This is a genomic window from Pseudomonas sp. UBA7530, from assembly GCF_002479365.1.
GTDB lineage: Bacteria > Pseudomonadota > Gammaproteobacteria > Pseudomonadales > Pseudomonadaceae > Aquipseudomonas.
In genome coordinates, this window is the sequence record NZ_DLMS01000001.1 from 393979 (window position 1) to 486067 (window position 92089).

93 protein-coding genes, 3 tRNA genes and 2 pseudogenes (1 of these 98 cut by a window edge) are annotated in these 92089 nt (G+C 62.7%); 54 read left to right on the plus strand and 44 right to left on the minus strand.

The genetic code is table 11. The features are described 5' to 3' along the window. The 5 genes from B2U07_RS01875 to B2U07_RS01895 all read left to right on the plus strand — a co-directional run. Positions 1 to 751, plus strand: the 3' portion of a protein-coding gene (locus B2U07_RS01875) for a microcin C ABC transporter permease YejB (RefSeq protein WP_197856385.1). It extends 323 nt beyond the left edge of the window; only the last 751 of its 1074 coding nucleotides appear in the window; its start codon lies beyond the left edge, outside the window; it ends in the stop codon at positions 749 to 751. A gap of 2 nt (positions 752 to 753) precedes the next feature. Further along, entirely contained in the window at positions 754 to 1773 is a 1020-nt protein-coding gene (locus B2U07_RS01880; RefSeq protein ID WP_197856384.1) for an ABC transporter permease, read from the plus strand. A 1-nt stretch (position 1774) separates the two neighbouring features. Then, a complete protein-coding gene (locus tag B2U07_RS01885; protein ID WP_275544887.1) occupies positions 1775 to 3412 on the plus strand; it encodes an ABC transporter ATP-binding protein in 1638 nt (545 codons plus the stop codon). Positions 3413 to 3416: 4 nt separating this feature from the next. Beyond that, the gene (gene fabI, locus B2U07_RS01890; RefSeq protein ID WP_197856382.1) at positions 3417 to 4211 is read left to right on the plus strand and encodes an enoyl-ACP reductase FabI; all 795 of its coding nucleotides are present in this window, start codon (positions 3417 to 3419) and stop codon (positions 4209 to 4211) included. A 248-nt stretch (positions 4212 to 4459) separates the two neighbouring features. Beyond that, complete coding sequence (locus B2U07_RS01895; RefSeq protein WP_275544886.1) at positions 4460 to 6007, plus strand: phospholipase D family protein; 1548 nt, start codon at positions 4460 to 4462, stop codon at positions 6005 to 6007. A 54-nt stretch (positions 6008 to 6061) separates the two neighbouring features. Here the strand turns inward: B2U07_RS01895 and B2U07_RS01900 are convergent, their stop codons facing one another. The 9 genes from B2U07_RS01900 to B2U07_RS01940 form a co-directional block, all read right to left on the minus strand. After that, positions 6062 to 7909 (minus strand): SurA N-terminal domain-containing protein, encoded by a 1848-nt coding sequence (locus tag B2U07_RS01900; RefSeq protein ID WP_275544885.1) that lies wholly within the window; start codon positions 7907 to 7909, stop codon positions 6062 to 6064. A gap of 194 nt (positions 7910 to 8103) precedes the next feature. Continuing rightward, positions 8104 to 8376, minus strand: coding sequence for a nucleoid-associated protein HU-beta (gene hupB / locus B2U07_RS01905; RefSeq protein WP_003239952.1), 273 nt, complete (start codon positions 8374 to 8376; stop codon positions 8104 to 8106). 134 nt (positions 8377 to 8510) lie between these two features. Next, positions 8511 to 10907 carry an endopeptidase La gene (gene lon / locus B2U07_RS01910; RefSeq protein WP_296275603.1) on the minus strand — a complete coding sequence of 799 codons (2397 nt, stop codon included), beginning with the start codon at positions 10905 to 10907 and terminating at the stop codon, positions 8511 to 8513. A gap of 149 nt (positions 10908 to 11056) precedes the next feature. Continuing rightward, entirely contained in the window at positions 11057 to 12337 is a 1281-nt protein-coding gene (gene clpX / locus B2U07_RS01915) for an ATP-dependent Clp protease ATP-binding subunit ClpX (RefSeq protein WP_090428603.1), read from the minus strand. 107 nt (positions 12338 to 12444) lie between these two features. Further along, on the minus strand, positions 12445 to 13086 hold the full coding sequence (gene clpP, locus B2U07_RS01920; protein ID WP_197856378.1) for an ATP-dependent Clp endopeptidase proteolytic subunit ClpP: 642 nt from the start codon (positions 13084 to 13086) through the stop codon (positions 12445 to 12447). Between the two features lie 94 nt (positions 13087 to 13180). Then, positions 13181 to 14491 carry a trigger factor gene (gene tig, locus B2U07_RS01925; protein WP_197856377.1) on the minus strand — a complete coding sequence of 437 codons (1311 nt, stop codon included), beginning with the start codon at positions 14489 to 14491 and terminating at the stop codon, positions 13181 to 13183. 127 nt (positions 14492 to 14618) lie between these two features. Beyond that, positions 14619 to 14703: transfer RNA gene (locus tag B2U07_RS01930), tRNA-Leu, on the minus strand. Positions 14704 to 14758: 55 nt separating this feature from the next. Next, a tRNA-His gene (locus B2U07_RS01935) sits at positions 14759 to 14834 on the minus strand. 38 nt (positions 14835 to 14872) lie between these two features. After that, positions 14873 to 14949 (minus strand) — tRNA-Arg (locus B2U07_RS01940). A gap of 269 nt (positions 14950 to 15218) precedes the next feature. Here B2U07_RS01940 and folD point away from each other — a divergent pair. Then, positions 15219 to 16073, plus strand: coding sequence for a bifunctional methylenetetrahydrofolate dehydrogenase/methenyltetrahydrofolate cyclohydrolase FolD (gene folD / locus B2U07_RS01945; protein WP_197856366.1), 855 nt, complete (start codon positions 15219 to 15221; stop codon positions 16071 to 16073). Between the two features lie 106 nt (positions 16074 to 16179). On the opposite strand, the gene B2U07_RS01950 is transcribed toward folD, so the two are convergent. Genes B2U07_RS01950 through B2U07_RS01975 form a run of 6 tightly spaced genes read right to left on the minus strand, consistent with a single transcriptional unit; the run spans position 16180 to position 22123 of the window. Then, the gene (locus B2U07_RS01950) at positions 16180 to 17925 is read right to left on the minus strand and encodes an ABC transporter substrate-binding protein (RefSeq protein ID WP_275544883.1); all 1746 of its coding nucleotides are present in this window, start codon (positions 17923 to 17925) and stop codon (positions 16180 to 16182) included. Positions 17926 to 17977: 52 nt separating this feature from the next. Further along, on the minus strand, positions 17978 to 18250 hold the full coding sequence (locus tag B2U07_RS01955; RefSeq protein WP_003459912.1) for a DUF2160 domain-containing protein: 273 nt from the start codon (positions 18248 to 18250) through the stop codon (positions 17978 to 17980). A gap of 12 nt (positions 18251 to 18262) precedes the next feature. Beyond that, positions 18263 to 19063 (minus strand): carbohydrate ABC transporter permease, encoded by an 801-nt coding sequence (locus B2U07_RS01960; RefSeq protein WP_296275610.1) that lies wholly within the window; start codon positions 19061 to 19063, stop codon positions 18263 to 18265. An 8-nt stretch (positions 19064 to 19071) separates the two neighbouring features. Further along, positions 19072 to 19935, minus strand: coding sequence for a carbohydrate ABC transporter permease (locus B2U07_RS01965; protein ID WP_296275611.1), 864 nt, complete (start codon positions 19933 to 19935; stop codon positions 19072 to 19074). After that, positions 19932 to 21029 carry an ABC transporter ATP-binding protein gene (locus B2U07_RS01970; RefSeq protein WP_275544881.1) on the minus strand — a complete coding sequence of 366 codons (1098 nt, stop codon included), beginning with the start codon at positions 21027 to 21029 and terminating at the stop codon, positions 19932 to 19934. Before B2U07_RS01970 ends, B2U07_RS01965 begins: the two co-directional genes overlap by 4 nt. Continuing rightward, on the minus strand, positions 21029 to 22123 hold the full coding sequence (locus tag B2U07_RS01975; protein WP_275544880.1) for an ABC transporter ATP-binding protein: 1095 nt from the start codon (positions 22121 to 22123) through the stop codon (positions 21029 to 21031). Before B2U07_RS01975 ends, B2U07_RS01970 begins: the two co-directional genes overlap by 1 nt. Before the next feature lie 259 nt (positions 22124 to 22382). Here B2U07_RS01975 and B2U07_RS01980 point away from each other — a divergent pair, with 259 nt between their 5' ends. The 5 genes from B2U07_RS01980 (at position 22383) to paoC (ending at position 29471) form a co-directional block, all read left to right on the plus strand. Beyond that, positions 22383 to 24218: a sigma-54-dependent Fis family transcriptional regulator gene (locus B2U07_RS01980; protein WP_275544879.1), complete on the plus strand. Its 1836-nt coding sequence runs from the start codon at positions 22383 to 22385 to the stop codon at positions 24216 to 24218. A 93-nt stretch (positions 24219 to 24311) separates the two neighbouring features. Beyond that, a complete protein-coding gene (blaPRC, locus tag B2U07_RS01985) occupies positions 24312 to 25460 on the plus strand; it encodes a PRC family class C beta-lactamase (RefSeq protein ID WP_275544878.1) in 1149 nt (382 codons plus the stop codon). Between the two features lie 203 nt (positions 25461 to 25663). After that, positions 25664 to 26317, plus strand: a complete 654-nt coding sequence (paoA, locus tag B2U07_RS01990) for an aldehyde dehydrogenase iron-sulfur subunit PaoA (protein ID WP_275544877.1) — start codon at positions 25664 to 25666, stop codon at positions 26315 to 26317. Next, entirely contained in the window at positions 26314 to 27270 is a 957-nt protein-coding gene (locus B2U07_RS01995; protein ID WP_275544876.1) for an FAD binding domain-containing protein, read from the plus strand. Before paoA ends, B2U07_RS01995 begins: the two co-directional genes overlap by 4 nt. Next, entirely contained in the window at positions 27267 to 29471 is a 2205-nt protein-coding gene (paoC, locus tag B2U07_RS02000) for an aldehyde oxidoreductase molybdenum-binding subunit PaoC (protein ID WP_296275614.1), read from the plus strand. Before B2U07_RS01995 ends, paoC begins: the two co-directional genes overlap by 4 nt. A gap of 52 nt (positions 29472 to 29523) precedes the next feature. Here the strand turns inward: paoC and cysS are convergent, their stop codons facing one another. Both cysS and B2U07_RS02010 read right to left on the minus strand, forming a co-directional pair. Continuing rightward, positions 29524 to 30909, minus strand: a complete 1386-nt coding sequence (cysS, locus tag B2U07_RS02005) for a cysteine--tRNA ligase (protein WP_275544874.1) — start codon at positions 30907 to 30909, stop codon at positions 29524 to 29526. Continuing rightward, positions 30910 to 32574: a glutamine--tRNA ligase/YqeY domain fusion protein gene (locus B2U07_RS02010; protein ID WP_275544873.1), complete on the minus strand. Its 1665-nt coding sequence runs from the start codon at positions 32572 to 32574 to the stop codon at positions 30910 to 30912. It lies immediately after the preceding gene. 157 nt (positions 32575 to 32731) lie between these two features. On the opposite strand from B2U07_RS02010, the gene B2U07_RS02015 reads away from it, so the two are divergent. Then, positions 32732 to 33229: a peptidylprolyl isomerase gene (locus B2U07_RS02015; RefSeq protein WP_024307989.1), complete on the plus strand. Its 498-nt coding sequence runs from the start codon at positions 32732 to 32734 to the stop codon at positions 33227 to 33229. A gap of 4 nt (positions 33230 to 33233) precedes the next feature. After that, entirely contained in the window at positions 33234 to 33962 is a 729-nt protein-coding gene (lpxH, locus tag B2U07_RS02020; protein ID WP_275544872.1) for a UDP-2,3-diacylglucosamine diphosphatase, read from the plus strand. A 165-nt stretch (positions 33963 to 34127) separates the two neighbouring features. Here the strand turns inward: lpxH and B2U07_RS02025 are convergent, their stop codons facing one another. Further along, the gene (locus B2U07_RS02025) at positions 34128 to 34805 is read right to left on the minus strand and encodes a tRNA-(ms[2]io[6]A)-hydroxylase (protein WP_275544871.1); all 678 of its coding nucleotides are present in this window, start codon (positions 34803 to 34805) and stop codon (positions 34128 to 34130) included. 157 nt (positions 34806 to 34962) lie between these two features. Between B2U07_RS02025 and B2U07_RS02030 the strand changes: the two genes are divergently transcribed. Continuing rightward, entirely contained in the window at positions 34963 to 35826 is an 864-nt protein-coding gene (locus B2U07_RS02030) for a universal stress protein (RefSeq protein ID WP_161865405.1), read from the plus strand. A 63-nt stretch (positions 35827 to 35889) separates the two neighbouring features. Here the strand turns inward: B2U07_RS02030 and B2U07_RS02035 are convergent, their stop codons facing one another. Then, a complete protein-coding gene (locus tag B2U07_RS02035) occupies positions 35890 to 36366 on the minus strand; it encodes a DUF1289 domain-containing protein (RefSeq protein ID WP_161865404.1) in 477 nt (158 codons plus the stop codon). 404 nt (positions 36367 to 36770) lie between these two features. Here B2U07_RS02035 and acnB point away from each other — a divergent pair, with 404 nt between their 5' ends. The 8 genes from acnB to B2U07_RS02075 all read left to right on the plus strand — a co-directional run bounded on the left by acnB (position 36771) and on the right by B2U07_RS02075 (position 44558). Next, a complete protein-coding gene (acnB, locus tag B2U07_RS02040; RefSeq protein WP_197856525.1) occupies positions 36771 to 39371 on the plus strand; it encodes a bifunctional aconitate hydratase 2/2-methylisocitrate dehydratase in 2601 nt (866 codons plus the stop codon). A gap of 146 nt (positions 39372 to 39517) precedes the next feature. Continuing rightward, positions 39518 to 39727, plus strand: a complete 210-nt coding sequence (locus tag B2U07_RS02045) for a YgdI/YgdR family lipoprotein (protein WP_197856348.1) — start codon at positions 39518 to 39520, stop codon at positions 39725 to 39727. Between the two features lie 182 nt (positions 39728 to 39909). Continuing rightward, positions 39910 to 41121 (plus strand): CmpA/NrtA family ABC transporter substrate-binding protein, encoded by a 1212-nt coding sequence (locus B2U07_RS02050; RefSeq protein WP_275544870.1) that lies wholly within the window; start codon positions 39910 to 39912, stop codon positions 41119 to 41121. An 18-nt stretch (positions 41122 to 41139) separates the two neighbouring features. After that, entirely contained in the window at positions 41140 to 41718 is a 579-nt protein-coding gene (locus B2U07_RS02055; protein WP_197856346.1) for an ANTAR domain-containing response regulator, read from the plus strand. 130 nt (positions 41719 to 41848) lie between these two features. Beyond that, complete coding sequence (gene alaC / locus B2U07_RS02060; protein WP_275544869.1) at positions 41849 to 43078, plus strand: alanine transaminase; 1230 nt, start codon at positions 41849 to 41851, stop codon at positions 43076 to 43078. Positions 43079 to 43243: 165 nt separating this feature from the next. Continuing rightward, entirely contained in the window at positions 43244 to 43966 is a 723-nt protein-coding gene (locus tag B2U07_RS02065; RefSeq protein ID WP_275544868.1) for a 1-acylglycerol-3-phosphate O-acyltransferase, read from the plus strand. Between the two features lie 144 nt (positions 43967 to 44110). Beyond that, on the plus strand, positions 44111 to 44305 hold the full coding sequence (locus B2U07_RS02070; protein WP_275544867.1) for a hypothetical protein: 195 nt from the start codon (positions 44111 to 44113) through the stop codon (positions 44303 to 44305). 10 nt (positions 44306 to 44315) lie between these two features. Next, entirely contained in the window at positions 44316 to 44558 is a 243-nt protein-coding gene (locus B2U07_RS02075; RefSeq protein ID WP_275544866.1) for a hypothetical protein, read from the plus strand. 226 nt (positions 44559 to 44784) lie between these two features. Here B2U07_RS02075 and B2U07_RS02080 read toward each other — a convergent pair whose 3' ends face one another. Next, the gene (locus tag B2U07_RS02080) at positions 44785 to 45510 is read right to left on the minus strand and encodes an amidotransferase (RefSeq protein ID WP_197856341.1); all 726 of its coding nucleotides are present in this window, start codon (positions 45508 to 45510) and stop codon (positions 44785 to 44787) included. Positions 45511 to 45810: 300 nt separating this feature from the next. On the opposite strand from B2U07_RS02080, the gene B2U07_RS02085 reads away from it, so the two are divergent. From B2U07_RS02085 to B2U07_RS02095, 3 genes are read left to right on the plus strand one after another with little or no spacing between them, the layout of a single operon-like run. After that, complete coding sequence (locus B2U07_RS02085; RefSeq protein WP_296271451.1) at positions 45811 to 45924, plus strand: PA2485 family small membrane protein; 114 nt, start codon at positions 45811 to 45813, stop codon at positions 45922 to 45924. 21 nt (positions 45925 to 45945) lie between these two features. Beyond that, positions 45946 to 46146 carry a type III secretion system co-regulatory protein PtrC gene (ptrC, locus tag B2U07_RS02090; RefSeq protein ID WP_013715243.1) on the plus strand — a complete coding sequence of 67 codons (201 nt, stop codon included), beginning with the start codon at positions 45946 to 45948 and terminating at the stop codon, positions 46144 to 46146. 55 nt (positions 46147 to 46201) lie between these two features. Next, positions 46202 to 46468, plus strand: a complete 267-nt coding sequence (locus B2U07_RS02095; protein ID WP_197856339.1) for a PepSY domain-containing protein — start codon at positions 46202 to 46204, stop codon at positions 46466 to 46468. 89 nt (positions 46469 to 46557) lie between these two features. Here B2U07_RS02095 and B2U07_RS02100 read toward each other — a convergent pair whose 3' ends face one another. The 3 genes from B2U07_RS02100 to B2U07_RS02110 form a co-directional block, all read right to left on the minus strand. Next, positions 46558 to 48702, minus strand: coding sequence for a 3-hydroxyacyl-CoA dehydrogenase NAD-binding domain-containing protein (locus B2U07_RS02100; RefSeq protein WP_275544865.1), 2145 nt, complete (start codon positions 48700 to 48702; stop codon positions 46558 to 46560). 89 nt (positions 48703 to 48791) lie between these two features. Further along, positions 48792 to 49997 (minus strand): acetyl-CoA C-acetyltransferase, encoded by a 1206-nt coding sequence (locus B2U07_RS02105; RefSeq protein WP_275544864.1) that lies wholly within the window; start codon positions 49995 to 49997, stop codon positions 48792 to 48794. Between the two features lie 589 nt (positions 49998 to 50586). After that, positions 50587 to 51474, minus strand: coding sequence for an AEC family transporter (locus tag B2U07_RS02110; protein WP_275544863.1), 888 nt, complete (start codon positions 51472 to 51474; stop codon positions 50587 to 50589). Between the two features lie 93 nt (positions 51475 to 51567). Here B2U07_RS02110 and B2U07_RS02115 point away from each other — a divergent pair, with 93 nt between their 5' ends. After that, positions 51568 to 51927 (plus strand): rhodanese-like domain-containing protein, encoded by a 360-nt coding sequence (locus B2U07_RS02115; RefSeq protein ID WP_275544862.1) that lies wholly within the window; start codon positions 51568 to 51570, stop codon positions 51925 to 51927. After that, a pseudogene (locus B2U07_RS02120) lies at positions 51924 to 52736 on the plus strand (c-type cytochrome). Before B2U07_RS02115 ends, B2U07_RS02120 begins: the two are co-directional and overlap by 4 nt. A 57-nt stretch (positions 52737 to 52793) precedes the next feature. Here B2U07_RS02120 and B2U07_RS02125 read toward each other — a convergent pair. From B2U07_RS02125 to B2U07_RS02145, 5 genes are all read right to left on the minus strand, one after another. Further along, positions 52794 to 53183: a VOC family protein gene (locus tag B2U07_RS02125; RefSeq protein ID WP_275544861.1), complete on the minus strand. Its 390-nt coding sequence runs from the start codon at positions 53181 to 53183 to the stop codon at positions 52794 to 52796. A 109-nt stretch (positions 53184 to 53292) separates the two neighbouring features. Next, positions 53293 to 54090: a transglutaminase-like domain-containing protein gene (locus B2U07_RS02130; RefSeq protein WP_275544860.1), complete on the minus strand. Its 798-nt coding sequence runs from the start codon at positions 54088 to 54090 to the stop codon at positions 53293 to 53295. Then, on the minus strand, positions 54087 to 55037 hold the full coding sequence (locus B2U07_RS02135) for an alpha-E domain-containing protein (RefSeq protein WP_013715234.1): 951 nt from the start codon (positions 55035 to 55037) through the stop codon (positions 54087 to 54089). Before B2U07_RS02135 ends, B2U07_RS02130 begins: the two co-directional genes overlap by 4 nt. A 3-nt stretch (positions 55038 to 55040) precedes the next feature. Beyond that, a complete protein-coding gene (locus B2U07_RS02140) occupies positions 55041 to 56450 on the minus strand; it encodes a circularly permuted type 2 ATP-grasp protein (protein WP_275544859.1) in 1410 nt (469 codons plus the stop codon). Between the two features lie 371 nt (positions 56451 to 56821). Then, positions 56822 to 57496, minus strand: coding sequence for an alpha/beta fold hydrolase (locus B2U07_RS02145; RefSeq protein ID WP_275544858.1), 675 nt, complete (start codon positions 57494 to 57496; stop codon positions 56822 to 56824). Between the two features lie 101 nt (positions 57497 to 57597). Here B2U07_RS02145 and ccoN (B2U07_RS02150) point away from each other — a divergent pair, with 101 nt between their 5' ends. The 14 genes from ccoN (B2U07_RS02150) (at position 57598) to hemN (ending at position 71388) form a co-directional block, all read left to right on the plus strand. Then, a complete protein-coding gene (gene ccoN / locus B2U07_RS02150) occupies positions 57598 to 59037 on the plus strand; it encodes a cytochrome-c oxidase, cbb3-type subunit I (RefSeq protein ID WP_197856331.1) in 1440 nt (479 codons plus the stop codon). Continuing rightward, complete coding sequence (ccoO, locus tag B2U07_RS02155; protein WP_296275624.1) at positions 59037 to 59645, plus strand: cytochrome-c oxidase, cbb3-type subunit II; 609 nt, start codon at positions 59037 to 59039, stop codon at positions 59643 to 59645. The genes ccoN (B2U07_RS02150) and ccoO (B2U07_RS02155) overlap by 1 nt, the downstream gene beginning before the upstream one ends. A 5-nt stretch (positions 59646 to 59650) precedes the next feature. Then, positions 59651 to 59830 (plus strand): cbb3-type cytochrome c oxidase subunit 3, encoded by a 180-nt coding sequence (locus tag B2U07_RS02160; RefSeq protein ID WP_197856329.1) that lies wholly within the window; start codon positions 59651 to 59653, stop codon positions 59828 to 59830. Next, the gene (gene ccoP / locus B2U07_RS02165) at positions 59827 to 60753 is read left to right on the plus strand and encodes a cytochrome-c oxidase, cbb3-type subunit III (protein WP_275544857.1); all 927 of its coding nucleotides are present in this window, start codon (positions 59827 to 59829) and stop codon (positions 60751 to 60753) included. Before B2U07_RS02160 ends, ccoP (B2U07_RS02165) begins: the two co-directional genes overlap by 4 nt. Before the next feature lie 344 nt (positions 60754 to 61097). Then, the gene (gene ccoN, locus B2U07_RS02170) at positions 61098 to 62546 is read left to right on the plus strand and encodes a cytochrome-c oxidase, cbb3-type subunit I (RefSeq protein ID WP_197856327.1); all 1449 of its coding nucleotides are present in this window, start codon (positions 61098 to 61100) and stop codon (positions 62544 to 62546) included. Beyond that, positions 62546 to 63154, plus strand: coding sequence for a cytochrome-c oxidase, cbb3-type subunit II (gene ccoO, locus B2U07_RS02175; protein ID WP_017677204.1), 609 nt, complete (start codon positions 62546 to 62548; stop codon positions 63152 to 63154). The genes ccoN (B2U07_RS02170) and ccoO (B2U07_RS02175) overlap by 1 nt, the downstream gene beginning before the upstream one ends. A gap of 6 nt (positions 63155 to 63160) precedes the next feature. Continuing rightward, a complete protein-coding gene (locus B2U07_RS02180) occupies positions 63161 to 63349 on the plus strand; it encodes a cbb3-type cytochrome c oxidase subunit 3 (protein WP_197856326.1) in 189 nt (62 codons plus the stop codon). Further along, positions 63346 to 64341 carry a cytochrome-c oxidase, cbb3-type subunit III gene (ccoP, locus tag B2U07_RS02185; RefSeq protein ID WP_197856325.1) on the plus strand — a complete coding sequence of 332 codons (996 nt, stop codon included), beginning with the start codon at positions 63346 to 63348 and terminating at the stop codon, positions 64339 to 64341. The genes B2U07_RS02180 and ccoP (B2U07_RS02185) overlap by 4 nt, the downstream gene beginning before the upstream one ends. A 161-nt stretch (positions 64342 to 64502) precedes the next feature. Further along, entirely contained in the window at positions 64503 to 65918 is a 1416-nt protein-coding gene (gene ccoG / locus B2U07_RS02190) for a cytochrome c oxidase accessory protein CcoG (protein ID WP_275544855.1), read from the plus strand. 13 nt (positions 65919 to 65931) lie between these two features. After that, positions 65932 to 66450 carry a FixH family protein gene (locus B2U07_RS02195; protein ID WP_275544854.1) on the plus strand — a complete coding sequence of 173 codons (519 nt, stop codon included), beginning with the start codon at positions 65932 to 65934 and terminating at the stop codon, positions 66448 to 66450. Positions 66451 to 66458: 8 nt separating this feature from the next. After that, a complete protein-coding gene (locus tag B2U07_RS02200; RefSeq protein WP_275544853.1) occupies positions 66459 to 68855 on the plus strand; it encodes a heavy metal translocating P-type ATPase in 2397 nt (798 codons plus the stop codon). 104 nt (positions 68856 to 68959) lie between these two features. Continuing rightward, positions 68960 to 69166 (plus strand): cbb3-type cytochrome oxidase assembly protein CcoS, encoded by a 207-nt coding sequence (gene ccoS, locus B2U07_RS02205; protein ID WP_197856321.1) that lies wholly within the window; start codon positions 68960 to 68962, stop codon positions 69164 to 69166. Next, on the plus strand, positions 69159 to 69842 hold the full coding sequence (locus B2U07_RS02210; RefSeq protein WP_197856320.1) for a sulfite exporter TauE/SafE family protein: 684 nt from the start codon (positions 69159 to 69161) through the stop codon (positions 69840 to 69842). Before ccoS ends, B2U07_RS02210 begins: the two co-directional genes overlap by 8 nt. A 163-nt stretch (positions 69843 to 70005) precedes the next feature. Continuing rightward, positions 70006 to 71388, plus strand: a complete 1383-nt coding sequence (hemN, locus tag B2U07_RS02215) for an oxygen-independent coproporphyrinogen III oxidase (RefSeq protein ID WP_197856319.1) — start codon at positions 70006 to 70008, stop codon at positions 71386 to 71388. Between the two features lie 50 nt (positions 71389 to 71438). Here hemN and B2U07_RS02220 read toward each other — a convergent pair whose 3' ends face one another. Then, positions 71439 to 71882, minus strand: a complete 444-nt coding sequence (locus B2U07_RS02220; RefSeq protein ID WP_275544852.1) for a hypothetical protein — start codon at positions 71880 to 71882, stop codon at positions 71439 to 71441. A 155-nt stretch (positions 71883 to 72037) separates the two neighbouring features. Here B2U07_RS02220 and fnr point away from each other — a divergent pair, with 155 nt between their 5' ends. From fnr to B2U07_RS02240, 4 genes are all read left to right on the plus strand, one after another. After that, the gene (gene fnr / locus B2U07_RS02225; protein WP_013715216.1) at positions 72038 to 72772 is read left to right on the plus strand and encodes a fumarate/nitrate reduction transcriptional regulator Fnr; all 735 of its coding nucleotides are present in this window, start codon (positions 72038 to 72040) and stop codon (positions 72770 to 72772) included. A 42-nt stretch (positions 72773 to 72814) separates the two neighbouring features. Then, on the plus strand, positions 72815 to 73363 hold the full coding sequence (locus B2U07_RS02230) for an adenine phosphoribosyltransferase (protein ID WP_275544851.1): 549 nt from the start codon (positions 72815 to 72817) through the stop codon (positions 73361 to 73363). Positions 73364 to 73452: 89 nt separating this feature from the next. Continuing rightward, a complete protein-coding gene (locus B2U07_RS02235; protein ID WP_275544850.1) occupies positions 73453 to 74268 on the plus strand; it encodes an ion transporter in 816 nt (271 codons plus the stop codon). Between the two features lie 315 nt (positions 74269 to 74583). Next, complete coding sequence (locus B2U07_RS02240; protein ID WP_197856315.1) at positions 74584 to 74832, plus strand: hypothetical protein; 249 nt, start codon at positions 74584 to 74586, stop codon at positions 74830 to 74832. Between the two features lie 68 nt (positions 74833 to 74900). Here B2U07_RS02240 and B2U07_RS02245 read toward each other — a convergent pair whose 3' ends face one another. From B2U07_RS02245 to B2U07_RS02255, 3 genes are read right to left on the minus strand one after another with little or no spacing between them, the layout of a single operon-like run. Continuing rightward, complete coding sequence (locus tag B2U07_RS02245) at positions 74901 to 75116, minus strand: DUF3820 family protein (RefSeq protein ID WP_047587460.1); 216 nt, start codon at positions 75114 to 75116, stop codon at positions 74901 to 74903. 46 nt (positions 75117 to 75162) lie between these two features. Further along, positions 75163 to 75756, minus strand: a complete 594-nt coding sequence (locus tag B2U07_RS02250) for a 2-hydroxychromene-2-carboxylate isomerase (RefSeq protein WP_275544849.1) — start codon at positions 75754 to 75756, stop codon at positions 75163 to 75165. Positions 75757 to 75798: 42 nt separating this feature from the next. Next, positions 75799 to 76530 (minus strand): SDR family oxidoreductase, encoded by a 732-nt coding sequence (locus tag B2U07_RS02255; RefSeq protein WP_275544848.1) that lies wholly within the window; start codon positions 76528 to 76530, stop codon positions 75799 to 75801. 87 nt (positions 76531 to 76617) lie between these two features. On the opposite strand from B2U07_RS02255, the gene B2U07_RS02260 reads away from it, so the two are divergent. The 7 genes from B2U07_RS02260 to B2U07_RS02290 all read left to right on the plus strand — a co-directional run bounded on the left by B2U07_RS02260 (position 76618) and on the right by B2U07_RS02290 (position 80940). Beyond that, positions 76618 to 77184, plus strand: a complete 567-nt coding sequence (locus B2U07_RS02260; protein ID WP_296275630.1) for a TetR/AcrR family transcriptional regulator — start codon at positions 76618 to 76620, stop codon at positions 77182 to 77184. Between the two features lie 48 nt (positions 77185 to 77232). Continuing rightward, a complete protein-coding gene (locus tag B2U07_RS02265) occupies positions 77233 to 77883 on the plus strand; it encodes a YceH family protein (protein WP_275544846.1) in 651 nt (216 codons plus the stop codon). Between the two features lie 32 nt (positions 77884 to 77915). Further along, positions 77916 to 78230 carry an I78 family peptidase inhibitor gene (locus tag B2U07_RS02270; protein WP_275545337.1) on the plus strand — a complete coding sequence of 105 codons (315 nt, stop codon included), beginning with the start codon at positions 77916 to 77918 and terminating at the stop codon, positions 78228 to 78230. Between the two features lie 68 nt (positions 78231 to 78298). Next, positions 78299 to 78751 carry a MarR family winged helix-turn-helix transcriptional regulator gene (locus tag B2U07_RS02275; protein ID WP_197856310.1) on the plus strand — a complete coding sequence of 151 codons (453 nt, stop codon included), beginning with the start codon at positions 78299 to 78301 and terminating at the stop codon, positions 78749 to 78751. A 393-nt stretch (positions 78752 to 79144) separates the two neighbouring features. Further along, on the plus strand, positions 79145 to 79570 hold the full coding sequence (locus B2U07_RS02280) for an organic hydroperoxide resistance protein (protein ID WP_275544845.1): 426 nt from the start codon (positions 79145 to 79147) through the stop codon (positions 79568 to 79570). Between the two features lie 56 nt (positions 79571 to 79626). Further along, positions 79627 to 79887 (plus strand): DUF2790 domain-containing protein, encoded by a 261-nt coding sequence (locus B2U07_RS02285; protein ID WP_275544844.1) that lies wholly within the window; start codon positions 79627 to 79629, stop codon positions 79885 to 79887. A gap of 36 nt (positions 79888 to 79923) precedes the next feature. After that, positions 79924 to 80940 carry an alpha/beta hydrolase gene (locus B2U07_RS02290; protein ID WP_275544843.1) on the plus strand — a complete coding sequence of 339 codons (1017 nt, stop codon included), beginning with the start codon at positions 79924 to 79926 and terminating at the stop codon, positions 80938 to 80940. A gap of 145 nt (positions 80941 to 81085) precedes the next feature. Here B2U07_RS02290 and B2U07_RS02295 read toward each other — a convergent pair whose 3' ends face one another. From B2U07_RS02295 to B2U07_RS02320, 6 genes are all read right to left on the minus strand, one after another. Beyond that, on the minus strand, positions 81086 to 82453 hold the full coding sequence (locus B2U07_RS02295) for an aspartate aminotransferase family protein (protein WP_275544841.1): 1368 nt from the start codon (positions 82451 to 82453) through the stop codon (positions 81086 to 81088). A gap of 23 nt (positions 82454 to 82476) precedes the next feature. After that, positions 82477 to 83823 (minus strand): glutamine synthetase family protein, encoded by a 1347-nt coding sequence (locus B2U07_RS02300; protein ID WP_275544840.1) that lies wholly within the window; start codon positions 83821 to 83823, stop codon positions 82477 to 82479. Between the two features lie 26 nt (positions 83824 to 83849). After that, the gene (locus B2U07_RS02305) at positions 83850 to 84407 is read right to left on the minus strand and encodes a helix-turn-helix domain-containing protein (RefSeq protein ID WP_125836536.1); all 558 of its coding nucleotides are present in this window, start codon (positions 84405 to 84407) and stop codon (positions 83850 to 83852) included. 16 nt (positions 84408 to 84423) lie between these two features. Beyond that, positions 84424 to 85713: an NAD(P)/FAD-dependent oxidoreductase gene (locus B2U07_RS02310; protein ID WP_275544839.1), complete on the minus strand. Its 1290-nt coding sequence runs from the start codon at positions 85711 to 85713 to the stop codon at positions 84424 to 84426. 111 nt (positions 85714 to 85824) lie between these two features. Further along, complete coding sequence (locus tag B2U07_RS02315) at positions 85825 to 86124, minus strand: antibiotic biosynthesis monooxygenase family protein (protein WP_275544838.1); 300 nt, start codon at positions 86122 to 86124, stop codon at positions 85825 to 85827. A gap of 20 nt (positions 86125 to 86144) precedes the next feature. Beyond that, complete coding sequence (locus tag B2U07_RS02320) at positions 86145 to 86291, minus strand: hypothetical protein (protein ID WP_275544837.1); 147 nt, start codon at positions 86289 to 86291, stop codon at positions 86145 to 86147. A 327-nt stretch (positions 86292 to 86618) separates the two neighbouring features. On the opposite strand from B2U07_RS02320, the gene B2U07_RS02325 reads away from it, so the two are divergent. Beyond that, positions 86619 to 87566 carry an AraC family transcriptional regulator gene (locus tag B2U07_RS02325; protein ID WP_275544836.1) on the plus strand — a complete coding sequence of 316 codons (948 nt, stop codon included), beginning with the start codon at positions 86619 to 86621 and terminating at the stop codon, positions 87564 to 87566. Positions 87567 to 87654: 88 nt separating this feature from the next. On the opposite strand, the pseudogene B2U07_RS23005 reads toward B2U07_RS02325, so the two are convergent. From B2U07_RS23005 to B2U07_RS02335, 3 genes and pseudogenes are all read right to left on the minus strand, one after another. Further along, a pseudogene (locus B2U07_RS23005) lies at positions 87655 to 87762 on the minus strand (acyl-CoA dehydrogenase family protein); the annotation flags it as partial. Positions 87763 to 87785: 23 nt separating this feature from the next. Beyond that, the gene (locus B2U07_RS02330) at positions 87786 to 88934 is read right to left on the minus strand and encodes an acyl-CoA dehydrogenase family protein (RefSeq protein ID WP_275544835.1); all 1149 of its coding nucleotides are present in this window, start codon (positions 88932 to 88934) and stop codon (positions 87786 to 87788) included. Between the two features lie 72 nt (positions 88935 to 89006). Beyond that, complete coding sequence (locus B2U07_RS02335; RefSeq protein WP_275544834.1) at positions 89007 to 89441, minus strand: DUF4157 domain-containing protein; 435 nt, start codon at positions 89439 to 89441, stop codon at positions 89007 to 89009. Between the two features lie 216 nt (positions 89442 to 89657). On the opposite strand from B2U07_RS02335, the gene B2U07_RS02340 reads away from it, so the two are divergent. Beyond that, the gene (locus B2U07_RS02340) at positions 89658 to 90074 is read left to right on the plus strand and encodes a hypothetical protein (protein ID WP_275544833.1); all 417 of its coding nucleotides are present in this window, start codon (positions 89658 to 89660) and stop codon (positions 90072 to 90074) included. 35 nt (positions 90075 to 90109) lie between these two features. On the opposite strand, the gene recR is transcribed toward B2U07_RS02340, so the two are convergent. The 3 genes from recR to B2U07_RS02355 form a co-directional block, all read right to left on the minus strand. Then, the gene (gene recR / locus B2U07_RS02345; RefSeq protein ID WP_197859469.1) at positions 90110 to 90709 is read right to left on the minus strand and encodes a recombination mediator RecR; all 600 of its coding nucleotides are present in this window, start codon (positions 90707 to 90709) and stop codon (positions 90110 to 90112) included. Between the two features lie 257 nt (positions 90710 to 90966). Then, positions 90967 to 91293: a YbaB/EbfC family nucleoid-associated protein gene (locus B2U07_RS02350; protein ID WP_003460931.1), complete on the minus strand. Its 327-nt coding sequence runs from the start codon at positions 91291 to 91293 to the stop codon at positions 90967 to 90969. A 71-nt stretch (positions 91294 to 91364) separates the two neighbouring features. Continuing rightward, positions 91365 to 92089 (minus strand): DNA polymerase III subunit gamma/tau C-terminal domain-containing protein (locus tag B2U07_RS02355; protein WP_296275638.1); only part of this gene is annotated, 725 nt, incomplete at its 5' end.

Consider the following 92089-nt stretch of genomic DNA (forward strand, 5'->3'; position numbering starts at 1 on the left):
CAGTTTCTTTCGCGACGCCAAGGTCATCGACCTGATCATCGAGAAGATGCCGGTATCGATCTCGCTCGGGCTGTGGAGTACGCTGATCATGTATCTGGTCTCCATCCCCTTGGGCATTGCCAAGGCCACTCGCCACGGCAGCGCCTTCGACGTCTGGACCAGCTCGGCGATCATCATCGGCTACGCCATTCCGGCCTTCCTCTTCGCCATTCTGCTCATCGTGCTGTTCGCTGGCGGCAGCTACTGGGACTGGTTCCCCCTGCGCGGGCTGACCTCGAACAACTTCGAGCAGCTCAGCCTCGGCGGCAAGATTCTCGACTACCTGTGGCACCTGGTACTGCCGGTCACCGCCCTGGTCATCGGCAACTTCGCCACCCTGACCTTGCTGACCAAGAACAGCTTCCTCGACGAGATCAACAAGCAGTACGTGATCACCGCCCGGGCCAAGGGCCTGACCAACCATCGCGTGCTCTACGGTCACGTGTTCCGCAACGCCATGCTGCTGATCATCGCCGGCTTCCCCGCCGCGTTCATCGGTATCTTCTTCACCGGCTCCCTGCTGATCGAAGTGATCTTCTCCCTCGAAGGCCTGGGCCTGATGAGCTTCGAGGCAGCGATCAACCGCGACTATCCGCTGGTGTTCGGCACATTGTTCATCTTCACCTTGCTGGGACTGGTCGTGAAACTGATCGGTGATATCACCTACACCCTGGTCGATCCGCGCATCGACTTCGAAAGCCGGGAGGGTTGAGCATGAAACTGTCGCCCCTCAATCGGCGCCGCCTCGATCGCTTCAAGGCTCACAAACGGGGCTGGTGGTCGCTGTGGCTGTTTCTCATCCTGTTCGGCCTGAGTCTCGGCGCCGAGCTGATCGCTAACGACAAACCGCTGGCCGTGCGCTACGACGGCGAGTGGTATTTCCCGGTGCTCAAGCGCTACCCGGAAACGGTGTTCGGCGGTGAATTCCCGCTGCAGGCCAACTACAAGAGCCCCTATATCCAGGACCTGATCGCGGCAAAGGACGGCCGCATGATCTGGCCGCCGATTCCCTTCAGCTATTCGAGCATCAACTACGACCTGGAAGTGCCCGCTCCGGCGCCGCCTTCGGCGCAGAACTGGTTGGGCACCGACGATCAGGGCCGCGACGTGCTGGCACGGGTGATCTACGGCTTTCGCATCTCGGTGCTGTTCGCCCTGACCCTGACCCTGGCCAGCTCGGTGATCGGCGTGATCGCCGGCGCGCTGCAAGGCTTCTACGGCGGCTGGGTCGACCTGCTCGGCCAGCGCTTTCTGGAGATCTGGTCGGGCCTGCCGGTGCTCTACCTGTTGATCATCCTCGCCAGCTTCGTGCAGCCGAACTTCTGGTGGCTGCTGGGCATCATGCTGCTGTTCTCGTGGATGAGTCTGGTGGACGTGGTGCGCGCCGAATTTCTCCGCGGCCGCAACCTGGAATACGTGCGCGCGGCGCGAGCGCTGGGCATGGGCAACGGGGCGATCATGTTCCGCCACATCCTGCCCAATGCCATGGTCTCGACCATGACCTTCATGCCCTTCATCCTCACCGGCGCCATCGGCACCCTGACCGCCCTGGACTTCCTCGGTTTCGGCCTGCCACCCGGCGCACCCTCGCTCGGCGAGCTGGTCGCCCAGGGCAAGAGCAACCTGCAAGCGCCCTGGCTGGGCATCAGCGCCTTCGCCGTGCTGGCGATCATGCTGAGCCTGCTGGTGTTCATCGGCGAAGCCGCCCGCGATGCCTTCGACCCGAGGAAATGACATGAGCCAGAACGAAACCCTGCTACAAGTTCGCGACCTGGCCGTCGAGTTCGTCACGGGCGACAACTGCCAGCGCGTGGTCGAAGGCGTCAGCTTCGACATCCGCAAAGGCGAGACATTGGCCCTAGTCGGCGAAAGCGGTTCGGGCAAGTCGGTCACGGCGCACTCGATCCTGCGCCTGCTGCCCTATCCGCTCGCGCGCCATCCGCATGGCAGCATCGAGTACGCCGGCGAAAACCTGCTCAAGCTCGGCGAAGGTCGCCTGCGCGGCATCCGCGGCAACCGCATCGCCATGGTCTTCCAGGAGCCGATGACATCGCTTAATCCGCTGCATACCATCGAGAAGCAGATCAACGAGGTGCTCGCCCTGCACAAGGGCATGCGCGGCAAGGCTGCCAGTGCACGCACCCTGGAGTTGCTGGAGCTGGTCGGCATCCCCGAACCGAAGAAGCGCCTAAAGGCCTACCCGCACGAACTCTCCGGCGGCCAGCGTCAGCGCGTGATGATCGCCATGGCCTTGGCCAACGAGCCGCAACTGCTGATCGCCGACGAGCCGACCACCGCACTGGACGTCACGGTTCAGCTGAAAATCCTCGAATTGCTCAAGGATCTGCAGGCGCGCCTGGGCATGTCGCTGCTGCTGATCAGCCACGATCTCAACCTGGTTCGCAGAATTGCCCATCGCGTATGTGTCATGCAGCGCGGTCGCATCGTCGAACAGGCGTCGTGTGAACAATTGTTCCAGGCGCCAGAGCATCCCTATACCCAGGAACTGCTCGGCGCCGAGCCCAGCGGCGAACCTGCGGCCAACCCCGCGGGCCAGCCGTTGCTGGAAGTGGACGACCTGCGCGTGTGGTTCCCGATCAAGAAGGGCCTGCTGCGCCGGACGGTGGATCATGTCAAAGCGGTAGACGGTATCAACTTCAGCCTGCCCCAGGGCCAGACCCTGGGCATCGTCGGCGAAAGTGGTTCCGGCAAATCTACCTTGGGCATGGCCATCCTGCGACTGCTCACCAGCCGCGGTGATATCCGCTTCCACGGTCAGCAGCTGCAGGGCCTGAGCCAGCAGGAGGTACGCCCGCTGCGCAGGCAGATGCAGGTGGTGTTTCAGGACCCTTTCGGCAGCCTGAGCCCACGCATGTCGGTGAGCCAGATCGTCGGTGAAGGTCTGCGCATTCACGGCATGGGCAACGAGGCGGAACAGGAACAGGCGATCATCGACGCGCTTTTGGAGGTAGGACTGGATCCGCAGACGCGGCATCGCTACCCCCACGAGTTTTCTGGCGGGCAACGGCAGCGGATTGCCATTGCCCGGGCACTGGTGTTGAAACCGGCGCTGATCCTGCTGGACGAGCCAACTTCGGCGCTCGACCGCACGGTGCAGCGTCAGGTGGTGGAGTTGTTGCGCGGCTTGCAGGCCAAGTACAACCTGACCTATCTGTTTATCAGCCATGACCTGGCGGTAGTCAGAGCGCTGAGCCACCAATTGATGGTGGTCAAGCAGGGCCAGGTGGTCGAACAGGGGTCTGCAGAGTCGATCTTCAGCGCACCGCAACACCCTTATACGCAGCAGTTGCTGGAAGCCGCTTTTCTGGCCCCGGCAACGGCTCACTTATCCTTGAAACAGGAAGAGGAATAGCACAATGGGTTTTCTAACCGGTAAGCGCGTACTCATCGTTGGCGTTGCCAGCAAACTGTCCATCGCCTCGGGTATCGCCGCGGCCATGCACCGCGAAGGTGCCGAGCTGGCTTTCACCTACCAGAACGAGAAGCTCAAGGGCCGCGTGGAAGACTTCGCCGCCGGCTGGGGCTCCAGCGCCGACCTGTGCTTCCCCTGCGACGTGGCCAACGACGAGGAAATCGCCGCGGTATTCGAAGCGCTGAGCAAGAAGTGGGACGGCCTCGACTGCATCGTCCACTCGGTAGGCTTCGCTCCGGGCGACCAGCTCAATGGCGACTTCACCGACGTCACCACCCGTGAAGGCTTCAAGATCGCCCACGACATCAGCGCCTACAGCTTCGTCGCCCTGGCCAAGGCCGGTCGCGAGATGATGAAGGGCCGCAACGGCAGCCTGCTCACCCTCTCCTACCTGGGTGCAGAGCGCACCATGCCCAACTACAACGTCATGGGTATGGCCAAGGCCAGCCTGGAAGCCGGCGTGCGCTACCTGGCCGGCAGCCTCGGCCCGGAAGGCACCCGCGTCAACGCCATCTCCGCCGGCCCGATCCGCACCCTGGCCGCCAGCGGCATCGCCAGCTTCCGCAAGATGCTGGCTGCCAACGAAAAGCAGACGCCGCTGCGCCGCAACGTCACCATCGAGGAAGTCGGCAATGCCGGCGCCTTCCTCTGCTCCGACCTGGCTTCGGGCATCAGCGGTGAAATCATGTACGTCGACGGCGGCTTCAACACCACCGCCATGGGCGCCATGGAAGACTGAGGAAGTCGCCGGGCATCGCACGCAGAATCGTGCGTTGCCCGCCCCTGCTGCACCTCAGGCACGGCCTGGCCATGACTGACTCCAACGCCGCACATTGCTCAGCAAGTGCGGCGTTGTCGTTTCTGGCTTATTGTCAGAACTCCGATCATCGACATTTCATTCGCCTCCCGAACCGAAACGCCATCAAGGCCGGCACGCTTCAGCGCTGGCGTTGTCCTAGCTGGGAAGCCTGGAACCGAGATGGGTCGATGATCCGAACAAATACATGGCGAGCCTGCCTGATCACCGCGCTGTGCAGCCTCACGCTCGGTTGCGCCCTGCCGCCGCTGGATGGCCGTAGCGAGAGCCAGGCCTTCACCCAGGCCGAAACGGCTGATACCACCCTTGGCCAGGCGCTGGGCAGCCAACAGGACTCCCATCCCGGCCTGTCCGGCATCCTTACGCTGGCGGCTGCCCGCGATGCCTTCGCCGCGCGCATGCTCCTGGTCGAAGCGGCCGAACGCAGCCTCGACGTTCAGTACTACATCTGGCGTAACGACATTACCGGCACCCTGCTGCTCGATGCCCTGCTCAGAGCCGCCGAACGAGGCGTTCGCGTCCGCCTGCTACTGGACGACAACGGCATTGCCGGCCTCGATCAGACCCTGAGCACGCTCGATCGCCATCCCAACATCGAAGTGCGCCTGTTCAATCCTTTCTCCCTTCGCAAGGCTAAGGCGCTGGGCTACCTGACGCACTTTTCCCGCGCCAATCGGCGCATGCACAACAAGTCCTTCACCGTGGACAACCAGGCCACCATCATCGGCGGGCGCAATATCGGCGACGAATACTTCGAAGCCAGCGAGGGCGTACTCTTCGCCGATCTGGATGTTCTGGCAATCGGGCCGGTCGTGGCTGATACCTCGACCGACTTCGATCGCTACTGGGCAAGCGAATCCAGCTACCCCCTCGAGCTGATCGTGCCGCGTGACCGTAGCGCCCCACAGCCCCTGCACGATCTCGCGGCCGATCTCTCCAGCTCATCGGCAGCCAGCGGTTACATTAAAACTCTGCAGGAAAGCGAGTTCATCCAGCGCTTGCTGGATAAGCAGTTGACCTTCGAATGGAGCGAGACCACGCTGGTCAGCGACGACCCGGCCAAAGGGCTTGGCAATGCCAGTGACGGCGAGCTGCTGATCGGCCACCTGGGCGAGATGCTTGATATCCCTGAAGCCCGGGTCGACCTCGTCTCCCCCTACTTCGTCCCGACGCAAACCGGCGTCGATATCTTCACCGGCCTGGTACAACGCGGCGTCGAAGTGCGCATCCTCACCAACGCACTGGAAGCAACCGACGTGACGCCCGTACATGCCGGATACGCCAAGCGCCGCCGTGCGCTGCTCGAAGGTGGCGTCAAGCTCTACGAAATGCGCCTGGGCGCAGACGACGAAGGGCACCGGGAAACAGCCGGGCCGTTCGGCAGCTCCGGCTCGAGCCTGCACGCGAAAACCTTCGCTCTCGATGGTCAGCGCGTTTTCATCGGTTCATTCAACTTCGACCCACGCTCCGCGAAACTCAATACCGAGCTGGGTTTTCTCATCGAAAGCCCGCAACTGGCCGCCGCCATTGGCCGCGCCTTCGAAACCGATATCCCGGCCAATGCCTATGAGCTGGGCCTGGACGAAAACCACCGAATCTACTGGCTGCAGCGCCAGGATGGCGAGCAACACCGGCTCTATAGCGAGCCCGGCACGGGCCTGCTCAAACGCCTCGGCATTCACCTGCTTTCCTGGCTGCCCATCGAATGGCTGTTATGAGCCAGAAACGAGAAAGCCCCGCGCTTGGCGGGGCTTTCTCGTAGCGGACAGCGATCAGAACCGCTCGACGTCTGCCTTGGCTTCCAGCTGCTTGCGCAGCGCGGCGAAGTCCTGCTGACCGGCACGCGACGCCAGGAAGTTGCGGTACATGGCGAGTTCTTCTTCAGCCAGCGCTTCTTCCGGCACGTTCACGCCATCGAGACGCAGCACGACGTAGTCGCCATTGTTCAGCGTCACCCCGGCAAAGGTCGGCTCACCCGCCGTGGCAGGCTTGGGCATGCGGAACAGCGCCTGCAGCACCTTCGGCTCGATGCCGTCCTGGCTGCGCGTCGCCGCTTCCTGCACCTGCCACTCAACACCAGCAGCCTCGCCCGCCTCGGCAGCGGCCAATTGCTTCTCGCCTTCGGCCTTGGCAGCAGCGGCAGCGCGCTCCTGCAGCAGGTGACCGCGAATGCTCTCGGCAACCTGCTCCATTGGCAACTGCTCGGGCTTGTTGTGCTGTTTCACGCGCACGACAACTACGGTACTCGGGTCCAGCTCGATGGTCGAACTGTTGGCACCGTCTTCCAGAACGTCGGGGCTGAAGGCAGCCTGCAGTACCTGACGATTGGCGGTGATGCCGGTAGCGCCTCCTTCACGACCGAAGGCTTCGCTGGTCTTGACCTCAAGCCCCAGCTCCTGAGCTGGCTGAGCCAGATCCGATGCCTGGAACGCGGCATCTTCCAGTTGCTTGGTCGCCTCGACGAAATGCTGTTCGACCTGCTGCGCCTTGAAGTCATGCGCCAGTTTGTCCTTGAGGCTGTCGAAGCTCGGCACTTCAGGTGCCTGAACACCCAGCAACTTGATCAGGTGCCAGCCGAACTCGCTCTTCACGGGCTCGGAAACGTGGTCCTGCTGCAGCGCATACAGCGCCTCTTCGAAGGCCGGGTCGTACACGCCAGGACCGGCGTAACCCAGGTCACCGCCATCGACGGCCGAGCCCGGATCCTGCGAGAACTCCTTGGCCAGGGCAGCAAAATCTTCGCCGGCATCGACACGCTTCTTGATCTCTTCGATCTTGTTGCGCGCAGCTTCGTCGTCGCCTTCGATGAGAATGTGCGCCGCCTGACGTTGCTCGGCCAGATTGGCGATTTCGCTCTCGTACAACGGCTTCAGGTCTTCATCGCTGACTTCGACCTGGTCGAAGAAGCTGTCCTTCTGCAGTTCGACGTATTCCAGCACGACTTGCTCAGCGCTCATGAACTCGCCGGCGTGCTCGTCGTAATAGGTTTTGACGTCACTGTCGCTCAGCTCCACCGCAGCCGGATCGGCCTTGATGGTCAGGCTGGCGAAATCGCGGGTCTGACGCTCGAGGTTGGCGAACGCACGCGCCTCCTGCTCGGTGACGAAGCTGCTGGCGCCAAGGCCGGCACGCAACTGGCCGATCAGCATTTCCTCTTCCAGCATCTGACGGAACTGCAGGCGGGTGTAGCCCATCTGGCGAATGACCTGATCGAAGCGCGCGGCATCGAAGCGGCCATCCACCTGGAATTCGGGAGTCTGCAGAATCACCTGATCCAGCGAGCCTTGCGAGAAGGCGAAGTGAGCATCGTCGGCTGCCTGCAGCAGCAACTTGCGCTCGATCAGCCCTTTGAGCGAAGCCTCACGCAGCAGTTTTTCATCGAGCAGCGAGGCGTCGAAATCACGACCCAGTTGCTGCAGGAGCTGACGGCGCTGCATTTCAACGGCCTGATTGAGCTCGTTGAGGGTAATGGTGTCACCGTTCACGTCAGCCGCATTGTTGCGGTTGCTGGTCCCCGTGACGATGGCTTCGAAACCGGTAAAGGCCATCAGCATGACGATGAGGCCGATGATGATTTTGGCAATCCAACCGCGTGAATTGTCCCTGATGTTTTGCAGCATGCTTCCCCCAGAACGACTGTACAGAGTCACCAGCCGCGCAGTGTGGGTAATGTCCAGATAGAAGAAAGGCGCATCCGTGGATGCGCCTTCTCGTAACGCGTTAAGCGGTCAGTGCAGAAAAGTCTTCGACTTCCTGCCCTGCCTCCTAACAACCGCCAGACAGAGCCTGACGGCGAGGCAAACCCGGAAGACGCTTAGTTAACGGCGTCTTTCAGAGCCTTGCCAGCTTTGAAGCCCGGGATCTTGGCAGCAGCGATGCTGATCGGCTTGCCGGTCTGCGGGTTGCGGCCAGTGCGAGCAGCGCGCTCTTTGACAGCGAAGGTGCCGAAGCCAACCAGTACGACGGAATCACCAGCCTTCAGGGCGCCAGTGACGGATTCAATCACTGCATCCAGCGCGCGGCCAGCAACAGCTTTCGGGATATCAGCAGATGCAGCGATAGCATCGATCAGTTCCGACTTGTTCACTCTAAGTCCCCTTATTTCTGTTGAGTTGTTTCTTGATTTTTAGTGTAAGCAAAGCGGGTGCTGGATGGCCTGCCGACACAATAAGAGCCGCTTTATAACAAGGGCTCAAAAATTGTGTCAAGGAAGCCCCCCGGCTAATGCGTGCTGATTCGCTCCTTGGAATCAGTCTCGCGCTTGTCATCCGTTGCAACCATCTCGGGAGCCGCATCGGGCAAGGGCTCCGGGGCGTATTGCAGCGCAATTTGCAGGACCTCGTCAATCCATTTAACCGGTTTAATCTGCAGGTCTTGCTTAATATTTTCCGGAATTTCTTTCAGATCGCGCACATTTTCTTCGGGAATGATCACGGTCTTGATTCCACCCCGATGAGCAGCCAGAAGTTTTTCCTTCAAACCGCCGATGGCCAGCACCTGACCGCGCAGAGTGATTTCACCGGTCATGGCCACGTCGGCGCGCACTGGAATCTGTGTCAGCGCCGAGACCAGCGCCGTGCACAGGCCGATACCCGCACTCGGCCCATCCTTCGGCGTCGCACCTTCGGGCATATGGATGTGAACGTCGCGCTTCTCGTTGAAATCAGCGGGAATCCCCAGACTTTTTGCGCGACTGCGCACTACGGTCATGGCGGCCGTCATGGACTCTGCCATCACGTCGCCCAGCGAACCGGTCTTGATCAGCACGCCCTTGCCGGGCACCACCGCCGTCTCGATGGTGAGCAGCTCGCCACCCACCTGAGTCCAGGCCAGACCGGTCACCTGGCCGATCTGGTCCTGCTGCTCGGCAAGGCCGTAGCGATGTTTGCGCACGCCCAAAAAATGCTCCAGCGACTCTGCCGTGACGCGAACCTGGAAACGCTTCTCGCGCACGTGCTCCTTCACCGCCTTGCGGCATACCTTGGCGATCTGCCGCTCCAGGCTGCGTACACCCGCCTCGCGCGTGTAGTAACGAATGATGTCGCGGATGGCCGCCTCATCGAACTCCAGCTCGCCCTTCTTCAGGCCGTTGGCCTGCGTCTGCTTCGGTGCCAGGTACTTGATGGCGATGTTGACCTTCTCGTCCTCGGTATAGCCCGGCAGGCGGATGACTTCCATACGATCCAGCAACGGGCCGGGGATGTTCATCGAGTTGGCGGTGCAGAGGAACATCACATCCGACAGGTCGTAATCGACCTCCAGATAGTGATCGTTGAAGTTGTGATTCTGCTCCGGATCGAGCACTTCCAGCAGCGCAGACGCAGGATCGCCGCGCATGTCCTGGCCCATCTTGTCGATCTCGTCGAGCAGGAACAGTGGGTTGCGCACCCCGACCTTGGTCATCTTTTGAATCAAACGGCCCGGCATCGAACCGATATAAGTACGGCGGTGACCACGAATCTCGGCCTCGTCACGCACGCCGCCCAGCGCCATGCGCACGAACTTGCGGTTGGTGGCGGTGGCAATGGACTCCGCCAGCGAGGTCTTGCCCACGCCGGGCGGGCCGACCAGGCACAGAACCGGCCCCTTGAGCTTCTTCACCCGCTTCTGCACGGCGAGATACTCGAGGATGCGTTCATTGACCTCTTCCAGGCCATAATGGTCGGCATCGAGGATGCTCTCGGCTCGCGTCAGGTCGAGGCGCACCTTGCTCTCGGCCTTCCACGGCACATTCACCAGCCAATCGATGTAGGAGCGCACCACGGTGGCCTCGGCAGACATCGGCGACATCTGCTTGAGCTTGTTCAGCTCGGCATTGGCCTTGGTCAACGCTTCCTTGGTCAGGCCGGCGTTGTCGATGCGCTTCTTTAGTTCATCGATTTCGTTGTGGCCTTCGTCGATATCGCCCAGCTCCTTCTGAATGGCCTTCATCTGCTCATTCAGGTAGTACTCGCGCTGGCTGCGCTCCATCTGCTTCTTCACGCGACCACGGATACGCTTCTCGACCTGCAGCAGGTCGATCTCGGCATCCAGCAGCGCCAGCACGTGCTCCACGCGAGCGGACAGCGAGGTGATCTCGAGGATTTCCTGCTTCTGCTCGATCTTCAGCGCCATGTGCGCGGCCATGGTGTCGACCAAGCGGCTGGGCTCATCGATGCTGTTGAGCGAGGACAGCACTTCGGCCGGAACCTTCTTCCCCAACTGCACGTACTGCTCGAACTGACTGAGCAGGCTTCGAGTGAAAACCTCGGACTCGCGCTCGGCAGTCTCGCCCTCCTCGATCAACTGCACTTCAGCGCGGCAATGATCATCGAGCTCGATGAAACGCTCGATGGAACCGCGCTGCTCGCCCTCGACCAGCACCTTGACGGTACCGTCGGGCAGTTTGAGCAGCTGCAGAACGGTGGCAACGGTGCCAACGCGGTATAGATCCTGATCATCCGGGTCATCGACGGCCGGGTTCTTCTGGGCCACCAGCAGAATCTGCTTGTCACCCGTCATGGCTGCCTCGAGGGCCTCGATGGATTTCTCACGCCCGACGAAAAGCGGGATGACCATGTGCGGATAGACCACTACATCGCGCAATGGCAGGAGAGGCAATTCGATGGTTGTCTTCATGATTTCGGCTCAGCGGCGGCCATAAGGCCGTAAACAGGCGGGATTACCCTTGGCTTTTAAGATGGGGGTAGCTCCCGTAAAAAACAAGCGCAATGTCCAGAAAAGCGAAGGGGCCCAAAGGGCCCCTTCTTTGCATCGTGTAACAGCTGTCAGGCGTCTGGCGCGGCCTTCGCCGGCGGCTCGCTGTTTTCATAGATCAGCAGCGGCTTGGACGAACCCTCGATGACGCTCTCGTCGATCACCACCTTGCTCACGTCCTGCTGGGACGGGATTTCGTACATGGTGTCGAGCAGAATGCCCTCGAGAATCGAACGCAGACCACGCGCACCAGTCTTGCGCTCCAGCGCCTTCTGCGCCACGGATTTCAGCGCATCGGAGCGGAACTCCAGATCCACGCCTTCCATCTCGAACAGCTTGGCGTACTGCTTGGTCAGCGCGTTCTTCGGCTCGGTGAGGATCTGCACCAGGGCAGCCTCGTCCAGCTCTTCCAGCGTCGCGATCACCGGCAGGCGACCGACGAACTCGGGGATCAGGCCGAATTTGACCAGATCGTCCGGCTCGACCTCACGCAGGGATTCACCGATCTTTTTGCCTTCCTGCTTGCTGCGCACTTCCGCACCGAAACCGATGCCGCCCTTGGTCGAACGCGCCTGGATGACTTTCTCCAGGCCGGCGAACGCACCACCACAGATGAACAGGATGTTGCGCGTATCGACCTGGAGGAACTCCTGCTGCGGATGCTTGCGCCCGCCCTGCGGCGGAACCGAGGCGACGGTACCTTCGATCAGCTTGAGCAGCGCCTGCTGCACGCCCTCGCCCGACACGTCGCGGGTGATCGACGGGTTGTCGGACTTGCGCGAGATCTTGTCGATTTCGTCGATGTAGACGATGCCCATCTGGGCCTTCTCGACATCGTAGTCGCACTTCTGCAGCAGCTTCTGAATGATGTTCTCGACGTCCTCACCCACGTAACCGGCTTCGGTCAGGGTGGTGGCATCGGCGATGGTGAACGGCACGTTGAGCAGGCGCGCCAGCGTTTCGGCCAGCAGCGTCTTGCCCGAACCGGTCGGACCGATCAGCAGGATATTGCTCTTGCCCAGTTCGACATCGTCTTTCTTGTCGCGCTGGTTCAGACGCTTGTAGTGGTTGTACACCGCTACCGACAGCACCTTCTTGGCGCGCTCCTGGCCGATCACGTACTGATCGAGGATGGCGCTGATTTCCTTGGGTGCCGGGAGTTTGTGCGCGTTGCTCTCGGCCTGGGCTTCCTGCACCTCCTCACGGATGATGTCGTTGCACAGGTCGACGCATTCGTCGCAGATGAAGACGGAAGGACCGGCGATCAACTTGCGCACTTCGTGCTGGCTTTTGCCGCAGAAGGAGCAATAAAGCAGTTTGCCGTTGTCCTCACCGTTACGGGTGTCAGTCATTCGATCAATCCAATACGGTAGGCTTGAAACACAAGATGAAGGCAAATGCGGGCATTTTCAAGGGCGCAGGTCGCGTCATTGAGGGATGCCCGCAGCCGGTGCCTCATCTAGACCGGCATTTGACGCTTTTCGTGCACAGCATCGACCAGACCATATTCCACGGCGCGCGAAGCGCTCATGAAATTGTCGCGGTTGGTGTCGCGCTCGATGGTTTCCAGACTCTGACCCGTGTGGTGCGCCAGCAGTTCGTTCAGGCGCTCACGGATAAACAGGATTTCCTTGGCATGGATTTCGATATCCGAAGCCTGGCCCTGGAAGCCGCCCAGCGGCTGGTGAATCATCACACGCGAGTTCGGCAGGCAGAAACGCTTGCCCTTGGCGCCGCCAGCCAGCAGGAACGCACCCATGCTGCAGGCCTGACCGATGCAGGTGGTGGACACGTCCGCCTTGATGAACTGCATGGTGTCATAGATCGCCATACCGGCAGTGACCGAACCACCCGGCGAGTTGATGTACAGGTGGATGTCCTTGTCCGGATTCTCTGCTTCCAGGAACAGCAACTGGGCGCAGATCAGGTTGGCCATGTAGTCCTCGACCTGGCCGACCACGAAGATCACACGCTCCTTGAGCAGGCGCGAGTAGATGTCATAGGCACGCTCGCCACGAGCGGACTGCTCGATGACCATCGGCACCAGGCCGCCAGCGGCCTGGATTTCAGGCATGTTTTGCATAAAAGAATTGCGGGACATGTCTTGCGCTCACTCCCTAATAGTCATGTCTCAAATACACATAAGCCAGCACGGAGGCTGGCTTATGGTGGTGTACTCGAACGAGGTTACCAGATCAGTCGGCTTGAGGAGCTTCCGCCGGCTTGACTGCGTCTTCGTAGGAAACCGCTTTATCGGTCACGTTGGCCTTCTGCAGAACAGTATCTACAACTTGCTCTTCCAGTACAACCGAACGCACTTCGTTCATCTGCTGGTCGTTCTTGTAGTACCAGGCCACGACCTGCTCAGGCTCCTGGTAAGCCGAAGCCATCTCTTCGATCAGCTCGCGAACGCGGGCTTCGTCCGGCTTCAGGTCGAACTGCTTGACCACCTCGGCGACGATCAGGCCCAGCACGACGCGGCGCTTGGCCTGCTCTTCGAACAGTTCGGCCGGCAGTTGATCAGGCTTGATGTTGCCACCGAATTGTTGAACAGCCTGCACGCGCAGACGGTTCACTTCGTTGCCGATCAGCGCCTTCGGCACTTCGACCGGGTTGGCAGCCAGCAGGCCGTCCATCACCTGGTTCTTGACCTTGGACTTGATGGCCTGGCGCAGTTCGCGCTCCATGTTCTTGCGAACTTCGGCGCGGAAGCCTTCCAGGCCACCTTCCTTGATGCCGAACAGGGCGAAGAACTCGTCGTTCAGCTCAGGCAGCTGCGGAGCGGAAACGCTGTTCACGGTGACGGTGAACTCGGCGGTTTTGCCGGCCAGATCGAGGTTTTGGTAGTCCTCGGGGAAGGTCGGGTTGATCACGCGCTCTTCACCGGCCTTGGCACCGACCAGGGCGTCTTCGAAGCCCGGGATCATGCGACCGGAGCCCAGCACCAGCTGAGTGCCCTTGGCACTGCCGCCCGCGAAGGCTTCGCCGTCGATCTTGCCGACGAAATCGATGTTCAGCTGATCGCCATTTTCAGCCGCACGCTCGGCAGCTTCGAAACGGGTGTTCTGTTTGCGCAGGATATCCAGCATGTTGTCGACATCGCTGTCGGCCACATCAGCCTGCAGGCGTTCGATGGCGATGGAGTCGAAACCGGACACTTCGAACTCGGGGAACACTTCGAAGGTGGCAACGTATTCCAGGTCCTTGCCCTTCTCGAAGGACTTCGGCTCGACAGCCGGAGCGCCAGCCGGGTTCAACTTCTGCTCGACCACGGCTTCGTAGAAGGTAGCCTGGATCAGGTCGCCCAGCGCTTCCTGACGAGCGGCGTCTTCGTAACGCTGACGGATAACGCTCATCGGCACCTTGCCAGGACGGAAGCCAGGAACCTTGGCACGACGGGCAGTCTGCTGCAGACGCTTGTTGACTTCAGTCTCGATGCGCTCGACGGGTACGCCGACGGTCATGCGGCGCTCAAGAGCAGAAGTGCTTTCAACAGAAACTTGCATGGATATTCCTCGTTGCACAGACAAAAGCCGGCTCGAACCGGCCCCGAATTCAAGGCCAAGCATTCTAGAGGGTCGATATTAAGAAGTCACCCTAGAAGCAGGCGGCAATACGGGGGGATTTGTAAGATGGTGCGGACGGAGAGACTCGAACTCTCACACCTTGCGGCGCCAGAACCTAAATCTGGTGTGTCTACCAATTTCACCACGTCCGCGTGGTTTGAAGCCTAAAACAAAAACGCCAGGCTTTGGGCCTGGCGCTTTGGAATATGGGGTGGACGATGGGAATCGAACCCACGACACCAGGAGCCACAATCCTGTGCTCTACCAACTGAGCTACGCCCACCATATTGCATTTGCTACTCATATTGCCTGATCGCCAAATGGCGCACCCGGCAGGACTCGAACCTGCGACCATCCGCTTAGAAGGCGGATGCTCTATCCAGCTGAGCTACGGGCGCTTATCCATCCGCTAGCGCAGACTTAGAAGCTTTCGGCTCCAACCTCACCACCAGGGCTTGGCTTTTGCCGTCTCACCCAGCGAGTGGCTGTTCCTGAGAAGCGGGGCGAATGTTATAGACGCCTCCCAACCTCGTCAACAGAAATTTTCAAAAAAATTCAGCGATTTAAAGGAGTTACGCTAAATCGACGGCAGGCGCCTTTGCCCAGGTGAGCGCCCATGCGAGAATGCGCGTCCTTTTTTCATCCTTATTAATGGTTAACCAGCGCAATGACCGCACAACTGATCGACGGCAAGGCGATCGCCGCCAGCCTCCGCCAGCAGATTGCCCAACGTGTCGCCGAACGCCGCCAGCAAGGCCTTCGTGCGCCAGGCCTGGCTGTGATCCTGGTCGGCACCGATCCTGCCTCCCAGGTCTATGTGTCACATAAACGCAAGGATTGCGAAGAAGTCGGCTTTCTTTCCCGCGCCTATGATCTGCCGGCAGAGACCAGCCAGGCCGATCTGCTCGCGTTGATCGACGAGCTCAACGAAGACCCGACCATCGACGGCATTCTGGTACAGCTGCCGCTGCCTGAGCATCTGGACTCGTCCCTGCTGCTCGAGCGTATTCGTCCGGACAAGGACGTGGATGGCTTCCACCCCTACAACATCGGCCGCCTGGCTCAGCGCATGCCGCTGCTGCGCCCCTGTACACCGAAAGGCATCATGACCCTGCTGGAAAGCACCGGCGTCGATCTGTATGGCCTGCACGCAGTGGTGGTTGGCGCCTCGAACATCGTCGGCCGCCCAATGGCGATGGAGCTGTTGCTGGCCGGTTGCACCGTAACCGTTACCCACCGTTTTACCAAGGATCTGGCTGGCCACGTAGGCCAGGCCGATATCGTCGTGGTCGCGGCCGGCAAGCCGGGCCTGGTCAAGGGTGAATGGGTCAAGGAAGGCGCCATCGTCATCGACGTCGGCATCAACCGCCAGGAAGACGGCAAGCTGGTCGGCGATGTGGTCTACGAGACCGCCCTGCCCCGCGCCGGCTGGATCACCCCGGTGCCGGGTGGCGTTGGCCCGATGACTCGCGCGGGTCTTTTGGAAAACACCCTGCACGCGGCAGAGCACCTGCATAAGTAGGCGACGCGATAGAATGACAAACGGCACCCAAGGGTGCCGTTTTTTATCGCGGCTGAAGCGGAATGCCGCCCAGCCGTTCCCACAGGAATGGCTTCAGCCGCGCGCCTCAGTTGCGCGCCTGCTCCCAGGATTTGAGCAGCTCATCGTAGGCGATGGTCTCACCCTTGGGTTTCTCGTTGGCCAGCTTGGGCTTCGGTGCACCCGGTTGGTCGAACCAGTACTGTGGATCGCGCGGCTCGTTCAGCTTCGGCCCGCACTCACCCAGCACACCGGAACGCTCCAGACGACCGAGCATGGTGTCCTGCGCTGCGGCCAGACCATCGAGCGCCTGCTGCGGAGTCTTGTCGCCGCTCGCGGCTTCGGCAATGAACTGCCACCACAGCTGCGCCAGGCGCGGATAGTCCGGCACGTTGGTGCCGGTCGGCGTCCACTGCACGCGCGCCGGGCTGCGGTAGAACTCCACCAGCCCACCGAGCTTGGGCGCGACTTCGCTCATCGCATCGGAGTTGATGTCCGACTCACGAATCGGCGTCAGGCCGACCAGGGTCTTCTTCAGCGACACGGTCTTGGAGGTGACGAACTGCGCATAGAGCCAGGCGGCCAGGCGCTGCTTCTCCGGGGTGGACTTGAGGAAGGTCCAGGAACCGGTGTCCTGATAGCCGAGCTTCATGCCCTCCTCCCAGTACGGGCCCTTGGGCGACGGCGCCATGCGCCATTTCGGCGTGCCGTCCTCGTTGACCACCGGCAGGCCTGGTTTGGTCATATCAGCGGTAAAGGCGGTGTACCAGAAGATCTGCTGAGCGATAGCACCCTGCGCCGGCACCGGCCCGGCCTCGGAGAAGGTCATGCCCTGCGCTTCCGGCGGCGCGTACTGGCGCATCCAGTCGACATACTTCTGTGTGGCGAACACCGCCGCCGGGCCGTTGGTGTCACCACCACGGGCAACGCTGGAACCCACCGGCCGGCAGCCGTCGACGCGAATGCCCCATTCGTCCACCGGCAGGCCGTTGGGCAGGCCCTTGTCGCCACCGCCGGCCATGGAGAACCAGGCATCGGTGAAGCGCCAGCCCAGCGACGGGTCCTTCTTGCCATAGTCCATGTGGCCGTAGACGCGCTGACCGTCGATTTCCTTGACGTGCTTGGAGAAGAACTCGGCGATGTCCTCGTAGGCCGACCAGTTGACCGGCACGCCCAGCTCGTAGCCGTAGATTTCCTTGAACTTGGCCTTCAGTTCCGGACGCTCGAACCAGTCGGCACGGAACCAGTAGAGGTTGGCGAACTGCTGGTCAGGCAACTGGTAGATCTTCTTGTCCGGGCCGGTGGTGAAGGAAATGCCGATGAAATCGTCGAGATCCAGGGTCGGTGAAGTGAAGTCCTTGGCCTCGCCCTCGATCATGTCGCTGATCGCCACCGCCTTGCCGTAACGCGCATGCGTGCCGATCAGGTCGGAGTCGTTGACCCAGCCGTCATAGATGTTCTTGTCCGACTGTATCTGCGTCTGCAGCTTCTCGACCACATCGCCTTCCTGCAGCAGGTCGTGTTTGAGCTTGATCCCGGTTATCTCGCTGAAGGCCTTGGCCAGCACCTTGGACTCGTACTCGTGGGTGGTGATGGTTTCCGACACCACGCTGATATTCATACCGCGGAACGGCTCGGCGGCCTTGATGAACCATTTCAGTTCTTCGAGCTGCTGCTCGGGCGTCAGGGTCGAGGGGTTGAACTCATCAGCGATCCATTTCTTCGCGGCTTCTTCATAGGCATCCGCCCAGGCCGCACCGCTCAAACCGGACAACGCCAGCAAGGCAGCCAACGCCATGCTATGTCGGGTCTTGTTGTTATTGTCGACGAACATAGAGACCTCCATCTCAGGATATTGGGGAGAGGCATACCGGCGGCAGCCCGGCTCAGCCCCAGCGCATGACTGCGCACAACCACAACAGTGATAGCAGCGAGGCTATCCACACGCTCCAGTCGGTCACGCCTATTACCAGCAGGTGCAGGTAGGCGCTGCCGAGCAGACCGATGAACAGCCGATCACCGCGGGTGGTGGTGATCGGCAGAAAACCCTTGCGCTCGACGCACGGCCAGCGCAGCTCGACCAGCGTCATGCCGGCCAGCAGCACGGCGATGCCGGCGAAGAACAGCGCGGTCGGTAGAGTCCAGGCCATCCAGCTCATGACGAACCTCCCTTACACGCGACCGAGGGCGAAGCCCTTGGCCACATGGTTGCGAACGAACCAGATCACCAGCATCCCCGGGATGATGGTCAGCACCCCGGCAGCGGCCAGCACACCCCAGTCGATGCCCGAGGCGGACACGGTACGGGTCATCACCGCGGCGATGGGCTTGGCGTCCACCGAGGTCAGGGTGCGCGCCAGTAGCAACTCGACCCAGGAGAACATGAAGCAGAAGAAGGCCGTGACGCCGATGCCGGAGCGGATCAGCGGGATAAAGATCTTCACGAAGAATTTCGGAAAGCTGTAGCCGTCGATATAGGCCGTCTCGTCGATTTCCTTCGGCACGCTGGACATGAAGCCCTCGAGAATCCACACCGCCAGCGGCACGTTGAACAGGCAGTGCGCCAGCGCCACGGCGATATGGGTGTCGAACAGGCCGATGGACGAATACAGCTGGAAGAACGGCAGCAGGAACACCGCCGGCGGCGTCATGCGGTTGGTCAGCAGCCAGAAGAACAGGTGCTTGTCGCCGAGAAAGCGGTAGCGCGAGAAGGCATAGGCCGCTGGCAGCGCCACGCTGAGCGAGATCAGCGTGTTGAGGCTGACGTAATACAGCGAGTTGAGGTAGCCCTCGTACCAGCTGCGATCGGTGAAGATCACCCGGTAGTTGTCCAGGGTGAAGTTCTGCGGCCACAGGCTGAGCCCGCCGAGAATCTCGGTGTTGCTCTTGAACGACATGTTCAGCAGCCAGTAGATCGGCACCAGCAGAAACAAGAAGTAGATCAGCAGTGCCAGACGTTTGCGCAGCATCATGGTCGGCCTCAGCGGGTTTTGTCGTCGTGGGTCATGGCGGAGTAGAACAGCCAGGACACCAGCAGGATGATCAGGAAGTACACCAGCGAGAACGCCGCGGCCGGGCCCAGGTCGAACTGGCCGATGGCCATTTGCGTCAGGGTCTGGCTGAGGAAGGTGGTGGCGTTGCCCGGCCCGCCGCCGGTGAGCACAAACGGCTCGGTGTAGATCATGAAGCTGTCCATAAAGCGCAGCATCACCGCGATCAGCAGCACGCTTTTCAGCTTGGGCAACTGGATATGGCGGAACACCGCCCAGCTCGACGCGCGGTCGATGCGCGCCGCCTGGTAGTAGACGTCGGGAATGGCGCGCAGCCCGGAATAGCACAGCAGCGCCACCAGCGAGGTCCAGTGCCAGACGTCCATGATCAGCACCGTGACCCAGGCGTCCATGGTGTTGGAGGCGTAGTTGTAGCTGATGCCCAGCTTGTTCAGCGTCCAGCCCATCAGGCCGATGTCGGCGCGACCGAAGATCTGCCAGATGGTGCCGACCACGTTCCACGGAATCAGCAGCGGAATGGCCATCAGGATCAGACACAGCGAAGCCCAGCGCCCGCGCGTCGGCATGCACAGGGCGATGGCGATGCCCAACGGAATCTGAATCAGCAGCACGCAAGCGGAGAAGATGAACTGGCGCAGCAGCGAGTCGTGCAGACGCGGATCCTGCAGCACCTGGCGATACCAGTCGACGCCAACGAAGTAGCGGGTGGACGGGTCGAAGATGTCCTGCACCGAGTAGTTGACCACCGTCATCATCGGCACGATGGCACTGAACGCCACCAGCAGGAACACCGGCAGCACCAGCCACCAGGCCTTGTTGTTCTGCACCTTCATGGCGCCACCTCCACCAGATAGTCGTCGGCGTAGAGCATCAGCCACTGAGCCGGGAAGCTCAGGTACACCTGCTCGCGCGGCACCGGCTGGTCTTCCTGCAGACGTGCCTTGAGCACCTGACCATCGAGGTCGAAGGTGAGGATCTTGTAGGTGCCGAGGTCCTCGACGTGCAGCACGCGGGCGCACAGCGCGTCTTCATAAGCGCCGTCCCAGATGTGCACGAATTCGGGACGGATACCGACCTGCAGACGCGTGCCGTCCAGTTCGGCCAAGCGCTGGTTGAGCGCGTCGGAGAGCGGCAGCACGGTATCGGCGAAGCGCACTCCGCCCTCGCAGCGCTGCACCTCGATCAAATTCATGCCCGGACTGCCGATGAAATAGCCGACGAAAGTGTGCCCAGGGCGCTCGAACAGCTCGCGCGGGGTGCCGAACTGGACAATTTGCCCGCCGTACATCACCGCGATCTTGTCGGCGAAGGTGGAAGCCTCCAGCTGATCGTGGGTGACGTAGACCATGGTGATGTTGAACTGCTCGTGGATCTGCTTGAGCTTGCGCCGCAGCTTCCACTTCAGGTGCGGGTCGATCACCGTCAGCGGCTCGTCGAAGAGGATCGCCGACACGTCGTCACGCACCAGGCCGCGGCCCATGGAGACCTTCTGCTTCTCGTCGGCGGTGAGGTTACGCGCCTTCTTGTGCAGCAGCGGGTGCAGCTCCAGCACTTCGGCGATCTCGTGCACCTTGCTCATCACCCGCGCTTCGTCCATGCCCTGGTTGCGCAGCGGGAAGGCCAGGTTGTCGAACACCGTCATGGTGTCGTAGACCACCGGGAACTGGAAAACCTGGGCGATGTTGCGCTCTTGCGGCGACAGCGTATTGACCGCCTTGCCATCGAACTGCACCTCGCCCTGTGAAGGACTGAGCAGGCCGGAGATGATGTTGAGCAACGTCGACTTGCCGCAGCCCGACGGCCCCAGCAGCGCGTAGGCGCCGCCCTGCTGCCAGATGTGGTTCATCTCGCGAATCGCGTAGTCTTCCGGCGCTTTCGGCGTGCCGCTGTAGCTGTGCGCCAGGTTGTGCAAACGAATCTCGGCCATCAGGCGGCCCTCCCCTGGCGGCGACTGGGCGCCTGCACCAATTGCCCATCGGCAGCGAAGACGAACAGCTTGTGGGTGGGGATATAGATCAGGATCGGGGTATCCACCGCGTACTCGTGCACGCCCGGCAGGTGCAGCACCAACACGAACTGCTCGTTGCGCACGTGGAGGAAGGTTTCCGAGCCGCTGATCTCGGCCAGCTCGACGGTTACCGCCAGCTCCAGATCATCGTCGTTGGACGGCACCAGGCCGATATGGCTGGGACGCACGCCAAAGCGGTACTCGCCCTCGGCGATGCCGCGCAGATCGGGGTTGAGCGGAAAGTGCACGCAGTCGGCGAAGCTCACCTCGGAGCCGCTGATGCGCCCCGGCATCAGGTTGATCGCAGGCTCCGAGAACAGCTCGGCGGCCAGCACCTGTTGCGGGCGGTGGTAGACCTCGGCGGTCTTGCCGCTCTGCACCACCCGCCCCTCGTGCAGGATGGTGGTGGTGCCGCCGAGGGCCAACGCCTCGTTGGGTTCGGTGGTGGCGTAGATGGCGATGGTATGGCGCGCCTGGAATAGCTCGCGCATCTCCTGGCGCAGCTCTTCGCGCAGCTTGTAGTCCAGGTTGACCAGGGGCTCATCGAAGAGGATCAAGGATGCGTCCTTGACCAGCGCCCGGGCCATGGCCGTGCGCTGCTGCTGGCCGCCGGAGAGCTCCAGCGGGTAGCGCGGCAACAGCTTGTCGATACGCAGCATGCGTGCCGTGGCCTCGACCTTCTCGATGATCAGCTCCCTGGCCACACCGGCCTGACGCAGCGGCGAGGCGATGTTTTCGAACACCGTCAGGGTCGGGTAGTTGATGAACTGCTGATAGACCATCGACACGTTGCGCTGGCGCACCGGCACACCGGTGACATCGGCGCCGTTCATCAGCACACGGCCGCTGCTGGGCCGATCCAGCCCGGCCATCAGGCGCATCAGGCTGGTCTTGCCGGCCAGGGTGCGACCGAGCAGAACATTGAAAGAGCCAGGTTCGAAACTGAGGCAGGCATCGTCGATATGCACCTGGCCATCGACGATACGGGTGACGTGTTCGAGCTTGAGCGACATGGCCTGTCCTTTTTCTTGTCGTGCCATTCGATTGCGAACATCGATTGCGACAAGCGTGCCAGCGCCTTGAAATCCGACGTATCTAATTGATGGAAATCGAAAACCTGCCAACGAGGCTTTTTCAGCCCGGCTTTCACTGAACACTTTTGAACAGTCAGATGTGAACAACTGAACAATTCGTTCGTTGACTTTGAACAATCTTGAACGAGACTGGATCGATCGCGGCGCAGATCGCGAACCAACAAGAAGAGATCGCACCATGACAGAAGCTGCCCGCGTCCCGGCGCACGACACCATCATCCAGGAGTCCTGGTCGCGCTGTCGTGACTATGGCCTGACCCACCAGAGCGCACCCCGCTTCGATCCGCCGCCTACCGGCGAACTCTCGGCCCTGCTGGAAAGCCGTCAGGCCCTGGTGCAGACCACCCATCAAGAAGTGCTGCCCTACTACGACACCATCCTTTCCAACTCCAACTGCCTGATCATGCTCGCCGACGACCAGGGCCGGCTGCTGCAATCCTGGGGCGACCAGCGCTTCATCGAGCCACGTCAGGCCGCCGGTTTCGTCGCCGGCGCCAGTTGGCTGGAACGCTACACCGGCACCAACGCCATCGGCACCGCGCTGAGTTGCGGGCAGGCCGTGCACATTCAGCACGACGAGCACTTCCTCAAGGCCAACCGCTTCATGACCGGCTCGGCCTCGCCGATCTTCGACGAACAACGGCGCATGATCGCCGTGCTGGATGTGTCCAGCGACAGCTACCTGCCGCCGGCGCACACCCTGGGCATGGTCAAGATGATGAGCCAGTCCGTGGAGAACCGCCTGATCCTCAAGCTGTTCGCCGACCAGTACCACCTGCTCAGTTTCAATACCAGCCTGGACAACCTCGACAGCCCCTGGGCCGGCCTGGTGGTGTTCGATGAACAGGGCCATGTGGTGTCCGCCAACCGCCGCGCCGACAACCTGCTCGGCCAACCCCTGACCTACGGCGCCATCGAGCAACTGTTCGACGTACCGCTGCAGCAGCTGCTCAACCAGCCGGACGGCCAGCCATTCAATCTGCGCACCAGCGGCCGCTTTCGTTTCCACGCGCGGGTACGGCGCCCTGCCCGACCCGTACCGATTCAGGCGCGTGATTTCCGCCCGCCCGTCACGCCGAGCACGTCCGAAGAGCCACAACTGCACACCCTGAGCCTCGGTGATGAGCGCATGGATAAGGCCATCCGCCAGGCCGAGCGACTGCTGGAAAAGGACATACCGATTCTGGTGCAGGGCGAAACCGGTGCCGGCAAGGAGGTGTTCGTCAGGGCCTTGCATCGCGCCAGTTCACGCGCCGATCAACCCTTCATCGCGGTCAACTGCGCGGCCATTCCGGCGGAACTGGTGGAGTCCGAACTGTTCGGCTATGAGAAAGGCGCCTTTACTGGAGCCAGCCAGAAAGGTCACATCGGGCTGATCCGCAAGGCGCACAGGGGCACGCTGTTTCTCGACGAGATCGGCGACATGCCCCTGCGTGTTCAGGCGCGGCTGCTGCGCGTGCTGCAGGAGCGCTGCGTACAGCCACTGGGCAGCAGCGAACTGCATCCGGTCGATGTGCGCCTGGTCTCGGCCACCAACCGCCCGCTGCGCCAGGACGTCGACAGCGGCCAGTTCCGCGCCGACCTGTACTACCGCATCAGCGGCCTGAACCTGGAGCTGCCGCCGCTACGCGAGCGCAGCGACAGGCAGGCGCTGTTTCAGCAACTGTGGCAGCAGCACCGCGAACCCGACCAGCGCGCCGGCATCAGCCGCGAGGTGTTGGAGCTGTTTCAGCACCATCCGTGGCCCGGCAATCTACGTCAGCTCGCCAGCGTGCTGCGCGTTGCACTGGCCATGGCCGAAGACCAGCCCATCCGCGCCGAGCACCTGCCGGATGATTTCTTCCTCGACCTGCCAACCGACACCAACCTGCCGGCGCATCCCGAGCCGAATAGTGGCGATCTTGCCAGCCAGTACCAGGCCTGCGGCGGTAATATCTCCTACCTGGCCCGCCACCTCGGCCTGAGCCGCAACACCCTGTACAAGCGCCTGCGCGAACAGGGCGTGCGGCCCTGAACCTTTATACGCAGAACCAGCCCAAGCCAGACATTTGCCATCCTGCCCGAACTCCGAGCGGGCCGGCATCGCCAGCCACGAAAGGAACTCAGCATGCGCCACCTTTACCGCCCACTTTTCGCCGCCCTGGCGCTGCTGGCCGCCAGCCACGCACCGGCAGCGCCTTCACTGGAAACACAGGTGGACGCCGCAGCAAAATCGATGATGCAGGCCTATGCCATCCCCGGCATGGCCATTGCCATCAGCCACAAGGGGCAATCACATTTCTTCGAGTACGGCGTCGCATCGCGCGAAAGCGGCCAGGCCGTGGATCGCCACACCCTGTTCGAGCTGGGGTCGATCAGCAAGCTGTTCACCGCCACCCTCGGCGCCTACGCCGAAGCGCGCGGCACGCTGAACCTCAGCGACAACGCCAGCCAATACCTGCCGGCCCTGCAAGGCAGCGCCTTCGATCACATCAGCCTGCTGGATCTGGCCACTTACACGGCCGGCGGCCTGCCATTGCAGTTTCCCGACGCGGTCAGCGACGATACGACGATGCTCGATTACTACCGCAACTGGCAGGCGGTGTATGCGCCGGGCACGCAACGGTTGTATTCCAACCCCAGCATCGGTCTGTTCGGCCACCTGGCGGCGGCCAGCCTGGCCGAGCCATTTCAGCAGTTGATGGAGCAGGACCTGCTGCCGCAGTTGGGCATGCAGGAGAGCCACGTGAAGATACCGGCCGAGGACATGCACCGTTATGCCTGGGGCTACCGCGACGACAAGGCCGTGCGGGTAAATCCCGGGGCGCTGGACGCCGAGGCCTACGGATTGAAATCCAGCGCCGCCGACATGCTGCACTTCATCGACGCCAACCTGCATCAGGAGCAATTGCCGGCACCGCTACGCCAGGCCATCAGCGCCACTCATCGTGGCTACTATCAGGTCGGCGACATGACGCAGGCCCTGGGCTGGGAGCGCTACACCTATCCCATCAGCCTGGAAAAGTTGCAGGCCGGCAACTCCGCCGACATGGCATTGCAACCCCAGCCCGTAGAACGCTTCAGCGTGCCGAAACCAGCCGAGGGCGACCTGCTGCTGAACAAGACAGGCTCGACCAATGGCTTCGGCGCCTACATCCTGCTGCTGCCGGCGCGTGATACCGGCGTTGTGATACTCGCCAATCGCAACTACCCCAATGCCGAGCGCGTGCGCCTCGCCCTGCAGATCATCGCGGCACTGCAACCCTCGGGCGACTGACCGGCGAAGACCAAGCCTGCCTTGCACCGCGGGACCAGAACGGTCCCGCCCCTTCTTTTGCGGCGCGTGCCGCCCTCTCCAGCCCAATCTCCGCGGCCGTACAGGTTATTGCAACTTGTGCGGCGCCGACACAGTCGGAATCTAGACACCGCACTCCTGGCGGCGATCGCGCATCGCCCACCTGCCAAGCGAAGGAGACACGCATGAGTGATTCCGCCAATAGCCATGGCTATTCAAGACGCGACGTCCTGTCGCTGAGCCGCAGCCTCCTGGTACTGGGCAGCGCCCCGGTCGCGAGCCTGAGCGCTGCCGAAGTCAGCGAACTGCGCCCCGTACGCGCAGTGCAGAAGTCCAGGGTGGGCTTCACGGTCAATGGCCAACCTCACCAACTCGAACTGGACAACCGCACCTCGCTGCTCGATGCACTGCGTGAGCACCTGCACCTCACCGGCAGCAAGAAAGGCTGCGACCACGGCCAGTGCGGCGCCTGCACCATCATCCTCGACGGCCGCCGCGTCAACAGCTGCCTGACCCTGGCAGTGATGCACCAGGGCGCCGAGATCACCACCATCGAGGGGCTTGGCACGCCCGAGCACCTGCACCCGATGCAGGCTGCATTCATCAAGCATGACGGCTACCAGTGCGGTTACTGCACGCCTGGGCAGATTTGCTCGGCCGTGGCCGTGCTCGAGGAGATCGACCAGGGCGTGCCCAGCCATGTGACCGACGATCTGCAAGCCGCACCCGAACGCAGCGACGCCGAGCTGCGTGAGCGCATGAGCGGCAACATCTGCCGCTGCGGCGCCTACTCCAACATCATCGAAGCAATCGACGAAGTCGCGGGAGAACGCGGATGAAACCCTTTTCCTACGAACGCGCAGGCACGCCAGCCGAGGCCGCAGCATCGGCGGCGCGCATGCCCGGCGCCAAGTTCATCGCTGGCGGCACCAACCTGCTGGATTTGATGAAGCTCGAGATCGAGACGCCGTTGCACCTGATCGATGTCAACGGCCTCGGGCTGGACCGCATCGAGCCGGCGGACGATGGCGGCATGCGCATAGGCGCGCTGGTGAGCAACACCGACCTGGCCGCCGACAGCCGCATTCGTCGCGACTACGCCGTGCTGGCCCGCGCCCTGCTTGCCGGGGCTTCCGGCCAGTTGCGCAACAAGGCCACCACGGCCGGCAATCTGCTGCAACGCACGCGCTGCCCTTACTTCTACGACACCAACCTGCCGTGCAACAAGCGCCAGCCTGGCTCCGGCTGCGCAGCACGCGAAGGCATCAGCCGCCAACACGCGGTGCTCGGCAGCAGCGACGCCTGTATCGCTACCCACCCCAGCGACATGGCGATCGCCATGCGCCTGCTAGACGCCATGGTGGAAACCGTGCAGCCCGACGGCCAGGTGCGCCGCATCCCCATCGCCGAGCTGCATCGCCTGCCTGGTGACACGCCGCACATCGAGCACGTGCTGGCCCCAGGCGAGCTGATCACCGCAGTGACCCTACCCAAGCCGCTCGGCGGCCGGCATGTTTACCACAAGGTTCGCGACCGCTCTTCCTACGCTTTCGCCCTGGTCTCGGTGGCAGCGGTTTTCCAGCCAGACGGCAACGGTCGCATCGCCCTTGGCGGCGTCGCCCACAAACCCTGGCGCGTGGAGGCGGCGGAAGCCGAACTGCCCCGCGGTGCCGAGGCCGTCGCCGAACGGCTGCTCGCCGATGCCCGACCCACGCCGCACAACGCCTTCAAACTCACCCTGGTCCAACGCACCTTAGGCGCCGTACTGGCGCAAGCGAGGGCCGACGCATGAAATTCGAAACCGCCGAAGGCGCCAACCCCATCGACCGCCAACGCGTGGTCGGCCAGCCGCTCGATCGCATCGACGGCCCGCTGAAGACCACCGGCACCGCCACCTACGCCTACGAATGGCACGCCGAGGTCGCCGATCTGGCTTACGGGCAGATCGTCGGCGCGGCCATCGCCAAGGGGCGCATCGTCTCCATGGACCTGTCTCAGGCAAGGGCCGCGCCCGGCGTGATCACCATCGTCACCGCCGACACGGCGCCCGACCTGAACAAGGGCGAGCGCAACAATGCCACGCTGCTCGGCGGCCCCGAGATCGAGCATTATCATCAGGCCGTCGCCCTGGTGGTGGCCGAAAGCTTCGAGCAGGCACGCGCCGCCGCCGAGCTGGTGAAGATCGATTACCAGCGTCAGCCCGGTAACTTCGACCTCGAAGCAGCCAAGGACACGGCGAAGAAGCCGGAGAAAGTCGCCGGCAGCGAGCCGGACACTGCCGTCGGTGACTTCGACAGCGCGTTCGCCAGCGCCCCCGTGCAGCTCGACGCCACCTACCACACGCCCGACCAGTCCCACGCGATGATGGAACCGCACGCCTCGATGGCCCGCTGGGACGACGACCGGCTGACCCTGTGGACCTCGAACCAGATGATCGCCTGGGGCGCCAAGGATCTGGCCGAAACACTGGGCATAGACGTCGACAAGGTGCGACTGATCTCGCCCTACGTCGGCGGCGGCTTCGGCGGCAAGCTGTTCATCCGCGCCGACGCGCTGATGGCGGTGCTGGGCGCTCGCGCAGCCGGACGCCCGGTAAAGGTGGCATTACCGCGCCCACTGATGATGAACAACACCACCCATCGCGCGGCCACCATCCAGCGCATCCGCATCGGCGCCAGGCGCGACGGCCAGATCGTCGCGATCGGCCACGACAACTGGTCCGGTGACCTCAACGCCAACACCGCCGAATCCGGAGTGATCTACTCGCGGCCGCTGTACGCGGGTGCCAACCGCATGTCCAGCTCGCGCCTGGCGGCACTGGACATGCCAGAAGCCAACGCCATGCGCGCCCCCAGCGACACGCCTGGCTCGATGGCCGTGGAGATCGCCATGGACGAGATGGCCGAGAAGCTCGGCCTCGACCCCGTCGACTTCCGCGTGATGAACGATTCGCTGGTCGACCCGGAGAAACCCGAGCGTTCCTACTCGCAGCGCCACCTCAAGGAATGCCTGCTGCAGGGTGCGCAACGCTTCGGCTGGGCCGAGCGTGAAGCCAAGCCTGCGACGCGCCGCGAGGGCGACTGGCTGATCGGCCTGGGTATGGCCGGCGCGTTTCGCGACGGACCGGTTACCCAGTCTGCCGCGCGCGTGCGCCTCGATGCACAAGGCCGACTGACCGTCGAGACCGACATGACCGACATCGGCACCGGCAGCTACACCATCATCGGCCAGACCGCTGCGGAAATGCTCGGTGTGACGCTGGACCAGGTGAGCGTAAAGCTAGGCGATTCGAGCTTTCCCGTTTCCTCTGGCTCAGGCGGCCAGTGGGGCGCCAATAGCTCCACCGCGGGGGTCTATGCCGCCTGCGTGAAGCTGCGCGAACAGATTGCGCGCAAGCTCGGCTTTGATCCCGCCCGGGCGGTGTTCGACAATGGCGAAGTCCGCCATGACGACAAGCGCGCCACGCTCGCCGAGGCAGCGGCAGGCGGAACGCTGGAGGCCGAAGATGGCATCGAGTTCGGCGACCTGGACAAGCGCTACCGCATCTCGACCTTCGGCGCACATTTCGTTGAGGTGGCCGTGCATGCCGCCACTGCGGAAGTGCGAGTCCGGCGCATGCTGGCGGTCTGTTCCGCCGGGCGCATCCTCAATCCGAAGACGGCGCGCAGCCAGGTGATCGGCGCCATGACCATGGGCGTGGGCGCGGCACTCATGGAGGAGCTGTCGGTGGACACCCGCTACGGGTTGTACATCAACCACGACCTGGCAGGCTACGAGGTGCCGGTGCATGCCGACATCCCGCATCAAGAGGTGGTCTTTCTCGACGAGAGCGATGCCCTCTCCTCGCCGATGAAGGCCAAGGGCGTGGGCGAACTGGGTATCTGCGGAGTGTCCGCGGCGGTGGCGAACGCGATCTACAACGCCACTGGCGTGCGGGTGCGCGACTATCCCGTCACGCTGGACAAGCTGCTGGCGCAGATGCCCGTGGCCTGAGCCGAAACGACGAAGGCCGCTTTCCAGCGGCCTTCGTCGTTGAGCATGAGGCTTATTCGGCCAGACGCCAGGTGGTGCCGCCCTTGCCGTCTTCCAGCACCACGCCCATGGCGGTGAGCTGGTCGCGGATGCGGTCGGATTCCGCCCAGTTCTTGTCGGCGCGGGCCTGCAGGCGAGCGGCGATCAGCGCATCCACTTCGGCCGCGTCGACCTTGCCCGCAGCGCCGGCTTGCAGGAATGCACCCGGCTCCAACTGCAGCACACCCAGCACGCTAGCCAACTGCTTGAGCTGCGCAGCCAGGCCAGCGGCGGCCTGAACGTCCGCCTCACGCAGGCGGTTGACCTCGCGGATCATCTCGAACAGCACGGCGCAGGCTTCCGGCGAGTTGAAGTCGTCGTCCATCGCCGCGCCGAAGCGCTCCACATATCCCTCGCCACCGGCAGGTGCCGCTTCCGGCAGACCTTTGAGGCCGTTGTAGAAACGCTCCAGAGCGCCCTTGGCTTCCTTGAGGCTCTCTTCGGAATAGTTGATCGGGCTGCGGTAGTGGCTGGACACCAGCAGGTAACGCACCACCTCCGGGTGGTACTTTTCCAGCACCTCGCGAATGGTGAAGAAGTTGCCCAGGCTCTTGGACATCTTCTCGCCGTCCACGCGCACGGCGCCGGCGTGCATCCAGGCGTTGGCGTACTGCTTGCCGGTGGCCGCCTCGCTCTGTGCGATTTCGTTCTCATGGTGCGGGAACACCAGATCCGGACCGCCGCCATGAATGTCGAAGGTCTCGCCCAGGCAGCAGGTGGACATCACCGAGCACTCGATATGCCAGCCCGGGCGACCCTTGCCCCAGGGCGAATCCCAGCTTGGCTCGCCCGGCTTGGCAGCTTTCCACAGCACGAAGTCCAGCGGGTCTTCCTTGATCTCGTCCACTTCGATGCGCGCGCCGATCTTCAGCTCGTCGATCTTGCGCCTTGAGAGCTTGCCGTAGGTCTCGAACTTGGTGACACGGTAGTACACGTCGCCATTGCCCGGCGCATAGGCAAAACCCTTGTCGATCAGGGTCTGGATCATCTGGTGCATGCCGGCGATATGACCAGTGGCGCGCGGTTCGATGTCCGGGCGCAGCACGGAAAGGCGAGCCTCGTCCTCGTGCATTGCCGCGATCATGCGCTCGACCAGCGTTTCGAACGGCTCGCCGTTCTCATTGGCGCGCTTGATGATCTTGTCGTCGATGTCGGTGATATTGCGCACGTAGGTCACGTCATAACCGCGCTGACGCAGCCAGCGGGTGACCACGTCGAAGGCGACCATCACGCGGGCGTGGCCGATGTGGCAGAAGTCATAGACGGTCATGCCGCATACGTACATGCGCACCTGATTATCGACCAGCGGCTTGAAGGCATCCTTGGTCTTGGTCAGGGTGTTATAGATCGACAGTGCCATTTACTGCCCCCAGGAATCGCGCAGGGTCACGGTGCGGTTGAACACCGGCTTGCCAGGCTGGGAATCCTTGTCCAGGCAGAAGTAACCTTCGCGCTCGAACTGGAAGCGGTCGTCAGCCGTCGCCTGGGCCAGCGATGGCTCGGCGCGGCAACCGCTGAGCGCCACCAGCGACTCGGGGTTGATGTTGTCGAGGAAGCTGCCGCCCTCTTCGCTCTTCTCCGGATTGGGCGACTTGAACAGGCGGTCGTACAGGCGCACCTCGCACTCGACGCTGCCTGCAGCCGGCACCCAGTGGATCACGCCCTTGACCTTGCGGCCCTCCGGGTTCTTGCCCAGGGTGTTCTCGTCATAGGAGCAGCGCAGCTCGACGATATTACCGGCGGCATCCTTGATCGCCTCATCGGCGCGGATCACGTAGCTGCCACGCAGACGCACTTCGCCGCCCGGGATCAGGCGCTTGAAGCCGTCCGGCGGGGTTTCCTCGAAGTCGCTGGCGTCGATGTAGATCTCACGACTGAACGGCAGCACACGCACGCCCATGTCCTGCTTGGGATGGCGCGGCAGCTCGAGGTTCTCGACCTGGCCTTCCGGGTAGTTGGTGATCACCACCTTGAGCGGTTTGAGCACGCACATGGCGCGGGCGGCATTGGCGTCCAGATCGTCACGAATGGCGAACTCGAGCATGCCGATATCCACCAGGCCGCCGGCGCGGTTGACGCCGATCATGTCGCAGAAGGTGCGAATCGAGGCGGCGGTATAGCCGCGACGACGATAGCCGGACAGGGTCGACATGCGCGGGTCGTCCCAGCCGTTGACGTGCTTCTCGTCGACCAGTTGCTTGAGCTTGCGCTTGCTGGTGATGGTGTAGTTCAGGTTCAGGCGGGCGAATTCGTACTGGCGCGGCTGCGCCGGCACCGGCAGGTTCTCCAGGAACCATTCGTACAGCGGGCGATGATCCTCGAACTCCAGGGTGCAGATGGAGTGGGTGATGCCCTCGATGGCGTCCGACTGGCCGTGGGTGAAATCGTAGCTCGGGTAGATGCACCACTTGTCACCGGTCTGGTGGTGATGGGCGTGGCGGATGCGATAGAGGATCGGGTCGCGCAGGTTGATGTTCGGCGAGGCCATGTCGATCTTGGCGCGCAGCGAGCGGGCGCCATCGGGGAACTCGCCGGCTTTCATGCGGGCGAAGAGGTCAAGGTTCTCTTCGGCGCTGCGCTCGCGGAACGGGCTGTTCTTGCCTGGCTCGGTCAGGTTGCCGCGATACTCGCGCATCTCTTCAGCATTCAGATCGCAGACGAAGGCCTTGCCGGCCTTGATCAGCTCGACGGCCCAGGCGTGCAATTGGTCGAAATAGTTGGAGGCATAGCGCTCCTCGCCCGCCCACTTGAAGCCCAGCCACTCGACGTCGGCCTTGATCGCGTCGATGTATTCCTGGTCTTCCTTGGCCGGGTTGGTGTCGTCGAAACGCAGGTTGCACTGGCCGCCGAACTCTTCGGCCAGGCCGAAGTTCAGGCAGATGCTCTTGGCATGGCCAATGTGCAGGTAGCCGTTGGGCTCCGGCGGGAAGCGGGTCACGATCTTGGCGTGCTTGCCGCTGTCCAGATCGGCCTGGACGATGGGGCGCAGGAAGTTGGCAGCTTTTTCGACGGTGGGCTTGCTCATGGTGTCCTTAACAATACTGGCGCGGCACGGGTAGGCCGCCTCGGGCAAAGTCCGTATCATAACCAACCTGTCAAGCCCCTGACAGGGTGCATGCCAACCTGTCAGGGCCGTTCATCCCGGGCCACTGGCTCGAATCTGCCTCATCACGGATACGATCATGATCAAACTGCACACCAACCACGGCGTCATCACCCTGAACCTGTTCGCCGACAAGGCCCCGGAAACCGTGGCCAACTTCGAGCAATACGTGAAGGAAGGCCATTACGACGGCACCATTTTCCACCGTGTGATCGGCAACTTCATGATCCAGGGCGGCGGTTTCGAGCCGGGCATGAAGCAGAAGCCGACCCGCGCACCGATCAAGAACGAAGCCAACAATGGCGTGGCCAACAAGGTCGGCACCATCGCCATGGCTCGCACCATGGAGCCGCACTCGGCCAGCGCGCAGTTCTTCATCAACGTCGCCGACAACAGCTTCCTCAACCATAGCGCGCCGACCGTTCAGGGCTGGGGCTACGCCGTGTTCGGTGAAGTGGTCGAAGGCATGGACGTAGTCGAGAAGATCAAGGGCGTGGCCACCACCATGAAGGCCGGCCACCAGGACGTGCCGGTGGATGACGTGGTCATCGAAAAGGCCGAAATCGTAGCCGAGTAAGTCGATGATCCTGCTGATCTCCGATCTGCATCTCGAAGAGAAACGCCCGGACATCAACCGGGCGTTTCTGCATTTTCTCGCCACCCGCGCGCGCCAGGCCGAGGCGCTGTACATCCTCGGCGACTTCTTCGAGGTCTGGATCGGCGACGACGGCATGACGCCCTTCCAGCACGAGATCGCTGGCGCGCTGCGCGAACTGAGCGACAGCGGTACGCGCATCTACCTGATGCACGGCAATCGCGACTTTCTTATCGGCAAGCGCTTCTGCCGCGAGGCGGGCTGCACTTTGCTGAGCGACCCACACAAGGTGCAGATGGGCGGCGAGCCGGTGCTACTGATGCACGGCGACAGCCTGTGCACCCTGGATGTCGGCTACATGAAGCTGCGCCGCTGGCTGCGCAACCCGCTATCGCTGCTGATTTTGCGCAACCTGCCGCTCGCCACCCGGCAAAAGCTGGCGCGCAAGCTGCGCAACGAAAGCCGCGCACAGACGCGGATGAAGGCCCGCGAGATCGTCGATGTCACCCCCGAGGAAGTGGTCCGGGTAATGGCCGAGCACGGCGTACGTACGCTGATCCATGGACATACCCATCGGCCAGCCATACATGAGCTGAACGTGAACGGCCAACCGGCACGGCGCATCGTGCTGGGCGACTGGGATCGCCAGGGTTGGGCGCTGCAGGTCGATGAAGACGGGTTCAATCAGGCGCCGTTCGAGCTGACGCCAGCCTGACCGTAGCCCGGATGAAATCCGGGATTTATCGAAAGCCCCGGATTTCATCCGGGCTACGACTGCAAGGCTTTACTCCCCTCTCCCATTTATGGGAGAGGGGTCGGGGCGGCCCGCGTAGGGAGAGGGCGACGGCGGCTGCAATGCCCTCTCCCGCCCTTCGGATCATCAGATGGCCGCTTCGCGGCTGCTTTCTATGGGCACACCACTATGGAAACGGAACTGCTCGTCCGGCGAGGTGATCAGTTCCCGTTCCACCGCCCGCACCACCTCGATACGCGCGTCCACGTCCGCCGCGTCGCCATACAGATAGGCGAGTTTGAGATAGCCGCGGTAGTGGCGTCCTTCGCTCTCCAGCAATCCGGCGTAGAACTTGGCCAGCTCGGCATCCAGACGCGGCACCAATGCGGCGAAACGCTCGCATGAGCGCGCCTCGATGAAGGCGCCGACCACCAGTACGTCCACCAGCCGCTCCACTTCGCCACCGCGCAGCAGCGCCCGCAATCCCGCCGCGTAGCGCGACGCGGAAACATGGCGAACTTCGATGCCACGCGCGCGGATGATCTTGCTCACCTGTTCGAAATGCACCAGCTCCTCACGGGCCAAACGCGACATTCTCGCGGTCAATTCGGTCTTGGTCAGGTAGCGCCCCATCAGGCTAAGGGCGGTCTGTGCTGCCTTGTATTCCAGATTGCGGTGGTCGAGCAGAAGGATTTCCTGCTGGCGCAGGGCCTCTTCCAGCCAGGCGTCGGGGGTCGCGACGCCGCCGAGAAACTCGAGAATTTCCTGCAGGATCGTTACAGGTTCCTCACCGTTACTCGGAACATGCTCGGCATTTGACATCATATTTGAAGCGCTCTCGGTGCTGGCGAGGTTGGAAATGGCGGGCCATTATACGAGTGGCAGGCCGCACGACCAGCACGCCGTTGATACAGGTCAAGAAGCTGCTGGCAATGACGCACCTATAGTTGGATAAGCGCTATTCATTCTCAGGGAGACGACCATGCAAGCGATCCGTAGCATTCTGGTGGTGATGGAACCCCAGCACCCCGAAGGCCTCGCGCTGAAGCGGGCAAAACTGGTAGCCGGAGTCACCCAGTCGCATCTGCACCTCTTGGTATGCGACAAGAAAGGCGACCACAGCGCGTGGCTCAACGATCTCAGCAGCAGTCTCGCCGGGGAAGGTTTCAGCGTTTCCACCCAGCAGTCCTGGCATGACAACCAGCACCAGACCATCATCGCCGTGCAGCAGGCCGAGGGCTGCGGCCTGGTGATCAAGCAGCACCTGCCGGACAACCCGCTGAAGAAAGCCCTCCTCACCCCCGAGGACTGGAAATTGCTGCGCTATTGCCCCGGCCCGGTGCTGATGGTCAAGACCGAGCGTCCATGGACCGGCGGTAAGATCCTCGCTGCAGTTGACGTCGGTAATGCCGACGGCGAGCACCGCACCCTGCATGCCGGCATCATCAGCCACGGCTACGATATCGCCGGTCTGGCCAAGGGCACGCTGCACGTGACCACCGCACACCCGACGCCTATGTTGTCGGCAGCCGACCCGACCTTCCAGCTCAAGGAAACCATCGAGGCGCGCTACCGCGAGCAGTGCCGCAGCTTCCAGGCCGAATACGACATCAGTGACGAGCGCCTGCATGTGCTCGAAGGCCCAGCTGACGTGGTGATTCCACAGGTGGCTCACCAGCTCGATGCCGCAGTCACCGTGATCGGCACCGTCGCACGCACGGGGCTTTCCGGCGCTTTGATCGGCAATACCGCCGAGGTCGTACTCGATGCACTGGAAAGCGACGTGCTGGTGCTCAAGCCGGACGAAGTCATCGCCCATCTCGAGGAACTGGTAGCACAGCGCTGAAACAGCGCCTGAAACGAAAATGCCGCTCGTTTCCGAGCGGCATTTTCATATCCAAAGACCGAACTACACCCTCAGCTCCAGGCCTTCACGCAGAAACTTCGGCGCGATGTAGCGCTCGTAGTGCGCCTCGGAGAGCAGGAAGAACTCCCTGTCGATGGCATCGCGCAGATCGGGCAGCGCCCAGTTGCGGAACTCCGGCAGCAGCACCATGCCGTAGGCTTCCAGTTGATTGATCACCCGCGCGCCCCGTGCGATCAGCTGGTAGGCCCAGCAGTAGGGAGACTGCTGCGGCACGAAGCGAATCTGCCGCTGCTCCAACTGCTGCCGCAGGCGCTGCTCGTCGAACACTTCAAGCTTGGCCGTCATCACCTGTACCAGCAGCACTTCCAGGCGCGTCCAGACGGCGCGTTTCTCCTCGTCGGTGTAGCTGTTCCAGTTGATCACCTCATGGTGGAAGCGCTTGCAACCGCGGCACACGACATCACCGTAGACGGTCGAGCAAAGGCCCACGCAGGGCGTCTTGATGCGCTGATTGGACATGGCAAAGCAATACGGACAACTGAACAGCCTGGCATCTTAGCCCTTTGTCTAATCCTTATCACCCCCACTGATACGGGGACATCGGCTTAACTTTATCCGCGCTTTCCATTAGAATCGGCCCGCCTTTTACGGCGCCAATGTCCGTTGGAAGCTGTTTTCAAAGCGTCACGAGCACAGTCGATCCTGCAGGTACGATGGCGGCGCAGCCACTCGGAGTCCCCCCGAGTCTCTGCGCCCGCCCTCATCAGAAACCGTCCTGCCGGCGTAAAACTTTGAAAGCAGCTTCTACAAGACACTCATGAAACCTCGGCTGCTCGGCTCATAAAGTCGAAAAGCGCCTGGTTCGTGGGTATCTGGATCGCGTCCCGGACAACCCTTTGGGACCACTGATGAGGGTAATAACTGTGCTTGAAGCCTATCGCAAACACGTAGCAGAGCGTGCCGCTCAGGGTATCGTGCCCCAGCCGCTGAACGCCGAACAAACCGCAGGCCTGGTCGAGCTGCTGAAGAATCCGCCGGCTGGCGAAGAAGAATTCCTCGTAGACCTGATCACCAACCGTGTACCGCCAGGCGTTGACGAAGCCGCCTATGTCAAGGCTGGTTTCCTCTCTGCCGTTGCCAAGGGCGAAGCCACTTCCCCGCTGATCAGCAAGCAACGCGCCGTCGAGCTGCTGGGCACCATGCAGGGCGGCTACAACATCGCCACCATGGTCGAGCTGCTGGAAGATGCCAGCCTGGGCACCGTCGCTGCCGAACAACTCAAGCACACCCTGCTGATGTTCGACGCCTTCCACGACGTCGCCGAGAAAGCCAAGGCTGGCAATGCCAACGCCAAGGCCGTCATGCAGTCCTGGGCCGATGGCGAGTGGTTCACCAACAAGCCGGCCATCGCCGAGAAGTACAGCCTGGCCGTATTCAAGGTACCTGGCGAAACCAACACCGACGACCTGTCCCCTGCCCCGGACGCCTGGTCGCGCCCTGACATCCCGCTGCACGCCCTGGCCATGCTGAAAATGGCTCGCGACGGCATCGTGCCGGAGCAGCAAGGCGCCATCGGTCCGCTGAAGCAGATCGAAGAAATCAAGGCCAAGGGCTTCCCGGTTGCCTACGTCGGTGACGTGGTCGGTACCGGCTCTTCCCGTAAGTCCGCCACCAACTCGGTGCTGTGGTTCTTCGGCGACGACATTCCGTACGTTCCGAACAAGCGCGCTGGCGGCTTCTGCTTCGGCACCAAGATCGCCCCGATCTTCTACAACACCATGGAAGACGCCGGCGCCCTGCCGATCGAATTCGACGTGTCGAACATCAACATGGGCGACGTGATCGACGTCTACCCGCACGCGGGCAAAGTCTGCAAGCACGGCACCGACGAAGTCATCACCACCTTCGAACTGAAGACCCCGGTGCTGCTCGACGAAGTCCGCGCTGGCGGCCGTATCCCGCTGATCGTCGGCCGCGGCCTGACCGAGAAGGCGCGTGCCGAGCTGGGCCTGGAGGCCTCCGACCTGTTCAAGAAGCCGGAGCAACCGGCTGACAGCGGCAAGGGCTTCACCCTGGCGCAGAAGATGGTCGGCAAGGCCTGCGGCGTCGAAGGCGTACGCCCGGGCACCTACTGCGAACCGAAGATGACCACCGTCGGCTCCCAGGACACCACTGGCCCGATGACCCGTGACGAGCTGAAAGACCTGGCTTGCCTGGGCTTCTCCGCTGACCTGGTGATGCAGTCCTTCTGCCACACCGCGGCCTATCCGAAGCCGATCGACGTCACCACCCACCACACCCTGCCGGATTTCATCCGCACCCGTGGCGGCGTGTCCCTGCGTCCGGGCGACGGCATCATCCACAGCTGGCTGAACCGCATGCTGCTGCCTGACACCGTCGGCACCGGTGGCGACTCGCACACCCGCTTCCCGATCGGCATCAGCTTCCCGGCCGGTTCCGGCCTGGTCGCCTTCGCCGCCGCCACCGGCGTAATGCCGCTGGACATGCCGGAATCGGTTCTGGTGCGCTTCAAGGGCAAGATGCAACCCGGTATCACCCTGCGTGACCTGGTCCATGCCATCCCTTACTACGCCATCCAGAAAGGCCTGCTGACCGTCGAGAAGAAAGGCAAGAAGAACATCTTCTCCGGCCGCATCCTCGAGATCGAAGGCCTGGACAACCTGACCGTCGAGCAGGCGTTCGAGCTGTCTGACGCCTCCGCCGAGCGTTCGGCTGCCGGCTGCACCATCAAGCTGCCGGAAGCGGCCATCGCCGAGTACCTGCAGTCCAACATCACCCTGCTGCGCTGGATGATCAGCGAAGGCTACGGCGATGCCCGCACCCTGGAGCGTCGTGCCCAGGCGATGGAAGCCTGGCTGGCCAACCCGGTGCTGATGGAAGCCGACAAGGACGCCGAGTACGCCGAAGTCATCGAGATCGACCTGAGCCAGCTCAACGAGCCGGTACTGTGCGCCCCGAACGACCCGGACGACGCCCGCCTGCTCTCCACCGTGGCTGGCGACAAGATCGACGAAGTGTTCATCGGTTCGTGCATGACCAACATCGGTCACTTCCGCGCTGCCGGCAAGCTGCTGGACAAGGTCAAGGGCGGTATCCCGACCCGTCTGTGGCTGTCGCCGCCGACCAAGATGGATGCCCACCAGCTGACCGAAGAAGGCTACTACGGCATCTACGGCAAGGCCGGTGCGCGCATGGAAATGCCGGGTTGCTCGCTGTGCATGGGTAACCAGGCTCGCGTCGCTGCCAACGCTACCGTCGTGTCGACCTCGACCCGTAACTTCCCGAACCGTCTGGGCGATGGCGCCAACGTGTACCTGGCCTCTGCCGAACTGGCTGCGGTCGCTTCGATCATCGGCAAGCTGCCGACCGTCGAGGAGTACATGGCCTATGCGAAGGATATCGACAGCATGGCTGGCGACATCTACCGCTACCTGAGCTTCGACCAGATCGCCGACTTCCGTGAAGCCGCGGCCAACGCCAAGATCCCGGTCGTTCAGGCCTGATCCAAGCGTCGTGAGAAGAGCCCCGCCTAGTGCGGGGCTTTTTTATGCGCCCCGAACGGCGTTTTGCCGCACCCGGCTTGCAGCCGATACGCCACCGTCTACCTTCTGAGATGGGAGTTTCCCAATCAACCATTCAGGAGTTCATCATGAAACCATGGATCATTATCGCCCTGTGCCTGTTCGGCCTGGCCGGCTGTGCCAGCGAGTACATCATCACCACTAATGACGGCCAGATGCTCACCAGCGATGGCAAGCCGGAACTGGATGAAGACACCGGCATGCTCGAGTTCACCGACAGCGAAGGTCGCAAGCAGCAGATTCCGCAAAACAACGTCAAGCAGATGCTCGAGCGCTGAGGCCGGCAGTACGCACTGGCATATGCCTTGCTTCATCTCACCGCAAAAGGCCCGCCCAACGGACGGCTTGATCGACAACGGCGTCGTATTCAGCCCGGCTCTGCAGCCGGGATGGATGCGACGCTTTTTTATGGCCGGTAGTCCATTGGCCAACGTCTTTTGCGTGAACCTAAGGATGCAGCATGAGCGAACACAACACCCCTCGCGACGATACCCTGGCCTGGGCCTGGGGCAGCAACGCCCCCGAGAAGAGCGTGCTGAACATCGGTTTCATGGCCCTGAGCGACTCGGCCTCGGTAATCGTTGCCGCCACGCAGGGCTTCGCCGAGAAGTACGGGCTCAGCATCAGACTGCATCGCCAGACGTCCTGGGCCGGCCTGCGTGATCGCCTGCTCAGCGGCGAGCTGGATGCGGCGCACAGCCTCTACGGCCTGATTTACGGCGTGCACCTGGGCCTGGGCGTCAGCACGGCCACCGACATGGCCGTGCTCATGGGGTTGAACCAGAACGGCCAGAGCATCAACCTTTCGCACACACTGCAGGCCGTCGGCGTGACCAGCGGCGAAGCACTGCGCGAGCACGTGCACCAACATGAAGCGCGCCTGACCTTTGCCCAGACCTTCCCCACCGGCACTCATGCCATGTGGCTCTACTACTGGCTGGCCAGCCAGGGCATTCATCCCCTGCGCGACGTCGACAGCGTGGTGGTCCCTCCACCGCAGATGGTCGAGCACCTGAAAGCCGAGCGCATCGACGGTTTCTGCGTCGGCGAACCCTGGACCGCCAAGGCCGTCGATGAACAACTCGGCTGTACCCTGACCACTATCCAGGCAATCTGGCCGGATCATCCGGAAAAGGTACTGGGTTGCACCCGTGCCTTCGCCGAGCAAAATCCCAATACCGCCCGCGCCCTGATCATGGCGGTGCTCGAAGCGGCCCGTTTCATTGACGAAAGCGAGGAAAACAAGCGCAGCACTGCGCAACTGCTCAGCGGCAGCGACTACGTCGACGCCCCGCTTTCGGTCATCACCCCGCGCTTTCTCGGTCATTACCAGGACGGCCTGGGCCACGCCTGGCTGGACGAGCACCCGCTGCGCTTTCACGCCGACGGCCTGGTCAACCAGCCGTACCTGTCCGATGGCATGTGGTTCATGACCCAGTTCCGCCGCTGGGGCCTGCTGCGCAGCGACCCCGACTACCTCACGGTGGCGCGCCAGGTCCAGCAACTGAGGCTGTATCGCGAGGCCGCCACAGCTCTGGGCATCGCCGTACCGGGCGAGATGCGCTGCTCCATTCTGCAGGACGGCACCCGCTGGGACGGCAGCGACCCCGCTGCCTATGCCCGCAGCTTCCACCTGCATGCCCTGGCCGAAAGCCCGGCAGTCGCCCTGTAATCATCGGGAGAGCCACAGATGCTGCGTATCCTGCTGATCAACGACACCCCAAAGAAGGTCGGCCGCCTCAAGTGCGCGCTGGTCGAGGCCGGCTTCGAGGTGATCGACGAATCCGGCCTGACCATCGACCTGCCCGAACGCGTCGAGGCAGTACGCCCCGACGTGATCCTGATCGACACCGAATCGCCCGGCCGCGACGTCATGGAACAGGTGGTGCTGGTCAGCCGCGACCAGCCGCGCCCGATCGTGATGTTCACCGACGAGCACGACCCCGGCGTAATGCGCCAGGCGATCCAGAGCGGCGTCAGCGCCTACATCGTCGAGGGCATCCATGCCCAGCGCCTGCAGCCGATCCTCGACGTGGCCATGGCACGCTTCGAGAGCGACCAGGCGCTACGCGCGCAGTTGCAGGCACGTGACGCGCAACTGGCCGAGCGCAAGCGTGTGGAGCTGGCCAAGGGCCTGCTGATGAAGATGAAGAGCTGCAACGAGGAAGAGGCCTACACCCTGATGCGCCGCCAGGCCATGAGCCGCCAGCAGAAGCTGATCCAGGTGGCCGAGCAGATCATCGCCATGCACGACATGCTCGGCGGCTGACTGTAGCGCTGCGCCGCGCGCCGACTGTACTGGACAGCGTAGCGGCGGCGGGCGTATCGTCGCCGCTCGGTCACAGCAGTGGCCAACGTCGCTCGGACGGTTCCGGGCGCTTACGTACTCCGAGGAAATCATGGCTGAGAACGCCAAGCGCCGCTTTGCGCGCATCGATCGTCTACCCCCCTACGTCTTCAACATCACCGCCGAACTGAAGATGGCCGCACGCCGACGCGGCGAGGACATCATCGACTTCTCCATGGGCAATCCCGATGGCGCGACTCCATCGCACATCGTCGAGAAGCTAGTGCAGGTCGCGCAACGTGAAGACACCCACGGCTATTCCACCTCCCGCGGTATTCCCCGCCTGCGCCGCGCCATCTCGCGCTGGTACAAGGACCGCTACGACGTGGAGATCGATCCGGAAAGCGAAGCCATCGTCACCATCGGCTCCAAGGAAGGCCTGGCGCACCTGATGCTGGCTACCCTGGATCATGGCGACACCGTGCTGGTCCCCAACCCCAGCTACCCAATCCATATCTACGGCGCAGTGATCGCTGGCGCGCAGGTGCGCTCCGTGCCGCTGGTGCCGGGCGTGGATTTCTTCGCCGAGCTGGAGCGGGCGATTCGCGAGTCGATTCCCAAGCCGAAGATGATGATTCTCGGTTTCCCCTCCAACCCCACAGCCCAGTGTGTGGAGCTGGACTTCTTCGAGCGCGTGGTATCCCTGGCCAAGCAGTACGACGTACTGGTGGTGCACGACCTGGCCTATGCCGACATCGTCTACGACGGCTGGAAGGCACCGTCGATCATGCAGGTACCCGGCGCCAAGGATATCGCGGTGGAGTTCTTCACCCTGTCCAAGAGCTACAACATGGCCGGCTGGCGCATCGGCTTCATGGTCGGCAACCCGGAGCTGGTCAGCGCTCTGGCGCGGATCAAGAGCTACCACGACTACGGCACCTTCACTCCGCTGCAGGTGGCCGCCATCGCCGCACTGGAAGGCGACCAGCAGTGCGTGCTGGATATCGCCGAACAGTACCGCCAGCGCCGCAACCTGTTGGTCAAGGGCCTGCACGAAATCGGCTGGATGGTCGAGAAGCCCAAGGCCTCTATGTACATCTGGGCGAAGATTCCCGACGCCTACGCTCACCTCGGTTCTCTGGAGTTCGCCAAGAAGCTGCTGGCCGAAGCCAAGGTCTGCGTCTCGCCGGGCCTGGGTTTTGGCGATTACGGCGACGACCACGTGCGCTTTGCGTTGATCGAGAACCAGGACCGCAGCCGTCAGGCGCTGCGCGGGATCAAGGCGATGTTCCGCGCCGATGGTTTGTTACCGGGCAAGCCGGTCAAAACAGAAACCGATTGAACATTCGAGGGCGCCGCAAGGCGCCCTTTTGCGTACCACTATAAAAACCGACAATTTCTGCGACAATTCAGGACGTTACCGCGCGCCCGGCGGCAGTTTCCGCTAATTGCCCGCCAGAGTGAACGCCCGTACACTGCGCGCCCCTCTTCTGATGGTTCTCCCAAAATGCTCTTCGTTGTGCGCATGCTGCTGATGGGCGTGCATTTCATCGTGGCCGGCCTTCTTGGCCTGCTGCTCGGCCTGTGTCGCCCATTCAACCCTGACAACAGCCGCCTGTGTGCACGCCTCTATTCGCTGCCCGCCCTGCGCCTGCTGCGTCTGAAATTGAAGACAGACGTAGGCCCGCTGCTGGAGCATCAACGCTCCTGCGTGATCATCGCAAACCACCAGTCCAACTTCGATCTTTATGTGCTCGGCCGCGTGGTGCCGGAGCGCACCGTGAGCATCGGCAAGAAGAGCCTCAAGTGGGTGCCGTTCTTTGGCCAGCTGTACTGGCTGGCCGGCAACGTGCTGATCGATCGCAGCAATGCCGCAGCCGCCAAACGCGCGATGCTGACCACCACCGAAACCCTGCGTCACCGTGACACCTCGATCTGGGTTTTCCCCGAAGGCACGCGCAACCTCGGCCGCGGCCTGCTGCCGTTCAAGAAAGGCGCGTTTCAGATGGCGATCACGGCCGGCGTACCGATCATCCCGGTGTGCGTGAGCAACTACAGCAAAGCCATGCGCCTCAATCGCTGGAACAGCGGACGCATCCTGATTCGCTCGCTGCCGGCCATTCCCACTGCCGGCCTGAGCCTGGACGACATGCCGGCGTTGATCGAGCGCTGCCAGCAGGCCATGAGCGAGTGCATCACCAGCATGGACCAGGAGTTGGCCACGGCATAAGTGATCGCGCGGGCCACCGAAGTGAACGACACCCGCGCCAACCATCAAATTGATCGATAGTTACTCTGCAGAGCATCCATTATTCAATCGAAATGACTTAAGCGATTCTGTGCCCATGTCAAAGCCAGACCTGGAGCACAGAACATGTCCCGCCTCTCCCAAGCCGCCCGTAACGGCGCCCTCGCCGCCATCGGCCTGTATCTGATCAGTACCTCCACAGTATTGGTGCTGAGTTACGCCACCTTGCAGCCCAGCGTCCCGACGCTCGAACAGCCGGGCCCGCTGCATAGCCTGATCAGCCAATTGCCCGCCTTGCTCGGCGCTTTATCGCTGGGCTGAGTCGAAGATCATGATCAGAAGCCAACGCAGCCGCCTGATACTGCTCGCCAGTCTGTCTCTGCTCACGACCCTGCTGGCGCTCAGCGGCATTGGCAAGAGCTCGGCTAGCGCCGTGGCGCGCAATATCGAATGCAGTCATAAACTGGCCCATCACCTGGACCTTGCAGAAGGCCTCAAGCGCCAGCGCAGCAGCCCGCCACCAAACCGAAGCGAACACCTCTCACCCTACTTCGTGCCTGCCAAACACGCATGAAAATGCCCGGCTAACCGGTAATGCTGTTCATATAAGAAATGGTTGGGCGCGATCAGTCCCCTCGCCCCTTTGGGGAGAGGGTTAGGGAGAGGGGAAAACTGGCAGTTTGCGGTGTTTTCAGCCCTCTCCCCCAGCCCCTCTCCCATAAATGGGAGAGGGGAGCCAAATGTGTACACCTTTAGTGAACAGCATTACGGGCTAACCGAGCTTTTTGTCTCCAGCAGGCTCAGGCCTTGGCGGCCTTACCCTGCGCCACGAAGCGCATCATCCACTCGGCCACTGCATTACCTTGTTGCGAGTGCTGGAGGCTGTCCACGCCCTGCTGGTAAATCTGCTCACCGAGGTGCTGCTGACGCAGATCGAGCAACGCACGTGAGTAGTCGTGAACGAACTCGGGGTGTCCCTGGAAGCACAGCACCTGGTCTTCGATGTGGTAGGCACCAATCGGGCAAAAATCGCTGGAAGCCAGCAGCGTGGCCTTCTCCGGCAGGCGGGTAACCTGGTCCTGGTGGCTGATCAGCAGTTGCAGCTCGTCCAGTGCCGGGCTCATCCATTCGGGCTTGCTGTCCAGACGGTAGCTGTGTACGCCCACGCCCCAGCCTTGCTCTGCGCGCTCGGCCTTGCCGCCCAGCAGCAACGCCAGTAACTGATGACCAAAGCAGATGCCCAACAGCTTATCGCCACGCTGGTAGCGCTCAAGTAGGTACTCCTTGAGCGTTTGAATCCATGGCTCAGTGCCAAAGGAGTCGGCCTTGCTGCCAGTCACCAGATAGGCATCGAATTGCTCGCTATCGGGCGGGTAATGCCCCTCCACCACGTTGTAGACACTGAATTCCGCCGCCACCGGCTGTTGAGCGAACAGCTGCTCGAACATGCGGCCATAACCCTGGTACTGGTCAACCAGTTCAGGGCGGAGGATGTCAGTTTCCAGGATGCAGATACGCAGTGACATGAGGTTTCCTGTGGTGAGCACGGAGTGCGGGGGATTTGTGCGTTTTACTTAACACATGAAACTGCACAAAGAAATAGTCGCCCCCTATTTTCAGACATATTTGCACGTCCTTGCCACTGTGCAACGCCACGAACGGTCGTCAATTAAAATTGACAACACCTGGAAGGAACCGGGCCGGATCGAATCATCATCAGCCGCTTCGATAGTGACCATGCACGGCATTCACTTCTGTGATTGCCAGGGCGCGACGAATATCGACACATCGGGCAGTCGCCCCCATCGCACAGAAGGATATCGATCATGAGCATCTACGCCGCACTCGCCAGCTTTGCCGCCGCCTCCGCTTTCCACACCGCTGCACCGGTTCGTCCCGAGCAGGCGGCCACTGCAGCCCGCGACGCGCGTCCGAGCTGACACGCCCACAGGAGAGCAGCCATGCACAGCCAACTCAGCCTGGACGCCTACGGCGTTACCTACGTTCACCTGCAGGACGGCGGTCTGCAGTTCGAAAGCGAAGCCGCTCTGCAGCTCGATGACGGCAGCATGCTGACCTTACGCATGCCGACCCGTCACAGCGAGATGCTGGCGATCCACGAGGCCGTGTGCATTCGCCAGGGGTGGTGCCAGGCGGCGTGAAATCGCGATGGTCTAGACTCCTCCAGGCATCTTCAACGGAAAGAGGAACCAGACCATGCATACCCGCAACCTGATCGGCCTGCTCGCAGGCAGTTTACTGCTGGCCGGTAACGCCCTGGCGGATCGCCCCGGCAGCGACTGGATCAGCATCGACGATGCCCTGAGCAAGGCCCGTGAGGCCGGCTACACCGAGCTACACAAGATCGAAGCCGACAACGATGGCTACTGGGAAGGCGAAGGCCTCAAGCAGGATGGCCGCCTCTACGAGTTTCGCATCGACGGCAAGAGCGGCGAGGTAACCCGCGACCAGTTGGAAGACTGATGCATGCGAGTCAATGAAACGGCCCTGGCGGGCCGTTTCTCATTGCGCGCCTGAAAGGGCTCGGAGCACGAACGCCATGGCCGTAGAGCTCAGAACGTCTCGCCCTTGGCCGCCTTCTCCAGCAGCAACGCCGGCGGCAGGAAGCGCTCGCCGTACTGCTCGGCCAGGTACTGCGCACGTGCGACGAAGTCCTTCACCCCGTACTGGTTGATGAACTGCAGCGCACCGCCGGTCCAGGCGGCGAAGCCGATGCCGAAGATCGAGCCAATGTTGGCGTCGGCCACCGCATTGAGCACACCCTCTTCCACGCAGCGCACCGTCTCGATGGCCTGGATGAACAGGATGCGGTCGCGCACGTCCTCCTGCGAGATCTGCGCATCGGCCTTTTCGAAACGCGCCTTGAGTTCAGGCCACAGGTGCTTTCTGCCACTGGCAGGGTAATCGTAGAAGCCCATCCCCGCCGCTTTACCCGGACGCTTGTACTCATTGAGCATCAGGTCGATCACGGCAAAGGCCGGGTGCTCGGGAATCGACTTGCCCTCGGCCGCCAGGTCCTTGATGGTCTGCTGGCGGACATGGTTCATCAGGCTCAACGACACCTCGTCGCTGATCGCCAGTGGCCCGACCGGCATGCCGGCCTTGCGCGCCTCGTTCTCGATCATCGCTGCGCTGACGCCTTCGCCGAGCATGGCCAGGCCTTCATTGGTGAAGGTGCCGAACACCCGCGAGGTAAAGAAGCCGCGACTGTCGTTGACCACGATGGGCGTCTTCTTGATCTGCATGACGTAGTCGAAGCCGCGCGCCAGGGTCTCATCCGAAGTCTTCTCGCCACGGATGATCTCCACCAGCGGCATCTTGTCCACCGGGCTGAAGAAATGCAGGCCGATGAATTTCTCCGGTTTGGCCACGGCAGTAGCCAGGCCGGTGATTGGCAGCGTCGAGGTGTTGGAGGCAATCACCGCGTCACTCAGCGCAGCGGCTTCAGCGGCGGCAGTGACTTTGCCCTTGAGCGCACGATCCTCGAATACCGCTTCGATAATCAGGTCGCAGCCGGCAAAATCCGCCTCGCTGTCGGTGGCCTTGATCAGCCCCAGGAAGGCCTCGCGCTGCTCGGCGCTCATGTGGCCCTTGGCGACTTTCTTGTCCAGCAGTTTGGCCGAATAGCTCTTGCCCTTCTCCGCCGCTTCGAGGGAAACATCCTTGAGCACCACCTGGATGCCGGCCGCTGCCGATACGTAGGCGATGCCAGCGCCCATCATGCCGGCACCGAGCACGCCGACCTTCTTGGTCACCGATTTTGGATAGCCCTGTGGGCGCGAACCGCCGGCATTGATCTCGTTGAGTTGGAACCAGAAGGTGCCGATCATGTTCTTCGCCACCTGACCGCAGGTCAGCTCGGTGAAGTAGCGCGCCTCGATGATCTGCGCGGTATCGAAGTCGACCTGCGCACCTTCGACGGCCGCGCACATGATCTTCTCCGGCGCCGGGAAGCAGCCCTTGGTCTTGTCGCGCAACACGCTCGGGGCGATGGCCAACATCTGCGCCACGTTCGGCGAACTCGGCGTGCCGCCGGGAATCTTGTAGCCCTGCACGTCCCATGGCTGTTTGGCAGCCGGGTTGGCGGCGATCCAGGCGCGGGCCTTGGCCAGCATGTCCTCGCGATCACTGGCCAATTCGTGGATCAGGCCGGCCTTGAGCGCTGCATCCGGGCGTACCTTCTTGCCCTCGGCCAAGTACGGCAGAGCTCTCTCCAGACCAAGCAGGCGCACCATGCGTACTACCCCGCCACCGCCCGGCAGCAGGCCCAGGGTGACTTCCGGCAAGCCGAGCTGCACGTGGCTTTCATTCAGGGCAATACGGTGGTGACAAGCCAGGGCGATTTCCCAGCCGCCGCCCAGCGCCGCGCCGTTGATGGCGGCAACCACCGGCTTGCCGAGGGTTTCCAGGCGGCGTAGTTGACCCTTGATCTTCAGGATCATCTCGTAGAAACCCTGAGCCTCGGCCTGGGTGACCTTGATCAGCTCATTGAGGTCGCCGCCAGCGAAGAAGGTTTTCTTCGCCGAGGTGACGATCACCCCGGCGATCGAGTCCTTTTCCGCTTCCAGGCGGTCGACGATCTGCCCCATGGCCTCGCGGTACACCGCGTTCATGGTGTTGGCGCTCTGGCCGGGCATGTCCATGGTCAGGACGACGATATTGTCCTGGCCCTTTTCGTAACGGATGGCGTCAGTCATTTTTATCTTCTCTTCCCAAGATGTGGGAGCTGCGTAGGGCGGGTGAAACCCGCCAACACACGAATGGCGGGTTTCACCCGCCCTACTGGTCAGACTCGCTCGATAATCGTGGCTATACCCATGCCACCGCCGACGCACAAGGTGGCGAGGCCGTAGCGCAGCTGGCGCTTCTCCAGCTCGTCGAGCAGCGTGCCGAGGATGGTGCAGCCGGTGGCACCCAGCGGGTGGCCCATGGCGATGGAGCCCCCGTTGACGTTGACCTTGTCCTCGCTCACGCCCATGTCCTTCATGAACTTCATCACCACCGAGGCGAAGGCCTCGTTGACCTCGAACAGGTCGATGTCGTCGATGGACAGCCCGGCCTTGGCCAGCGCCTTGCGCGTGGCCGGCGCGGGACCGGTGAGCATGATGGTCGGATCGGTACTGGTCACCGCCGTAGCGACGATGCGCGCGCGTGGCTTCAGGCCCAGTTCCCTGCCCTTGGCTTCGGAGCCGATCAGCATCAGCGCCGCGCCATCGACGATGCCCGAGCTGTTGCCCGGTGTGTGCACGTGCTCGATACGTTCGACATGGCTGTAGACGCGCAGCGCGGTGGAGTCGAAGCCCATCTGCCCCATCATCTCGAAGCTGGGCTTGAGCTTGCCGAGGCCTTCGAGAGTGGAGTCGCCGCGAATGAACTCGTCATGGTCGAGCAGCACGATGCCGTTCTGGTCGGTCACCGGCACCAGTGACCTGGCGAACGAACCATCGGCGCTGGCACGCACCGCTTTCTGCTGCGAGCGCAGGGCGAAGGCATCGACATCGGCGCGGCTGAAGCCCTCCAGGGTAGCGATCAGGTCGGCGCCGATACCCTGCGGGACGAAATTGCTGTGGTTGTTGGTTTCCGGGTCCATGACCCAGGCACCACCGTCCGAGCCCATGGGAATGCGCGACATGGATTCCACACCGCCAACCACCACCAGATCCTCGAAGCCGGAGCGCACCTTCATCGCGCCCAGGTTCACCGCCTCCAGACCCGACGCGCAGAAGCGATTGAGTTGGACACCGGCCACGCTGACGTCCCAATCGGCGACCATGGCCGCCGTCTTGGCGATATCGGCGCCCTGATCGCCCACCGGCGTCACGCAGCCGAGGACGACGTCGTCCACCTGGCTGGTATCCAGTTCGTTTCGCGCCTTCAGGGCACTCAGCAGACCGGCAACCAGCTGCACCGGCTTGACGCTGTACAGCGCGCCATCCTTCTTGCCCTTGCCACGGGGCGTGCGCACCGCGTCGAAAATATATGCTTCGGTCATGGCGTCCTCGGAGACTAATACGGCGCTGGTGGAACAGGTTGCCCCAACCACGCATGTTCATATTGAGCCTGCCTACCATAGCGCCGAGGCGCCGGGGCTCAATGACCGAAGCGCTCAGCGCCATTGACCACTGAGCTCAGACGAACGGTCGTTTGCCCTTGCGGAAGCGGTGAAGGCCAAGCAGGCCCTCTGCCTCAAGCCTCGCTGCGCAACGGGCAGGACTCAGGCATAGCCCGAAGTTCTAACCAGGGACCATTAGCAACCAAGTCATCTAAAGGATCGGTGATGCCAGCCCTAGAGTTAATCCTGTTCCCGCCACCAAACGGGCACAGGGAGCCGTTGCCGGGACATGCCGGAGCGGCGAATCAGAACCACGCCCGGGCGTGACGCTACGACCTGCCAGGCAGTACCGCAGGCACCCAACGCCCCATAACAACAAAAGGCATACGGCCATGTTCAAACAGCCGAAATACCGCCAGGCTGGAGTCATCCTTTTCGCCACGGCGGTCATCCTGATTCTTCCCAACCTGACCCGTCTGGTCGGTTGAATGTCTAAAGCACCCGCTACTGTGCCGACGCCGTGTCGCGTTCAGCGCAGCGCGGGTATCCACCAGGCCAGCAGCAAGGGAATCAGCACGAATGCCAGCAGCGTCGAGCACAGCACCAGGCTGGCGACCTGCTCCGGCGAACGGCCTGCGCGTACGGCGAACAGGTAGTTGAACACCGCTACCGGCATCGAGGCTTGCAGCACCAGCACGGCATGCGCCAGCGGCTGCAGGCCGACCGCCCAGCCAATGATCCAGCCCAGTGCCGCACCACAGAGGATGCGCAGCAGACCCAGCAGCATGCCGTTGCCCAGGTGCTGCACGCGGATGCTCGCCAGCGATACGCCCAGCGTGAGCAGCATCATCGGGATGGTCATGCCGCCCAGCAGGTCCACGGTGTTGGCCAGCCAGCGGGGCAACTGAAAATCGAGGAACAGTACGGGAAGTACCAGCGCCAGGCTGATCATGATCGGGTTGACCAGCAACCCCTTGATCGAGCGCTCGGCCCCGGACAACAGCATGCCGATGCTGAAATGCCCCACCGACAACACCAGGAAGAAGGCCACTGCCAAGGCCAGGCCGGCCTCGCCAAAAGCGAACAGCGCCATGGGCAGGCCCATGTTGCCGGAGTTGGGAAACAGATAGGCCGGCACCAGCACTTTCCAGTCGATGGCGAACAGGCGGCTGAGCAGCAGACCCACCAGGCCCATCGACAGCATCACCAGTACGCAGGCCAGGGCCATCTGCGAGAACGCACCGAGGTCCAGCTCGGCGCGACTGAGGGTCGACAGTACCAGGCAGGGCGTGCCGATATTCAACACCAGCCGTGCGACGAAATCGGTGGGATAGGCGTGACCGCTACGCACCCAGCCATAGCCGATACCCGCTGCAATCAAAACCGGGGCCAGAACAGCGAACAACTCGGCTAACATCTGCTACTCCCGTCACGTCGAGCGCCGCATCCTAGACTGCATCGCAGCCTCGGGCAACGCTGCCGGGCCAATCGACTCTTTCCGGAGCACCCCATGCGCATCATTCTTCTGCTCACCGGCCTGCTCACGCTGATCAATGCCCAAGCGGGTGAAATTGATCAGCCCGCCGCCATCTCCGTCCTGCAACGCAGCGATAGCCTGCTGATCGACGTTCGCAGCGCCGAGGAGTTTGCAGACGGAGCATTGCCCGGCGCGATCCGTATCGGCCACGAAGAGATCGCCGCGCAGATCGCCAGCGTTGCCCCGGACAAGGATCGTTCACTGGTGCTGTACTGCCGCAGTGGGCGGCGCTCGACAATCGCGCAGCATACCTTGGAAGAAATGGGCTACAGCCAGGTGATCAATGCCGGGGCCTATGAGGATCTACGGCCACTGCTGGAGAACCGCGAATGAAAACAACCCTGCTGCTGGCATTGATCACCCTGGCCGGCGCGCTGCAGGCTGCCGAGTTCGAAGTGCAGCTTGAGGAGGGGCGGCACACCTGGAGCAGCAGCGAACTGCTGAAGCACCCAAAGGCTCGCGATATCGAGATAGTCGACGACGTCAGCTACAAACGCACCATGCGATATCGCGCCGTACCTATCAGCGTACTGCTGAGCGGCGTGACGCCAGGCGATCATCTGTAGGCCGTGGCCCTGGACGGCTTTGCCGCCGAGCTGCCGGCAGCGATTCTGCTGGCCAGCGAGGGCGCCAAGGCCTGGCTGGCCATCGAAGACCCGCAGCATCCCTGGCCGCCGCTGGCCAAGGGCAAGCCCAGCGCCGGACCCTTCTATCTGGCCTGGAGCGATCCGGCGGCCAGCCAGATCGGCCCGGAGCAATGGCCCTTTCAGGTCGCCAGGCTTCGCCAGCTGGCGCCGGTCGAGCAGCGCTTCCCTGCCCTGCTGCCGGCAACGGATGCCAACTCGGAGATCCGCGCAGGCTTCGCTGTCTATCAGAAGAACTGCATGGCCTGTCACCGCCTCAACGGTGCCGGCGATTCCGAGTTCGGCCCGGACCTGAATATGCCGCACAACCCGACGGAGTACTTCACAGGCGACTTTTTGCGCCGGTACATCCGTGACCCACAGAGTCTGCGGCGCTGGCCGCAGGGGCGCATGCCGGGGTTCACCCAGCAGGTGCTGAGCGAACAGGAGCTGACCGAGCTGATCACCTATCTGGCGCACATGGCCGATATTCGGGATCAGCGCAGCGAAAGTCAGTAGGCACCGGCGGGTAGCAGCCGCTCATGCCATGCGCAAGAGGATGGTGCGCGGCGCATCCTACCCGCGCGGATAGACGACGAAGGCCAGCTTGTTGCCGTCCGGGTCCCTGACGTAGGCCGCATAGAAGCCCTCACCGTAGCGCGGACGATAGCCCGGCGCTCCCTCGTCGCGTCCGCCATTGCTCAGAGCGAGACGATGCAGGCGGTCGACCTGCTCCGGCTCGGCGAACTGGAACGCGGTCATCACGCCATTGCCGACGCTGGCCTGGTTGCCGTCGTAGGGATAGCCGACGTAAAAACGTGGAAAAGCCAGATCCTCGACCCGGCCGTAGCCGACGGAGGCCTCGTCCTTCCAGCAGACCTGCAGGCCCATTTCGGCGCAAAGCGGGTCATAGAAACGCAGGGCTTGCGGCAGATCCCGCGTGCCCACCATGGTGTAGGCAATCATCGTTCGAGTCCTCCTCGTCTGGCGCACCTCGACCACAGGCGCGCGCCGATATTAGGGAAAGACTCGCAACCGAGGGGCTTCGTTCAGTCCCGCTCGCCCGCAGGGCGACCTACTGCTGCCGCACCTGCAATAGTGGCGCTACCTGCACCTGCGCGTGCATCTGCTCGCAGCCGCCACCGCGGCGCATGCCGCGCACCGGGCAGGCATCGAGGTAATCCAGGCCAACCGCCAGCTTGAGGTGACGCTCCGGGCGCGCCAGGCAGTTGGTCACGTCGAAGCTGTACCAGGCGCCGCTCAGCCAGGCCTCGGCCCAGGCGTGGCTGGCCAGGTGTTCGGCGTCATCGGTGTACAGGTAGCCCGACACATAGCGCGCCGGCACCCCAAGGCTGCGCGCGCAAGCGAGGAAAGCGTGGGTGTGATCCTGGCAGACGCCACGGCGACCGGCGAAAGCCTCGGCGGCGCTGGTGTCCACTTCGGTAATTCCGGGCTGATAGGCGATATGGGCATTAAGCGCATGCATCAGGTCGGTCAGGCCGGTGCGATCGGTACGCGCCCTGCTCTGCTGCGCGGCGAACTCGCGGATGGCGTCGTCGGCCTGGGTCAGGCGGGTGAAACGCAGAAATGGCAACGCCGACTGGCGCTCGTGCTCCGCCTCGCAGCTTTCGTCGATGTCCACCTGACCGCGGGCGCCGATGACGATGGATTCGTGCGGCTCGTCCAGGGTCAGCACGTGCAGGATGTTGCCGTAGGGATCGAGCTGGGCATGCACCGGGCGCGGCAGGTCGAGCTGCCAGCTGAGCACCTGCTGGCGCTCGCTGTCGTGCGGGGTCAGACGCAGGTACTGGATGCTCGCGCGCACCTGATCATCGTAACGGTAGGTGGTGTCGTGGCTGATCGAAAGTCTCATGCGACCTCCAGGTAGGACGTATGGATGGTGTTGCCCAGCTGGCGCACCAGCAGGATGAAGTCGGTGAGCCAGGCGTGCAGGCCTTCGTCGAGCACCTCACCGATGCTGGTGTAGCGCAGGCGGGCATCCAGCTCGGCGGCCAGGCGCTGTGCCGGGCGGCCGTTCTCCCCGGGCAGACCGGCGAGCATCAGGTTGAGCTCCTCCATGCAGGCGCGCAGCGAACGCGGCACGTCCGGGCGCAACAGCAGCAGTTCGGCGACCTTGCGTGTACGCGGCGAGCCGCGGTAGATCTCGGCGAACGCCTCGAACGAGGACAACGCCCGCAACAGCGCACTCCATTGGTAATAGCTGCGCGCAGTGCGCTCTTCCAGCTCGTCGATCTCCTCGCCGAGCATTTCGTAGCGCGCATCGAGCAGGCGCAGGGTGTTGTCGGCCCGCTCGATGAAGGTACCCAGGCGGATGAAGCGATAGGCCTCGCCGCGCATGATGGTGCCGAAGGTGGCGCCGCGGAACAGGTGCGAACGCTCCTTGACCCACTCGCAGAAACGGCTGATGCCGTAGCGCCCCAGACCCTGCTCGGCGATACCGCGCATCTCCAGCCAGGTGGCGTTGATGTTCTCCCACATGTCGGCGGTGATCCGCCCGCGCACCGCATGGGCGTTGCTGCGCGCGGCCTGCAGGCAGCAGTAGATGCTGCCCGGGTTGCTCGCATCGAGGGCGAAGAAGTGCAGCATACGCTCGGCGTGCAGCGGGCCGTGGCGCTCCAGGTAGTCGTCCAGGGTGCCGGTGATCAGCAGCGGCATGGCCAGTTCATCGAGACCGTCGCCACGGCCGTCCTGCGGCATCAGCGACAGCGAATAACTGACGTCGAGCATGCGCGCCAGGTTCTCGGCGCGCTCCAGGTAGCGTGACATCCAGTACAGATCGGAGGCGGTTCTACTCAGCATGATTCAGTCCTCCACCACCCAGGTGTCCTTGGTCCCGCCGCCTTGCGACGAATTGACCACCAGCGAACCTTCGCGCAGTGCCACGCGGGTCAGGCCGCCAGGCACCAGGCGGGTTTCGCGGCCGGTCAGGACGAACGGGCGCAGGTCGATATGGCGCGGTGCGATGCCGCGCTCGACGAAGGTCGGGCAGGTCGACAGGCTCAGCGTCGGCTGGGCGATATAGGCCTCCGGTTTGGCGATCAGGCGCGCGCGAAAATTCTCGATCTCGGCCTTGCTCGCCGCCGGGCCGACCAGCATGCCGTAGCCGCCGGAACCCTGGGTTTCCTTGACCACCAGTTCGGACAGGTTGGCCAGTACGTGGGACAGTTCTTCCGGCTTGCGGCACTGCCAGGTCGGTACGTTTTTCAAGATCGGCTCCTCGTCGAGGTAGAAGCGGATCATGTCGCCGACGTAGGGGTAGACCGACTTGTCATCGGCCACGCCGGTGCCAATGGCGTTGGCCAGCACCACATTGCGCGAGCGGTACGCCGACAGCAGGCCGGCGACGCCAAGCATGGAATCGGGGTTGAAGGCCAGCGGGTCGAGGAAGGCGTCGTCGAGGCGGCGGTAGATCACGTCCACCTGACGGGCACCGGCGGTTGTGCGCATGTAGACCTTGTCGTCACGCACGAACAGGTCGGCGCCCTCCACCAGCTCCACGCCCATCTCGCGGGCGAGGAAGGCGTGCTCGAAGTAGGCGCTATTGAAGCGCCCCGGCGTCAGTACCACCACCGTGGGATTGTCCAGCGGGCTGGAGCTCTTCAGCGCATCGAGCAGCAGATTCGGGTAGTGGTCCACCGGCGCCACGCGCTGCGCTGCGAACAGCTCGGGGAACAGGCGCATCATCATCTTGCGGTCTTCGAGCATGTAGCTGACGCCGCTGGGCGTACGCAGGTTGTCTTCCAGCACGTAGTAGCTGCCGTCGCCGTCACGCACCAGGTCGACTCCGGCGATGTGCGCGTAGATGTCACGGTGCAGGTCTAGGCCCTGCATGGCCATCTGGTAGCCCTCGTTGGCCAGCACCTGCTCGGCCGGAATGATCCCCGCCTTGATGATGCGTTGATCGTGGTAGAGGTCGGCGAGGAACAGATTGAGTGCCCGCACGCGCTGGATGCAGCCGCGTTCGACGATGCGCCATTCGCTGGCGGGGATGGCGCGCGGGATGATGTCGAAGGGGATCAGGCGCTCGGTGCCCTGGTCATCCCCATAGAGGGTGAAGGTGATACCGGCGCGGTGGAACAGCAGGTCGGCTTCTCGTCGGCGCTGGGCCAGCAGATCGTCCGGCGTCTCGGCCAGCCATCGGGCAAATTCTCGGTAGTGCGGGCGGACAGCGCCGCTCGCGTCATACATCTCGTCATAAAAGGTGCGGGCCATGCCGTACTCCTTGTCACCCGGACTTGCGGCATTCTCTGCAAGGCCCGAGCCAGCACTAATAGTCCTTCCCTATCAACAAGTTACCTATAAACCGAAAACATTCAGCACCAGTCTGGTGCAGTGCAATATTTCCGTCATGAGGATTCGCCCCACTGCGTGGCACAGTTTGTCCGCAAGCCTTCAACGGCAAGCGGAGGCCGCGCTTGATGGACCCCTGCACCTGGCTGTCACATTGCGTGACCAGCCAGTCAAACTCAACCGCTTTCGCATGTCAGGCGCGGCAACGCAGCACGTAGCCCGGATGAAATCCGGGGATCGTTCGCTATCGATCTCCCGAACCTAATCCGGGCTACAGCAGCCGATACGCGCCTTCAGCCTGCGCCGAGAAATTGCGCGACGATCCGGACCGCTGTGTCGAGATGCTGCTCGTGGCTGAAACCGGACGCCTTGAGCGGCTTGAGATCGTGGTCGCCCGCCTGCAGCCAGTGCAGCGCGATGGCGGGCGACAGGTCATAACCCGCGACAGCCTCGCGATTGCCCAGTGCATCGCGCTCCCCCTGGATGATCAGCGTCGGCGTGCGCAACTCGGCCAGATGGGCGACTCGCGGCTTTTCCGGTTTGCCGGCCGCGTAGAAGGGATAGCCCAGACAGATCAGCGCCGAGGTACCCAGTTCGTCGGCCAGCAGACTGGCCATGCGCCCGCCCATGGATTTACCGCCGATGGCCACAGGCCCTGCGACCCTTTGGCGCACCTGGGCATGTACGTCACGCCATTGCTGTAGCAGTTGCGCCTGCGCATTGGGCGGTCGCTTGCGCCCATCCGCCCGCCGCTGCGCCATATAGGCGAACTCGAAGCGCACCACGCGCACTGCGCGTGTGGCAAGGCCCTGCGCCATGTGCTGCATGAACGGGCTGTCCATCGGCGCGCCAGCGCCATGAGCCAGGATCAGCGTGCTCGACGCCCCCTGCGGCGGTTCGTCCCACAGCCAGGGTAGCCCCTGCTCACATTGACCGGCGTCAATAAACCTAGATGGCCCTTTGCTCATGCTTGCCTCGCGTCGATATCCGTGGTGTCCGTGGCTTGCTCATGCCTGCGTCCACCACGGTTATCGGCCGCTCTGCCATAACCGTGGATGGAAGCCCAGACATGAACACAACAACCCGTTCCGCCTACAACTACAGGGTGGTTCGCCAGTTCGCCATTATGACGGTGGTTTGGGGCATCGTCGGCATGGGACTCGGCGTATTCATCGCTGCCCAGCTGGCCTGGCCCGAACTTAACTTGAACCTACCGTGGACCAGCTTCGGCCGTCTGCGTCCGCTGCATACCAATGCGGTGATCTTCGCCTTCGGTGGCTGCGCCCTGTTCGCCACCAGCTACTACGCGGTGCAACGCACCAGCCAGACCACGCTGTTCGCGCCCAAGTTGGCTGCCTTCACCTTCTGGGGCTGGCAACTGGTGATCGTGCTTGCGGCCATTACCCTGCCCCTGGGCTGGACCAGCTCCAAGGAATACGCCGAGCTGGAATGGCCGATCGACATCCTGATCACCATCGTCTGGGTGTCTTACGCCATCGTCTTCTTCGGTACGGTGGTGCAGCGCAAGGTCAGCCACATCTATGTCGGCAACTGGTTCTTCGGCGGGTTCATCCTCACCGTGGCCATTCTGCACGTGGTCAACAACCTGGAGATCCCGGTCACCCTGACCAAGTCCTACTCGCTGTATGCAGGTGCTACCGATGCCATGGTGCAGTGGTGGTACGGCCACAATGCCGTGGGCTTCTTCCTGACTGCGGGCTTTCTCGGGATGATGTACTACTTCGTGCCCAAGCAGGCCGGTCGCCCGGTCTACTCCTACCGCCTGTCCATCGTCCACTTCTGGGCGCTGATCGCGGTATACATCTGGGCCGGCCCGCACCACCTGCACTACACCGCCCTGCCTGACTGGGCACAGTCGCTCGGCATGGTGATGTCGCTGATCCTTCTGGCCCCGAGCTGGGGCGGCATGATCAACGGCATGATGACCCTCTCCGGTGCCTGGCACAAACTGCGCACCGACCCGATCCTGCGTTTCCTGGTGGTGTCGCTGGCGTTCTACGGCATGTCGACCTTCGAAGGCCCGATGATGGCCATCAAGACCGTCAACGCCCTGTCCCACTACACCGACTGGACCATCGGCCACGTACACGCCGGCGCCCTCGGCTGGGTTGCGATGGTGTCGATCGGCTCGCTGTATCACATGATTCCCAAGGTGTTCGGCCGCGAGCAGATGCACAGCATCGGCTTGATCAATGGCCACTTCTGGCTGGCCACCATCGGCACCGTGCTGTACATCGCCTCGATGTGGGTCAACGGCATCACCCAGGGCCTGATGTGGCGCGCAGTCAACGAAGACGGCACCCTCACCTACTCCTTCGTCGAAGCGCTGGAAGCCAGCCATGTCGGCTTTGTGGTGCGGGTAATCGGCGGCGCCATCTTCTTCGCCGGCATGCTGCTGATGGCCTGGAACGTCTGGCTGACCGTACGTAGCGCCCAATCGACCGAGATGGAAGCCGCTGCGCAGTTCTCGGTAGAAGGAGCCCACTGATGAAACACGAGATTTTCGAGAAGAATATCGGCCTGATGGCCCTGGTAATGATCCTCGCGGTCAGCATCGGTGGCCTGACCCAGATCGTCCCGCTGTTCTTCCAGGACGTCACCAACGAGCCGGTCGATGGCCTCAAGCCTTACAACGCACTGCAACTGGAAGGACGCGATATCTACATCCGCGAGGGCTGCGTCGGCTGCCACTCGCAGATGATCCGCCCGTTCCGTGCCGAGACCGAGCGTTACGGCCACTACTCCGTCGCCGGCGAAAGCGTCTGGGACCACCCGTTCCTGTGGGGCTCCAAGCGTACCGGCCCGGACCTGGCCCGTGTTGGCGGCCGCTACTCGGACGAGTGGCATCGCGCCCACCTGTACAACCCGCGCAACGTCGTGCCCGAGTCGATCATGCCCGCGTATCCGTGGCTGGTTGAGGACACTCTCGATGGCAAGGACACCGCCAAGAAGATGAGCGCACTGCGCATGCTCGGCGTGCCCTATAGCGACGACGACATCGCCGGCGCCAGTGATGCGGTCAGAGGCAAGAGCGAGATGGACGCGCTGGTCGCCTACCTGCAGGTGCTTGGCACCGCCGTGAAGAACAAGAGGTGAGCGCCATGTTCGAGCTTATCGATATCGGCATCGTGCGCGGCATCGGTACCGTGCTGGTGCTGATCGCCTTCACCGCCGTCACCCTCTGGGCCTACAGCGGCAAACGCCGCGACGCCTTCAGCGAAGCGGCCAACCTGCCTTTCGCTGATGAGCCCAAGCCCGCCGTTTCGAGGACCCAAGCATGACCACCTTCTGGAGTTGGTACATCACCCTGCTGACCGTCGGTTCACTGGTCGCGCTGTTCTGGCTGATCTTCGCCACCCGCAAGAGCGAAGTGCACAAGAACCCGACCGAGCAGACCATGGGGCACGCCTTCGATGGCATCGAGGAGTATGACAACCCACTGCCCAAGTGGTGGTTCATGCTGTTCCTCGGCACCCTGGTGTTCTCCGTCGGCTACCTGTTGCTCTATCCGGGCCTGGGCAACTTCAAGGGCCTGCTGCCGGGCTATGAGGATGGCTGGACCCAGGTCAACCAGTGGCAGCGCGAGATGGATCGTGCCGATGAGCTGTATGGCCCGATCTTCGCCAAGTACGCCGCCATGCCGATCGAGGAAGTGGCCCAGGACGAGCGCGCGCTGAAAATGGGCGGCCGCCTGTTCGCCTCCAACTGCTCGGTCTGCCACGGCTCCGACGCCAAGGGCAGCTATGGCTTCCCCAACCTGGCCGATGACAGCTGGCGCTGGGGCGGCGAGCCGGAAACCATCAAGACCACCATCCTCAAGGGACGTCATGGCATGATGCCGCCCCAGGTAGCGGTGATCGGCGAAGATGGCGTGCGCAACGCAGCCGCCTATGTGCTGACCACGCTGGGTGGCCGTGAGTTGCCGGAAGGCGAAGTCGTGGATGTCGCGGCAGGCAAGAAGATCTTCTCCACCACCTGCTTCGCCTGCCACGGCGCCAACGGCAAGGGCACGCCCGCCCTGGGCGCACCGGACCTGACTCAGCCGAGCGCGTTCATCTACGGCAGCAGCTTCGCGCAGCTGCAACAGACCATCCGCTATGGTCGAAGCGGCAACATGCCGGCACAGGAAGACTTTCTCGGCAACGACAAGGCTCACCTGCTGGCTGCCTACGTGCTCAAGCTGAGCCAGGGCAAGAACGAGTAACCCCCCCGCTTTGCCGGCGGCCGATCACGGTCGCCGGTCCCTCCTTATATATGTGCGACCCAGTGTCGCACCCGCCGACCAATAGCCCTGCAATTTCCTTGAACTGGGCTAAGCTGCCTTTCAGTCGCCATCCGTCACAACTCCAAGGCGATCCTTTCTTAGCGCTGCGCAAACTGATTGCGCCAAAAGCTGACAGAGCGTTTTCCCGGCCCTCTCGCAAGGCCCGTTAAAGCCTCTGAAACCCTGTTCGCGTCGGCATGTTGCGTTGCAATGGCTACCTGCTTTCTCCATACTTGCCGCCGATTTTTGCCCCATAAAACTCCATTAACCGTGGAACCCCTAGCATGAGCACAGCAATCAGTCAGACTGCTTATAACTATAAGGTGGTCCGCCAGTTCGCCATTATGACGGTGATCTGGGGGGTCATTGGGATGGGTCTAGGCGTGTTCATCGCCGCACAACTCGTGTGGCCAGAACTCAACCTGGGCCTGCCGTGGACGAGCTTCGGCCGTCTGCGCCCGCTGCACACCAACGCGGTGATCTTCGCCTTTGGCGGATGCGCACTGTTCGCGACCTCGTATTACGTGGTCCAGCGCACCTGTCAGACGCGCCTGATCTCCGACGGTCTGGCTGCCTTCACCTTCTGGGGTTGGCAAGCGGTCATCGTCCTTGCGGTGATCACCCTGCCGATGGGCTACACCAGCTCCAAGGAATACGCCGAGCTCGAGTGGCCGGTCGACATCCTGCTGGGTATCGTCTGGATCACCTACCTGGTGGTGTTCTTCGGCACCATCGTCAAGCGCAAGACCAAGCACATCTATGTGGGCAACTGGTTCTTCGGCGCCTTCATCCTCGTGACCGCGATGCTGCACATCGTCAACAGTGCCGCCATGCCGGTGACCCTGTTCAAGTCGTACTCGGCCTATGCCGGCGCGACCGACGCGATGATCCAGTGGTGGTACGGCCACAACGCCGTGGGCTTCTTCCTGACCACCGGCTTCCTGGGGATGATGTACTACTTCGTGCCCAAGCAGGCCGAGCGTCCGATCTACTCGTATCGCCTGTCCATCGTGCACTTCTGGGCGCTGATCACCCTGTACATCTGGGCCGGCCCGCACCACCTGCACTACACCGCCCTGCCTGACTGGGCGCAGTCCCTGGGCATGGCCATGTCGGTCATCCTGCTGGCTCCAAGCTGGGGCGGCATGATCAACGGCATGATGAGCCTGTCCGGCGCCTGGCACAAACTGCGCACCGACCCGATCTTGCGTTTCCTGGTGGTGTCGCTGGCGTTCTACGGCATGTCGACCTTCGAAGGTCCGATGATGGCCATCAAGACCGTCAACGCCCTGTCCCACTACACCGACTGGACCATCGGCCACGTACACGCCGGCGCCCTCGGCTGGGTAGCGATGATCTCCATCGGTTCGCTGTACCACCTGATTCCGAAGGTGTTCGGTCGCGAGCAGATGCACAGCATCGCCCTGATCAACACCCACTTCTGGCTGGCTACCATCGGTACCGTGCTGTACATCGCCTCGATGTGGGTCAACGGCATCACCCAGGGCCTGATGTGGCGCGCAGTCAACGAAGACGGCACCCTCACCTACTCCTTCGTCGAAGCGCTGGAAGCCAGCCATGCAGGCTTTGTCGTACGCATGATCGGCGGCGCCTTCTTCGTCACCGGCATGCTGCTGATGGCCTACAACACCTGGCGCACCGTGCGCGCCGCCAAGCCGGCTGAGTACGAAGCGGCCGCGCAGATTCCCGCAGTTCAAGGGAGCGCTCACTGATGAAACACGAAATCATCGAGAAGAATATCGGTCTGATGGCGTTGCTGATGGTGATTGCCGTCAGCATCGGTGGCCTGACCCAGATCGTCCCGCTGTTCTTCCAGGACGTCACCAATGAGCCGGTGGAAGGCCTCAAGCCCTACACCGCCATGCAACTGGAAGGTCGCGATATCTACATCCGCGAGGGCTGCGTCGGCTGCCACTCGCAGATGATCCGCCCGTTCCGCGCCGAGACCGAGCGTTACGGCCACTACTCCGTCGCCGGCGAAAGCGTCTGGGATCACCCCTTCCTGTGGGGCTCCAAGCGTACCGGCCCGGATCTGGCCCGTGTCGGCGGCCGCTACTCGGACGAGTGGCATCGCGCCCACCTGTACAACCCGCGCAACGTCGTGCCTGAGTCGAAGATGCCCGCCTACCCATGGCTGGTGGAGAACAAGCTCGACGGCCGCGACACCGCCAAGAAGATGGAAGTCATGCGTGGCTTCGGCATCCCCTACACCGACGAAGATATCGCCGGTGCGCGCGATGCCGTGAAAGGCAATACCGAAATGGACGCGCTGATCGCGTACCTGCAGGTTCTCGGCACTTCCATCAAGAACAAACGGTAAGACGCTATGGACATCGGGATGATTCGCGGCATCGGCACGGCGGTGGTTTTCATCGCCTTCATCGGCGTGGTGCTCTGGGCTTACAGCAGCAAGCGCAAATCGAGCTTCGACGAAGCTGCCAACCTGCCCTTCGCTGACGACCCCAAGCCCGAGTCCAAGGGCGATCAGGACTCTTCCAGGAGCAATAACCAATGACCACGTTCTGGAGTTGGTACGTAACCATTCTGTCTCTGGGCACCATCTTCGCCCTGACCTGGCTGATCTTCGGCACTCGCAAGGGCCAGCGCCAGGAAACCACCGAAGAAACCGTCGGCCACAGCTTCGACGGCATCGAGGAGTATGACAACCCGCTGCCAAAGTGGTGGTTCATGCTGTTCGTTGCCACCATCGTCTTCGCCCTCGGCTATCTCGTGCTGTATCCGGGCCTGGGCAACTTCAAGGGCCTGCTGCCGGGCTACGATTACGTCGACAACGAAAAGCAGACGCCTTTCGCTGCTGGCGTACAGATCGCGGACGGCTCCATGCGTCACACTGGCTGGACCGGCGTGCATCAGTGGGAGAAGGAAATGGCGCGCGCCGATGAGCAATACGGCCCGCTGTTCGCCAAGTACGCCGCCATGCCGATCGAGGAAGTAGCCAAGGACGAGCAAGCCCTGAAAATGGGTGGTCGCCTGTTCGCCTCCAACTGCTCGGTTTGCCACGGTTCCGATGCCAAGGGCAGCTACGGCTTCCCCAACCTGACCGACACCGAATGGCGCTGGGGCGGCGAGCCGGAAACCATCAAGACCACGATCCTCAAGGGTCGCCAGGGCGCCATGCCGGCTCAAGGCCCTGCCATCGGCGAAGACGGTGTACGCAACGTCGCCGCCTACGTGCTGACCCAGCTGGGTGGTCGTGAACTGCCGGAAGGCGTGGAAGCCGATATCGAGGCAGGCCAGAAGGTCTTCGCCGGTACCTGCTTCGCCTGCCACGGCGCTGACGGCAAGGGCACTGCGGCCATGGGCGCACCGAACCTGACCAACCCGGCAGCGTTCATCTACGGCAGCAGCTACGCGCAACTGCAGCAGACCATCCGCTACGGTCGCCACGGCAACATGCCTGCCCAGGAAGAATTCCTTGGCAACGACAAGGTGCACCTGCTGGCTGCCTACGTGTACAGCCTGTCGCACAAGGCACAAGAGCAGTAATCGCAGAACGACTCTTTTGACAAGGGTCAATGAACGCCCGGAACGCGACCGCTGGTCGCACCCGGGCGTTGTCTTTCAGGCGTACCATATAGCTACCGTGAACTGACCTAAGCCGGCACGCATCGGCCCGGGCTGCCAACCAACCGCTTTGGTATGCATTGATGAGCGAACAGATTCCCGTCCAGGACGTCACCCCCCCTTCCCCTGCCAAGAACGTCAGCGTCGACCTCTACGCCAGCCGCGAGAAGATCTACACCCGCGCGTTCACCGGCCTCTACCGTAACCTTCGCCGCGTTGGCGGTGCTTTGCTTTTCCTGCTCTTCTTCGGCACCGTCTGGCTGAACTGGGAAGGTCGTCAGGCCGTCTGGTGGAACCTGCCGGAACGTAAGTTCAATATCTTCGGCGCCACCTACTGGCCCCAGGACTTCATGCTGCTGTCCTGGCTGCTGATCATCTGCGCCTTCGGCCTATTCTTCATCACCGTATTCGCCGGCCGCGTCTGGTGCGGCTACACCTGCCCGCAAAGCGTATTCACCTGGGTATTCATGTGGGCGGAGAAGGTCACCGAAGGTGACCGCAACCAGCGCATGAAGCTCGACAAACAGCCCATGAGCGGCAAGAAATTCGGGCGCAAGCTGGCCAAGCATGGCATCTGGGTCGGCGTGTCGCTGCTCACCGCCATCACCTTCGTCGGCTACTTCACGCCGATTCGCGACTTGGTGATCGAGATCTTCACCGGTGAAGCCAGCGGCTGGGCCTACTTCTGGATCGGTTTCTTCACCCTCGCCACCTACGGCAACGCCGGCTACCTGCGCGAGCAGGTGTGCATCTACATGTGCCCGTACGCGCGCTTCCAGAGCGTAATGTTCGACCAGGACACCCTGATCGTCTCCTACGACCCGCGTCGCGGCGAAAAGCGCGGCCCTCGTAAGAAGGACGCCGACTACAAGGCGCAAGGCCTGGGTGACTGCATCGACTGCAAGATGTGCGTACAGGTCTGTCCCACCGGCATCGACATCCGCGACGGCCTGCAGGTCGAGTGCATCGGCTGCGCCGCGTGCATCGATGCCTGTGACGACATCATGGACAAGATGAACTATCCCAAGGGGCTGATCAGCTATACCACTGAACACAACCTGTCCGGCCAGAAGACCCACCTGCTGCGCCCGCGCCTGATCGGGTACGCTGTCGCGCTGGTAGCCATGATCGGCCTGTTCGCCTGGGCCGTGGCCCATCGCCCGCTGGTGGGGCTGGATGTGCTCAAGGACCGCGTGCTGTTCCGCGAGAACGAGCGCGGCCATATCGAGAACGTCTACACCCTGAAGATCATGAACAAGTCGCAGCGCGACATGACCTATGTAATCACCGCCGACGGTCTCGACGGCCTGGTTTACGAAGGCAAGAGCGAAGTGCGGACACTGGCCGGCGAGGTCTATTCCTTCCCCGTCGAGCTGTCCATCGCGCCGGAGAAGCTGCCCTCGAGCGCCAACAACATCGTCTTCCACGTACAATCCGCGGATGACCCCAGTATCACGACCGACGCCGACAGCCGCTTCATTGGCCCCAGCGTCCGCTGACAACGGAAAGAGCATGACTGAACAAGCACCCTCGCCGGTAAAACCCTGGTACAAGCAATTCTGGCCCTGGTTCATTATCGCGATGCTCAGTTACTCGGTGGTGCAGGGTCTTGCCCTGCTCACCCTGGCCACCAAGAACCCGCCGGGGCTGATCTCCGACGACTACTACGACGTTGGCAAGGGCATCAACCAGTCGCTGGAGCGCGAGAAACTGGCCGAGCGTCTGCAACTGCAGGGCGAACTGGTACTGGATAACGCCACCGGCGTCGCCACCCTGTCGCTGCAAGGCAACAGCAAGCCACAGCAGATCGTCCTCAACCTGATTTCGCCGACCCAGCCGGAGCGTGATCGCCGCGTCATCCTGCAGCCAGGCGCCGATGGCCAGTACCGCGGGCAGATGGTCGATCAGGTCAACGGCCGTCGCTTCGTCGAACTGCTTGGTCAGGAAGGCAGCCAGAACTGGCGCCTGTTCGAGGAAGAGAACATCACCGATGGCCAGACCATCCTGATCGGTGACAATCCCTCCTACTGACCCAGCCGATGCCCGCCCCTACTCCTTGCTTCCACTGTGGTCTGCCGGTGCCTGCCGGCAGCCATTTCCGCGCCGAAGTCCTCGGCCAGACCCGCGAAATGTGCTGCCCCGGCTGCCAGGCCGTGGCCGAAGCCATCGTCGCCGGTGGGCTGGAGCATTACTACAGCCATCGCAGCGAGAACTCTGCCAACCCGCAAGCACTGCCGCAGGCATTGCCTGATGAGCTGGCACTGTATGACCGCAGCGATGTGCAACGCCCTTTCGTGCAGCACGAGGGCGAGCTGAGCGAAACTCAGCTGCTGATTGAGGGCATCAGTTGTGCCGCCTGTGGCTGGCTGATCGAGAAGCACCTGCGTGGCGTACCGGGCGTGGCCGAGGCGCATCTGAACCTGTCCAACCACCGCCTGCAGGTGCGCTGGCAGGACAGCCAGATTCCGTTGAGCAAGCTACTCGCCGAATTGCGCCGCATCGGCTATGCCGCCCACCCCTGGCGTGCCGACGAAGCCGCCGAGCGTCTGGCTGCGGAAAACCGCCGGCGCATGCGCGAACTGGGCGTGGCCGGCCTGCTGTGGATGCAGGTGATGATGGCGACCATGGCCACCTGGCCGGAATTCAACATCGATCTGTCGCCGGAGCTGGACAAGATCCTGCGCTGGACCAGCTTGTTCCTCACCACCCCCATCGTCTTCTACTGCTGCGGACAGTTCTTTCGCGGCGCCCTGCGCGACCTGCGCACCCGCCACCTGACCATGGACGTGTCAGTTTCCCTGGCAATCGGCGGCGCCTACGTAGCCGGCATCTGGTCGACCATCACCGGCCAGGGCGAGCTGTATTTCGACGCGGTGGGCATGTTTGCCCTGTTCCTGCTTGCCGGACGCTACCTGGAGCGCCGCGCCCGCGAACGCACGGCAGCGGCCACCGCACAACTGGTGCAATTGCTGCCAGCCTCATGCCTGCGCCTGGAGGCCGACGGCCAGAGCCAGCGCATCCTGCTCAGCGAACTGCGTGTCGGCGAGCAGGTAATGGTTCAGCCCGGCTCGCTGATTCCGGCTGACGGCCGTATCCTCGCCGGCCAGTCCAGCGTCGACGAATCGCTGCTTACCGGGGAATACCTGCCGCAGGCACGTAGCATCGGCGACGGGGTAACGGCCGGCACGCTGAATGTCGAAGGCCCGCTGACCGTCGAGGTTCAGGCGCTGGGCGATGCCACTCGCCTGTCCGCGATTGTGCGCCTGCTCGAACGCGCGCAGAGCGAGAAGCCGCGCCTGGCCGAGATCGCCGACCGCGTTTCGCAGTGGTTCCTGCTGTTCATCCTGGTATCTGCCGCCGTGGTCGGCTTCGCCTGGTGGGAAATCGATTCCAGCCGCGCCTTCTGGGTCGTGCTCGCCCTGCTGGTGGCCACCTGCCCCTGCGCCCTGGCACTGGCCACGCCGACGGCGCTGACCACCGCCACCGGCAGCCTGCACAAACTGGGCATGCTGCTGACCCGCGGCCATGTGCTGGAAGGCCTGAACCAGATCGACACCCTGGTGCTCGACAAGACCGGCACCCTGACCGAGGGCCGGTTGACGCTCAAGGCCATCCATCCGCTGCGTGACCTCGACGAGGGCGATTGCCTGGCGCTGGCCGCCGCGCTGGAGAACCGCTCGGAGCACCCCATCGCCCGAGCCTTCAGCCAGGCGCCACGTGCCGCGCAAGCCGTCGACAGCCATCCGGGCCAGGGCCTGCAGGGCAGCGTCGACGGACGCCTGCTACGCATCGGCGAAGCCAGCTTCGTCTGCGCCCTGAGCGGCCAGACCGTGCCACCGATTGCCAGCGAGCACGGCCAGTGGCTGCTGCTGGGCGATGAACAGGGGCCGCTGGCCTGGTTCGTCCTCGACGACCGCCTGCGCGAGGATGCTCCCGACCTGATCGCCGCCGCCTGCGCCCGCGGCTGGCATATCCATCTGCTTTCAGGCGACAGCTCGCCGATGGTCGGCGAAGTCGCCCGTCAACTCGGCATCGATGACGCCCGTGGCGGCCTGACCCCGGACGCCAAGCTGGCAGTGCTCAAGCAGTTGCATGGCGAAGGTCGTCGCGTGCTGATGCTCGGCGATGGCGTCAACGACGTACCGGTGCTGGCCGCTGCAGATATTAGCGTGGCCATGGGCTCGGCGTCCGACCTGGCTAAAACCAGTGCCGACGCGGTGCTGTTGTCGAACCGCCTGGGTAGCCTGGTCGATGGCCTGAAACTGGCCAAGCGCACACGGCGCATCATCATCGAAAACCTTACCTGGGCGACGCTGTACAATGGCCTGGTACTGCCCTTCGCCGCCCTGGGCTGGATCACGCCGATCTGGGCGGCCGTGGGCATGTCGCTCAGCTCGCTGCTGGTGGTACTCAACGCGCTGCGCCTGAGCCGATAAGCTGCAAGCAAGCGTAGCCCGAACATGTAGGAGCGAGCGTCGCGAGCGAATCGCTTCTTCGCGAGCAGAGCTCACTCCTACCCAGACGCCTCCATGGAGACCGCATGTCCGCCCTCTATATCCTCATTCCCGTCGCCATCGGCCTGGTCGGCTTCGCCATCTGGCTGTTCTTCTGGGCGGTGGACAGCGGCCAGTACGACGACCTGGACGGGCCGGCTCACAGCATCCTGTTCGACGACGAAGATCCCCTGCACAAGGCCGGCATCGAACAGGCCGGGGAACACAGCAAGCAGGACAAGCCCGATGCTTGAACTGGCGCCGCTGCTGGTGTCGGCGTTGATCCTCGGGCTGCTCGGCGGGGGGCACTGCCTGGGCATGTGCGGCGGCCTGATGGGCGCACTGACCCTGGCGATTCCGCCCGAGCAACGCAGCAGACGCCTGCAACTGCTGCTGGCATACAACCTCGGGCGCATTCTCAGTTACAGCCTGGCCGGCCTGCTTCTCGGGCTGGCGGGTTGGGCCATTGCCGGCAGCAAGGCCGAGGTGGTCATGCGCACGCTGGCTGCACTGCTACTGATCGCCATGGGCCTGTATCTGGCTGGCTGGTGGAGTGGCCTGACCCGTATCGAAGCGCTGGGACGCGGCCTGTGGCGGCATATCCAGCCGCTGACACGGCGCTTCATGCCGGTGACGAGCATTCCCAAGGCCGTGGTGCTGGGCGGCCTATGGGGCTGGCTGCCGTGCGGCCTGGTCTACAGCACGCTGCTGTGGGCGTCCAGCCAGGGCAATGCAGTGGACAGCGCGCTGCTGATGCTGGCCTTCGGCCTGGGTACCTGGCCGGTTCTGCTGGCCACCGGGCTGGCTGCAGAGCGCATCACCACACTGCTGCGCAAACGCGGCGTGCGCATGGCTGGCGGCCTGCTGGTCATCCTGTTCGGCATCTGGACCCTGCCTGGGCCACACCAGCATTGGCTGATGGGGCACTGACAGGTATCGCGGACGCAATCCGCGAGCAAGATGCCCCCGGATTGCATCCGGGCTACGCAGCTACGCCACCGCACCGTACCCCTACGCGCCCTTGATACAGGTCAAGGTCGTTGCGCTCCAGCATCCCTAGACTGGCCGCAAAGCCTGTCCAGGATTATTTCCCATGCAAGACGCCATCCAGTGGGATGCCGACCTGATCCGCCGCTACGATCTCGCCGGCCCGCGCTACACTTCCTACCCGACCGCCGTACAGTTTCATGACGCCATCGGCCCCTTCGACCTGCTGCATGCATTGCGCGACAGCCGCAAGGCCGGGCGTCCGCTGTCGCTGTATGTGCACATCCCCTTCTGCGCGCACATCTGCTACTACTGTGCCTGCAACAAGGTGATCACCAAGGACCGCGGTCGTGCCCTGCCCTACCTGGAAAAGCTCGAGCGAGAAATCGAGATCGTCAGTCGCCACATCGACAAGAGCCAGCCGATCGAACAGCTGCATTTCGGTGGCGGCACGCCGACCTTCCTCAGCCACGATGAGTTGCGCCGTCTGATGCAGCACCTGCGCCAGCACTTCAACCTGCTGGATGACGACTCCGGCGATTACAGCATCGAAATCGATCCGCGCGAGGCCGACTGGTCGACCATGGGCCTGCTGCGCGAACTGGGCTTCAACCGTGTCAGCCTTGGCGTGCAGGACCTGGACCCCGAGGTACAGCGCGCAGTCAATCGCCTGCAGACCCTTGAGGAAACCCGCGCCATCGTCGAGGCGTCGCGCACCCTGCAATTCCGCTCGGTGAATATCGACCTGATCTACGGCCTGCCCAAGCAGACCCCGGAGCGCTTCGCCCGCACCGTTGCCGAAGTCATCGCACTGCAGCCGGATCGGCTGTCGCTGTTCAACTACGCGCACCTGCCCGAACGCTTCATGCCGCAACGACGCATCAGCGCCGACGATCTACCCAGCCCGGCCGACAAGCTGATCATGCTGCAGAACAGCATCGAACAACTGACACGCGCCGGTTATCGCTACATCGGTATGGACCACTTCGCGCTGCCTGACGACGAGCTGGCCATCGCCCAGGAAGAAGGCACTCTGCAACGCAACTTCCAGGGTTACACCACCCATGGCCATTGCGACCTGATCGGCCTGGGCGTGTCAGCCATCAGCCAGATCGGCGATCTGTACAGCCAGAACGACAGCGACATCAATGTCTACCAGCAGACCCTGGGCAACGGCCAGCTGGCGACCCGTCGCGGTCTGCACTGCAATGCAGACGACCGCCTGCGCCGCGCCGTGATCCAGCAACTGATCTGTCATTTCGACCTGCACTTCGCCGGCATCGAACAGGCCTACGGCGTGGTATTCCATGAGTACTTCGCGGCGCTCTGGCCGGAGCTGGAACAGCTTCACCGCGATGGCCTGATCGAGCTGAGTGCGGGAGGGATCGAGGTGCGCCCGGCCGGGCGTCTGCTGGTGCGTTCGCTGTGCATGCTGTTCGACCGCTATCTCAACGACCAGGTGCGCCAGCGCTTTTCCCGTGTGATCTGAGCCAGAAAATCAGCGCCCGTGACGGATGCACTGCGTCACGGGCCGACGTCTCAACTCATCGCCAGCGTGGTCGCCGCCTGCATCTGCTCGCTGGAAAGGCCACTCTCGCGCATCAGCTTGATCAGATTGGCGTTGGCCGAGGTCAGCGCACCGGTGAGCGAAGCGAGTTCGGTCTGCAGCCCGTCGAGCTGTTGGCGCTTGGCCTCCGCATCGAGGCTCTGATCGCTCATGATCGCGTCGATCTGCGCCTGCTTCTCGGCAATCTGCGCGCGCAACTCACGAATCATCTTGAGCAGATCCCTGATCGCCTGCGGCAGCTCGCTCTTGTCGATATCCTCGTTCTTGTCGGGCTTGGCCGACATGTTTTTGCCCAGCTCGGAAAGGCTCACGCGCAGACCCTCACGTACTTCTTCCGGGCTGCGCTCGGCTGCGGTGTATTGTCGCTGAACGCTCTGAGCTAGATTGCTCAGCGGGCTGTTGGATTGGATACGCATTGCGCGCTGCTCCCTGCATTGGACTATGGCTCTACCGAATGTGTCGGCGCCGGAGCGTCAAACTTGAGCGCCCGGTCAGTCCCGCATATGGCTGGTCGTCACGCAAACCCTGCGGTACCCTTACGGTCATTGCGTGTATACCGGGAAGCCCAACGATGTCCGAGAGCATCAAGCTGCGTTCGCAGCATCAAGCCCATTGCAAGGATTGCAGCCTGGCTGCCTTGTGCCTGCCCATCTCTCTGAACATGGAGGACATGGACGCGCTCGACGATATCGTCAAGCGTGGCCGCCCATTGAAGAAAGGCGAGTTCCTGTTCCGCCAGGGCGACACCTTCGGCTCCGTGTTCGCCGTGCGTTCCGGCGCGCTGAAGACCTTCAGCCTCAGCGATGGCGGCGAGGAGCAGATCACCGGTTTCCACCTGCCCAGCGAACTGGTCGGCCTGTCCGGCGTCGACGGCGAACGCTATCCGGTTTCGGCGCAAGCGCTGGAGACCACCTCGGTCTGCGAAATTCCCTTCGAGCGCCTCGATGACCTGGCCCTGCAACTGCCACAGCTGCGCCGCCAGTTGATGCGCATCATGAGCCGTGAAATCCGCGACGATCAGCAGATGATGCTGTTGCTGTCGAAGAAGACCGCCGACGAGCGCATCGCCACCTTCCTGGTCAACCTCTCGGCGCGCTTCCGCGCCCGTGGGTTCTCGGCCAACCAGTTCCGCCTGGCCATGTCGCGCAACGAAATTGGTAACTATTTGGGCCTTGCGGTAGAGACGGTGTCTCGCGTATTTACCCGCTTCCAGCAGAACAAGCTGCTCGAAGCCGAAGGTAAGGAAGTGCACATTCTCGATCCGATCGAGCTGTGCGCCCTGGCCGGTGGCAATCTCGACGTTTGAGCTCGTACGATATTCGCGGGCTCAACGCATTAGGACCCCACGATGATCTTTGACGAATTCAGCATCAAGACCCTGATCCGCCCGGTACCGGACTTTCCCAAGCCGGGCGTGATCTTTCGCGACATCACCCCGCTGTTCCAGTCGCCACGTGCCCTGCGCATGGTCGCCGACAGCTTCATCCAGCGTTACGTCGAGGCCGACTTCAGCCACATCGGTGCCATGGATGCCCGCGGTTTCCTGATCGGCTCGATCATCGCCTACGAACTGAACAAACCGCTGGTGCTGTTCCGCAAGCAGGGCAAACTGCCGGCGGATGTGCTCAGCGAGGGCTACCAGACCGAATACGGCGAAGCCTTTCTCGAAGTGCATACCGACAGCCTCTGCGAAGGCGACTCGGTATTGATTTTCGATGACCTGATCGCCACCGGCGGCACCCTGATCGCCGCCGCCAACCTGGTGCGACGCATGCGTGCCAGCGTCTTAGAGGCCGCCGCGATCATCGACCTGCCCGAACTGGGTGGCTCGCGGAAGCTGCAGGACGCCGACATTCCCACCTTCACCCTGACGGCCTTCGCGCTCGACGATCGCTGAGCAGTCGCGCCCGCCAATCGCACAGCCGAAAGCGGGCGCTCGCCTCAGCCGGGCGCTGCCCGGCATCACCCAGCCATAGCCAGATTCCCATGCACGAACTCGAACTGAATCCAACCAGTGACTGGCGCCAGCGCCTGGGCGCTCTCATGGACGGCACGTCCGTACAACGCCTGATCACCCTGCTGATCATCATCAATGCCGCCATTCTCGGCCTGCAGACCTCGCCATCGATCATGGCCGACTGGGGCAAGCCGCTGCTGATCCTCGATACCTTGATCCTCACCTGCTTCGTCATCGAGCTGGCGCTGCGCTTTACCGCACGCGGCATCGGTCTGCTGCGCGATCCCTGGGCGGTGTTCGATTGCCTAGTGGTCGGCATCGCCCTGGTGCCGGCCAGCGGCCCCTTCGCCGTATTGCGCGCCTTGCGCGTGCTGCGGGTACTGCGCCTGGTGTCGATCAACCCGAGCATGCGCAAAGTGGTGCAGGCGCTGCTCGCCTCGCTGCCGGGCATGGGCAGTATCGTCATGCTGATGGGGCTGGTGTTCTATGTCGCCGCGGTGATGGCCACCCAGCTTTTCGGCCAGAGCTTCCCTGAGTGGTTCGGCAACATCGGCGCCAGCCTCTATACCCTGTTCCAGGTAATGACCCTGGAAAGCTGGTCGATGGGCATCGTCCGCCCGATCATGGAGCAGCATCCGCTGGCGTGGCTGTTCTTCGTGCCCTACATCCTCATTGCCACCTTCATGATGCTCAACCTGTTCATCGCCGTGATCGTCAACGCCATGCAGAGCACTCACGAGCCGAATGCCGTGGAGCTAGCTGCAGCGACCCGTGAACAGGCGATTCTCGACGAGCTGCGCGCCCTGCGCAGCGAAGTGGCCGAGCTACGCCGCAGCGCCTCCTAGTCGTCATGTTGGCGCAGCCTGCGATCGCTGGTCGCCGGTTGCGCCCTTCCGAGCGCTTTCGACTTGCGCCGCGTTCGCTGCCTGCAGCACCGGCCGAGCTGCGCAATATTGCTCTACGCCAGCGGACGGCGACTTGCACCACTCGCTCGTTGCTAACGCGCACGTTTGTCGGGCAACGCTCGCGGCCGCGGCATCTGGACTAAGGTAGAGGAACAGACGCACCACTCATCCACACGGCGCCGCCACCGGCTCCCGGCTGGAACCTCGGTGTAGCGTCGACGCCGAGGGCGGCGCCTTGGTTTACGAGGTGGCCTCATGAGCGCGCTTACCTGCACCCATCGCGATCACGTCATTCATGCCAGCGTCATGGAACATCCTGGCCTGCCCACGCCCTGGGCCGGTGGTTGCCAGATCACCGACCCAGGCGGAAATACCAGCAAACGTCAGACGCTACCGCTGGATTACGCCTTCATGGATGACCTGAGCAAGGCCCAGCACGCCTCCATCGCCCATGGCAAATGGCTGGTGGATCAGAAACTCGATCACGGCCGCAATTGGCACTAACGGCAACCCAGACGTAGCCCGGATGAAATTCGGGAGAGAGATCGGAATCGCCCCGGACTCCATCCGGACTACGAACGGTCGCGCAACGGATCGAGCAACGGCTTCAAACCGTTGTGATCGATCTCCTGCATCAGCGCCAGCAACTGGCCCAGCTCGCCCTTGGGGAAGCCCTCGCGGGCGAACCAGTTGAGGTAATGCCCCGGTAGATCGGCGATCAGCCGATCCTTGTACTTGCCGTAAGGCATGCGGCGGGTCACCAGGAGTTTCAGCGCTTCGGGGTTCATCGGTCGCTCGGCTGGCCGGAAAACAATTCGGTCATTGTGCCAAGCGTCAGTCGGTCAGTGCCTCACGAACGAAATCCAACCGGTCCTGACCGAAGAACATTGCTTCGCCGACGAAGCAGGTCGGTGCGCCGAATACGCCGCGCTTCACCGCTTCTTCGGTGGTCGCCTTGAGCGCGTCTTTCACCGCCGGTTCGGCGATCTGCGCCTGCAACGCCTGGGCGTCGAAGCCGGCCGCCGTCAGCACTTCGGTCACTCTGGCCGGATCGCCCATGTTGGTACCGTCAACCCAGATCGCCTGAAACAGCGCCTGCAAGGCATCGTTGAGGCGCGTGGGCTGATGCAGCTGTACCGCCACCAGCAGGCGCATCAGGGTCAGCGTGTTGATCGGGAAATGCGGATTGAAGCGCATCGGTACGCCGTAGCGCTCGGCGAAGCGTGCCAGGTCGCGCAGCATGTAGCGTCCCTTGGCCGGAATCATCGCCGGCGAGGCGTTGCCAGTGGCCTGGAATACCGCGCCCAACAGCATCGGCCGATAGACCAGCTCGGCGTCGCACTCACGGCACAGCGCCGGCAGTTGGGTATGGGCCAGGTAGGACGCCGGGCTGCCCAGGTCGAAGAAGAACTCTACCGTCTTGCTCATCAGTTCACTCGCTCGTTGTTGTGCTTGTCGAATTGGCGTGGCTTACCAGCGTTCCATCCACGGACGCAGGTCCAGCTCGAAGGTCCAGGCATCGCGCGGCTGAGCATGCAGGAACCAGTAGCTGTCGGCGATATGCTCGGGGTCGAGAATGCCATCCTGCCCCTTCCTGGCATAGATATCGGGAAAGCTGTCGCGGATGAAGTCAGTATCGATGGCGCCGTCCACCACCACATGGGCCACATGGATATTCAGCGGCCCCAGCTCACGCGCCATGCTCTGCGCCAGCGCGCGGATGCCGTGCTTGGCGCCGGCGAAGGCGGCGAATCCGGCGGCGCCGCGCAGGCCAGCGGTTGCACCGGTAAACAGGATGGTGCCGCGCCCGCGCGTGACCATGCGCTTGGCCACAGCCTGGCTGGTGAGGAAGCCGGCAAAGCAGGCCATCTCCCAGATCTTGAAATACTTGCGCGCGGTTTCCTCGAGGATGCTGCACGGCACGTTGGCGCCGATGTTGAACACCATCACCTCGATCGGTCCGATGTCACGCTCGATGCTCTCGACCAGCTCAGCCACCTGCTCCTCGCGCCGCGCGTCGGAAGCGAAACCATGTGCCTCGCCACCTTCGTGGCGGATGCTCTCCAGCAGTGGCTGCAGTTTATCCAGGCTGCGCCGGGTAACGCAGGCGACATAGCCCTCACGGGCGAAACGCCGAGCAATCGCACCACCGGTGGCATCACCTGCGCCGATGATCAAGGCGACCTTCTTGTTTTCGTTCATGGGCCTCTCCATTGACTAACGATCGTTAGTCTAACGAACGTTATGCTACGCTTGCGCATGGGTCAAGCCAGCACACAACGGTATCTCATGCGCTATTCCGCCGAGCACAAAGCCGAAACCCGCGAGCGCCTGCTCGCCAACAGCGCCGCCATTGCCAAGCAGCAGGGTTTTGCCGTGACCGGCGTGGATGCACTGATGAAGACCATAGGCCTGTCAGGTGCGGCTTTCTACAGTCACTTCCCAAGCAAGGATGCGCTGTTCGCCGAGCTGATCGAACGAGAACTGCGTAACAGCCTGAACTGCCTGGGTGCTGAGCCTGGTGACGCCGGGCGCGACAAACTGCAACGCTGCCTGGCAGCCTATCTGAGCCTGGCGCATGTCGAGCAGCCGGACAAAGGCTGCGTATTGCCCGCACTGGGCGCAGAAATCGCCCGCGCCGACGACAGCGTGAGGCAGCGCACCGAGCAGCAGATCGTGCAATTGCAGCAAACCTGGGCCGAGATCATAGGCGACCCGCAATTGGCCTGGAGCATCCTTGCGCAGTGCCTGGGCAGCCTGCTGCTGGCGCGCATGATGGTCAGCCAGGACGCTCGCCAGCAGGTGCTCAGCGCCAGCCTGGACATGCTCGAACACACATTGCAGCCTGTCGGCTGAGCACGGATGCCGTTAACCTACGCCAGTTCTTTCTGCCAGGATCGATCCATGTCGCACACCCCCTCCCCGCTGGTTGGTGAAACCCCATTGCACGCCGTCGAAGTGCGCATCCTCGGCTGCCTCATCGAGAAGCAGCTGACCACACCGGAAACCTACCCGCTGACGCTCAACGCAGTGCAACTGGCCTGCAATCAGAAGACCAGCCGCGAGCCGCTGATGAACCTGGAAACCGGCGAAGTCGGGCGTTATCTGCGTAGTCTGGAAGGTCGCGGCCTGGCGCACCTGGTCATGGGCAGCCGCGCCGACCGCTGGGAGCAGCGCTGCGACAAGCAGCTGGAGCTGGTCAAGCCGCAGACGGTGCTGCTCGGTTTGCTGCTACTGCGCGGCCCGCAGACCCTCAATGAATTGCTTACCCGCAGCAACCGCATGCATGACTTCGACGATGTGGCCGAAGTGCAACATCAGCTGGAGCGCCTGATCGCTCGCGGCCTGGTCGTACTGCTGCCACGCCAGAGCGGCCAGCGCGAGGATCGCTACATGCACTTGCTGGGTGAATCCGCCGACCTGGAAAGCCTCCTGGCCAACCGCCCGGCTGCACGTAGCGAAGCCGTGGCACCTAACGAGGATCGTCTGGTCGAACTGGAAATGCGTATCGCAGCACTCGAAGAGCGCCTTGCACGCCTGGAGGGCACGCAATGAGCGCTACATCTATGGAAAAGGAGCCCACAGCGTTGAATCCCAAGACTCGTTTAAGCCTCATTCTCGCCGCTTCCCTGTTCGCAGCCGGCTGCAGCAGCACTGCCGAAAAATCCGAACCGGCAGCCACGCCTGCCGACACCAGTCAGGGCTGCAACTCTTCTGCAGTCGAAAATCTCAAGGGCAAGACCGCAACGTCGGAGCTGCTCGAACAGGCACGTCAGCAGGCGGGTGCCAGCACGGCGCGGATACTGACGCCCAACAGCGTGGTGACCTTGGAATACAATGGTCAACGCCTTAACCTCAACGTCGATGATCAGCGAGTGATCACCCGCGTATCCTGCGGCTGATGCGTTCAGGTGCGGGCTGCCCCCGCACCACTTGCCGACACCGCCAACCACCCCTATAGGCCAATGCCATGACCTCCCAAGTGGAACCCTGCGCCGAGCTGATGCTGGATAACCAGCTTTGCTTCGCCCTCTATTCCACCTCGCTGATGATGACCAAGACCTACAAACCGCTGCTGCAGGCGCTCGGTCTCACCTATCCGCAATACCTGGCCATGCTGGTGCTGTGGGAAAACGAGGGCATCACCGTCAGCGAGATCAGCGCACGTATGCTGACCGACCCGGGTTCGCTGACGCCATTGCTCAAGCGCCTGGAAAGCGAAGGTTTGCTGCAACGTCAACGCAGCAGTCAGGATGAACGCGTGGTGCAGCTGCATCTCACCGACAAGGGGCGTGCATTGCACGAGCAGGCCAAGGCATTGCCTGCCTGCATCCTCAAGGCTTCCGCGTTGAGCATTGACCAGTTGACAAAGCTGCGTGACGACCTGATCGAACTGCGCGGGCATCTGCAAGACGCACTCTGATCTCTGGCGATGCCAACGCCCATCGCCTTTCGCTGATTAGCCAGCCCATCGCCGGATGCTGAAAGCCCCGTGTGCAGTGCAATGCTGCACGATTCCCTTCCTACGCGCTTTGGCGTGATTATTCGTCCACCCCGGCATATCCATACCGAGGCTCGTGACGTCCGGACGACGCTTCTTCGCTCCTCTCCTAACCCTTGATTCGCTGAGCAAGCACCGTTAAACGCCCCGCCACACCTACTTATTCCTAAAAATTAAATTCCTATAACCAAATCTTCCTAGCATTTAACTTGTGCACTAATGTTTTGCGCATTACAGTTCGCTCCATGGAAACGGTTAGCGCACAAGACATTAGCGAACCACTCCATCACCACATTACCTGGAAGGATCTCCGCCATGACTATTGAAAACGTTCTCTACCGTGCAACTGCTGAAGCCTTCGGTGGCCGTGAAGGCCGCGCAGTGTCCTTCGACGGCATCCTCGACATCGCCCTGACCACCCCGAAAGAACTCGGTGGCGCCGGCGGTAACGGCACCAACCCGGAACAACTGTTCGCCGCCGGTTACTCCGCCTGCTTCCTCGGCGCCCTGAAGTTCGTCGCCGCCCGCGACAAGCTGAGCATCCCGGCTGACACCTTCATCGAAGGCACGGTCGGCATCGGCGCCATCCCCACCGGCTTCGGCATCGAAGTGGAGCTGCGCATCAGCCTGCCCGGCCTGGAGCGCGACGCCGCACAAACCCTGGTGGATCGCGCGCACATCGTCTGCCCGTACTCCAACGCCACCCGCGGCAACATCGACGTCACCCTGACCATCGTCTGACAGACAGCAGCCAGCGCTCGCAGCCATAGCCCGAGCGCGGCGCCAAGAGGAGAACCATGAAAACCCGCACCCTGTTCGCCACCGCACTGACCGCCATCGCTCTCAGCGCGTCGCTCACCACCCTGGCCCAAAGCGCCGAGGCCACGCCCTACCGCTACGGCCAGAACCTGGATATCGCCAAGGTGATTTCCATCGACGTGCCCAATAGCGCCCAGTGCGAAGTGGTCACGGCACAGATGACCTACCGCAACAGTGCGGGTGAGGTGGAAACCCTCAGCTACGAGCAGCTTTCCAGCGTTTGCACCAACCAGAACTGACAGCCAGCAGCCCAATTGATCGAAAGGAGTTTGACCATGAACATTTCTCGCACTCTGACCGCCGGGCTGCTCGCCCTGGCCATCAACAGCAGCTTCGCCGCCGGCAGCCCCGGCGTGGAGCGCAGCACCCAGGGCTTCCTCGATGCCCTGGCAGCCGGTAGTGGCCAGCCGCTGGAAACCCTCTCGCCGAAAGACGCCCGCGCCGTGCTGATGGGCGCTCAGGCCAGTGTCGAGGTGGATCTGTCCGGCATCATCGTGGACACCAAGGTAATCCAGGTGAATGGTCAGCCACTCACCCTCAAGGTGGTACGTCCTGAAGGTGCTCGCGGCATTCTGCCGGGCTTCATGTTCTTCCACGGCGGTGGCTGGGTGTTGGGTGATTATCCGACCCACGAACGCCTGATCCGAGACCTGGTGGTGGGCTCCGGCGCAGCCGCTATCTATGTCGACTACACGCCGTCGCCGGAGGCCAAGTATCCGACCGCGATCAACCAGGCTTATGCCGCCACCAAATGGGTGGCCGACAACGGCAGCCAGATCGGTGTCGACGGCTCGCGCCTGGCGGTGGCCGGCAACAGCGTCGGTGGCAACATGGCTGCCGTGGTCGCCATCAAGGCCAAGGAGGCTGGTACACCGAAACTGCGCGCCCAGGTACTGCTGTGGCCAGTGACCGACGCCAACTTCAACAACGCCTCCTACAACCATTTCGCCGAAGGCCATTTCCTGACCCGCGGCATGATGGAATGGTTCTGGGACAACTACACCACCGACGCCAAGCAGCGTAACGAGATCTACGCATCGCCACTGCGCGCCAGCCTGGAACAGCTCAAAGGCCTGCCGCCGGCGCTGGTGCAGACCGCCGAGATGGATGTGTTGCGAGACGAAGGCGAAGCCTACGCCCGCCGCCTGAACGCCGCTGGCGTACCGGTAACCGCCGTACGCTACAACGGCATGATCCACGACTACGGCCTGCTCAATGTCCTGGCTGAAGTGCCGGCGGTACGCAGCGCCATGGACCAGGCCGCGCAGACGCTGCAGAACAGCCTCAAGTAAGCGCTGAAAAACGAAACCCCGCGACCGTTGCCGATCGCGGGGTTTTCTTTTGCTCATTCTCCTTCGCGGCTAAAGCCGCTCCTACGCAAAAGCTACGCCTGTAGGAGCGGCTGGGCGGCATTCCGCTTCAGCCGCGAATCACGCGTTACGCCAGACTACGGACCTGCTCCCAGGTCAGATCCAGGCACTTGCGCGCTTTCTCTACCAGCTCATCCACTTCCGCCTGGCTGATCACCAGTGGCGGCGCGATGATCATGGTGTCACCCACCGCGCGCATGATCAGGCCATTGTTGAAGCAGTGCCCACGGCAAACCATGCCCACACCCACATCGCCAGAGAAGCGCTTGCGCGTCGCCTTGTCCTGCACCAGTTCGATGGCGCCAAGCATGCCGACGCCGCGCACTTCGCCCACCAGTGGGTGATCCGCCAGCTCACGTAGACGTTTTTGCAGGTAGGGCGCGGTTTCTGCCTTCACCCGCTCGACAATTCCTTCGTCCTTGAGGATGCGCAGGTTCTCCAAGCCCACCGCCGCCGCCACAGGGTGACCGGAATAGGTGAAGCCGTGGTTGAAGTCGCCATGCGCCTCGATCACTTCGAACACCTTGTCGCTGACGATCAACCCGCCCATCGGCACGTAACCCGAGGTCAGACCCTTGGCGATGGTCATCAGGTCAGGCTTGAGGTCGTAGTACTGGCTGCCGAACCACTCGCCGGTACGACCGAAGCCACAGATCACCTCGTCGGCGACGAAGAGAATGTCGTACTTGGCGAGGATTTCCTTGATCCGCGGCCAGTAGGTCTCTGGCGGGATGATCACGCCACCGGCGCCCTGGATCGGCTCGGCGATAAAGGCTGCGACCTTGTCTTCGCCCAGTTCGAGAATCTTCTTCTCCAACTGATCGGCAGCCCAGATACCGAACTCTTCCGGCGACTTTTCGCCGCCCTCGCCGAACCAGTACGGCTGCGGGATATGGGCGATACCGGGGATCGGCAGATCACCCTGCTCGTGCATGAACTTCATGCCGCCGAGGCTTGCACCGGCCACGGTGGAGCCGTGGTAACCGTTGTCGCGGCCGATGATGATTTTCTTGTTTGGCTGACCCTTGCACGCCCAGTAGTGGCGCACCAGGCGCAGCATGGTGTCATTGCCTTCCGAGCCCGAGCCGGTGAAGAACACGTGGTTCATGCCGGCCGGCGCTAGTTGGGAGATGGCGTGGGCCAGCTCCAGCACCGGCGGGTGGGCGGTCTGGAAGAAGGTGTTGTAGAACGGCAACTGGCGCATCTGCGTAGCGGCAGCCTCGACCAGTTCCTCACGACCATAGCCAACGGCCACGCACCACAGGCCGGCCATGCCGTCGAGGATCTTGTTGCCCTCGCTGTCCCACAGGTGCACGCCCTTGGCCTCGGTGATGATGCGCGGACCTTTTTCGGCCAGCTGCTTGTAATCACTGAACGGCGCCAGGTGGTGGGCCTGGCTCAGGGCCTGCCAGTGTGCGGTTTTCGAGTGGTTCATGTCGCCTCCTTCGATCCGTGACATCACAGGTACCAGCGGTATTCCCGCGGGCTGATGTCGTGCATGAAGGCCAGGTGATCCTGGCGTTTGTTCTCGCAATAAACCATGACGAACTCGCTGCCAAGGCCGGCCGCGACGCGCTCGCTGGCCTGCATACGGCGCACGGCGTCAAGCATGTCGTTGGGGAAGCCGACACCGCTTTGACGGTCGTCATTCAATGGTGCGATGGGCTCGATCTTGGCATCGAGGCCCTGCTCGATGCTGGTCAGCAGCGCCGCCAGCACCAGGTAGGGATTGGCGTCCGCGCCCGGCAGGCGGAATTCCAGGCGCAGGTTGCGTGCGTCCGACTCGGGAATACGCACGCAGGCATCGCGATCCTCGAAGCCCCAGCTGGCCTTGCTCGCCGAGTTCACCTGGGCACCAAAGCGGCGGTAGCTGTTGTGGTTCGGCGCATAAATCGGCATCAGATCCGGCAACAGTTCCAGGCAGCCGGCCACGGCATGACGCAACGGTCGCTGCTCATCACCGGCCAGCAGGTTGCCGCCAGCCTCGTCGTACAGGCTGACATGGATATGCATGCCGCTGCCCGGATACTGCAGGTACGGCTTGGCCATGAAGCTGGCCCGATGACCATGCTTCAGCGCCACGCCTCGGGTCAGCCGGCAGAACAGCGCCGACCAGTCGGCTGCCTGCATCGGGTCGGTGCTGTGGCTGAAGTTGATCTCGAACTGCCCAGGGCCGATCTCGGCGGTGATCACCGTGGTATCGATGCCCTGCAGCCGCGCAGTCTCGGCAATATCGTCAAGCACGTCGGCAAAGCGCGAGAGCCGCTCGATGTGCATGTTCGGTTGGTCATCGGCATCACCGCTCACGTCATCGCGCGGGTACTGCGGCAGCCCCTCCTTCAGCGTCTTGTCGAACAGGTAGAACTCCAGCTCGAATGCCACCACCGGCCGAATGCCACGTGCAGCCAGGCGCTGCACCACCCGCGCCAGCACCTCGCGCGGCTCGAACTCGATGGGCGCTTCGGTGCCATCGGAGCTGATCAGCATCTGCCCCAGCGGCAGGCGCTCCCAATTCACCAGTTTGAGCGTGCCGGGAATCAAGCGCCGTGGCGCGTCCGGGTCACCGTCATGAAAGCAGTAGTCGCCGATCTCGTAGAGCCCGCCCTGGGCGCCGAGCAGCACGCAGTTCTGCGGCAACTTCAGGGCACTGCCGGCAGCGACCTTCTCCAGCATCTCGATGGGGTAGCGTTTGCCATAGAAATGCCCGGGAATGTCCAGGCAGATCAGGTCGACGAAGCGCACCTCGGGGTGGGCCTGGCGGAATTGACGGACTTCGTCGAGCAGCTCGACTCGGGTGGCGTTCATTGTGGTTATTTCCGGTTCACGGGAGGTCAGGTGTAGATCCACAACACCCTCGCGGGGGTGTCGCCCTGGTTGGCATAACGCAGGCGCGCATAGCTCGGCACCTGGAAAACATCGCCGGGATACAGGGTGGCACTCTGTTCGTCCTCACCCAGCCAGAGTGTCAGCTGGCCTTCGAGGACATAGCCGGCCTGCTCGGAGCGGTCGCTCATCTGCCGCTCGCCACTGCTGGCGCCTGGCTCGAGCAGGCTGTCGACCACCATGAAGGCGCCCTGCAGGGTGGGCGACGCCATGATGTCGGTGATGCCGCCGGCCAGGTACAGGGTGCGGCGTTCGTCCGGCCGGGTGACCCAGTCCAGCGCCTTGGGCTTGGGCAGGCTGTAGAAATAGGTGGTCGGTACGTCGAGCGCCTCGGCGATGGCGGTCAGATCCTCCACCGTCGGGCGCGACAGACCCCGCTCGACCTGCGATAGAAAGCCCACCGAACGGCCGATGCGCTCGGCCAGCTCGTTGAGGGTGACCTTCTTGTGCTTGCGCAGGTCGTGGATGAGCACGGCAAGGGCCGCCATTTCCAGATTCTTGTCCATTTCAGGGCTGTCCATTTCAGAAGCTGTCTCTCAGTCGGTACCAGGCCTTGCCGATGGCCTCGAGCGGCGCCGCAAGGCGCTCGCCGAATGGAAATTCAGGGTTGCGCAGCTGCCGGTACAACGCCAGTTCATCGCCATTGCCAAGGATGGCATCGCTGACCGCTCGCGCAGCCGCAAGGGTCGGCAGTACGCCATGACCGGAGAAGCCCTGCAGCCAATAGCGGCCGTTCTCGCCGCCGACATCCGGAGTGCGCGCACGGGTGATATCGATATGCCCGCCCCAGGCGAAGTCGATGGCTACGCCTGCCAGCTGCGGGAAGACGCGCTCGAGGAAAGGCCGCGTGGCAGCAGCCATGTCCTTTGGCAGGCCGCCCAGGTAGGTGCAGCCACCACCGAACAGCAGACGGTGATCCAGCGTACGGCGGAAGTAATCGAGGACGAACTGGTTGTCGGTGACGCAAGCGTTGCGCGGCAGCAATGCCTCGGCACGCTCGGCGCCCAGCGGCTCGGTGGCGATCTGGTAGGTGCCGACCGGCAGGATACGCCGCGCCAGGCGTGGCGCCAGATCGTCGATATAGGTGTTACAAGCCAGCACAAGTTGATCGGCCTGCACGCTGCCCTGCTCGGTGCGTACCCGGTAGCCGTCGCCCAGCTTATCCTGGCTCAGCGCACGGCTCTGCTCGAAGATCTGCCCACCGGCGCGAACGAAGGCCTCGGCCAGACCCAGTGCCAGCTTGAGCGGGTTGAGATGCCCAGCCTCGGGATCGTAAAGACCGGCCTGGTAGCGGTCGCTGGCGACCCACTCCGGCATCTGCTCACGGGAGACGAATTGCAGCGCGCGGTGCCCCCATTTATAGGCGGCCTGCTCCTGCCATTCATGCAGCAGTGCCACACGCCTTGGCAGCACCGCCGTCCACAGATGGCCACGGCGGTAATCGCAATCGAAGCCATGCCGTTGCGGTAGTTCGCGTAGCTCGCGGGCCGACCAGGCCATACCGTCCCAGAGGTGGCGGGCACGATCGAGGCCGAGGGCCTTTTCCAGCGGCGGCATATCGCAGGACCAACCGAGAATCGCCTGCCCGCCATTGCGCCCCGAGGCGGCCCAGGCAACGCGGCTGGCCTCCAGCACGATCACTCGCCGCCCCGCTTCTGCAAGACGCAGAGCGGTATGCAGACCACTGAAACCCGCGCCGATCACCAACACATCGCACTGCAGGTGCTCCTGCAGTGCTGGATACAGCGTCAGTCGATCTCTGCAGCCATGGGCGTAGTAGCTGTCGACGTGCTCACTGGCGTGGCGAAACATAGACGACTCATGAAATTTGAATTAATTAATTTCATGAAAATCTATAGAGATAAATTCATAAAGGCAAGCCGAGCGGCTAAGGCAGGCGCCTCGGCAACTCTAGATACGGCCTCAGGCGACCTGCTGCTGCAGCTCTACCGCACATTCGAGATGAGCGAACAGCCCCTCGTCTATCGCTTGCGCCAACACCAGGCGCAGACCTTCGCTGCCGAGGAACGCGTCTCGCGCCGCCGCTGAGCGCCATTGACCCTCCACCTGCCAGGTCAGCGGGTCATTGCGTAACGAGAACACGCGCAGACCCAGGCAACCGGGCAGCTCACGCCCTACTTCGTCCAGCCGGGCCAGACACTGGCCCAAACGGATCGAGCGTTCAGGGCGGGCGCGAATGGTCATACGGTGAATGATGCTCATGGCAACCTCCTGGAATTGAATCAGTACAGACCGGCAGCATTTCGCTGCAATACGTGGGGGGCCGCTTGCGGCTCGGCGAAAGCCGCTTCGCCAACGGCCCTGGAGTCGAGCCAGGCCGTGGCGAGCAACAACAATGTCAGCGGCGCGATCAACCATTTGCTGGACATCGCTCGCTCCTTGATTGGCTTGTTGGGCACCACTCAGCGGGTGACAAGGCTAATGCATGCGTTCGGGCCGACGCTGAGGCACGGCGCGATGGCTACAGAGATTAGCGAGAGGGTCATTGGGGCGTTAGTCGATTACTGGCAAATCATTGCCTAATACTGCCTACCAGAAACGATGAACAGCCCTCCAGTTTGAGCGTCAGGAATCATGAAACACTCTGTATAACTGGTCATTTGCCCATTACTGGCAAATATTTGCCTAATCCTGCCGCCCCTCATGACTTGCCTGAAAAACCTGGCTAGGCTTCGCTGACTTTCCGGAGGCGCGTCATGCAGTCACCCATTCACACCGCCACAAATCTTGATACTCCGCTTGCCGATCTCAGTCATGAACTGGCGCGCCTCGTTGAGCGCTTCGTGCCCGAGGACGGTTTGCATCTCACGGCCATTCCCGGCCTAAAGCTCGCGCGCGCCACCACGCCGAGCCTGCCGATGCAGACAGTCTACGACCCCTGCCTGTGCATCATCGCCCAGGGTCGCAAGGAAATACGCCTGGGTGACGAGCTCTATGTCTATGACCCGCTTAATTACCTGGTGGCGTCGGTGGTGCTGCCGGTTACTGGCCGGGTGATCGAGGCCAGTCCGGAAGCGCCGTACCTGAGCCTGGCCTTGGAAATCGACCCGGCGCTGATCAGCAGCCTTCTGACCGAGATGCCGCCCATCCCGGCGCCAGACGCGGCCTCGCAACGCGCGCTGTTTCTCGACCGTCTCGACCCGCGCCTACTGGACGCAGTGATTCGCCTGCTGCGCCTACTGGAAACCCCGCGCGACATCGCCATGTTGGCGCCGTTGGCTCTGCGCGAGATCTTCTATCGGATGCTGCTCAGCCCGCAGGGCCATCGTCTGCATGAAGTGGTGATAGCCGACAGCCAGAGCCAGCGCATCTCCCGCGCCATCGAATGGCTACGCAAGAACTTCGACCAGCCGCTGCGCATCGAGGAGCTGGCCCGCGAGGTGAACCTGAGCCCGTCGACGCTGCATCACCGCTTCAAGGCCGTCACCGCCTTCAGCCCGCTGCAATACCAGAAGCAATTGCGCCTGCAGGAAGCTCGCCGCCTGATGCTGTGCGACAACCTGGAAGCGGCCGCGGCGAGCTACCGCGTAGGCTATGAAAGTCCATCGCAGTTCAGCCGCGAGTACAGCCGCCTGTTCGGCGCCCCACCGCAGCGCGATATCGCCCGCCTGCGCCAGGCCGCGCAAAACCAGGTAGCGTCCTGATCACCGATTTCCGTGGGAGGCGCTTCAGCGGCGAGCTTTTTCGTCTCGTTTAGGCTAATCGCGGCTGAAGCCCCTCCTACGCCAGCAGCTACAACCCCATCTGCTTGGCAATGATCTCGTTCATGATCTCCCGCGTGCCACCGCCGATGGAAACAATGCGGTTGTCGCGGTACAGGCGTTCGACCAGGCTTTCGCGCCATAAAGGCCCAGATGCCGTTTCTACAGCCCCATCTGCTTCGAAATGATCTCGTTCATGATCTCCCGCGTGCCGCCGCCAATGGAGAGGATTCGATTGTCGCGGTACAGGCGCTCGACCAACGATTCGCGCATGTAACCCATGCCACCCATGATCTGCACTGCATCGTAGGTGAGGCGGTCGGCGATATCGGTCGCAAAGTTCTTGGCCATGGAGATCTCCTTGATCACGCTTCTGCCGGCCGCCATCTGCGCGGCCTGACGATAGGTGAACTCACGGGAGACTTCGAGCTGCGTGGCCATCTCGGCCAGGCGGTGCTTGAGCACCTGAAACTTGCCCACCGGCTTGCCGAACGCCTGGCGCTCGCGCGCCCACTTCATTGACTCTTCCAGCGCCAGTTGCGCGGTCATGTTGGCCATGATCGCCAGGCTCAGGCGCTCGCTCTGGAAGTTGGCCATGATGCAGGCGAAGCCGGCGTTCTCCACACCGATCAGGTTGTCCACTGGCACCTTGCACTCATCGAAGAAGAGCTCGGCCGTGTCGGACGCCCACCAGCCCATCTTCTTCAGTTTGCGACCAACGGTGAAACCCGGAGTGCCCTTCTCCACCAGCAATAGGCTGACGCCGCCAAAGCCCTCACCACCGGTACGCACCGCCACCGTGTAGTAATCGGCACGCACGCCGCTGGTGATGAAGGTCTTGCTGCCGTTGATACGGTAGTGGTCGCCTTCGCGCACCGCACGAGTCTTGAGATTCGCTACGTCAGAGCCGCCGGAAGGCTCGGTCACCGCCAGCGCCATGATTTTCTCGCCAGCCAGCACCCGCGGCACCACGCGCTCGCGCACGGCGGGCCTGGCCCACTTGACGATGGGCGGCAAGCCGATATCCAGCGAGCCGAGCCCGGCCACCAGTCCGCCCGAGCCACTGCGCATCAGTTCCTCGCTGGCCGCAACCTTGGCGAACACGTCACCCTCATGACTGCCGCCATACTGCTCGGGGTAGCCGATACCGAGAATGCCCGCGGCACCTGCCTTGAGATAGAGCTCGCGCGGGAATTCCTCGGCCTCCTCCCATTCGTCGATATGCGACAGGATTTCACGCTCGACGAAACGCCGGACGGAATCGCGAACCAGTTGGTGAGACTCATCGAAATACGACTGAGGGGCGGCCATGCGGGTAACTCCCGTTATTGTTTTGGCCACCCTAACCTAGCGCTTGCTTGGTATTCAAGCGAGCGTTTTAACTCACTCTTGCAGCGCCCTTCTCACCCGCGCCTGCATCGCATAGGCAGGTTCCTCCACCGAATTAAAGTCGCGTGTGTAGCGGCGGGCGAATTCGGCCGTGCCCCATTCGCGGTATTGCTGCACATGCCAAAGCTCATGCGCCCAGAGCGATGCATCGCCCTCGGCCGCCTCGCGACTGCGGAAAACCACGACGTCGACCAGTGTCACGGCCTGTACATCCGGGTTCTGCAGCAGGACGCTGGCAGCATCCATTTCCTCGGTCATGCCGGCGCGAAAACGAACCCCGTCCAGCAGCTCGCTGTCGTAAAAAGACGAGAGCTGCGCACGAATCATCAGCGGCATGGATTCGGTTCCGGCATTCAACGTGGCCTGGCGCGATTGCAGCAGCCAGGCCTCCAGGCGCGCCGAAGCCAGATTCAGACCGTCCTCGCGCATGCGTATCGGGTCGGGAATGCAGATGCACGAACCCAGGCATATCTGCATCTGGCCAGTCGGACATTGGGCGAAGGCAGTGCAAGGCGCCCCTAGAAGGAGCCATAGGCAAGCACGGCGCAGGGAAGCAGCGATCACGGGAGTACCGTATCCGGGGATGAGGCGCCATCTTGGCAGCAGATGGTCGTCGACGCCATGCGACTGCCGAGGAGATGCACCATGCAAATTATCCGGATTGCACTGATTGCCTGCTTGCTGGCCGGTTGCGCCGCGAACCTGGACTACCGGGCGCAACCGCTCTCCGAGGCGCAGGCCTACGAAGCGATACACACTGCTGCGCTGCAGCAGAAAGAGATCACCCACCCCGATGCCCTGTACCTGGACAGCCGTTACCTGGGCTTTCGCGAGCAGGGCGAGGCCAGCACGCCGAGCGACATCGGCGAGCGCATCTACTTCAATAGCCTGGGGCCGGTGGTGCTATACCAGCAACGCGACGATTATCTGGTTCGCTTACAGCACCTGGACGGCACAACGTTGCGCACGTTCCGCCTGGCTGAGCGCGAACAGGCCGAACGCTTGGTCGATGCGTTGATCCATTATCGAGAAAACGCCCCACAATTCAGCGGCCTCAAGTAAGCGCCAGCCCAACCACAGGTGCGGCTGGACTATGCTTACAGGCTGATCGGGCGCCGACCGGCCAAGGCGTGCGCCAGCGTGCCGCCGTCGACCAGCTCCAGTTCGCCACCCAGCGGCATGCCATGAGCGATACGCGAGGCGACCAGGCCCTTGCCCGCAAGAATCTGGGCGATGTAGTGCGCTGTCGCCTCGCCTTCCACCGTGGGATTGGTGGCGAGGATCACTTCGCTGAACGCACCTGCATCGATGCGTTCGAGCAACTCGGGAATGCCAATGGCTTCCGGCCCCAGGCCGTCGAGCGGCGAGAGGTGCCCCTTGAGCACGAAGTAGCGACCGCGATAGCCGGTCTGCTCCACCGCATGCACATCCATTGGACCTTCTACCACGCACAACAGGCTGTCGTCGCGGCGCTCGTCCAGGCAAAGCTGGCACAGCTCATCTTCGCTCAGGCTGCGGCAGCGCTTGCAGTGCCCCACCCCCTCCATCGCCGCATTCAACGCCTGCGCCAGACGCTGCCCGCCACTGCGATCGCGCTCGAGCAACTGCAGCGCCATGCGTTGCGCCGTCTTCTGCCCCACACCGGGCAGGATGCGCAGGGAGTCGATCAACTGGCGAATCAGGGGGCTGAAGCTCATGGCGTTCCTACAGGTTGATGGCCCGGATGCAATCCGGGGAAACAGGGCATACAAGCGACCCGGATTGCATCCGGGCTACACACCGAAACGGATCGTCTTCAGCCTCATCTGCACGATCGACTCCGTAAGAGTGGCGATCAGGCGGCGTACAGGGTAAGGCGCGGGCGGACGAGGAACCGCAGTGTGCTGGAGCACATGAGGATTCCGAGTCCGCCGGCAACGCAGCCATGTGCGTCGACTGGGCGGCACAAGGCCTGTCAGAAGGGCATTTTGAAGCCGGGGGGAAGCTGCATCCCCGCCGTCATGCCGGACATCTTTTCCTGGCTGTTCTGCTCGACCTTGCGCACCGCGTCATTGACGGCAGCAGCGATCAGATCTTCCAGCACTTCCTTGTCTTCCTGCATCAGGCTGTCGTCCAGAGTGATGCGCTTGACGTCGTGGCGACCGGTCATCACCACGCTCACCAGGCCGGCACCGGACTGGCCGGTGACTTCGGCATTGGCCAGCTCTTCCTGCATCTTCTGCATTTTTTCCTGCATCTGCTGGGCCTGCTTCATCAGGCCTGCCATGCCACCTTTCATCATGTCGGTATCCTCGGCGTTCGGGGTTAACAAGTCATTGAAAACTAATGCGTGCTGGCCGTCGTGAAAACGACCTAGCTGGGCGTGTCGATCGGTTCGATGCTGTCGTCGCGCACCTTGGCGGCGAACTGCTGAATCATCTGCTGTACCAGCGGGTCGGCCTGGATCGAGGCCTCGGCACTGCGCTGGCGTTCGGCGCGGCGGCGCGCCGCAGCCTGTGCCGGGGTTTCCTGCTCAGGTTTGCACAGTTCGATACGCAATTTGATGCTGCGGCCCTGCTGCTGGTTCAGCGCTTCATTGAGACGACGCTGCTGCGTGGTGTTGAACAGCGCGCTGTGTGCCGGGTCCAGGTGCAGCAGCCAGTCGTCGCCATTGGCCTCGATCAGCGTGCAGTTGGCGGCGATGCTGCCGGTCATGCCGCCCAGACCAAGCTGCGGGAACAGCGACAGCCATTCTGCCGCCAGGCCGGTAGCGGGCTTGGCGGCCGGCAGGGGCTCTTCGATCACAGGCGTTTCGGCCTCGGGCTGGCCGAAGTCGTAATCGAGCGTTTCGGCGTCCATTTCAACGTAGTCGTAGTCGCCAGGTGGTGGTTCGTCGTCACCGCCATCGGCTTCCACCACCAGCGGCACGGCCTCGCTCGCAGCCGCCTCGACAACGGCCGCAGTTGGCAGCGCAACGGGTTCTGGCTGCGGCGCGACAACAGGCTGAGCGGGAGCAACGGCTGGCTCCGGCACCTCGGCCGTTGCCCAGGGCACATCGACGACCTGCGCAGGAGCGGCTGGCTCTGGCTCTGGCTCTG

Coding starts and splice junctions, on each gene's coding strand:
- B2U07_RS02265 (WP_275544846.1), top strand. CDS start 77,233: ATGTCGCACACCCCCTCCCCGCTGGTTGGTGAAACCCCATTGCACGCC.
- ccoS (WP_197856321.1), top strand. CDS start 68,960: ATGTCCGCCCTCTATATCCTCATTCCCGTCGCCATCGGCCTGGTCGGC.
- B2U07_RS02045 (WP_197856348.1), top strand. CDS start 39,518: ATGAAACCATGGATCATTATCGCCCTGTGCCTGTTCGGCCTGGCCGGC.
- cysS (WP_275544874.1), bottom strand. CDS start 30,909: ATGGCACTGTCGATCTATAACACCCTGACCAAGACCAAGGATGCCTTC.
- ccoN (WP_197856327.1), top strand. CDS start 61,098: ATGAGCACAGCAATCAGTCAGACTGCTTATAACTATAAGGTGGTCCGC.
- B2U07_RS02085 (WP_296271451.1), top strand. CDS start 45,811: ATGAGCATCTACGCCGCACTCGCCAGCTTTGCCGCCGCCTCCGCTTTC.
- B2U07_RS02200 (WP_275544853.1), top strand. CDS start 66,459: ATGCCCGCCCCTACTCCTTGCTTCCACTGTGGTCTGCCGGTGCCTGCC.
- B2U07_RS02025 (WP_275544871.1), bottom strand. CDS start 34,805: ATGATGTCAAATGCCGAGCATGTTCCGAGTAACGGTGAGGAACCTGTA.
- ccoO (WP_017677204.1), top strand. CDS start 62,546: ATGAAACACGAAATCATCGAGAAGAATATCGGTCTGATGGCGTTGCTG.
- B2U07_RS01995 (WP_275544876.1), top strand. CDS start 26,314: ATGAAACCCTTTTCCTACGAACGCGCAGGCACGCCAGCCGAGGCCGCA.
- B2U07_RS01900 (WP_275544885.1), bottom strand. CDS start 7,909: ATGCTGCAAAACATCAGGGACAATTCACGCGGTTGGATTGCCAAAATC.
- B2U07_RS02350 (WP_003460931.1), bottom strand. CDS start 91,293: ATGATGAAAGGTGGCATGGCAGGCCTGATGAAGCAGGCCCAGCAGATG.
- B2U07_RS02180 (WP_197856326.1), top strand. CDS start 63,161: ATGGACATCGGGATGATTCGCGGCATCGGCACGGCGGTGGTTTTCATC.
- B2U07_RS01880 (WP_197856384.1), top strand. CDS start 754: ATGAAACTGTCGCCCCTCAATCGGCGCCGCCTCGATCGCTTCAAGGCT.
- ccoG (WP_275544855.1), top strand. CDS start 64,503: ATGAGCGAACAGATTCCCGTCCAGGACGTCACCCCCCCTTCCCCTGCC.
- B2U07_RS02080 (WP_197856341.1), bottom strand. CDS start 45,510: ATGTCACTGCGTATCTGCATCCTGGAAACTGACATCCTCCGCCCTGAA.
- B2U07_RS02210 (WP_197856320.1), top strand. CDS start 69,159: ATGCTTGAACTGGCGCCGCTGCTGGTGTCGGCGTTGATCCTCGGGCTG.
- B2U07_RS02010 (WP_275544873.1), bottom strand. CDS start 32,574: ATGAGCAAGCCCACCGTCGAAAAAGCTGCCAACTTCCTGCGCCCCATC.
- B2U07_RS02030 (WP_161865405.1), top strand. CDS start 34,963: ATGCAAGCGATCCGTAGCATTCTGGTGGTGATGGAACCCCAGCACCCC.
- B2U07_RS01965 (WP_296275611.1), bottom strand. CDS start 19,935: ATGAAGGTGCAGAACAACAAGGCCTGGTGGCTGGTGCTGCCGGTGTTC.
- B2U07_RS01950 (WP_275544883.1), bottom strand. CDS start 17,925: ATGTTCGTCGACAATAACAACAAGACCCGACATAGCATGGCGTTGGCT.
- B2U07_RS02295 (WP_275544841.1), bottom strand. CDS start 82,453: ATGAACCACTCGAAAACCGCACACTGGCAGGCCCTGAGCCAGGCCCAC.
- blaPRC (WP_275544878.1), top strand. CDS start 24,312: ATGCGCCACCTTTACCGCCCACTTTTCGCCGCCCTGGCGCTGCTGGCC.
- B2U07_RS02300 (WP_275544840.1), bottom strand. CDS start 83,823: ATGAACGCCACCCGAGTCGAGCTGCTCGACGAAGTCCGTCAATTCCGC.
- B2U07_RS02055 (WP_197856346.1), top strand. CDS start 41,140: ATGCTGCGTATCCTGCTGATCAACGACACCCCAAAGAAGGTCGGCCGC.
- B2U07_RS02330 (WP_275544835.1), bottom strand. CDS start 88,934: ATGGCCGCCCCTCAGTCGTATTTCGATGAGTCTCACCAACTGGTTCGC.
- clpX (WP_090428603.1), bottom strand. CDS start 12,337: ATGACTGACACCCGTAACGGTGAGGACAACGGCAAACTGCTTTATTGC.
- B2U07_RS01955 (WP_003459912.1), bottom strand. CDS start 18,250: ATGAGCTGGATGGCCTGGACTCTACCGACCGCGCTGTTCTTCGCCGGC.
- B2U07_RS02035 (WP_161865404.1), bottom strand. CDS start 36,366: ATGTCCAATCAGCGCATCAAGACGCCCTGCGTGGGCCTTTGCTCGACC.
- B2U07_RS02260 (WP_296275630.1), top strand. CDS start 76,618: ATGCGCTATTCCGCCGAGCACAAAGCCGAAACCCGCGAGCGCCTGCTC.
- B2U07_RS02325 (WP_275544836.1), top strand. CDS start 86,619: ATGCAGTCACCCATTCACACCGCCACAAATCTTGATACTCCGCTTGCC.
- B2U07_RS02195 (WP_275544854.1), top strand. CDS start 65,932: ATGACTGAACAAGCACCCTCGCCGGTAAAACCCTGGTACAAGCAATTC.
- B2U07_RS02070 (WP_275544867.1), top strand. CDS start 44,111: ATGTCCCGCCTCTCCCAAGCCGCCCGTAACGGCGCCCTCGCCGCCATC.
- B2U07_RS02115 (WP_275544862.1), top strand. CDS start 51,568: ATGCGCATCATTCTTCTGCTCACCGGCCTGCTCACGCTGATCAATGCC.
- B2U07_RS02335 (WP_275544834.1), bottom strand. CDS start 89,441: ATGCGCGAGGACGGTCTGAATCTGGCTTCGGCGCGCCTGGAGGCCTGG.
- B2U07_RS02305 (WP_125836536.1), bottom strand. CDS start 84,407: ATGGACAAGAATCTGGAAATGGCGGCCCTTGCCGTGCTCATCCACGAC.
- B2U07_RS02110 (WP_275544863.1), bottom strand. CDS start 51,474: ATGTTAGCCGAGTTGTTCGCTGTTCTGGCCCCGGTTTTGATTGCAGCG.
- B2U07_RS02220 (WP_275544852.1), bottom strand. CDS start 71,882: ATGCGTATCCAATCCAACAGCCCGCTGAGCAATCTAGCTCAGAGCGTT.
- B2U07_RS01970 (WP_275544881.1), bottom strand. CDS start 21,029: ATGGCCGAGATTCGTTTGCACAACCTGGCGCACAGCTACAGCGGCACG.
- B2U07_RS02255 (WP_275544848.1), bottom strand. CDS start 76,530: ATGAACGAAAACAAGAAGGTCGCCTTGATCATCGGCGCAGGTGATGCC.
- B2U07_RS01895 (WP_275544886.1), top strand. CDS start 4,460: ATGATCCGAACAAATACATGGCGAGCCTGCCTGATCACCGCGCTGTGC.
- B2U07_RS02135 (WP_013715234.1), bottom strand. CDS start 55,037: ATGCTGAGTAGAACCGCCTCCGATCTGTACTGGATGTCACGCTACCTG.
- hemN (WP_197856319.1), top strand. CDS start 70,006: ATGCAAGACGCCATCCAGTGGGATGCCGACCTGATCCGCCGCTACGAT.
- B2U07_RS02320 (WP_275544837.1), bottom strand. CDS start 86,291: ATGTCCAGCAAATGGTTGATCGCGCCGCTGACATTGTTGTTGCTCGCC.
- B2U07_RS02015 (WP_024307989.1), top strand. CDS start 32,732: ATGATCAAACTGCACACCAACCACGGCGTCATCACCCTGAACCTGTTC.
- paoA (WP_275544877.1), top strand. CDS start 25,664: ATGAGTGATTCCGCCAATAGCCATGGCTATTCAAGACGCGACGTCCTG.
- paoC (WP_296275614.1), top strand. CDS start 27,267: ATGAAATTCGAAACCGCCGAAGGCGCCAACCCCATCGACCGCCAACGC.
- B2U07_RS02130 (WP_275544860.1), bottom strand. CDS start 54,090: ATGAGACTTTCGATCAGCCACGACACCACCTACCGTTACGATGATCAG.
- B2U07_RS02125 (WP_275544861.1), bottom strand. CDS start 53,183: ATGATTGCCTACACCATGGTGGGCACGCGGGATCTGCCGCAAGCCCTG.
- B2U07_RS02235 (WP_275544850.1), top strand. CDS start 73,453: ATGCACGAACTCGAACTGAATCCAACCAGTGACTGGCGCCAGCGCCTG.
- B2U07_RS02340 (WP_275544833.1), top strand. CDS start 89,658: ATGCAAATTATCCGGATTGCACTGATTGCCTGCTTGCTGGCCGGTTGC.
- B2U07_RS02095 (WP_197856339.1), top strand. CDS start 46,202: ATGCATACCCGCAACCTGATCGGCCTGCTCGCAGGCAGTTTACTGCTG.
- clpP (WP_197856378.1), bottom strand. CDS start 13,086: ATGTCCCGCAATTCTTTTATGCAAAACATGCCTGAAATCCAGGCCGCT.
- tig (WP_197856377.1), bottom strand. CDS start 14,491: ATGCAAGTTTCTGTTGAAAGCACTTCTGCTCTTGAGCGCCGCATGACC.
- B2U07_RS01980 (WP_275544879.1), top strand. CDS start 22,383: ATGACAGAAGCTGCCCGCGTCCCGGCGCACGACACCATCATCCAGGAG.
- B2U07_RS02240 (WP_197856315.1), top strand. CDS start 74,584: ATGAGCGCGCTTACCTGCACCCATCGCGATCACGTCATTCATGCCAGC.
- ccoP (WP_275544857.1), top strand. CDS start 59,827: ATGACCACCTTCTGGAGTTGGTACATCACCCTGCTGACCGTCGGTTCA.
- B2U07_RS02230 (WP_275544851.1), top strand. CDS start 72,815: ATGATCTTTGACGAATTCAGCATCAAGACCCTGATCCGCCCGGTACCG.
- folD (WP_197856366.1), top strand. CDS start 15,219: ATGACCGCACAACTGATCGACGGCAAGGCGATCGCCGCCAGCCTCCGC.
- B2U07_RS02065 (WP_275544868.1), top strand. CDS start 43,244: ATGCTCTTCGTTGTGCGCATGCTGCTGATGGGCGTGCATTTCATCGTG.
- fnr (WP_013715216.1), top strand. CDS start 72,038: ATGTCCGAGAGCATCAAGCTGCGTTCGCAGCATCAAGCCCATTGCAAG.
- B2U07_RS02310 (WP_275544839.1), bottom strand. CDS start 85,713: ATGTTTCGCCACGCCAGTGAGCACGTCGACAGCTACTACGCCCATGGC.
- recR (WP_197859469.1), bottom strand. CDS start 90,709: ATGAGCTTCAGCCCCCTGATTCGCCAGTTGATCGACTCCCTGCGCATC.
- B2U07_RS02250 (WP_275544849.1), bottom strand. CDS start 75,756: ATGAGCAAGACGGTAGAGTTCTTCTTCGACCTGGGCAGCCCGGCGTCC.
- B2U07_RS02140 (WP_275544859.1), bottom strand. CDS start 56,450: ATGGCCCGCACCTTTTATGACGAGATGTATGACGCGAGCGGCGCTGTC.
- B2U07_RS01960 (WP_296275610.1), bottom strand. CDS start 19,063: ATGATGCTGCGCAAACGTCTGGCACTGCTGATCTACTTCTTGTTTCTG.
- B2U07_RS02280 (WP_275544845.1), top strand. CDS start 79,145: ATGACTATTGAAAACGTTCTCTACCGTGCAACTGCTGAAGCCTTCGGT.
- fabI (WP_197856382.1), top strand. CDS start 3,417: ATGGGTTTTCTAACCGGTAAGCGCGTACTCATCGTTGGCGTTGCCAGC.
- B2U07_RS02275 (WP_197856310.1), top strand. CDS start 78,299: ATGACCTCCCAAGTGGAACCCTGCGCCGAGCTGATGCTGGATAACCAG.
- B2U07_RS01975 (WP_275544880.1), bottom strand. CDS start 22,123: ATGTCGCTCAAGCTCGAACACGTCACCCGTATCGTCGATGGCCAGGTG.
- B2U07_RS02285 (WP_275544844.1), top strand. CDS start 79,627: ATGAAAACCCGCACCCTGTTCGCCACCGCACTGACCGCCATCGCTCTC.
- B2U07_RS02160 (WP_197856329.1), top strand. CDS start 59,651: ATGTTCGAGCTTATCGATATCGGCATCGTGCGCGGCATCGGTACCGTG.
- ccoN (WP_197856331.1), top strand. CDS start 57,598: ATGAACACAACAACCCGTTCCGCCTACAACTACAGGGTGGTTCGCCAG.
- B2U07_RS02105 (WP_275544864.1), bottom strand. CDS start 49,997: ATGACCGAAGCATATATTTTCGACGCGGTGCGCACGCCCCGTGGCAAG.
- B2U07_RS02075 (WP_275544866.1), top strand. CDS start 44,316: ATGATCAGAAGCCAACGCAGCCGCCTGATACTGCTCGCCAGTCTGTCT.
- ccoP (WP_197856325.1), top strand. CDS start 63,346: ATGACCACGTTCTGGAGTTGGTACGTAACCATTCTGTCTCTGGGCACC.
- B2U07_RS02290 (WP_275544843.1), top strand. CDS start 79,924: ATGAACATTTCTCGCACTCTGACCGCCGGGCTGCTCGCCCTGGCCATC.
- alaC (WP_275544869.1), top strand. CDS start 41,849: ATGGCTGAGAACGCCAAGCGCCGCTTTGCGCGCATCGATCGTCTACCC.
- B2U07_RS02145 (WP_275544858.1), bottom strand. CDS start 57,496: ATGAGCAAAGGGCCATCTAGGTTTATTGACGCCGGTCAATGTGAGCAG.
- B2U07_RS02315 (WP_275544838.1), bottom strand. CDS start 86,124: ATGAGCATCATTCACCGTATGACCATTCGCGCCCGCCCTGAACGCTCG.
- B2U07_RS02100 (WP_275544865.1), bottom strand. CDS start 48,702: ATGACTGACGCCATCCGTTACGAAAAGGGCCAGGACAATATCGTCGTC.
- lon (WP_296275603.1), bottom strand. CDS start 10,907: ATGAAGACAACCATCGAATTGCCTCTCCTGCCATTGCGCGATGTAGTG.
- B2U07_RS02245 (WP_047587460.1), bottom strand. CDS start 75,116: ATGAACCCCGAAGCGCTGAAACTCCTGGTGACCCGCCGCATGCCTTAC.
- ptrC (WP_013715243.1), top strand. CDS start 45,946: ATGCACAGCCAACTCAGCCTGGACGCCTACGGCGTTACCTACGTTCAC.
- ccoO (WP_296275624.1), top strand. CDS start 59,037: ATGAAACACGAGATTTTCGAGAAGAATATCGGCCTGATGGCCCTGGTA.
- lpxH (WP_275544872.1), top strand. CDS start 33,234: ATGATCCTGCTGATCTCCGATCTGCATCTCGAAGAGAAACGCCCGGAC.
- B2U07_RS02050 (WP_275544870.1), top strand. CDS start 39,910: ATGAGCGAACACAACACCCCTCGCGACGATACCCTGGCCTGGGCCTGG.
- B2U07_RS01885 (WP_275544887.1), top strand. CDS start 1,775: ATGAGCCAGAACGAAACCCTGCTACAAGTTCGCGACCTGGCCGTCGAG.